General features: G+C 49.1%; 99 protein-coding genes, 1 other RNA gene and 1 riboswitch (2 of these 101 running past the window's edge). Of the genes, 51 read left to right on the top strand and 49 right to left on the bottom strand.

Annotated features, from left to right (window positions below; translation table 11 throughout):
* A protein-coding gene (locus H6F68_RS14340; RefSeq protein ID WP_190559925.1) for a hypothetical protein crosses the window boundary here: on the top strand, nucleotides 1–621 show its 3' portion. Its footprint begins 78 nt before the window's first position; 621 of the gene's 699 nt are visible here — the last part of the coding sequence; its start codon lies off the left edge, out of view; its stop codon occupies nucleotides 619–621.
* On the opposite strand, the gene H6F68_RS14335 is transcribed toward H6F68_RS14340, so the two are convergent.
* Nucleotides 622–2742: an amylo-alpha-1,6-glucosidase gene (locus tag H6F68_RS14335; protein ID WP_190559924.1), complete on the bottom strand. Its 2121-nt coding sequence runs from the start codon at nucleotides 2740–2742 to the stop codon at nucleotides 622–624.
* A gap of 212 nt (nucleotides 2743–2954) precedes the next feature.
* On the opposite strand from H6F68_RS14335, the gene H6F68_RS14330 reads away from it, so the two are divergent.
* From H6F68_RS14330 to H6F68_RS14320, 3 genes are all read left to right on the top strand, one after another.
* Entirely contained in the window at nucleotides 2955–3158 is a 204-nt protein-coding gene (locus H6F68_RS14330; protein ID WP_190434895.1) for a DUF751 family protein, read from the top strand.
* A gap of 151 nt (nucleotides 3159–3309) precedes the next feature.
* A complete protein-coding gene (rbfA, locus tag H6F68_RS14325; protein WP_190559923.1) occupies nucleotides 3310–3753 on the top strand; it encodes a 30S ribosome-binding factor RbfA in 444 nt (147 codons plus the stop codon).
* 20 nt (nucleotides 3754–3773) lie between these two features.
* Nucleotides 3774–5408 carry a glycoside hydrolase family 3 N-terminal domain-containing protein gene (locus H6F68_RS14320; RefSeq protein ID WP_190559922.1) on the top strand — a complete coding sequence of 545 codons (1635 nt, stop codon included), beginning with the start codon at nucleotides 3774–3776 and terminating at the stop codon, nucleotides 5406–5408.
* 40 nt (nucleotides 5409–5448) lie between these two features.
* On the opposite strand, the gene hemB is transcribed toward H6F68_RS14320, so the two are convergent.
* The 8 genes from hemB to H6F68_RS14280 all read right to left on the bottom strand — a co-directional run bounded on the left by hemB (nucleotide 5449) and on the right by H6F68_RS14280 (nucleotide 13048).
* On the bottom strand, nucleotides 5449–6432 hold the full coding sequence (gene hemB / locus H6F68_RS14315; protein ID WP_190553583.1) for a porphobilinogen synthase: 984 nt from the start codon (nucleotides 6430–6432) through the stop codon (nucleotides 5449–5451).
* 229 nt (nucleotides 6433–6661) lie between these two features.
* On the bottom strand, nucleotides 6662–6946 hold the full coding sequence (gene rpmA / locus H6F68_RS14310) for a 50S ribosomal protein L27 (RefSeq protein WP_190559921.1): 285 nt from the start codon (nucleotides 6944–6946) through the stop codon (nucleotides 6662–6664).
* Nucleotides 6947–7003: 57 nt separating this feature from the next.
* Nucleotides 7004–7348, bottom strand: coding sequence for a 50S ribosomal protein L21 (gene rplU, locus H6F68_RS14305; protein ID WP_190434884.1), 345 nt, complete (start codon nucleotides 7346–7348; stop codon nucleotides 7004–7006).
* A gap of 136 nt (nucleotides 7349–7484) precedes the next feature.
* Nucleotides 7485–8678, bottom strand: a complete 1194-nt coding sequence (locus tag H6F68_RS14300) for a hypothetical protein (RefSeq protein ID WP_190559920.1) — start codon at nucleotides 8676–8678, stop codon at nucleotides 7485–7487.
* A 58-nt stretch (nucleotides 8679–8736) separates the two neighbouring features.
* A complete protein-coding gene (locus H6F68_RS14295) occupies nucleotides 8737–8934 on the bottom strand; it encodes a CbtB-domain containing protein (protein WP_190434878.1) in 198 nt (65 codons plus the stop codon).
* 20 nt (nucleotides 8935–8954) lie between these two features.
* Nucleotides 8955–9115: riboswitch (cobalamin riboswitch) on the bottom strand.
* A 60-nt stretch (nucleotides 9116–9175) separates the two neighbouring features.
* Nucleotides 9176–10924 (bottom strand): ABC transporter ATP-binding protein, encoded by a 1749-nt coding sequence (locus H6F68_RS14290; protein ID WP_190559919.1) that lies wholly within the window; start codon nucleotides 10922–10924, stop codon nucleotides 9176–9178.
* Nucleotides 10925–10999: 75 nt separating this feature from the next.
* Entirely contained in the window at nucleotides 11000–12043 is a 1044-nt protein-coding gene (locus H6F68_RS14285) for a YdcF family protein (RefSeq protein WP_190553579.1), read from the bottom strand.
* A gap of 327 nt (nucleotides 12044–12370) precedes the next feature.
* A complete protein-coding gene (locus tag H6F68_RS14280) occupies nucleotides 12371–13048 on the bottom strand; it encodes a sugar transferase (RefSeq protein WP_190434869.1) in 678 nt (225 codons plus the stop codon).
* Nucleotides 13049–13798: 750 nt separating this feature from the next.
* On the opposite strand from H6F68_RS14280, the gene H6F68_RS14275 reads away from it, so the two are divergent.
* The 3 genes from H6F68_RS14275 to H6F68_RS14265 all read left to right on the top strand — a co-directional run bounded on the left by H6F68_RS14275 (nucleotide 13799) and on the right by H6F68_RS14265 (nucleotide 16939).
* Nucleotides 13799–14095: a hypothetical protein gene (locus H6F68_RS14275; protein ID WP_190434866.1), complete on the top strand. Its 297-nt coding sequence runs from the start codon at nucleotides 13799–13801 to the stop codon at nucleotides 14093–14095.
* Between the two features lie 295 nt (nucleotides 14096–14390).
* The gene (locus tag H6F68_RS14270) at nucleotides 14391–15521 is read left to right on the top strand and encodes a HetZ-related protein 2 (protein WP_190559918.1); all 1131 of its coding nucleotides are present in this window, start codon (nucleotides 14391–14393) and stop codon (nucleotides 15519–15521) included.
* A gap of 119 nt (nucleotides 15522–15640) precedes the next feature.
* Nucleotides 15641–16939, top strand: coding sequence for a hypothetical protein (locus H6F68_RS14265; RefSeq protein ID WP_199300082.1), 1299 nt, complete (start codon nucleotides 15641–15643; stop codon nucleotides 16937–16939).
* A gap of 10 nt (nucleotides 16940–16949) precedes the next feature.
* On the opposite strand, the gene eis is transcribed toward H6F68_RS14265, so the two are convergent.
* Nucleotides 16950–18215 carry an enhanced intracellular survival protein Eis gene (gene eis / locus H6F68_RS14260; protein WP_190559917.1) on the bottom strand — a complete coding sequence of 422 codons (1266 nt, stop codon included), beginning with the start codon at nucleotides 18213–18215 and terminating at the stop codon, nucleotides 16950–16952.
* A 306-nt stretch (nucleotides 18216–18521) separates the two neighbouring features.
* Nucleotides 18522–19235 (bottom strand): hypothetical protein, encoded by a 714-nt coding sequence (locus tag H6F68_RS14255; protein WP_190559916.1) that lies wholly within the window; start codon nucleotides 19233–19235, stop codon nucleotides 18522–18524.
* 132 nt (nucleotides 19236–19367) lie between these two features.
* On the opposite strand from H6F68_RS14255, the gene H6F68_RS14250 reads away from it, so the two are divergent.
* Nucleotides 19368–19781 (top strand): hypothetical protein, encoded by a 414-nt coding sequence (locus tag H6F68_RS14250; protein WP_190559915.1) that lies wholly within the window; start codon nucleotides 19368–19370, stop codon nucleotides 19779–19781.
* Nucleotides 19765–20820, top strand: a complete 1056-nt coding sequence (locus H6F68_RS14245) for a pentapeptide repeat-containing protein (protein WP_190559914.1) — start codon at nucleotides 19765–19767, stop codon at nucleotides 20818–20820. The genes H6F68_RS14250 and H6F68_RS14245 overlap by 17 nt, the downstream gene beginning before the upstream one ends.
* A gap of 101 nt (nucleotides 20821–20921) precedes the next feature.
* Here the strand turns inward: H6F68_RS14245 and aroF are convergent, their stop codons facing one another.
* The 7 genes from aroF to H6F68_RS14210 form a co-directional block, all read right to left on the bottom strand.
* Entirely contained in the window at nucleotides 20922–21980 is a 1059-nt protein-coding gene (aroF, locus tag H6F68_RS14240; protein WP_190559913.1) for a 3-deoxy-7-phosphoheptulonate synthase, read from the bottom strand.
* A gap of 138 nt (nucleotides 21981–22118) precedes the next feature.
* The gene (locus tag H6F68_RS14235; protein ID WP_190559912.1) at nucleotides 22119–22598 is read right to left on the bottom strand and encodes a PAM68 family protein; all 480 of its coding nucleotides are present in this window, start codon (nucleotides 22596–22598) and stop codon (nucleotides 22119–22121) included.
* 13 nt (nucleotides 22599–22611) lie between these two features.
* Nucleotides 22612–22881 carry a 30S ribosomal protein S15 gene (rpsO, locus tag H6F68_RS14230; RefSeq protein WP_190434841.1) on the bottom strand — a complete coding sequence of 90 codons (270 nt, stop codon included), beginning with the start codon at nucleotides 22879–22881 and terminating at the stop codon, nucleotides 22612–22614.
* 159 nt (nucleotides 22882–23040) lie between these two features.
* Nucleotides 23041–24696 (bottom strand): alpha-amylase family glycosyl hydrolase, encoded by a 1656-nt coding sequence (locus H6F68_RS14225; protein WP_190559911.1) that lies wholly within the window; start codon nucleotides 24694–24696, stop codon nucleotides 23041–23043.
* A gap of 242 nt (nucleotides 24697–24938) precedes the next feature.
* Nucleotides 24939–26609 carry an alpha-amylase family glycosyl hydrolase gene (locus tag H6F68_RS14220; RefSeq protein WP_190559910.1) on the bottom strand — a complete coding sequence of 557 codons (1671 nt, stop codon included), beginning with the start codon at nucleotides 26607–26609 and terminating at the stop codon, nucleotides 24939–24941.
* A 121-nt stretch (nucleotides 26610–26730) separates the two neighbouring features.
* Nucleotides 26731–27357 carry a Holliday junction branch migration protein RuvA gene (gene ruvA / locus H6F68_RS14215; RefSeq protein WP_190559909.1) on the bottom strand — a complete coding sequence of 209 codons (627 nt, stop codon included), beginning with the start codon at nucleotides 27355–27357 and terminating at the stop codon, nucleotides 26731–26733.
* 14 nt (nucleotides 27358–27371) lie between these two features.
* Nucleotides 27372–28118 carry a sucrose-phosphate phosphatase gene (locus H6F68_RS14210; RefSeq protein ID WP_190559907.1) on the bottom strand — a complete coding sequence of 249 codons (747 nt, stop codon included), beginning with the start codon at nucleotides 28116–28118 and terminating at the stop codon, nucleotides 27372–27374.
* Nucleotides 28119–28406: 288 nt separating this feature from the next.
* Between H6F68_RS14210 and H6F68_RS14205 the strand changes: the two genes are divergently transcribed.
* Complete coding sequence (locus H6F68_RS14205; RefSeq protein WP_190560130.1) at nucleotides 28407–29648, top strand: MFS transporter; 1242 nt, start codon at nucleotides 28407–28409, stop codon at nucleotides 29646–29648.
* A gap of 107 nt (nucleotides 29649–29755) precedes the next feature.
* Here the strand turns inward: H6F68_RS14205 and hisIE are convergent, their stop codons facing one another.
* Nucleotides 29756–30406, bottom strand: a complete 651-nt coding sequence (gene hisIE / locus H6F68_RS14200; RefSeq protein WP_190559904.1) for a bifunctional phosphoribosyl-AMP cyclohydrolase/phosphoribosyl-ATP diphosphatase HisIE — start codon at nucleotides 30404–30406, stop codon at nucleotides 29756–29758.
* A 348-nt stretch (nucleotides 30407–30754) separates the two neighbouring features.
* On the opposite strand from hisIE, the gene hemL reads away from it, so the two are divergent.
* Nucleotides 30755–32053: a glutamate-1-semialdehyde 2,1-aminomutase gene (hemL, locus tag H6F68_RS14195; protein WP_190559902.1), complete on the top strand. Its 1299-nt coding sequence runs from the start codon at nucleotides 30755–30757 to the stop codon at nucleotides 32051–32053.
* A 109-nt stretch (nucleotides 32054–32162) separates the two neighbouring features.
* On the opposite strand, the gene H6F68_RS14190 is transcribed toward hemL, so the two are convergent.
* The 3 genes from H6F68_RS14190 to H6F68_RS14180 all read right to left on the bottom strand — a co-directional run bounded on the left by H6F68_RS14190 (nucleotide 32163) and on the right by H6F68_RS14180 (nucleotide 34751).
* Nucleotides 32163–32312, bottom strand: a complete 150-nt coding sequence (locus tag H6F68_RS14190; protein ID WP_313930136.1) for a metallothionein — start codon at nucleotides 32310–32312, stop codon at nucleotides 32163–32165.
* Between the two features lie 122 nt (nucleotides 32313–32434).
* Entirely contained in the window at nucleotides 32435–32893 is a 459-nt protein-coding gene (locus H6F68_RS14185) for a DUF2358 domain-containing protein (RefSeq protein ID WP_242065502.1), read from the bottom strand.
* Between the two features lie 34 nt (nucleotides 32894–32927).
* Nucleotides 32928–34751, bottom strand: coding sequence for a hypothetical protein (locus tag H6F68_RS14180; protein ID WP_206755528.1), 1824 nt, complete (start codon nucleotides 34749–34751; stop codon nucleotides 32928–32930).
* Here H6F68_RS14180 and H6F68_RS28715 point away from each other — a divergent pair.
* On the top strand, nucleotides 34744–34992 hold the full coding sequence (locus tag H6F68_RS28715; protein WP_206755527.1) for a hypothetical protein: 249 nt from the start codon (nucleotides 34744–34746) through the stop codon (nucleotides 34990–34992). The genes H6F68_RS14180 and H6F68_RS28715 overlap by 8 nt on opposite strands.
* 33 nt (nucleotides 34993–35025) lie before the next feature.
* Here H6F68_RS28715 and H6F68_RS14175 read toward each other — a convergent pair whose 3' ends face one another.
* Nucleotides 35026–35223, bottom strand: coding sequence for a hypothetical protein (locus H6F68_RS14175; RefSeq protein WP_190553566.1), 198 nt, complete (start codon nucleotides 35221–35223; stop codon nucleotides 35026–35028).
* Between the two features lie 745 nt (nucleotides 35224–35968).
* Nucleotides 35969–36354, bottom strand: a transfer-messenger RNA (tmRNA) gene (gene ssrA, locus H6F68_RS14170).
* 315 nt (nucleotides 36355–36669) lie between these two features.
* Between ssrA and H6F68_RS14165 the strand changes: the two genes are divergently transcribed.
* Nucleotides 36670–39261, top strand: a complete 2592-nt coding sequence (locus H6F68_RS14165) for a M1 family metallopeptidase (RefSeq protein ID WP_190559897.1) — start codon at nucleotides 36670–36672, stop codon at nucleotides 39259–39261.
* Between the two features lie 218 nt (nucleotides 39262–39479).
* Complete coding sequence (locus H6F68_RS14160; protein WP_190559895.1) at nucleotides 39480–39755, top strand: hypothetical protein; 276 nt, start codon at nucleotides 39480–39482, stop codon at nucleotides 39753–39755.
* 124 nt (nucleotides 39756–39879) lie between these two features.
* Here the strand turns inward: H6F68_RS14160 and H6F68_RS14155 are convergent, their stop codons facing one another.
* From H6F68_RS14155 to hetZ, 3 genes are all read right to left on the bottom strand, one after another.
* Nucleotides 39880–42249: a DUF3488 and DUF4129 domain-containing transglutaminase family protein gene (locus tag H6F68_RS14155; protein ID WP_190559893.1), complete on the bottom strand. Its 2370-nt coding sequence runs from the start codon at nucleotides 42247–42249 to the stop codon at nucleotides 39880–39882.
* Nucleotides 42250–42362: 113 nt separating this feature from the next.
* Nucleotides 42363–43475 carry a PatU gene (locus tag H6F68_RS14150; protein ID WP_190553562.1) on the bottom strand — a complete coding sequence of 371 codons (1113 nt, stop codon included), beginning with the start codon at nucleotides 43473–43475 and terminating at the stop codon, nucleotides 42363–42365.
* Nucleotides 43476–43486: 11 nt separating this feature from the next.
* A complete protein-coding gene (hetZ, locus tag H6F68_RS14145) occupies nucleotides 43487–44680 on the bottom strand; it encodes a heterocyst differentiation protein HetZ (protein WP_190559891.1) in 1194 nt (397 codons plus the stop codon).
* 76 nt (nucleotides 44681–44756) lie between these two features.
* Between hetZ and H6F68_RS14140 the strand changes: the two genes are divergently transcribed.
* Entirely contained in the window at nucleotides 44757–45233 is a 477-nt protein-coding gene (locus tag H6F68_RS14140; RefSeq protein WP_190553561.1) for a hypothetical protein, read from the top strand.
* A 78-nt stretch (nucleotides 45234–45311) separates the two neighbouring features.
* Here H6F68_RS14140 and sds read toward each other — a convergent pair whose 3' ends face one another.
* The 9 genes from sds to H6F68_RS14095 all read right to left on the bottom strand — a co-directional run bounded on the left by sds (nucleotide 45312) and on the right by H6F68_RS14095 (nucleotide 57356).
* Complete coding sequence (gene sds, locus H6F68_RS14135; protein ID WP_190559889.1) at nucleotides 45312–46283, bottom strand: solanesyl diphosphate synthase; 972 nt, start codon at nucleotides 46281–46283, stop codon at nucleotides 45312–45314.
* Nucleotides 46284–47275: 992 nt separating this feature from the next.
* The gene (murI, locus tag H6F68_RS14130; RefSeq protein ID WP_399313961.1) at nucleotides 47276–48196 is read right to left on the bottom strand and encodes a glutamate racemase; all 921 of its coding nucleotides are present in this window, start codon (nucleotides 48194–48196) and stop codon (nucleotides 47276–47278) included.
* Between the two features lie 22 nt (nucleotides 48197–48218).
* A complete protein-coding gene (locus H6F68_RS14125) occupies nucleotides 48219–50051 on the bottom strand; it encodes an N-acetylmuramoyl-L-alanine amidase (protein WP_190559885.1) in 1833 nt (610 codons plus the stop codon).
* A gap of 538 nt (nucleotides 50052–50589) precedes the next feature.
* Entirely contained in the window at nucleotides 50590–52095 is a 1506-nt protein-coding gene (locus H6F68_RS14120) for a cation:proton antiporter (protein ID WP_190560126.1), read from the bottom strand.
* 90 nt (nucleotides 52096–52185) lie between these two features.
* Nucleotides 52186–52998 (bottom strand): carbon-nitrogen hydrolase family protein, encoded by an 813-nt coding sequence (locus tag H6F68_RS14115; protein WP_190434786.1) that lies wholly within the window; start codon nucleotides 52996–52998, stop codon nucleotides 52186–52188.
* Nucleotides 52999–53163: 165 nt separating this feature from the next.
* Complete coding sequence (locus H6F68_RS14110) at nucleotides 53164–53799, bottom strand: HPP family protein (RefSeq protein WP_190559883.1); 636 nt, start codon at nucleotides 53797–53799, stop codon at nucleotides 53164–53166.
* A 163-nt stretch (nucleotides 53800–53962) separates the two neighbouring features.
* Entirely contained in the window at nucleotides 53963–54667 is a 705-nt protein-coding gene (locus tag H6F68_RS14105) for a PD-(D/E)XK nuclease family protein (protein WP_190559881.1), read from the bottom strand.
* A gap of 48 nt (nucleotides 54668–54715) precedes the next feature.
* Nucleotides 54716–57160, bottom strand: coding sequence for an ATP-binding protein (locus tag H6F68_RS14100; protein WP_190559879.1), 2445 nt, complete (start codon nucleotides 57158–57160; stop codon nucleotides 54716–54718).
* 13 nt (nucleotides 57161–57173) lie between these two features.
* Complete coding sequence (locus tag H6F68_RS14095) at nucleotides 57174–57356, bottom strand: hypothetical protein (protein ID WP_190559877.1); 183 nt, start codon at nucleotides 57354–57356, stop codon at nucleotides 57174–57176.
* A gap of 285 nt (nucleotides 57357–57641) precedes the next feature.
* Between H6F68_RS14095 and H6F68_RS14090 the strand changes: the two genes are divergently transcribed.
* From H6F68_RS14090 to H6F68_RS14030, 13 genes are all read left to right on the top strand, one after another.
* Nucleotides 57642–57992 carry a hypothetical protein gene (locus tag H6F68_RS14090; RefSeq protein WP_190559875.1) on the top strand — a complete coding sequence of 117 codons (351 nt, stop codon included), beginning with the start codon at nucleotides 57642–57644 and terminating at the stop codon, nucleotides 57990–57992.
* A gap of 347 nt (nucleotides 57993–58339) precedes the next feature.
* A complete protein-coding gene (locus H6F68_RS14085) occupies nucleotides 58340–59308 on the top strand; it encodes a peptidoglycan recognition family protein (RefSeq protein WP_242065501.1) in 969 nt (322 codons plus the stop codon).
* A 301-nt stretch (nucleotides 59309–59609) separates the two neighbouring features.
* A complete protein-coding gene (locus H6F68_RS14080) occupies nucleotides 59610–61370 on the top strand; it encodes an LIC_10190 family membrane protein (protein WP_190559873.1) in 1761 nt (586 codons plus the stop codon).
* Nucleotides 61371–61780: 410 nt separating this feature from the next.
* A complete protein-coding gene (locus H6F68_RS14075) occupies nucleotides 61781–63241 on the top strand; it encodes an FAD-dependent oxidoreductase (protein WP_190559871.1) in 1461 nt (486 codons plus the stop codon).
* Between the two features lie 14 nt (nucleotides 63242–63255).
* Complete coding sequence (locus H6F68_RS14070; protein WP_190559869.1) at nucleotides 63256–64314, top strand: glycosyltransferase family A protein; 1059 nt, start codon at nucleotides 63256–63258, stop codon at nucleotides 64312–64314.
* Between the two features lie 25 nt (nucleotides 64315–64339).
* Entirely contained in the window at nucleotides 64340–65461 is a 1122-nt protein-coding gene (locus H6F68_RS14065) for a glycosyltransferase family A protein (protein ID WP_190434760.1), read from the top strand.
* Nucleotides 65462–65542: 81 nt separating this feature from the next.
* Nucleotides 65543–66715 carry a glycosyltransferase family 2 protein gene (locus H6F68_RS14060; protein ID WP_190559867.1) on the top strand — a complete coding sequence of 391 codons (1173 nt, stop codon included), beginning with the start codon at nucleotides 65543–65545 and terminating at the stop codon, nucleotides 66713–66715.
* 23 nt (nucleotides 66716–66738) lie between these two features.
* Nucleotides 66739–68043, top strand: coding sequence for a glycosyltransferase family 2 protein (locus H6F68_RS14055; protein ID WP_190559865.1), 1305 nt, complete (start codon nucleotides 66739–66741; stop codon nucleotides 68041–68043).
* On the top strand, nucleotides 68033–69298 hold the full coding sequence (locus H6F68_RS14050) for a glycosyltransferase family 2 protein (protein WP_190559863.1): 1266 nt from the start codon (nucleotides 68033–68035) through the stop codon (nucleotides 69296–69298). Before H6F68_RS14055 ends, H6F68_RS14050 begins: the two co-directional genes overlap by 11 nt.
* Nucleotides 69295–70086, top strand: coding sequence for an ABC transporter permease (locus H6F68_RS14045; RefSeq protein ID WP_313930121.1), 792 nt, complete (start codon nucleotides 69295–69297; stop codon nucleotides 70084–70086). The genes H6F68_RS14050 and H6F68_RS14045 overlap by 4 nt, the downstream gene beginning before the upstream one ends.
* Nucleotides 70087–71340: an ABC transporter ATP-binding protein gene (locus H6F68_RS14040; protein WP_190559861.1), complete on the top strand. Its 1254-nt coding sequence runs from the start codon at nucleotides 70087–70089 to the stop codon at nucleotides 71338–71340.
* 88 nt (nucleotides 71341–71428) lie between these two features.
* The gene (locus H6F68_RS14035; protein ID WP_190559859.1) at nucleotides 71429–73741 is read left to right on the top strand and encodes a phospholipid carrier-dependent glycosyltransferase; all 2313 of its coding nucleotides are present in this window, start codon (nucleotides 71429–71431) and stop codon (nucleotides 73739–73741) included.
* Nucleotides 73742–73870: 129 nt separating this feature from the next.
* Nucleotides 73871–74086, top strand: a complete 216-nt coding sequence (locus H6F68_RS14030; protein ID WP_190559857.1) for a hypothetical protein — start codon at nucleotides 73871–73873, stop codon at nucleotides 74084–74086.
* A gap of 34 nt (nucleotides 74087–74120) precedes the next feature.
* On the opposite strand, the gene H6F68_RS29615 is transcribed toward H6F68_RS14030, so the two are convergent.
* The 5 genes from H6F68_RS29615 to H6F68_RS14005 all read right to left on the bottom strand — a co-directional run bounded on the left by H6F68_RS29615 (nucleotide 74121) and on the right by H6F68_RS14005 (nucleotide 80492).
* Nucleotides 74121–76547 carry a tetratricopeptide repeat protein gene (locus H6F68_RS29615; protein WP_190559855.1) on the bottom strand — a complete coding sequence of 809 codons (2427 nt, stop codon included), beginning with the start codon at nucleotides 76545–76547 and terminating at the stop codon, nucleotides 74121–74123.
* Nucleotides 76548–76868: 321 nt separating this feature from the next.
* Nucleotides 76869–78248: a serine/threonine-protein kinase gene (locus H6F68_RS14020; protein ID WP_190559853.1), complete on the bottom strand. Its 1380-nt coding sequence runs from the start codon at nucleotides 78246–78248 to the stop codon at nucleotides 76869–76871.
* Between the two features lie 48 nt (nucleotides 78249–78296).
* Nucleotides 78297–79268: a DUF4349 domain-containing protein gene (locus tag H6F68_RS14015; protein ID WP_199300080.1), complete on the bottom strand. Its 972-nt coding sequence runs from the start codon at nucleotides 79266–79268 to the stop codon at nucleotides 78297–78299.
* A 92-nt stretch (nucleotides 79269–79360) separates the two neighbouring features.
* The gene (locus H6F68_RS14010; protein ID WP_190559851.1) at nucleotides 79361–79744 is read right to left on the bottom strand and encodes a hypothetical protein; all 384 of its coding nucleotides are present in this window, start codon (nucleotides 79742–79744) and stop codon (nucleotides 79361–79363) included.
* 166 nt (nucleotides 79745–79910) lie between these two features.
* Nucleotides 79911–80492: a hypothetical protein gene (locus H6F68_RS14005; RefSeq protein WP_190559849.1), complete on the bottom strand. Its 582-nt coding sequence runs from the start codon at nucleotides 80490–80492 to the stop codon at nucleotides 79911–79913.
* Between the two features lie 50 nt (nucleotides 80493–80542).
* Here H6F68_RS14005 and H6F68_RS14000 point away from each other — a divergent pair, with 50 nt between their 5' ends.
* The gene (locus H6F68_RS14000; protein ID WP_313930120.1) at nucleotides 80543–81550 is read left to right on the top strand and encodes an aldo/keto reductase; all 1008 of its coding nucleotides are present in this window, start codon (nucleotides 80543–80545) and stop codon (nucleotides 81548–81550) included.
* A 6-nt stretch (nucleotides 81551–81556) separates the two neighbouring features.
* Here H6F68_RS14000 and H6F68_RS13995 read toward each other — a convergent pair whose 3' ends face one another.
* On the bottom strand, nucleotides 81557–82867 hold the full coding sequence (locus H6F68_RS13995; RefSeq protein ID WP_242065500.1) for an FAD-dependent oxidoreductase: 1311 nt from the start codon (nucleotides 82865–82867) through the stop codon (nucleotides 81557–81559).
* Between the two features lie 312 nt (nucleotides 82868–83179).
* On the opposite strand from H6F68_RS13995, the gene H6F68_RS13990 reads away from it, so the two are divergent.
* The 5 genes from H6F68_RS13990 to H6F68_RS13970 all read left to right on the top strand — a co-directional run bounded on the left by H6F68_RS13990 (nucleotide 83180) and on the right by H6F68_RS13970 (nucleotide 87426).
* Complete coding sequence (locus H6F68_RS13990; RefSeq protein WP_190434727.1) at nucleotides 83180–83869, top strand: WGxxGxxG-CTERM domain-containing protein; 690 nt, start codon at nucleotides 83180–83182, stop codon at nucleotides 83867–83869.
* 208 nt (nucleotides 83870–84077) lie between these two features.
* On the top strand, nucleotides 84078–84938 hold the full coding sequence (locus H6F68_RS13985) for a hypothetical protein (protein ID WP_190559847.1): 861 nt from the start codon (nucleotides 84078–84080) through the stop codon (nucleotides 84936–84938).
* A gap of 126 nt (nucleotides 84939–85064) precedes the next feature.
* The gene (locus H6F68_RS13980) at nucleotides 85065–85331 is read left to right on the top strand and encodes a DUF2584 family protein (protein ID WP_190559845.1); all 267 of its coding nucleotides are present in this window, start codon (nucleotides 85065–85067) and stop codon (nucleotides 85329–85331) included.
* Nucleotides 85332–85340: 9 nt separating this feature from the next.
* Nucleotides 85341–86393: a dipeptide epimerase gene (locus tag H6F68_RS13975; protein ID WP_190559843.1), complete on the top strand. Its 1053-nt coding sequence runs from the start codon at nucleotides 85341–85343 to the stop codon at nucleotides 86391–86393.
* Nucleotides 86377–87426 carry a DUF1611 domain-containing protein gene (locus H6F68_RS13970; RefSeq protein ID WP_190559841.1) on the top strand — a complete coding sequence of 350 codons (1050 nt, stop codon included), beginning with the start codon at nucleotides 86377–86379 and terminating at the stop codon, nucleotides 87424–87426. The genes H6F68_RS13975 and H6F68_RS13970 overlap by 17 nt, the downstream gene beginning before the upstream one ends.
* Before the next feature lie 16 nt (nucleotides 87427–87442).
* On the opposite strand, the gene H6F68_RS13965 is transcribed toward H6F68_RS13970, so the two are convergent.
* Nucleotides 87443–87619, bottom strand: coding sequence for a hypothetical protein (locus H6F68_RS13965; RefSeq protein ID WP_190559839.1), 177 nt, complete (start codon nucleotides 87617–87619; stop codon nucleotides 87443–87445).
* 380 nt (nucleotides 87620–87999) lie between these two features.
* On the opposite strand from H6F68_RS13965, the gene H6F68_RS13960 reads away from it, so the two are divergent.
* From H6F68_RS13960 to H6F68_RS13935, 6 genes are all read left to right on the top strand, one after another.
* Complete coding sequence (locus H6F68_RS13960) at nucleotides 88000–88899, top strand: alpha/beta fold hydrolase (RefSeq protein ID WP_190559837.1); 900 nt, start codon at nucleotides 88000–88002, stop codon at nucleotides 88897–88899.
* A 176-nt stretch (nucleotides 88900–89075) separates the two neighbouring features.
* Nucleotides 89076–89354, top strand: coding sequence for a hypothetical protein (locus H6F68_RS13955; protein WP_190559835.1), 279 nt, complete (start codon nucleotides 89076–89078; stop codon nucleotides 89352–89354).
* Complete coding sequence (locus H6F68_RS13950; protein WP_190559833.1) at nucleotides 89275–90249, top strand: PEP-CTERM sorting domain-containing protein; 975 nt, start codon at nucleotides 89275–89277, stop codon at nucleotides 90247–90249. The genes H6F68_RS13955 and H6F68_RS13950 overlap by 80 nt, the downstream gene beginning before the upstream one ends.
* Nucleotides 90250–91326: 1077 nt before the next feature.
* Nucleotides 91327–93222: a CASTOR/POLLUX-related putative ion channel gene (locus tag H6F68_RS13945; RefSeq protein ID WP_190559831.1), complete on the top strand. Its 1896-nt coding sequence runs from the start codon at nucleotides 91327–91329 to the stop codon at nucleotides 93220–93222.
* Nucleotides 93223–93361: 139 nt separating this feature from the next.
* Entirely contained in the window at nucleotides 93362–96985 is a 3624-nt protein-coding gene (gene smc / locus H6F68_RS13940) for a chromosome segregation protein SMC (RefSeq protein ID WP_199300079.1), read from the top strand.
* A 53-nt stretch (nucleotides 96986–97038) separates the two neighbouring features.
* On the top strand, nucleotides 97039–98001 hold the full coding sequence (locus H6F68_RS13935) for a PRC-barrel domain-containing protein (RefSeq protein WP_190434694.1): 963 nt from the start codon (nucleotides 97039–97041) through the stop codon (nucleotides 97999–98001).
* A gap of 48 nt (nucleotides 98002–98049) precedes the next feature.
* Here the strand turns inward: H6F68_RS13935 and H6F68_RS13930 are convergent, their stop codons facing one another.
* Nucleotides 98050–98346, bottom strand: coding sequence for a peptidase (locus tag H6F68_RS13930; protein ID WP_190559829.1), 297 nt, complete (start codon nucleotides 98344–98346; stop codon nucleotides 98050–98052).
* A 126-nt stretch (nucleotides 98347–98472) separates the two neighbouring features.
* Here H6F68_RS13930 and H6F68_RS13925 point away from each other — a divergent pair, with 126 nt between their 5' ends.
* Nucleotides 98473–99222 (top strand): DUF561 domain-containing protein, encoded by a 750-nt coding sequence (locus tag H6F68_RS13925; RefSeq protein ID WP_190559827.1) that lies wholly within the window; start codon nucleotides 98473–98475, stop codon nucleotides 99220–99222.
* On the opposite strand, the gene H6F68_RS13920 is transcribed toward H6F68_RS13925, so the two are convergent.
* Both H6F68_RS13920 and H6F68_RS13915 read right to left on the bottom strand, forming a co-directional pair.
* The gene (locus tag H6F68_RS13920) at nucleotides 99187–99354 is read right to left on the bottom strand and encodes a hypothetical protein (protein ID WP_190559825.1); all 168 of its coding nucleotides are present in this window, start codon (nucleotides 99352–99354) and stop codon (nucleotides 99187–99189) included. The genes H6F68_RS13925 and H6F68_RS13920 overlap by 36 nt on opposite strands.
* Nucleotides 99347–99562, bottom strand: a complete 216-nt coding sequence (locus H6F68_RS13915) for a hypothetical protein (RefSeq protein WP_190559823.1) — start codon at nucleotides 99560–99562, stop codon at nucleotides 99347–99349. Before H6F68_RS13915 ends, H6F68_RS13920 begins: the two co-directional genes overlap by 8 nt.
* 145 nt (nucleotides 99563–99707) lie before the next feature.
* Here H6F68_RS13915 and H6F68_RS13910 point away from each other — a divergent pair, with 145 nt between their 5' ends.
* The gene (locus tag H6F68_RS13910; protein WP_199300078.1) at nucleotides 99708–102140 is read left to right on the top strand and encodes an NACHT domain-containing NTPase; all 2433 of its coding nucleotides are present in this window, start codon (nucleotides 99708–99710) and stop codon (nucleotides 102138–102140) included.
* A 49-nt stretch (nucleotides 102141–102189) separates the two neighbouring features.
* On the opposite strand, the gene H6F68_RS13905 is transcribed toward H6F68_RS13910, so the two are convergent.
* Nucleotides 102190–103065 carry an NAD(P)-dependent oxidoreductase gene (locus H6F68_RS13905; RefSeq protein WP_190559821.1) on the bottom strand — a complete coding sequence of 292 codons (876 nt, stop codon included), beginning with the start codon at nucleotides 103063–103065 and terminating at the stop codon, nucleotides 102190–102192.
* Nucleotides 103066–103416: 351 nt separating this feature from the next.
* On the opposite strand from H6F68_RS13905, the gene H6F68_RS13900 reads away from it, so the two are divergent.
* Nucleotides 103417–103902 carry a DUF4112 domain-containing protein gene (locus H6F68_RS13900; protein ID WP_190559819.1) on the top strand — a complete coding sequence of 162 codons (486 nt, stop codon included), beginning with the start codon at nucleotides 103417–103419 and terminating at the stop codon, nucleotides 103900–103902.
* Nucleotides 103903–104028: 126 nt separating this feature from the next.
* Nucleotides 104029–105105 carry a hypothetical protein gene (locus tag H6F68_RS13895; RefSeq protein WP_190559817.1) on the top strand — a complete coding sequence of 359 codons (1077 nt, stop codon included), beginning with the start codon at nucleotides 104029–104031 and terminating at the stop codon, nucleotides 105103–105105.
* A 122-nt stretch (nucleotides 105106–105227) separates the two neighbouring features.
* Here H6F68_RS13895 and H6F68_RS13890 read toward each other — a convergent pair whose 3' ends face one another.
* A complete protein-coding gene (locus H6F68_RS13890) occupies nucleotides 105228–105494 on the bottom strand; it encodes a transporter suffix domain-containing protein (protein WP_190559815.1) in 267 nt (88 codons plus the stop codon).
* 86 nt (nucleotides 105495–105580) lie between these two features.
* Nucleotides 105581–106462 carry a carbohydrate ABC transporter permease gene (locus H6F68_RS13885; protein ID WP_313930119.1) on the bottom strand — a complete coding sequence of 294 codons (882 nt, stop codon included), beginning with the start codon at nucleotides 106460–106462 and terminating at the stop codon, nucleotides 105581–105583.
* A gap of 327 nt (nucleotides 106463–106789) precedes the next feature.
* Between H6F68_RS13885 and H6F68_RS13880 the strand changes: the two genes are divergently transcribed.
* The 7 genes from H6F68_RS13880 to accA form a co-directional block, all read left to right on the top strand.
* Nucleotides 106790–107485: an aldehyde oxygenase (deformylating) gene (locus H6F68_RS13880; protein ID WP_190559813.1), complete on the top strand. Its 696-nt coding sequence runs from the start codon at nucleotides 106790–106792 to the stop codon at nucleotides 107483–107485.
* A gap of 242 nt (nucleotides 107486–107727) precedes the next feature.
* Nucleotides 107728–108747 (top strand): long-chain acyl-[acyl-carrier-protein] reductase, encoded by a 1020-nt coding sequence (locus tag H6F68_RS13875; RefSeq protein ID WP_190559811.1) that lies wholly within the window; start codon nucleotides 107728–107730, stop codon nucleotides 108745–108747.
* Nucleotides 108748–108851: 104 nt separating this feature from the next.
* Nucleotides 108852–109409 carry a class I SAM-dependent methyltransferase gene (locus H6F68_RS13870; protein ID WP_190559809.1) on the top strand — a complete coding sequence of 186 codons (558 nt, stop codon included), beginning with the start codon at nucleotides 108852–108854 and terminating at the stop codon, nucleotides 109407–109409.
* 12 nt (nucleotides 109410–109421) lie between these two features.
* The gene (locus tag H6F68_RS13865; protein WP_190559807.1) at nucleotides 109422–110111 is read left to right on the top strand and encodes a glycosyltransferase family 2 protein; all 690 of its coding nucleotides are present in this window, start codon (nucleotides 109422–109424) and stop codon (nucleotides 110109–110111) included.
* A gap of 24 nt (nucleotides 110112–110135) precedes the next feature.
* Nucleotides 110136–112025 (top strand): hypothetical protein, encoded by a 1890-nt coding sequence (locus tag H6F68_RS13860; RefSeq protein WP_190559805.1) that lies wholly within the window; start codon nucleotides 110136–110138, stop codon nucleotides 112023–112025.
* Between the two features lie 40 nt (nucleotides 112026–112065).
* On the top strand, nucleotides 112066–114141 hold the full coding sequence (locus H6F68_RS13855; protein WP_206755526.1) for a hypothetical protein: 2076 nt from the start codon (nucleotides 112066–112068) through the stop codon (nucleotides 114139–114141).
* A gap of 287 nt (nucleotides 114142–114428) precedes the next feature.
* Nucleotides 114429–115343 carry the 5' portion of an acetyl-CoA carboxylase carboxyl transferase subunit alpha gene (accA, locus tag H6F68_RS13850; RefSeq protein WP_190559801.1) on the top strand. It continues 66 nt past the right edge of the window, so 915 of the gene's 981 nt are visible here — the first part of the coding sequence; the start codon lies at nucleotides 114429–114431; its stop codon lies off the right edge, out of view.

Below are 115343 nucleotides of genomic sequence, written 5' to 3'. Positions count from 1 at the left end.
GGCGGGCGCTGGTTTTTTGTGCCGCACCAAATTATTACGCAACGGCTCAATGCGGTCTGCCCTGGTGAATGGAGTAGTCAGTATAGCGACCCGATTACGACAGGCGACTATACCGTGATTCGCTGCGAACTTACTATCTGTGGGGTCACGCGCACTGGCATTGGCGACGACAAAACCTTTCCAGAGATGAACGATCGCGGTAAAGCCAAAATCATTGGAACACCACCTGTGCGCGCTTTTCGTAACGCCTTCAAAGATGCAGCCGAGCAGTTTGGCCTGTGTGCTTACCTCGATGAGCAAAAGGGGCGGCAAGGCAAAGAATCCTTTATCCGCTACATGCAGGGAAAAGGCGATGGCAGAGCCGCTAAGTTTGCTTTGGAGAACGGTTGGAGCGGGGAGCCTACGCCGATCGCAGACGGGCCGGTGGGCCGCGAGCGGTTGATGCAGGAAACTACTCACGAGATGAAGCGTTTGGGCTGGACTGAGCTTCAGGGCCGTAACTATCTCAAGCAGCAGTTTGCAGGTAAGGAGACTCGCTCGAAGCTGACTAACAACGAATTGAGCCAATTTCTGGCCTACCTGAAGTCCCAAGTTCCAGCAGCGATCGCTAAAACAGCGTAGCTACTCTCGGCATGGCCAGTGGCGGATCACTTCTGCCACTGACCAAGCTTGGGCGATCGCCCCTTGGGGATTGTGAGGGGCATCGCCATCAAAAATTTCGGAAATCGAACCGAGGCAAGCTTGTTGTTGCAGGTGATCAAGCAGTGGTTGCCAGTCAAAAGGTAAGGGTTCGCTGTCCTGGGTGTCGAAGAAGCGTTCCCAAGCTCGCACAAAAGGACCAATTAACCAGCTCCAAACGGTGCCTTGATGGTAAGCACAATCACGAATCGGTTGGGGTGCCACACCTCCTGGTTGACCCAGATAGTACCCCACGTAGTCAGGATCAGCGGGGTCGAGGCTGCGTAAGCCATAGGGAGTGAGTAGGCGATCGCGAGCCACTTGCAACACTTGACGGGCTTGTTCTGCTGGGAAGCCGCAGTGGTGCAGAGACAACGCCAGAACTGCATTGGGACGGATTTTGGGGTCTGGGCGATCGTCCGGTTCAATGGTGTCGTAAAAGTATTGCTGCTCGCGATTCCAAAACTGCTGCAGCGACGCTTGGACCTGATCGGCATGTTGGCGGTAGCGTCGAGCTTGGTTAACCAACGTCTCAGGATTAGTAACAGCCTCTTTATCTAAGCGTTCAGCCCACTGGCTCGCCCAGCGCAGAGCTGAGTACCACAAAGCATTGATTTCTATCGGCTTGCCCCGCCGAGGCGTAATCGGCTTACCCTCAACTACCGCATCCATCCAGGTGAGGGCCACGCCGGGAGCATCCCAGGTGACGAGGCCATCCGCGGCATCCACCCGGATGTTGTAGAGTGTACCTGCAATAAAAGCTTTGTAGATTTTTTGCACCACTGGGTATTGTTGCGCCAAGAATTCCCAGTCTGCGGTTGCTTCCAGATAGAGACCAAGAATTTCAATCCACCACAAAGCAGCATCAATGCTGTTGTAGGAAGGCTGCACACCCACGTCGGGAAAGGCGTTCGGAATCAGACCCAAGTGACAATAGTGCCCAAAAGTTTGCAGTAAGCCTTTGGCTAAGTCAAAACGTTGCGTTGCCAAGGCTAAGCCTGGTAGGGCAATCAGCGTGTCCCGTCCCCAATCGTTAAACCAGGGATATCCAGCAATCACAGTTGGGCCTGTAATCGAAGCGCGATACACCAAAAACTGGTCGCCTGCCCTGAGTAATTGATGCCATAAATGACTCGCATCGCTAGGTTTTAACTCAGGCGGTTTTTCTGGGGGAGTGGAGGTTAGAGCTTGAGCAGACGCAGGTAGAACCGCAGCAAAGTCGTGGGCCAATCGCTGTTGCTCGGCTTGAATGGCTGCTGTGAACAAGGAGTGATTGAGCAAAGGCAGCTCTGATTCTGGCCAACCGACGCTAGCCTCTAAGGTTAACTGATCACCGGGTTGCAGAACCGCAGTCAAATACCCAGGGCTGTAGAGGTCTTCGTAGTCAGCTAGTCCGCGTTGAGTTTCTGCTGGGTAGTGGTAGTTCCAGTACCAGAGGCCATCGGGTTCATAGTTGCCTTGCGTCCAGCGTAGATGCCACGGTGTGCCCACAATACCAGGACGAATCGCTTGCAATAGCAGTTGTTGCTGCCCCACAATTTGGGAAAAACGGACTTCCGGTTCGGCTCGTTGTTGGTGGTGAAAATCGCGATCGCCAATCAAAGGCCGCAATCTTAGTGTTGCTACCTCACTGCCTGCATAGCTGTATTGGATCAAAGTTTGGTGTCTAAAGCGAGATGACGGATTGCCCTGGGCAAGAGATGACGTGGAGTCGCGATCGCTTACCCAGCCATAGGGCAAGATCAATCGGCGGGTGAGTTGCCCAGGAAAGTCTCCCCAAACCCAAGTTGGAACGGGGTCCACCGTAAAAGATCGCAAAAGTCTAAAGCCCTGAGGAGCGATGGCATCGTTTAACCAATAATGCGTGCCTAAGGCAAAGACCTGTCCCGCAATCTCCAAACTTGCTTCAATGTGAGAAAGGAGGAGCGTGCGTTGGCTAGGCGGATCGAGGGCGGCAAATAGCCAACCATGATAGGTGCGGGTATGAGCATCACAAACGGTACCACTGGCAAAGCTACCTAATCCATTCGTTAGCAGCCATTCCCGTGTATCTAAATCATCCATGCTGCTTAAGTTTTTATACCTAGTGTATGGCCTTCCTGCTGAATTGTCTGCGGTCTGATGGTAAAACCCTAACCTAAACGTTCTAGACGTTGTAGAGAAATCTTGCAGCTTGCCACTTCAGCCCTAGAGAAACTACTTATGGCATTAAAATAAAAGTCGGACTCAGCACCTGGGCAAGCTTCAACTTTGAAACCCGCTACTAGATCAAAGCCATGAGAGACTTTTTGGTTAACGTATCTCGCTACCCCACCTACTTCATCAGTATTGGTTTGGGAGTCTTCCTAAATGCTGTCAGACCTTTAATCCCCCTCTTTAAGAAGCCCACTACCGCGATCGCCTTGACAGGCATCTTCGTCGCAGGCTTGGTCTTTCTCAGTCTGACGCTCCGGGCCATGCTAGGACTAAGCCCCGCTTAAGCACTTCATTTCTCTGGAGAGAGGTTGACTGCTCAACCCCTGCCTAAATTAGAAGTCTGTACCGAGCATCTGCCCTGACACGAGGCTCATGTTTCGAGTACGGACGCAGTAAAATGTACGTCTCGCTTTCGAGTTAAAGAGCAGGTTTGTTATGGCTACTAGTCGTCGCGTCTCTCGCGTTTCAGAATTAATTAAACGAGAAGTCAGCCAAATGCTCCTCTCTGGCATTAAAGATGACCGAGTGGGTACGGGCATGGTCAGCGTCACCGACGTAGACGTATCGGGCGATTTGCAGCATGCCAAAGTCTTCGTCAGCATTTATGGCAGCGATGAAGCGAGAGAGGAGACAATGGCGGGGCTGAAGTCAGCGACAGGCTATGTTCGTAGCGAACTAGGACAGCGGGTTCGGCTGCGACGCACCCCAGAAGTGATTTTTGTCGAAGATCGCTCGATTGAGCGCGGCACCCGTGTTCTCTCTCTGATTAACCAGTTGAGTCAAGACCGCAAGCCTGACGATGCAGCCGCAGAAGTTGACCAAGACGCAGACGACTGGGAGCAAGATTTGGTTGGAGCTGAGGATGAGGATGAGGATTAAAACCTTTGGTCGGATCTAGCGTGACTTCTCCATTGCCCAACTGGGAGAGCTTATCCCTGGCTGAGCAAGTGGCTCAGATGGTTGTTGTCCGAGCCTCAGGGTATTTGTTTGACCATCAAATTCAGTATCCCGTTTGGGAGCCTCCCGCTGCCACATTGCAACACTGGGTGCAAGATCTGGGTGTAGGTGGCGTGATTTTGTTAGGTGGGAGTGCCGCCGAAATTGCTCTGCGATCGCAACAACTCCAGGACTGGGCGCAAATTCCCCTCCTAATTGCCGCTGATATTGAGGAAGGGGTAGGGCAGCGCTTTTCCGGTGCCACTTGGTTTCCGCCCCCGATGGCCCTTAACGCGATCGCCCAAACTAATTTAGCCCAAGCTTTGCACTATGCCGAGGCGATGGGAGCTTACACGGCTCAAGAAGCGCTAGCGATCGGCCTTAACTGGGTGTTGGCTCCAACTGTGGATGTCAACAACAATCCTAATAACCCAGTGATCAACGTCCGGGCATTTGGGGAAACGCCCGAAACGGTATCGAAGCTGGCAACAGCGTTTATTCAAGGTGCTCAACAGCATCCCGTTCTGACGGCTGCTAAACATTTTCCAGGCCACGGCGACACTGCTACAGATTCGCACCTAGATTTGCCCGTTCTTACGCATTCTGAAAAACGTTTCGCTGAGATTGAACTGCCTCCTTTCAAGAGTGCGATCGCGGCAGGTGTCGATGCGGTAATGAGTGCTCACCTGCAAATCCCTGCGTGGGATGCCCAGTTTCCGGCGACGCTCTCCCATCGAATTCTGACTCAAGAACTGCGGCGAAACTTAGGCTTTGAGGGCTTGATTGTCACCGATGCCTTAGTCATGGGCGCGATCGCTAACCGCTATGGCGTGAATGAAGCGCCAGTGTTGGCAGTGGAAGCAGGCGCAGACATTTTGTTGATGCCGCTTGACCCCGCAGGTGCCATCAAAGCGGTATGTGAAGCCGTAGAGACAGGTCGGATTACGCCAGAACGCATTCAAGCGTCGGTAGAACGGATTTGGCGGGCCAAGTTCAAAGTTTGCTCTCCTATGCCCGAAAGCGCTGACATCACCCACGCTTGGGAAAATTTACCGCCACCGCCAATTCAGTTAGAGCAACTCTCGACGCCAGAGGCGATCGCCACCGTCAATGGCATCCTCCAGGACTCCATGCAGATGCACCTGCCTAAAGAGTCGCGTCTGAGTCAGCCCAGCGAGGGCCAGTTACGCAATGTTGTGATTGTCGATGATGCCTTAGCGTGTGAGTTTTTAGGACGATATACCCCGGCGATCGCCCTACCCCAGAACAAGGGTTATCACTTGCAATTGGTAGATAGTCATACTCCAGCGATCGCCTTTGAGTCTCAACTCACAACGCCCCAACCAACCCTGCTGCAACTATTTATTCGTGGCAACCCGTTCCGGGGCAGTGCTGGGCTGACTCAGACAGCGCAAGATTGGTTTAAATTTTTGCTGGAAACGAATCAACTCCAAGCATTGGTGATCTACGGCAGTCCTTATGCGGTGGAGAAATTTATCCCCCACCTTCCTGCCGATGTACCCTATGTCTTTACCTACGGCCAAATGCCTGCCGCCCAAGCGATCGCCCTAGACGCTTTATTCCACCCGCAAGCCTGAGGGCACCCCTCTCCTTATAGGAGAGGGGACGGAGGAGAGGTTAAGCACCCAACCAACGGGCAATATCTTTAGCGTGGTAGGTGAGGATCAGGTCAGCACCCGCACGCTTGAAGCTGGTCATGGTTTCCATCACGACTTTTTCTTCGTCGATCCAGCCATTGAGCGCTGCGGCCTTCACCATCGAGTATTCGCCGGATACGTTATAAGCTGCGACAGGCAAGTTGCTTGCTTCTTTAACGCGCCAGATGATGTCCATGTAAGCCAGCGCAGGCTTGACCATCAGCATGTCCGCGCCTTCGGCAATGTCCAGCTCAATTTCCTTGATCGCTTCACGGGCATTACCAGGGTCCATCTGGTAGGTACGGCGATCGCCAAACTGGGGTGCAGAATCAGCCGCATCCCGGAAAGGTCCGTAGTAAGCCGAGGCATACTTGGCGGCGTAAGAGAGAATCGGCAGATCTTGGAAACCCGCTTCATCTAAGCCTTGCCGAATCGCTTGCACAAAGCCATCCATCATTCCAGAAGGCGCGATGATGTCAGCACCGGCTTTAGCTTGGGAAACCGCTGTTTTCTTCAGCAGCTCTAAAGTAGGATCATTCAGCACCCGACCACTCAAATCCCCCACTTGCAAATAGCCGCAGTGACCATGAGAGGTGTACTCACACAGGCAGGTGTCAACAATGACGATCAGGTCAGGGACTGCTTCTTTTACCGCCGTTGCCGCTTTTTGGACCATGCCACACTCATGCCAAGCTCCGGTTGCATCGGTGTCTTTATCTGCGGGAATGCCGAACAGAATAATTGCGGGAATGCCCAAGTCATAGACTTCCTTAGCTTCCTCAACAATTTTGTCGATGGAGAGTTGGTAAACGCCTGGCATGGAGCGAACTTCCTGAGCGATCGCCTCTCCCGGAACGGCAAACAGCGGGTAGATCAGATCGCTGGTGGTGACAATGGTTTCACGTACCATCCGACGAAGCTGAGGATTGGCACGCAAGCGGCGAGGGCGATGGGTCGGAAACATAGCGTCTACTAAAGGTAAAAAATTTAGAAAAACCTACCTGGCTTAGCAACCTCGTAACGAAAGGTTGACTAACTCTCAAATTTCTCAACAGTTTACTAGTTTAAGGCTTGTTGCTTGCCCACTCACAACTCAGTAACTTTCTGTAAAACTCCGGATTTTAAGCAAACAAAGTAGGGGCACAGCATGCTGTGCCCCTACAATCGATTTAGCAAATCGCGATCGCCTTAGGTTATGCAGTAACTGCAACAGGAGCTTCAGCAGCAGCGGGATAAACGCTGACTTTCTTGCCGCTCTTACCTCTTCTTTCGAAGGTGACAACACCATCAACGAGAGCGAAGAGAGTGTCATCGCTGCCACGACCGACGTTGCTACCAGGGTGGAACTTGGTGCCACGCTGACGTACTAGGATGTTGCCAGCGCGAACCACTTGACCGCCGAAGCGCTTGACGCCGAGGCGTTGAGCATTCGAGTCGCGACCGTTACGAGTACTACCTGTACCTTTCTTATGAGCCATTATTCCCTCAGAGATCTCTACAAGTTTTGCAAGTTGACAACGCTGCCTGACTTGATCTTAGCCTTCGCCTGCACCTAACTCAGTGCCATTCAGGTTGATGGAATTGATCATCAAGCGGGTTAATTCTTGACGGTGACCCTGCTTCTTACGGGTTTTTTTCTTAGGCTGCATCTTGTACACGATGATTTTACGGCCTCGCAGTTGGCGCAGGATGGTACCTTGAACTGCTGCCCCTGCTACTAAAGGCTGACCAACAGAAATTTCACCGTCGTTTTGCACAAATAGCACTTTGTCAATGGTGACAGCGGCATCGACATCACCCGCAATCCGCTCTACATCATAAAAGCGACCGGGTTCTACCCGCAGTTGCTTACCACCCGTCTCAATAATTGCGTAAGCCATGAAATTCTCCTAACAGTTGCCGTACAGGTAGCTGGCTAATGCTCTTTATGAAATGCCTTGCACAATCAGCATGCCAGCTTTTTGTGATGCCTTCACCTGGTCCGAGCAGGAATAGACAGACAATTTGCCATTATGTCTAATTTAACGCCTTGCTGTCAAGGAGCGATCGCGGTTGTCGCCGTTGTTGTATCCATAAGCCCAGTCCTAAGCCGACCAGCAAAATGCTCACAAAATAGCCGAGGCCGAGGAGACGCGATCGCAACGGTGGCTCTACGCCCTCAACTTCAATCTCTTGAGCCACTTTGAAGGATGAAAACTGACGAGCCGCACCGGGTTTGGGTGTGACTTCAACTTCCACTTGATGGGGTGCGCCATCAAAAAACTGTTGTTGCCATGCAAATTCACCTTGGTTATTGGGTGTTGCTTGATGAGCAAAGGCAACCCAGCCTGCTTCTAAAGATTTGGCTTTGATGTCAAACACCACATCAGTTGCTGGTTGCCCCGTTTTCACATCGATCGCCCGTACAACCAACTCAGCAGGTTCGCCTACCGTGGCATGGTGATGCCCCAATAGCTTGACCTCTAAGCCCTGAGTTTTCAAGCTGCTAGGTAAAGCGGCGATCGCCTTATCTCCATGCTCATGTTCGTGAGAGTGCTCATGGGAGTGAGAGAGTTCAGCACTAATATTGACGACTAGCAGAGCAGCGCTCGCGACCACAATGGCTCCGCTCAGCAACAGCCGAACTCGCTGAGGGGCAATTTCTCCAGGTTGCAGTTCTTGCTTGCCGCCAATCACCCAACCGCCGCCGAAACCTACTGCCACCAAAATCACGGCTAGGATGGCGAAGTTGCGATATTTAATTGAATTTTCGGCGACGGACAAAGTTAAGGTTTGCTGGAAAGGTGCAAAGGCATTAGCAACGGTTGGTGTAACTTCAACTTGGAGTTGGTAGTCACCGCGAATCGGGAGCATTTGCTGAAATTGCAGTTGACCGTTAGCGGCGATCGCCGCCAAATCCAGTAGCTTGGTGCCCTCAACGATGGGAAAGTCGGTGGGCAACCAAGGATTCGTAGGCGGAGTTAGCAGTTTGACATGAATGTTGGCATTTTGCAGTGGCTTCCCGGTTGCCTCCAGCGCTTGTAGCGTCATTTGCACTGGATTTTGGGGCTGCGCGGCATCGGCCTCAAAGGGTAGTAACTGACTGGTAGATGGTTCAGTTGCCAGCTTCACCGATGGCTGTGGGAGTTGCGATCGCCCAACTGCACCATAGCTTAAAGCTCCTAGCAGCCCTAATAAGCTGAGGAGCGAAACGAGTTTAATTTTTGCCATTATGACTTAGAACCTTTGAGGATGCTGACGAGTAAGAATTCTGACGGAGCGCGAAATTCTAGTGGCAGCTAACACTCAAGGTATGGTGGCGTAGCGAGTGCATTTGATTGTGGGCGGCAGGATAGCTTGAGAAATAAACCGTCCAGAGCGTCAACGCACACAAGGAAGTAAATAAGGTGGCTTGCACAGGCACCGAAAGCGTCCAGCGGACAGCCTGTTGCTGTAGAGAGCCAGAAGTCAGGGATGCAGTTCTCATGGTGTACCTCGCACTTTAGAGCTATAGAACTTCCCACCGGCGGGCATCCTGGCTAGGAAATTTTTACTTAGCTGAGCAAAAAATTCCTTCACAGTTGCGGGACAGCGTCGGATTTGCACCGAACTTTCCCCGTTACCTCTAGTGACTGTTCCTCACTAGAACCGCATGAGTAGGGCAATCATATCACTGTTTATTGACATAAAGGTTTTTGCCGCAAAACTGCAACCCCAGATTTTGGTTCCTAGCGCAGCATTTCTTCTAAGGCATGCTGGCTCCATAGAGTTTGGTATAGTCCAGGCTGCTTGAGCAGTTGATCATGGGTGCCCATTTGGACAATGTGACCGTGATCCATGACAAAAATGCGATCGGCTGTGGCGGCAGCAGCGAGTTGGTGAGAGATAAACAGCACCGTTTTACGTTGTGTACCTTCCGACAAATTTTTCAGAATTTGGGTGGCGGTTTGGTTGTCCACGCTAGAGAGGGCGTCGTCCAAAATCAAAATGGGCGCATCAACCAATAAAGCTCTGCCTAGGGCGCTGCGCTGGCGTTGCCCACCAGACAACGTAATCCCTCGTTCACCTACCACTGTTTCGTACTGGTGTGGGAAATTGAGAATTTCTTGGTGAATTTGAGCTTGTTTGGACGCGTACTCTACCTCTGGCTGTTCTGCTAGAGGGTCGCCGTAGCGGATATTGTTCTTGACTGTGGTGCTGAAGAGGAAGCTGTCTTGGGGCACATACGCGATCGCAGACCGCAAATCTTGTAAGCGCAACTGAGTGATGTCGTAGTCATCGACAAACAATTGCTCCGGTGCAATATCTAGCAGTCGGGGGATTGCATTTGCCAAGGTGGACTTACCTGACCCAATTGGCCCTACGATCGCGACGGTTTCTCCCGGTTCGATTGTGAAGCTGACATTTTGCAGCGCTGGTATGACGGCGCCAGGATAGGTAAAGCTGAGATCGCGGGCTGTAAGACGACCTTTGACCTCTGCCAAAGCTAACGGCACTACATCGGGTTCATTTTTGATTTTCGGTTCCACCGTCAAGATCGACTCGACGCGATCGATACTAACTTCACCCCGTTGATAGGCTGTAATCGTGAAGCCGAGTAGTGCGGTCGGGAAGATCAGGCGTTCGACGTACAGGAGCAAGGCGATAAAGTCACCTACACTAAGCGCTCCCGTGGCGATCGCTCTGGCCCCCTGCCACAACAGCACCAAAATGCTGAGGCTGGCAATGCCGATCAGCAGCGGAAACAAGGTATTACGGGTTCTAGCTAGCTTTAGGTTGGCCTTGAGCAGTTGCTGATTCAGTTGTCGGAAGGCTCGCCGCTCGTTTTCCTCTTGAGCGTAGATCTTGATCAGGGCGATGCCGCTCATGTCTTCTTGAATCAGATCGCTCATTTTAGACAGTTCTTCTTGCACCTCTAGCTGCTCATTGCGGAGGCGATCGCTAAACAAACGCACCAACATCAACATGAATGGGTAAGGTGCGATCGCCAATAAGCTCAGCTTCCAGTCAATCGTCAGCATGACGGGCAAGGTCAAAGTATAGGCAAAGACGGTATTTGCCAAACTGAGCACAGCAAACCCCACCAACCGCCGAATATTGTCTACATCACTTGTCGCGCGGCTAATGAGATCCCCAGCGGTGTTGAGTGAGAAGTAAAACGGCTCTAGGGTTAGCAAGTGATTGAAGATCTTCTGCTTCAGGTCAAATTCCACCTGCCTCCCAGTGCCAAAGAGCAAAATCCGAGAGGCCATGCGAATTCCCCACATGACCGACGCTAGCGCCAAAATCAGCCCTACATAGTACAAAACTTGGTCGAAGCTGAAGGTGACTTGAAGGTCGTCAACAGCGTCGCGGATGACCAGCGGGATATAAACCCCAACTAAATTGACGATCAGCAGCGATAAAACGCCTAAAACAGTAGTTTTCCAGTGGGGTTGTAAGTAAGCCGCAAGTTTCCGTAGCTGAGAGCGAGCCATGAGCAAAAATCCAGCAACCTTTTGATCATCCTAAACGAATTACCTCAGCAGCAGGCAACCCCTCTGCGAGCCGAGCTAAATGCCCAAAGGTGCGAGCCAGCCGCGTAAGAAGTAATAAACCGAGAGCAAATATTCCTCAATCACGCGAGTCGTGACTACCAGAGTGTCCGCGCTGGGGACAAAGTCGGCAATCCGTAATCTGCGCCTGAGACTGCCACCCGACTCAAAGGTATAAAAATTTGTGGGTCGGGGAATAACTCGGATTCCTACCCTGGCAAAGGTTAAAGCGGCTCGCCTAGTATTCGTGGCAGAGGAAACTAAGATCACGCGATCGCCCAAACGCCGCTCCATTAAGATTCGTCCTACGGCGACAGCGCTGGTACGGACATCCACGCCAGTCGGTTCCACCACAATGTCGTCCCTAGCCACTCCCATATTGATTAGCAAGGTCTCAATGTCCCTCGCTTCCACGATTTCCTCAGGCTTGCCTTGCAAATCGCCCCTAGGGCCTGCACTAACGATCACCAAAGGCCGATTCCCTAGACGTAGTTGGTCTTGATACAGTTGGGCGGCGTAAATAATGCGATCGCCCGTATCCGTCAGTTGAATCTGTCGCCGATAGGGTAGATTCGCCTGCGTGGTTCCCCATCCCAACACCACGATCGCTGCCGCTGTTTGTCCTTCTGGAGGGGTCAGCGTTGTCGGGCACTGGAGGTCACAAAGTTCCCGCCGTTGCTGATCGAACTGAATGGCGGCCTGCTCGGTTTTTTGGGCCAGCGCATAGGCCACAAAGGGAGTACTAGAAATTAGCAAAATCAACAGGGCAGCGATCACCAAAGTACCCCCCGGCTTTTTCAGCCCGCCTTTGTCCATCTTGGCGGCAGCAGCAGCTAGCAGCAACAACGATAAGCCAAGGGGCTTGAAGGGCAGCGATAACACGCTCCAAACTGTGGAGACGACTCGGCTGGTTGGCGTTAGGAAGGCCAGAATGATGAATAACACCATCACAAAGGCACCGAGCCAAGTGTAGTACTCCTTCGGAATCAGCTTCTGTAGGACGTACCAGATAATTATGCCGACTAGCAGCCACAGCAGAACTAAGGTTAATAGTTCAAACATTGCGGCACTTCCTCACATCACCAACTAGGGAGTTTTGCTTTACTGGCGGTACTAATGACATCGCTCGGTATGTCAGTTCTTGTCTGAGCCCATTGATTTGCATTTGTGAATGTTCAAGCAACTCTCCCGTAGTTGCGCTAACGCTAGCATGAAGTGAGGACAACAAAGCATCATCAATCTGTTTTCCAGCCCGCTATTTGTGACTCTGAGGCTCCATTGCCCCGCTACAAAAAACCACCCTGCCGTTTTAAGGACAGAGTGGTGGAACTAGAGCATGCTGTCTTTTTTCAGCCTTGAAAGTGAGGCGATCGCGGCTGAGTTCGTGGGTTAGTAGGCCCCAGTTTTGGCAAAAATCACAAATACGGTTTTGAAGATGATTGTCAAATCGTACAGAGGGGTCCAATGGGTTTGGTAGCGCAAATCTAGCTCAACAATCTTCTCGAAGTCCTTGACTGAAGAACGACCATTCACTTGCCATTCTCCCGTAATACCGGGCTTGACACACAAGCGCTGCCAATGGTGCTCATCATAGTGAACGACTTCGTCACCAGTTGGGGGGCGAGTGCCGACCAAACTCATTTCCCCGCTCAGCACATTCCAGAATTGGGGAAATTCATCAAGGCTAGTGCGTCTCAAAAAACGACCGACTTGAGTGACGCGAGGATCTTCGCGGTTCTTGAAGATTAAGCCTTGGGCTTCGTTGGGAATCAGAGCCTTAAGAGCTTCAGCATTTTCCACCATAGAGCGGAATTTGCGGATCTCAAAAGGTCGACCATGTAGGCCGTAACGCTTTTGCTTATAGAAAATTGGGCCAGGGCTATCTAGCTTGATCGCGATCGCCACAGGGACGAACACGAGCGCCAGAATCAATAGGCCGATTACACTGCCGAAAATGTCAAGCAACCGTTTCGCTACAGAGCAGGTTGATGGATGAGGAACCTGAAAGACAGATTCCGGTACAGTGAAGGGGCTAGATATCGGAGACAATACAGAATGCGTCGTCATGACAAGCCTGTCACTATAGGACCGTAGAAGCACGTACGCACCACTAATATATAGACGGGACTCGATTAACAGTGATAGCCCTCTCCACAAGGCTTGTCCAAATCTTCATTGCCTGGTTCATAACCCTGCGGTTTTATAAAGATTCGATGAAGCTGCTTTGGAATTTCAGCCTAACGCGTGTAAGCAGCATTGCTGATAGTTGAAACCCTAAGTTAGCTGCTTGACCAGCCTGTCTTGATCTTCTAGATTTTGAATCCCTCAATTTGGTGGCCTCAAACAGCCGAAGCTCGGCGATCTCTACCCAAAAGATTTACCTAACACAAGACTTAAATTCGACTCGTTTGAGCTTACCCCTTCCTTCTGAGTCAGCCATCATGGACCTGCGTAAAACTTTTATCGAGCCAAATACCTTCAGGTCACTATGCTGAGCTAATGCAATTTGTGTTGGCTATCAAGTGAGGGCCGCTCAGGGATTAAATTGAGTAGATTTGCAAACCTGGCGGGTTAATCCGGAGAAGATGCTACAACAGATGATTATTCATGTCTTAGCTGAGTCAAATCATCGGTACTAGCTTGATACCTTTGTACGCTGGAATATGGCTGTACAGCCCGAAAAGCTAGCTTCAGAGAGCAGTGATGCCTTGACAACTAACAGCTAAGAGTTTACGACTTTAGGGTGCAAACGCTAACTCAGGCCTAGGAAACTAGGTTTTGGCTCAAACTGCAATCTGATGATAAGGACTCTGAGGCGTGGAAGTAAGAGTAAGCCGCTTAGAATCGATTATTCAGCAAATTGGTGAAGCTGTACTAGTGACCACCGAGACCATTGACCGCTTGGCGGAGCGTGTAGATGCTTTAGCAGTTCAGGTACAACAACAATCTCAACAGGTGCAGCAACAGGGATACCAAATCTTTGCTTTGAGCGATGCTGTGCAGACGTTGGCTGAAACTCAAAACCATTCCCTGGAGCGATTGAATCACCTTACTGAGGCATTGGAACGTTTGGTTATTTCGATTGATGACAGCAGCGATAATAGTGACTATTAGGCTACTATCAGCCGCTCTCGGAGCTACTGCCTGCGGCTAGTCATCCTCATTTGGGATTGCTATAGTCATCCAAAGCAATCACGAAACCTGGTTGTCTGGTACGGAGTCTGGTACAGGTTTCGAGGTGTAAACCAACACTAATGGCAGACATAAAGTTAACGATGCCCCGACACTTGAGCTTAAGTAACGTAAATTTACGTATTAGTAAGCGATATTTTTACCCATGTGGGTGAGGGCCAAGCGGAAGGGTTGGCCACAAACTCTATAGGTAGGGACTAAAAGGATCGCAACTCCAATGAGACTGGCAGACAAACTGGCAAACGACTGGCGATCGCAACTTGAAACAGACTGCTCAGAGCAATCTGTGGCGCATCGGGAAAGTATTATCCGTTGGCTGATGGGAGAGGATTTAGCGCGTTTTGACACGTTAACTTCTGACCAACTCGCGATTGTTCAGCAAGCAATGGATTATCGCTATCGCATTTTGCAGCAGCGCTATCTGGGTGTAGGGCCAGAGCGGGCTTACCGTAAGCTCATTCAGCGCCTTAGTAGCTTATTTCTCATTCGTAACAAGATTAAGACTTGGGTCGCACTCAGCCGCGATCGCCAACGCTCTGTCGTCGATGTGTTGCAGGAAGTGATTCAGGAACTGTTGCAAAGTGATGGCTACATGCAACAGCAAGTCACTTGGATTGCTCAATGCACCTCAGACTCCCGGATGCGGAATAACTTGCTCTTAGCCAGTGTTGAGGAGTACTGCCTCCGACCCATCCGCAATCAACCGTTGCTCGTCTATCGCTTTGTTAACTACTTGCGTCGCTCTCAACGCGGTGGCATGACTCAAGTTCCCAGTGGCGATTTAGTGCGGCTAGTTTCGGAAGAAATCACCCCCGATGAAGCCGAAAACCCCGTCAGCTTGCTCGACAATCAGGCAGTCACCCAATACCAAGACGAGCAAGCCTGGGAAGAGCAGCAAATGGCCCGCACTGCGGTGAAGCAGTCTTTTGAGCAATACTTGGCGGAAAAAGTAGAACCAGATGCAGCCCGTTGGCTACAGCTTTATCTCCAAGGCCACTCGCAAGAAGCGATCGCTCGAACCCTAGATTTGCCGATCAAGCAAGTTTATCGATTGCGAGAGAAAATCAGTTATCACGCCATCCGGGTTTTCGCGCTGAAAAATGAACCGGAATTAGTGGCGAATTGGCTAGAGACTTCGCTGCAAGAACACAGCCTGGGTTTAACGCCGGAGCAGTGGCAGCAATATGTCGATAAACTCACTCCAGAGCAACGCCAACTGTTGGACCGTCTTCGGGAAGGCTGCACCCTAGAAGCGATCGCAGGTGACTTGAACTTGAAGACCAATCAAGTCATGGGGGAATGGAGCAAGCTTTATCTGGCGGCTCAAGAACTCCGTAGTGCCTCTTGAAATAACTGCGGTAACTGCTGAAGTTCTTTACACAATCTGGTTGAATCTGCTGAGCTTAATCCGGGATTTTAATGACTGGCCCGATTAGGATAGTAGGTAATCAAGTTTAATGAGTTTCTATGGCGTCTCCCTTAGGCGATCGCGGCGGGCGTCAGGACACCAGCCCTGGTAATCATCCCTCTCTATCGTCAACTCAAAGCGACGGTATGGCTTGGCTGGACTCCGCGCAAATGTTTCAGTTGATTGATAGCCTGCTCCCTTTTGAGGCTTGTCTCTATCACCAAGTGCTGCCTTTATCCGTAGAAGGGAGCCGCATGAACTTAGGCATGGTGAATTTAGAGGATACAGCCGCTTTAGACTATGTCCGCAGGATTTTAGCTTATATCAACTGCTCATTGGTCCCTCGCTCCATCTCCTCAGAAACTCATCAGAAAATGCTCTCTGCTTATCTCAGCCACGCAGACCAGCAGAAGCAGAAGTCGCAGAAAGCGGCTCCTAGGCTCGCTCAACCTTCTACGCCTAGCTCCACCTCCAAACCTCGCCCCACCGATCCGTCAGAGCGCAACAACCAACCAACCCTAGTGGTGGACAGCCCCGAAAGGCTAGATATTCCTGGACTCAAAACAGACGAAACTGAGTTCATGGCACCAGCCGTCACATCTCCTAGCCCTAGCAAACCTGCGTCTACCAAACCAGTCGCTAATTCTACCAAGCCGAGCCCTGCCTCAGAGATTTCTGCGCCTCCAGAGGTGCCTCCAACGTCTGCTGTTCCAGCGCTGCCAGTCTTAGACGTGCACCCACAACATTTATCTAGCTCGATTGAGGTACTCACCGCCCTGCCGCCCAAGAATTTGCTGGATGAACTGCTAGGGCGAGTTTTGGTGGGTGGAATTGGTCGGCTTTATTTTGAGCGACAGCAACATCAGGGACGGATTCTGTGGAGCCAAAATGGGGTTCTGCAATCCGTTTTGGAAAATTTGCCTGCTGCTGTCTTCCAAGGCGTGATCAACGAACTAAAGCGGCTGACAAACCTGCCCATGATTCCTGTCGAGAAGCCGAGGCAGGAAGAAGTCGAGCGCCTGTATCAACAGTCTCGTCTCCTGTTACGGTTTCGGGTCATGCCTGGTACCTATGGAGAAGAAGCCACACTACAGGTTTTACGAGGGGCAGCCTTAAAGTTTTATCAGCAGCAGCAATTAGCTAACCTCAGCCGAGATGCTTTGGGTATTGCTCAGCAATTGCAGCGCAAGTTGGATGAAATTCGCGATCGCACCCAAACGGATTTGAGCTTGAATGGTACGCCCCTAGACGCTTTGCCTGCTCTGAATCAGCTTCTACAAAGTGTCGATCAGCAACTCAAGAATTTGAATGCCTTCCAAGCAGCTAATGCTGTGGACGAGTCAGAAGAAGACGCTTAATAACGCTGGGTTAGAAGTAGTCCCAGCAGAAGGGAGGCGTGCATTGCCAAGCGGCATCCAACTTTTGCAGCAAAGCGCGATCGCCCTCGTACTCAATTTCTCGCGTCCAAACCATTTCAGTCGCCCGTCGCAAGCCACAAAACAACTCTGTCAGGTGCTCCACAGAGGTTTTCAACACCGCTGGCACAGGCTGAGCTACGGGATGCATGCGTTCTGCCGTAAAGTTGGCGGTGATCGTCTGGTCGCCCAGGATTGGATCGCTGACTTGGAAAGTCAAGATAAAGGGAGAACCCTGCTTGACTGGGCGGAGCCGAAAAGCGGTGGTTAGATCCACCAAGCGCCACATAAAACCCCCGCCAATCTCGCCAAAGCGATGGGTAAAGCCATAGAGGCGGGGAGCTTGGTTCACCTCTAAAACTCGGTGCTGTTCCCGCACTAAATAGGGAAACGGGTCTTCTGGGTAAGTGTTCCAAACTACGGTGTGCACTTGGTCCCGCAACGCTGAGAGAAAACCTAAAATGCCGCGGTAAGCATCAGCGTTTAGCGCCACCCATTCTTGCACCACCACAGAGAGCGTACCGGGAAGAGAATCCACAGCCGCATATTGCAGAATGATGTAGCCGAGCAGCTTGCCTGCTTCTTGATAACAGTAGATTTCTTTTCCGGGTTCTGGCTTTAGGCGAGGTTGCCACTGTAGCTCTTGCCGCTGCAACCACCCATTCCGCCGCAAAGCTGAGCGTTGATATGCGTCTTGCAGGGCTGGTTGATGGTGTTTCGGGTCGTAGGGCACCATACCAAACCGCTCTGGATACAGCGGTAGATGCTTTGCCGCCACGGTATATTGGTGCAGCCGCCCCACCCAAGCCCAGCCTAGCTGCCGATAGAAACCGTGCTGAAAGGGGTAAAGCATCGCTAGGGGTATTTGCTGCGATCGCCATTCTTGTACCCCTTGCTCCAACATAAACCGCGCAATTCGCTGGCCCCGTCGCTCTGGAGCTACCGCCACCCCAGCTACTCCCGCTGTGGTAAACCCTTGCCCTTCCAGCACGACGCTGAGGTCAAGCTGAGCATAGGTTGCAACGGCCTGCCCATTTAAGTCATCCACGGCAAGCATGTGCTGGCGACCCGGTAGGTTCAGCCCTTGACCATACCAATCGCGTTCAATCTCGGCAGGCGATCGCAAGGGCGCAAAGGCTAAACGGTCTAAGTTGACGACTTGAGGTAGGTCGGTTTCTTCGGCTTGCCGCAGCGTAATTCCGGTCAGGTTTGTGGTCATGACTCAGCCAGTCTGAAGGCTACATCCCTAGGTTATCTTTCCAACCAAGAAATTTGCCCATAACGTAAGCTTTCTCTCAGGAAATGTAACTAGAGAAGTGGTGAGAGGCCTGAGAAAAGGGGCGATCGCTTTCACCATTTACTTACTAAGACAAAGAGCGATCACCTCGTTAGAAGTAGATCTAGGAAGTGCTATATCTATTCAAATTCAAACGCTTTACAGATACTTTCTGTCTATCTTACTCACTTGGGGATGAAATAGAATTAAACGCTAAATTATAAGCACTCAAGCAAATATCTACATTCTTTAGACCTCTGTTTCGTAGGCAATGATATTACCATCATCATCGGAGGTTATGACGTGTAATTCACAACCTTCAAGAGGTCTAGGAGCAAGAGGGTATCGGTTCTTGGTTTTATACTGTTTAGAACCAATATCATCTGTGTAAAATTCGTGTATCCAATTGTCTACAGCTGTGGCAAGGCTCTCTATTGACTCCCGGTATAACTCTTGCCTGGATGCTCTCTTGAAAAACTTTACAGAAGCTCTTTCATCAACCTGAGCAAATGAAACATGGGCATCCATGTCTGGGGCCATTACTACTATGAAAATTCCATCTAATATTCTTGCTGCTTTTTCTCTGGCTCGATTGTACGTGGGATACATCTTAGGATGATAAGGCTTATCTATTTTAGGGCGATAGCAAAATATTTCAAATCCAGAACCAATCATTGCAGGGTGAATCCTATCCAACTTAAGATCTGTCAGCATTTCTTTTAATCTTGAATCCTTAAAGTTTATTAACTCAACATAATTATTTTCCTTGGTTTCAAAATTAACTTCATGAATCCGAATCATTGTGATTGATTGCCCTCGCCAAACGATCAGCCCTATTTCATCACTCCTAATAATCTCACCAACAAATAGACAAAGGTTTTTAATAAACCCTTGAACAGGATCGGATTTTATTATTTCGCTGAAAGCCCATTTAATATCAGTTACTTTTATTATCTTAGTCATATTGAAGGTCGACCCGTGAAAATTCTAGTTTTCCTGAAAAATGCCAGAGGTTTAAATAAGCAATTTAGATCGCTGTTGTAAACTTAGAAATATACGTGAGGATAAACTAAAGAAGAGTTTTTGTATGACCTCATGTCTTCACAGATTCCCCCTAAACCGTCTTTACCTAGAATGCAACTGACGCCACGCGAAAAGGCCGAGAAAGCTCTGGCAGTAATCTTTGAGCCTATTGATGTTATTGGCAAGGCTGTGATGGGGGACTTATGGAAAACTTTTTGTGAATCTATACGAGATGCGATTGCACTTAGTTTGCTACTCCAGGTTCCGAGCTTAATTGGACAATGGATATTACGCAAGGAGTTTTCAGGGTTTGATGTTTGTATGATAGAAAACGCATGGGGAGTGAATCGCTATGCATGTTTCATTATTGTGGCTTCAGATTTTTGTTTGTGGATCGTTCTAGCAGGTCGAATCCTCAGTCGCTTTCTGACAGACCTTAACCAACTTCTTGTTAAGAAGGGAGGTAAGTATGCGAACAAGCCCTAACATACTAACGGCTTTAAAGCTTCAATCATTGATCAAGCAGATATTAATTGTTCTCTTAGGATTTATATTGCTATTACTAGTGACCAAGGGTTATCCACCATCCTCTTGGCTAGCTATATATGTTTTCTCTAGCATTTTGTTTGTTGCTTTGGACGAGTATAGGACAAGCTTTTACTCCCCAGAAATCAACGAGGATCTTTCTGAGTCAATTAAGGAATCAGCTCAAAATACTCAAACTCTAACCCATAAAGACGTTCATCTAGAGATACTCCAACGAGGCACTTGGGCATGGAATACTTGGAGACAAGAATCAACTCTAGAAATTAATCTAAGTGGAACTAACCTACGTAGAACTGATCTTACCGAAGTGGATTTTTCTGATACTAATCTAAGTGGAGCTAATCTACGGGAAACCAATCTTACCAGAGCAAATCTTCAGTATGCAGATCTTCGAGACTCATACCTTAGTAGAGCTAACTTATGCGAGGCTAACCTTGCTGGTGCCAACCTCAGCAGAGCTAATCTCAGCGAGGCTAATTTTAGCAGAGCTAATCTCAACGAGGCTGTTCTTAGCAGAGCACATCTAGGTGGAGCAAATTTTAGTAATGCTGACCTGAAGGAAGTTAACTTCAGCAGATCTCACCTTAGTGAAGTGAACTTTAGTAAAGCTAATCTGAGCGAATCTAATTTTTTATTGGCTGACCTTAGCGGAGCTAATTTAATGGGGGCTGACCTTAGCGGAGCTAATTTAATGGGGGCTGACCTTAGCGGAGCTAGTCTTCAAGAAGCTAATCTTAACGGGGCTAATCTTTATAGAGCTGACCTTTGTGGCAGTAATCTTCTAAATACCATTTTCAGCTATGCCAATCTTACGGGCGCTGATCTGAGCGAAGCTGAACTTACTTTTATGGTTGTAGAAGGAGCAATCTTTGGAAATAACCGTGGCTTAAGGGAAGAAGATAAGGCAAACTTATGTGCCCGTGGAGCTATCTTTCGGGACTCACCAGACTCAGATGTTCCGATTTTAATAGAACGTTAATACATGAAACCACAAGACTGATTTATTCAAAAGATCAAAAAAAGGAGAAGAGTTTTGAATTAGCTCTCCTCCTTTCCTTGATTTATTAAAGTTGCCGAGCTTTAAACGATCGCTGCCGCGGATTGAGGCCAACGATTCACAGCGTTACCCACTACTGCTAGCTCTTTCATCAATTGGTCAAAGCGATCGGGTGTGAGAGATTGAGGGCCATCCGAGAGGGCTTTCTTGGGATTGGGATGGACTTCGATCATCAGTGAGTCAGTGCCACCTGCGATCGCCGCCATTGCCATTGAAGGGACGTACTCGGCTCGGCCTGTCCCGTGGCTGGGGTCAATCATGATCGGTAGGTGAGTGAGCGATCGCAACACAGGCAGCACCGAGAGATCCAAGGTATTCCGGGCATATTGGCGATCGAACGTGCGAATGCCGCGCTCACACAGAATTACATTTGGGTTGCCTGCTGCCAAGATGTACTCGGCTGCCATCAACCATTCTTCGATCGTGGCAGACATGCCCCGCTTCAGCAGCACGGGCTTATCTTGAGCCCCCACTTTCTTTAAGAGCGAGAAGTTTTGCATGTTGCGGGCACCCACTTGCACCACATCTGCCACTTCGGCAATCTTGTCCAAATCAGCCGCGTCCATGACTTCGGTGATGATTCCCAAGCCACTGGCATCACGAGCTGCGGTCAGCAGATTCAGAGCGCTTTCCCCGTGACCCTGGAAGGCATAGGGTGAAGTCCGAGGTTTGTAGGCACCGCCTCGTAGAAAATGTGCGCCTGCCGCTTTCACCCGCCGCGCCGTTTCCACAATCATTTCTTCGTTTTCAACTGAGCAAGGGCCAGCCACAACCACGACCGGGTGATGCTCACCAAAATGGACGGGACCATTCGGTGTAGAAACGACAACATCGCTCGCTTCTCCGTGGCGGTACTCGCGGCTAGCTCGCTTAAACGGTTGCTCAACTCGTAAAACTTGTTCGATCCAAGGGCTAATTTCTTGGATTTGTAATGGGTCTAAGTCAACTGTTTCACCCACTAGACCCACGACAACTTTGTGTTTCCCAACGATCTTTTCTGGTGTCAGACCCCAAGTTGTGAGTTCTTGGGTAATACGAGCAACCTCGGCTTCCGGCGAGCCGCTCTTCATAACCACAATCATGCTGAAGTCCTCATGCTTAGAAGAGAGCGATTAGACTTGACGAACTATCCTATGTTTCAGGATAGCGATAACCGAATGGCTTGTGGGTCTGACTGGATTGAATTAAGCGATCGCCAAGAAAAATTCGCCTCGAAAAACTCAAGGCGAATCTTTTTGCTGTTTCGCAGAGCGCCACGCTCCGGTCATGCGGCCCCAGTTGATAGCAAACTCTGAGGCTCCTAGTAAGCTACCTGGTGCTTCTTCGTCCCAAGAGGCTGAGAGTACCCCATAGGTCAGTCCCAAAACTCCTAGACCAAAAAAGCCCATGCTCACTAGTACAACGACTACGTTGGGCAGTTTGATCCAGTCGTGGCTGACAACCCAATAAGCCGCAAAAAATGTAGCCATCCCTAAACTCGTAGGGATGCCACAGAAAAAAGCCATCCGACGAGCCATACGCTTGCTGACTACATCCGGAATCGCCATTTCCTGCTGAGAGGATTTTTGCGTACTGGCCTTAGGTTGGCTCTCTTGCTTCAAAACTGGTTGAGGTTTAGAGCTTTCTGTTTTGACAGCTTTTTTACGATTTTTAGTAGGTTCAAAAGGTAGGCGTGCTCGATCGTCAGATTCAGGAGCCATAACCGCTTACCCTCTAACCGCGAATGCCTAGCCGACCGATCAAAGCTCTATAACGTCCCTGATCTTGTTTCAGGATGTAAGCGAGCAACTGCTTACGATGACCAATCATTTTCAAGAGACCACGACGAGAGGCGTGGTCTTTTTTGTTGGTCTTCAGGTGGTCACTCAGTTTGTTGATCCGCTCTGTGAGCATGGCAACTTGGACATCAGCAGAACCAGTGTCAGTCTCGTGAACCTGGTAGTCAGAAATGATTTCGTGCTTACGCTCTTGCAGCAGGGCCATGGATGCAGTTACTTCCTAATCATAAGTTCAGCAGTCTACCATCCTACCACAAGGATGCTGGACTCCAAGAGTAAAACTGCTAAGGAGCACAGAATATAATAAAACCCGAACTTCTCCCCAAACCCCTCTCCCAAGAGGAGAGGAGCTTTGAACAAAACCTTAGGATTGCCAAACGAAGACTTGAGCTTCGTAGCTACCCAAATCAACGATGAGGTTGTGGTCGCCCGACTCTACATCGTAGTCTCTGGTCCACTCATGCCAAGTGCCATCGGCTGGGAAGTTGGGCACCTGATAACCTGCCAAAAATTGGTCAGAGAAGTTGGCAACAACAGCCACTCTAGAACCTTCATCATTCCAGCGGGTATAGGCTAGAACTTTGGCTTCTGGGTTCTCGTGGAAGAAATCGACATTTTCGGTATACAGGGCGTGATTGCTCTTGCGGAGTTGAATCAAGCCTTTGTAGTAATCCCACAAGCTGCGATTCAAGTCATTTCCTAGCAAGGGCCATTCGATCTTGGCTTGGTCAACAGTTTTGTATTTGTACTCACCAAACTCTTCACCCATCCAAACCAGTGGCACGCCCATTGCCGTCATCAGCAGCACTGCCCCTAGTTTGGCGCGCTTGAAGGCTTCTTCATCGAAAATTTCGCGATCGCCCAGCTCGGCCAGGATGTGGTTGTGGTCGTGGTTGGTGAGGTAATTGACGATGTTGGTAGCTCCCATGAAGCCTTGCCGTCTAGCGTCAATTACATCTTTGAGCCTCTCTAGGTCAAAGGTGTCGCCACAAATATGCTCTAAAACGCAGTGATAGAAACTATCGTGCCAGCAGCCATCCATCGGGCCATCGATGTTGGTGATGCTGGGGTTTTCTGGAATATGCTCGGCAATGTTGTAAAACGGTTTGCTACCTGCGGCTTGTTTCGCCTCTTGCACCAGCCAATGCATAAAGTCGTAGTTGGCGATTTGGCGGGCGGCATCGTAGCGAACGCCATCAATATGGTATTCCTGTGTCCAGAAGCGAACAGTATCACCCGCAAACCGCCGAGCGGGATAGGTGTCTAGGTTTTCGTCGTAGTGCTCGTAGTTAAATTCTGGTCCCCAGTTGTTGTCGGGGTCACGGGGTTCGTGGTGATACCAATAGTCGTGATCGATTTGAGTCAGGGGGCTTTCAGCTTCGGAGTGGTTATAGATCCCATCCATGATCACGCGAATGCCACGGCCATGACATTCATCGATCAGGCGCTTTAGCTCCTCGGTGGTGCCATAACTAGATTCTGTCGCGAAGAAATAACGGGGGTTGTAGCCCCAGCTATGGTCACCTGGATACTCTTTGACAGGCATCAATTCGATCGCGTTAATGCCTAGATCGCACAGGTAGTCTAACTTCTCAATCACGTGCTTGTATTTGCCACGAGCGTGGGGATCGTCTTCACCACCAGAAAAGTCGCCCACGTGCATTTCGTAAATGACTAGTTCATGGTCGGGCGGCAAGGGTTTGTCGTCATGTTGCCACACATAAGTATCGACAATTCTTTCCCCATCTTTGATCCGCACCACACCGTTTTGAGTGGGGTTATCAATATCGGTAGCGTAAGGGTCATTGACATCTACCCACTGGTCGGGTTCAAAAAACCAGCTTTTTGATTGCACCCGAAATTTATATTGATAAACTCCATCTTTTAGTTCAACTTTGGTGCGGAAAAAACCATCTTTGTCTTTTTGCATGGGGATCTCTTTCCAATCGGAAAAAGACCCGACTAAAGCAGCACCTTCGTTATAGGGAGCGAATAAATTAAATTCAATAGGGCTTGACATAAAACTTTTGAAAGCAGTTGAGTTGAATCTAGGACGATTCTCTGATTTCTTTCTGAATTAAATCATCCCGCTAGGGTAAGGACAATCACAGGTCTGCTTGACTTTGATTTATGTCTTTAGGATGGGAGCGATCGCAATCTGATGAAAATTGAGGCATGAGAACAAACCGGGCACCTCTTGTGGGTGCCCCTACAAGCAACAGGCGTGGTTGGTTTCAGGAAATAGGCGAATTAAAGCAGCTTTTAAGGCTGGTAGATAAATACTTTCGCTGCAAAATCTTTGAGTTCAGTAGTGAGGCAAGCATTTTCTACTTGGTATTGGCGATCGCTTAACCATTCATACCAATTGCCATCTTCTGGAAAATCGGGAATTTGATATTCTGGGAAGGATTGATCAGAAAAATTAGCGACAACCACGACTCTAGAACCCATGTCATTCCAGCGCACGTAAGCTAATATTTGATTCTCGATATGTTCGTAGAAGAAATTAACATTTCTAGTTTGTAGCGCTGGAATCTTTTTCCGTAGAGCAATGAGCTTTTGATAGTACTTGAGTAAGTCTTGGTTAAAGTTTTGTTCTAGTAAATGCCACTGCAATTTGTTTGGCTGAGTGGTCGTTTCAGTTTTGCGCTTGTACTCACCAAACTCGTCGCCCATCCAAATCATCGGCAGACCCATTGCGGTCATCAGCAAGACTGCGCCTAACCTGGCCCGTTGGAAGGCCGCTTCGTCAAAAATGCCGCGATCGCCCAACTCAGTTAGAGTGCGTTCGCGATCGTGGCTGGCGAGATAATTCACGACAGAAGTGGCACCCGCAAAACCTTGGAACTTACCATCCAAGGCTTCTTTCAATTTGGCTAAATCAAACCTATCGCTGCAAATATGCTCGATCGCAAAGATACGGAAGCTTTCGTGCCAGCAGCCTTCAAATGGGCCATCCGGTTCTGTGACGCAAATGGCCTCTGGAATATGCTCAGCAATGTTGTAAAAAGGTTTGTTGCCTGCGGCTTTCGTGGCTTCCTGGGTTAGCCAGAACAAAAAGTCGTAGTTCCCCAACTGGCGAATCGCATCGTAGCGAATGCCGTCAATGTGGTACTCCTGCACCCAATAGCGCACGACATCGCCAATAAACTTCCAGGCTGGTTTGATGTCCAGGGTTTCATCGTAGCCATCGTAGTTAAACTCTGGCCCCCAGAAGTTGTCTGGGTCATCTGGATAGTGCATGTCGTGGTAGTACCAGTAGTCGCGATCGATCTTGAGGAGCGGGCTTTCCCCGTCTGAGTGGTTATAGATGCCATCGATCAAGACCCGAATGCCGCGCGCATGGCACTCATCAATAAATTTTTTCAAGTCTTCTGGATTACCGTAGCTGGACTCAGGGGCGAAGAAATAACGCACCAAGTAGCCCCAGCGGTAATTTCCGGTGTACTCCGTCACAGGCATAAGTTCGATCGCGTTGATGCCTAGCTCAACCAAGTAGTCTAGTTTGGCGATCGCAGCGAGAAAATACTGCCCCAACGTCACCCCTTCAATTTCACCGACGAAATCTGCAATGTGCATCTCATAAATGACAAGTTCTTCGTTGGCAGGTAAGGGTTTATCATCGTGCTGCCATTCGTAGAAGGTGCTGACCTTTTCCCCATCTTTGACGCGCATCATGCCATTTTGAGTATTGAGGTCGATTTCGGTGGCGTAGGGATCGTTCACATCGAGCCACTGACCGTGCAAGTACTCAGTCTTGGACAGCACCCGAAATTTGTATTGATAAACTCCGTCTTCCAAGTCTACAGAGGCCCGATAGTAGCCATCTTCTCCCTTAGTCATCGACGTCTCCTGCCAGTCTGAGAACGATCCGATGAGTGCCACTTTCTCAACGCGGGGAGCAAATAAGCTGAACTCAATAGGGCTTACCATAGCTATCCTTTAGAAAACGGAAATTGAAATTGCTGAGAGCTTTATTACCAATTGTGAATTTTTTCGCTCAGCAACCACATCAGTCTCCAGGAGCACAGACAGCGACCAGAAGAGTGGTTTTCTATTGGCTAAGCCAGGCGATCGCTTCTCGAATCCAGGCATCGGGTTCAGAATTTTTTGCCAAGCTAGTATTTTGCCCTACGGCTTGCAGCGCTTGCATAATCTCGTCGCTGGTGTAGCCCAAAGCCAGCAGCGTCATTTCTACATCTTCCTGAATTTCCGGCGTGGGGCCAGCCGAGGGCAAGCTGGACAACCCTGCATGTTGCCGCCACTCGGCTAGCTTCGTTTTTAGTTCTAAGGCAATGCGTTCTGCGGTTTTGGCTCCCACACCAGGGGTACGCGCTAAAGCTTTGGTATTGCCAGAAACGATCGCCTGCACTAAGTCTTGCAGCCCCATTTTGTCTAGAAGCGCTACGGCGAGCTGAGGGCCAATACCGCTGACGCTGACCAGTTGCCGAAACAAATCCCGCTCAGCGGCGGTGCCAAAGCCAAACAAAATCATTTGATCTTCTCGCACCTGTAAATGCGTGAAGATCTGGACAGGCTCTCCTAAGTCCGGTAATTGTTGAATTAAGCGGGGGACCACTTGGATGTCGTATCCCACCTGATTCACGTCTAGGGTGAGAGTAACCCGATTGCTGGGATTTTTTTGGATGCTGGCGACGGTGCCCTTGAGATAACCAATCATCGTTTAGCAAAAGTTTAGAGAAAGCCGAAGTAGTTCAGACCTTCCAGAATACCGCCCGCACAGTGAGCTTTGGCTAAGTAGTGGTGCTCGAATGGATTGGCTTCGTGCCACGCCAACATTTCCGGTTGGGCATTACCGACAATAATCCCCCGCTCCTTCTCCACCGAGAACAAAGCACAATCATTGCCAGAATCGCCACACACCACAGTTTGGGCAGAGTCAATCCCCCAGGTTTGCCGCAAAAATGCCATTGCCATGCCTTTGTCCGCTTGGCGAGGCAAAATATCAAAGTCTTTGCCACTGCTGTAAATCAGCTTCACTTCTAAGCCACGTCCCTTTAACAAAGCTTCGATTTGCGGTAAAACTTCAACGGCGGCTTTCTCCGTCAAGAAATAACTCACCTTGAAGGGACGCTGTTCTGGCTCAGGCTGAGGCACTAAATCGGCAAAATGTGCCCCTGTTGCTATCACCACCGCTCGATCCCACTGATGCGAAAGTTTATCTGACCAAGTCGCATCTGGGGTTTCACGGCCCTTGTAGTAAATTTCGGTGCCTACTGCCACAACCAGGGCATCTGGCTCTAGCAATTGCTGTTCGGCTTTGAGTTCTTGGTAAGACGACAGCGATCGCCCGGTACTATAAACAATTTTGGTGCCATGCTCTTGGCGATGCTGGGCTAGCTTTTGGTTCAACACTTGGAGGGCGGCGGCATCTCCTACTAGAGTATTGTCCAGGTCGGTTACAAATAGAAATTGCGTCACAGCTTCTTTACGCTCCGGTCACTCCATGAAAAGTTTAAGGGGAGCTTGCTGGAAATCGCTTCCTCTTCAGGAAGAATCATGATTGGAAGGCTGCGATCGCTCAAACCATTTGGAACAAGCCTAAATCTCGTCAATAGATGTCCTTAAAATGGGAGATTCTAAGCTGGGATGAAGCTGCAATATTGCAAGAAGTAGTGAGCAACGACCTACGATCGCTCGATGGCTGATGGTGCTTTTGCGATCGCTGAGATTGGCTTGACTTAGATTTAATTAGCAGGAGAGAGTCCCATCAATTCGCGATTTCCTTGGCTGCCCCAGTTCAACGCCCAAGTTTGGATTCTGGTCTTTGGTCGATTGCTCTCTCAAGTGGGCAGCGGTTTTACCCTATTTTACGCCCCTATTTTTTTTGTCAATCAAGTGCATTTGTCGGCAGCAGCTGTTGGTTTGGGTTTAGGTAGCGCCTCCATTTCTGGTGTTTTAGGGCGACTTGCGAGTGGCTCTTTGAGTGACTCTCCACAGTTCGGCAGGCGACGAACCTTGCTGCTGTCGGCGCTGGTTTCAGCGATCGCTTCTTTTGTCTTGGCTGCAACCACCAACTTCCCTATTTTTGTCATTGGCAATCTGCTGATGGGGCTAGGCTTGGGCCTGTACTGGCCTGCCACCGAAGCGGTCGTGGCCGATCTGACCACTCCAGACCAACGCAATGAAGCTTACGCCTTGACTCGGTTGGCTGATAGCTTGGGCTTAGGTTTGGGCGTGATACTTGGAGGAGTTTTGATTAGTGCTACGGGTGCTTATCGCACGTTATTTATCCTGGATGGCATTTCCTTTGTGGTCTTCTTGGGTGTGGTTTATGTGGCGATCGCTGAAACCGTTAAACCCAAAAACGAGCCTCAGCAGTGGCTAAAAGGTTGGAGTGTAGCTCTACGCGATCGCGCTTTGCTGGTCTATGCGTTGGTCAATATTCTGTTCACCACCTATGTCTCCCAAATCCAAAGCACGATGCCGCTGTACTTTAGCAACTTCGTCTCAGTCGGCAATACGGGCCAAGGGTTTGCTCCGAAAGAAATTAGCGCTTTGTTTACGGCCCACTTAGTTTTATCTGTGCTCTGCCAACTTCCTGCTGCTCGTTGGCTGAATCGTTTTAGCCGTCCCCATGCCTTGATGATTTCGGCTCTGATTTGGGCGGTCGGCTTTGTGTTGGTGTGGGCTACAGGTGCCGCAGCTAACGGCCAATGGTTCTGGGCTGGGTTGAGTTTGGCAGTTTTGGCGATCGCTAATGTGGCATACACGCCTGCCGCTTCTTCACTGGTAGTGGATCTAGCTCCAGAATCCCTACGGGGCGTGTATCTCTCAATTAATTCGCAATGCTGGGCGATCGGCTATTTTATCGGCCCTCCCTTGGGCGGTTGGGCACTGGATCAGTCCAAGTTTGTGGCTTACAGTTTTTGGTTGGGCTTGGCTTTAAGCATTGGCGTTGCTCTGTTGATTCTGCAATATCTGCAACGAATCATGCCTCGCCCTTCATAGCAAAATATAGGGTGTGTAAGCGTCAGAATACGCACCTTGACTGTTGGGGACTGTGCATTATGGCTGCGCCTAACACACCCTACGTGTTTGGTGAATTGAGAGAGGATTTAGCGGCGGCGTTCTTGCAGTTTGCGGTATACGGCTTTGATGTCTACTTTGTGGTGGGCTAGGGCTACTAGGGTGTGATAGAACAAATCAGCTACTTCTCCGGCGATCGCTTCAGCATCGTCATCCTTAAAGGCCATCACCACTTCTGCCGATTCTTCACCGATTTTCTTGAGAATTTTGTTGTCGCCACCCGCCAAGAGTTTGCAGGTGTAGGAGTCGGGGCTGGGGTTGTCGCGGCGATCGCTAATCACACTAAACACTTGGGACAGCGTATCGGCGGGCGGCGGCGTGATGCCACCATCGACTTGATGGAAGCAACTGCGCTCTCCGGTGTGGCAAGCAATATCGCCAATTTGCTCCACGCTGACCAACAACGCATCACTATCGCAGTCATAGCGCAGCGATCGCACCTTTTGGGTATGACCAGAAGTTTCACCTTTATGCCAAAACTCAGCGCGAGAACGGCTCCAAAAACAGGTTTCGCCCGTTTCTAGGGTTTTCTGCAAGGACTCCCGATTCATCCAAGCCATCATCAAGACCGTGCCATCCAGGTAGTCTTGGATGATGGCGGGCACTAATCCCTGCTCGTTGTAGCGAATTTGGTCTATAGGGATAGCTTGACGAAAGGCAGTTGATTCAGGAGCAGACATAACTTCAGAAATCTCAGCGGAGGTTGGCGCAACGTTAACCCGTCTAAGATATCATCGCGCGATCGCGACCGAACTTCTAGTTCCAGCAAAATGTTGGGCGATCGTTACAGAAACAGCTTGCATGCACTTCCTAATTCGTAGCGAAGGAAGTCATGCGGCTCCTAGAAATGGGATAATTGACTAGCATAGCTTCTGGCCGCACAGTTCACGCCTGTCCAGCGGTGGATATTGAACCAGTACAAAGTCTTTGGGTTGGAGGGAGCAGCTTTCCACTCTCTAGCTCTACACCCGTGGAAACTCCAGTTTTAGGTCAGACTTTAAAGTTAAGAAAAACATCAGGAGAGAACCTTGGTTGTCACGACACTTAAAACCACTAAGTCAGAGGAAATTTTCGCAGCTGCTCAAAAACTAATGCCAGGAGGCGTTAGCTCTCCAGTGCGTGCCTTCAAATCTGTGGGTGGTCAGCCCATCGTTTTCGATCGCGTCCAAGGAGCCTACGCTTGGGACGTAGATGGCAACCAATACATTGACTATGTGGGTAGCTGGGGGCCAGCCATTTGTGGGCATTCCCACCCTGAAGTCAACAAAGCCCTGCACGAAGTCCTAGAGAAAGGCACTAGCTTCGGTGCTCCCTCAGCACTAGAAAATATTCTGGCTGAAATGGTGATTGATGCCGTTCCCAGCGTGGAAATGGTGCGCTTCGTCAACTCTGGTACCGAAGCTTGCATGTCCGTGTTGCGCTTGATGCGGGCTTTCACCGGACGGGAGAAGATCGTTAAGTTTGAAGGCTGCTACCACGGCCACGCCGATATGTTCTTGGTCAAGGCGGGTTCGGGTGTTGCGACCCTTGGCTTACCTGACTCTCCGGGTGTCCCTAAGTCCACCACTGCCAACACCTTGACGGCTCCCTACAACGACCTTGATGCTGTTAAAGCCCTATTCGCCGAGAATCCTGACCAAATCGCTGGCGTCATTCTAGAGCCTGTCGTCGGCAATGCGGGTTTCATTCCTCCCGATGCGGGTTTCTTAGCGGGTTTACGCGAAATCACTCAAGAGCACGGTGCCTTGCTCGTGTTCGACGAAGTTATGACTGGCTTCCGGATTTCCTACGGCGGCGCTCAGCAAAAATTCGGCATCACTCCCGACCTGACCACAATGGGTAAGGTAATTGGCGGTGGTCTACCAGTGGGTGCTTATGGCGGTCGTCGCGACATTATGGCGATGGTTGCGCCTTCTGGCCCTATGTACCAAGCTGGCACCCTTTCTGGTAACCCCTTGGCAATGACCGCTGGCATCAAAACTTTGGAGTTGCTGCGTCAACCTGGCAGTTACGAGCATCTCGATCGCGTCACCAAGAAGCTGGTGGAAGGTCTGCTGCAAATTGCTCAAGAAACAGGTCATGCAGCTTGCGGTGGCAGCATCAGCGGTATGTTCGGCTTCTTCTTTACCGAAGGCCCTGTTCACAATTACGAAGATGCCAAGAAGTGCGACCTCACCAAGTTCAGCCGTTTCCATCGCGGCATGCTAGAGCGGGGCGTTTACTTAGCACCTTCGCAATTTGAAGCAGGCTTTACTTCTTTGGCGCACACCGATGCTGATATCGATCGCACCTTGGAAGCAGCACGAGATGTACTGTCTAGCCTTTAAGATGGCGTTAAACTGTAGCGATTTTTAAGTGCGATCGCATATTCATGAAAAAACCCGCTAGTCTTGGCACCAGCGGGTTCTTTTTGTAGGAATTGCTCGAGTTTGAGTCCTAGTTGCAATCGCAACCTGTATGACCACAACCTTCTCCATTAGAGTGCCCACTTGCACAAGCATCACTGCAATAGTATTTGCCATCTTTTTGCACTGCTTGCTCGTTGGGAGAAACAATACACAGGCAGGAATCGCAGGCACACTTCATTTGGGACACAGCAGTCATAGAATTTACCTTTACTAGTTCTAAGCTACTTTAACAGATGAACATATATTCAGATATTGGCTGAAAGATAGAAATTTGGGGCGATCGCTTGATGTGATGAGTTCCTAAGCGCTGCGATCGCTGTTCTCAGACGAACTCTTTTCAGGGAGGAACTGCCGCAAAATCTCGCTCGGTTTACGGTCCCAAGTATCGATGTGCTCGTAGATCAACCCTTTGGGCGTGAGCTTATAGGTTGAGTAGCCGTTGAAGAAAATATTGGCGTTCCAAGGTACTCGCAATTTACCCCGTACTGTCCAGGTTGCTAGCACCACATCAGAAGCAGGGTGTGAGACGTCGTGTAAATCAAAAAAGAGTTCGGTAAAAAAGAGTTGCCCGTGAAATCGTAGAGTCCAGAAAATGATGCGGTAGTTGAACTTACCCTTAAACCGATTTACTGGATCTTGGAACAAGATGTCTTGAGTGTAGATGTTGTAGGAAATGTCTCGCTCAAACAAAGTCGGCAAATCATTTCTCAACGTTTGCATTACCTGCTCTACCTGAGCTTGATACTCCTGCGTCTGCAATCTGTTTCCCTCTCCTCAACAACTCTTATTCAACCTATGGTGCAACCTCTAGGGTGTCCGCTGCCTCAACCTGGGTTTCAAAGGTGGAATTACCCGCTACCACTCGTAGCCTACCTTGTTTCCAACCTAGAGAAATCGGACCGTTCCCTTCTGTCGGTTTGTAGAGATCAAAGTGCTGTTCCCAGTCGTAAACCGCGCCATTACGGACTACGGTTGGTAACTCATTTTGGGGATTGTGCCTTAGCTCTAGAGTTTCTCCAGTAACCCCTCGCAACTGGACCGTTCCTTGGGGCAAACGGCTCAAATTCAATTGGCTCTTATTTTTGACGGCTTGCTTAAATTGTTGGTAATGACCGTGAGTTGCAGGTTCCCCGACTTCTAAGGTGAAGCCTGTATAAGCACTATCGCCTGGTACAGACTTCAGCGTGCGTTCTTGCCGATAAAGCTCAGCGGTTTTTTTGTTCGCGATCGGCACTTCCTCGTAAGGCTGAAGATTAATCGGAGAAACGGCTAGCCAGGTATTTTCAAATTGGAAAAACCAAACGCCATCTTCAACCTCTGCTTTGGCAGATTTGGGCACTTGAAAGAAAAACGGTGTATCTGAAGCAGGACGCAACCAAATCATCAGATTGCGGTACTGACCGATTTGGTCGCCCCGATTCTTGCCAGGCTGCACGCGATCGCCATCCGTATTTGCCACAAAATAATCCACGCCGCGTTGAGAGTTCTGTGCCATTAACTTGAACGGCCCCACATCGCCATCTTTAAAGGAAGACACCACGCTTCCTAGTTGATAGGTTTGGCCGAAGAAAGTGGTTTCCCAATAAGCAGGTTGGTCAGATCGACCAGGTTTCCAATTTTCGTAAGTAGGATGCGTGATCAGCAATTCTTTCGGTTTAGCAAACTGTTTCCGGGCTAGATTCACCACGGCCTCAGGAGGACGGTAAGCGCTAGTGATTACATGAATTGAGTCCCGCTCTGGTTCAGGATTACGGAGAGTGGCATCTCCGAAGTACAGCCACAGTAACCTAGCCGCGCTAGAGCCAAACACCACATTTCCTTTGCCATAATCTCGCTTGCTGGGTCCACCAAATCCGCCGTGGTAGTACTTCACAGCTCCAGTAGCCGAGAGCCAATCCAAAGCTGCCTTGGCCAATTGTTTGACTTCTGTATCTTTGGCAAAATCATAGAGATTCAGGTACGCTGCCAATGTGTGGCCGTGATAATTCTCTGAGTCCCACTCTCCCATGCCAATGTGGTAAAGAGCCGAAACATAGCGATGCAGCTTTTGCTTGTATAAGCGACGCACGGTCTCATTACCCGTCTCTTCTGCCATTAAGTACACAGAAATTTCGCGCATGGCTCGGAGATTGTCAGTGTTGCGGTTATCTACCCAACTACCCCGCACCTCTGGACCCCAACCTTGCTTGCTGTCATCGCCTTTGCCATAAATGGGATGTGGGCGACGATTTGGGTCTTGCTTGGTCCAGTTCTTAGCACCCTCAAGCATTCGCTGTTTGTAAGCAGGATCGAGAAATTGACCAAACAGAAAATATTTTCGCATCTGGCCTTTCAGCGTGAAGGAATAGTAATAGTCAATGCCTGCCGTGTGCTGGTTATCTTTGGCTTGCTTGTCTTCGCTTTGTAAAAAGGCGATCGCTGGGTCTCGATTTCCCGCCAAAAAATCGAACATGGCGTAAGGGTAAGACCGCTTCTCGTTTTCGCCTTTATTGTTGCCGTACTTCTTCCCTTGATAAAAAGCAATGACCTGTTGGGCTCGCTGCTGGAATTCCTGCTCCCACTCTGACGGCCAAGGATTCCGCAGCCGACGCTCAACTGGAATGGGCTGGATGGGCAAACCGCTATTCTCAGCCGCTACTAGTTTTGTTGTTCCTGGTGCAGGCGTAGCATTGAGAGTCAGCTCAGATACTTTAGAACCAACTGTGGAAGGACTGACAGTTGGGGGCGTAGTCGCCCGACAAGCCAACCCTCCCAAAGCAAGTGAGGCGATCGCTATCCAGGATGAAACCTTACTCAGCCCTTTCATCTATCCTCTAGCCCGCAAAACTGCCATTATCTTGGCACGGTCTCCAGGTTGATGCGAAGAGCGATCGCCCCTTACTTACGCTTACTTAAATAATGATCAGTGCAATTAAGAGCGCCGTTAGCAGCGTCATCAACATCAGAGACAGATCGTTGTCTGACTTAGAAGGCGCTGACTTGGACAAATCGCGCTTGAAGTCGCAAGATAAGCACAGATAAAGATCGCTGGTGCGCTGAACTACTGCTTTCTTGCTGCACTTGGGGCATTCGAGAGCTTGCACTTGCATCGTTGCTGTCCCCTCCATAAATTCAGTGCTTACATAGAGAACCAATCAGCGATCGCTCAATTACGGAGGAGACGTAAAGTTTCTAAAAAGCAATCTCCAATTCTTAGGTATTAGTTTATACAGCAAAACTTGACTTAAGGATGGCTAATAGTATCAAGTTACTTTCCTAGCTTGCTTCGCGATCGAGCATGAGAAAAATTCTTTTTCTTATGTATTTATACGGTAACAAAGCTGTACAATATGCCCTTAGAGTTCAGCTAAACTTCACGCCAAAGTCAAGCTGCTATAGCTTGGCCCAGATTAAAGTTCCCTGTGTTTCAGCCTGAGTCAAATTTTGTTTCCTGTTGCTCGCTCATGCCATTGCTACATGATTTAACCGCGTTCGGCGATCGCTTCACTCTTGTCGGTCCTGATAAGAGATTGAGGCTGTCTGAACCAAAATCTGCTGGTTTTTGCGCCTGATTGCAGAGCGAACTTGAGCTATCTGACTAGGCTAGATGAAATTGAGTCGTCGTTGACTGTGAACTATTACAGGGTGCTTCGAAGATTATGATTTCAATGACTGTTCTACTGGTGACTACGTTAGCCACTACCTATCTTTTAGTTGGTTGTGGTAGACCTGTTTGAAACTGTTGCTGTCGTTAAGCTGCGCTAGCTCTCTGACCTAAACGCCTAGCGCCTAACTGATTCAGCCTAAATAAAAAACCTCACCCAGTTAAAGCATGGGTGAGGTTACTAAAATTAGAAGTGGAGCTGAGCGGAATCGAACCGCTGTCCGCAACGGGTATTGACCCCCCGATCGTTCACAGGTTTAGCTTCTCTAATCCTCGAAGCGGGAACTGTCCTTTATCCCGGACAATGGGATGCTCTGGTAAAGTCTTTGCTAACCAGTCAACCAGAGGTAACTAGCTAACGCATCCGTTGGGGGTTTGTCTGTAATCCTTAACGGAGTCGAACTACAGACGCTCGAACCTATGAGAGGTTTTTAGGCAACAGCAGCTGCTTTACGAGCAAAGGGTACGATGTTGTTCGCATGTACTTGTTTTGAGCCATTGATTTGCGAGAGGTGACTCACTCTCGACCTGCATCACGAAGCAGCTTTCGCCATCACGTCGAAACCAGTGCAGCCCCATGCTTGGATCTCTAATTATAGTTCATTTATTTCAAAATGTGTTGAATAGCAGCTTATTTCACTTAAGGGCTGACTGAAACGGCTGCTTCTAACCAGTTCGCCAGCCCAAGGTAACAAAGTAGTGGATATGACTTCGAGTTAGTTAAGATATCAGGTCTAGAACACGCTACTCTGTAAACAACCGTGTGCTCGGCTTCGTTTAGTCAACCGTCTTAAGGTCTAGCCAAAAACTCAGAAGTTCTTGAAATCCAAAACTTCTTTGGGTTTTTGGGTGGGCGCTTCTATTCTTTAGCCCTACAGGTCATCTTCTACCAATGTTGCAGTCGTCTTTTGATTCTGACCAGAACAGCCATAAGTCATTTGAGCTAACGGGTGCTCGGCCTCACTACAATCCCGATCGCCCTGGTCAAGTGGAGCATATCTTTTTAGATCTCGCTCTCGACATTCCTAACCAGTCCTACCAAGGCACTTGCACCATTCGCCTCAATCCAATTTGCAACGGCATCGATCGCCTGACTCTGGATGCAGTGAACTTAAACATTCAGTCGGTGAAAATTGCCGCGATTGAGCAAGCCTTTGAAACCGATGGAGAACAACTGCACATCCAGTTGCAGCAACCGACTGAAGCAGGGAAGCCCTTGGAGTTAGCGATCGCCTACAGCGTCGAAAAACCCCAGCGAGGTCTCTACTTTATTCAACCAGATAAGCATTATCCTAATAAACCTGTTCAGGTCTGGACCCAAGGCGAAGATGAAGACTCTCGCTTCTGGTTTCCTTGCTTTGACTATCCAGGCCAATTGACTAGCTCTGAAATTCGAGTCCGGGTGCCGAAGCACTTAACGGCAATTTCCAACGGCGAGCTGATCAACACTGAGGTTGAGGGCGACACCAAGATTTATCACTGGTTGCAACAGCAGGTGCATCCGACTTATTTAATGACCTTAGCAATCGGAGACTTTGCCGAGATTCGCGATGAGTGGCAAGGAAAACCCGTTCCTTATTACGTCGAAAAAAGCCGAGAAGCCGATGCCCGCCGCAGCATGGGCAAAACTCCCCGAATGATGGAGTTTCTCAGCCAGAAGTATGGCTATCCCTATCCTTTTCCGAAGTACGCTCAGGTCTGCGTCGATGACTTCATTTTCGGCGGCATGGAAAATACTTCCACCACGCTGTTGACCGATCGCTGCCTGTTGGATGAACGAGCCGCGCTAGATAACCGCAGCACCGAAAGTTTGGTCTGCCACGAACTGGCCCACCAGTGGTTTGGGGATTTGGTGGTAATCAAGCACTGGTCTCATGCTTGGTTAAAAGAAGGTATGGCTTCTTACTCGGAAGTGATGTGGACTGAAGAGGAATACGGAGCCGAAGAAGCGGCTTACTATCGCCTTGGTGAAGCTCGCAACTATATCGCTGAAGATACTGCCCGTTACCGTCGCCCTATTGTCACCCACGTCTACCGAGAAGCGATCGAGCTTTACGATCGCCACCTCTACGAAAAAGGAGCTTGTGTCTACCACATGATCCGGGCGGAGTTGGGGGATGACTTGTTTTGGAAAGCGATCGCCACCTTCGTCAACGACAACGCCCACCAAACTGTAGAAACCATCGATTTACTACGGGCGATCGAGAAAGCGACGGGACGCAACTTGCTATTTCTCTTCGATCAATATGTGTTTCGCGGTGGACATCCCGACTACAAAGTGGGTTACGCCTGGGATGGCGATAGCAAGTTAGCCAAAATCACCATCACTCAAACCCAAGCGAAGAGTAGTGATAACGGCAGTCGGAACGAGCTGTTTGATCTCAAATTGCCGATTGCATTTGGGTATGTAGAAGGTGAGGAAAAGAGCTTCAAAACCTTCACGGTGCGAGTCCATGAGCGGGAACAGACGTTCTACTTCCCCCTAGAAGAGAAGCCCCAGTTCATCAGCTTTGACCAAGGCAATCACGTCCTCAAAACTGTTTCACTGGAATACCCCGTCGCTGAACTTAAAGCTCAGCTTCAGCATGATCCTGACCCCATTTCCCGCATTTATGCTGCCGAGGCTTTAGCCAAGAAAGGTGGCTTGGAAGCAGTGAAGGCACTGTCGGATGCTCTAAAACGCGATCGCTTTTGGGGAGTCCGAGCAGAAATTGCTAAGCAACTAGCAGACGTCAAACTAGACCAGGCCTTTGCAGGCCTGGTCACAGGGCTAAAGGATGAAGTTGCCCAGGTCCGTCGAGCCGTCGTTGAAGCGTTAGCTAGCATCAAGACTTCCGAGAGCTATAAAGCCCTAAAACCAATCGTTGAAAAAGGCGACCCCAGCTACTACGTTGAAGCCGCTGCCATTCGGGCGATTGGTGGGATTGCTGCTTCTAACCTGCATGAAAAACCTAAGGATGACAAGGTGCTGAAGCTGCTGAAAACAGTTCTAGCAGAACGCTCAGGCTGGAATGAGGTCGTGCGATCCGGGGCGATCGCGGGACTGAGCCAGATGAAAACTTCAGAAGCAGCTTTGAATTTGATCTTAGAGTACACCGCTCCTGGAATCCCCCAATCGTTACGTCTCGCCGCAATCCGGGCATTAGGGGGCATTTCTTCTGGTCAAACCAACGTGAATTTGTCACGGATCTTAGAGCGTCTTAGTGAGTTGTCACGGGAAACTTTCTTCCTGACTCAGGTGGCGGTAGCTGCGGCTCTAGGGCAGATGGAAACGCTCAAAGCAATTCCCATCCTCCAATCTCTTGCCGATCAGACTCCTGACGGTCGCGTGCGTCGCATTGCTGAAGAAGCAGTCCAAAGAGTTCAGAAGCACGCTGGCTCCGATAAAGCTGTGAAGCAACTACGCGAAGAGCTAGATCAGATGAAAAAGGAGAACCAAGATCTGAAGAGTCGCTTAGAAGCTTTGGAAGCCAAAGCTAAGTAGCCTGACTGAAGCAAAGCTTGATGGGCTATACAGCCCTTTATAAGAGTTAGAAGCTAGAACCTAGGAGCCAGAATTCGGAGGAACTACGGATCGGCTGGCTCCTGCGTCCTCAGATTCCAAACCAATCCTTTATGTAAAGGTGACGGTTCCTTACGAAATCTTGAAGCTGTGGTACGGATAGTTTTGGTGAGTTCGGGAATTCTGAAATAAGCAGGCTCATGCGTCATGGAGCTTTGCCAAACCCACCTCGACCAGAGCGCCTGATTATGACCCTACCTTCTATCCCTGTCGATTCTCAACAAGACTATCAACACGAGTATGCTCAAATCTTAGTAGAGATTCAGCAAGCTGCTAAAGCGCTATTCGGCCAAGAAATTAATCAGCAGGAAGCAGATTTTGAGTTCCGAGCAGCGGCTCGAATTTTAATGGGACGAGTTACTTGTTTTAACTTGCAGCATATTAAGGAAGTTGCAATCGAGCTTTTAGGAGCCTAAGGTTTATCACTTCGTCCTAGCGTGCTCACTTCCTTACTGCAATTATAGATAAATCAAATTTTTACCCTCCCGTTTAAGGAGGGTAAATTGTTTTATGACAAGCGATCGCCCTTAATTATGTAATTTATCGAGCGCTCTGTCTTTGCATCAGACGTTGACTTCTCAATTTCCAGATGGCAAGCGATCTCTTAGCTTGCTGCTTTTTCAAGCTGCGAAACTGCTGCTGTAGCTGCCTCACATTTGCAGCTTGACCTCCATAGCGCCAGCCCACATAGGCATGTGAGATCGCCGCAATCGTTTGACTATACTCTGGCGAGGGGTGGCTGTACCATTGCTGAGCATATTCCAGAGGAGTCTGGGCGGGTCGTTTGTGAAACCCTTGGGTTGCCAACCAAGCCAGCATTTGCTGGTATAGGCTTTCCATCGGCGGTAGTTTGGCCAGCCAGCGTTGATAGCGCCAATTTCGCCAACCTGTCCAACCCAACCAACCTAGAAAAGCCAGCCCAACGGATACAATCAGTCCTGTAAACAGGCCCAGCCATCCTTTGGAAAAGAGACCTAGAAACCAACCGATTGTTCGAGCCAAGATGGTCGCGATCGCGTTAAACAAACCACTGAGAATACCAGTTACCGGAGACGGTAACCAACCCGCTACCCACTGCCAAAACTTCCGCAGCACACTAAAAGTTTGATTTTCTTCCACAGAAGGGGGAATCAGTTCATGCCCAGGAATGGGGTCAAACGCAAACCAGCCATACTTGGGAAAGTAAACCTCCGTCATGGCATAAGCATCAGTGTTGCGAACTACGTACAACCCAGTGAAAGGATTAAATTCCCCTGGGGCAAACCCAGTTACCAAACGCGCAGGTATCCCGACCGATCGCAACATGACGGTGAGCACAGTTGAAAAATGATCTGGGTAGCCGCCTTCAAAGCGAAAGAGAAACGCTTCGACTAAGTCGTCGTTATCTTCCAGAAAAGCCAAGTCGGGCTGGATCGTATAGTGCTGCTTCAAGTACTGAGCCAAATAAAGCGCTTGCTCAGAAGGGCTAGTGAGCGGATTTGGAGCAGTGGCTAAAATCTCCTGTGTCTTCTGCCGCACCTTGGCTGCAATTTCGGGTGGAACTTGAAGATAGTTTTTCCGGATCGCCTCCGGATAGTCGGTGGCAGCCTTGCTTAGCAACGTTCGGTTGCGGTAAGGCACTTCCGAAATTACCGTGTAAGTAAAACCTTCTACTAAGGCTAAGGGCGATCGCAAGCTGCCTTCTGGATCTACAGCAACCTGACGAGTTGGGAAGTAGAGTTCCTTGGCCCAAGCCATCGCTGGAATCACGTTTGGCAGTTCTTCCGCCACGATCGTATAAGTCTGAACTACTTCCTTGTCTTTGCCCAAAACAATGGGCCGAGGGAGGAAAAATTGATAAGACCAACTAGAGCGGTTTATCGTCTCTGCTTGGTCATTACGCGAAATTTCCCATCCTTGTCCGGTGTAGCGATCGAAGGCAACTACGCGCCAAAAACCCTCTGCTTGCGATCGCACCCGCATCAAAACTTGCGACTTCATTTGTCCGCGCAGGTTTTGGTTGATTTGGGTGTCAAAACCGTAGTAGTAGGTTTCGTCTAGCTTGCCCTTCCCTCGGCCTTGCCCCCGTTGTCCCGCTTCAGCACCAGATCCTTCTCCTTCACCTTCCTCGCCGCCGCCGCGTCCCCCCCGCACATAACCAGGGTTCAGAATCCGACTCGTGTCAAATTTCCCTTGGAAGTCTACGGGCGCGCTGACCGGAAACGTCCGCAATTGGTAGCCAGGTAGCCTAGGTAGAAAAGCAAAAATGATCAGTCCCAGACTGACCACAACTAGCAGGAAAATACCCAAACGCTTGGGAGCTAGGTCAGCACCGCGGAGTTTCCAGCCTTGGAATACCAATCCCAAACGAGAGCGGTAATCTAAAACCAGAACAGGTAAGGCAATCGCCACAAATACGAGCAAAAATGGCCCAAATGCTAGCGTTTGGCTGAGCGTGCCCGCCACGCCTAGCAGAATCAGACCAATCACCATCGAGTAGCCTAAGTCTTTACGGCGAGGCAGGTCAAAGCTATGCAGGACTTGAAGTTGAATTAATAACTGAGCCAACGCTAAACGAGTATCGTTCAGCTCGCCAAATAGACGCACAAAAAAAGCCAGTAGCGTCACTAACATGCCAATGGCTAAGCAGAATTTTGTCGGAATATTGCGATCGCGGCGACGGTACCAGCTCCAAGTGGCCCCCAACAAACTCAACGGAATCGCCCAATAACTGGTAATCGGCCATTCTGCCACTGCATCCTTGGCCGCGATATCGGTTGCGATAATTCCCACCGCTACCAGTACCTGCACAAGTACTCGTAGTAGGATCGAGTCCTCCACCTCAAAGCTTGGCAGTGATTCCAAACGTTGTTGTAGCTGCCGCCAAACAGGGATGCCTCGCCGTTGCCGTACCCCAGGTGAGTTAGACATAGATTTATACAGAAGCAGTTAACTCTAGTCGCTCAACGGTTGGTAGCAAGCCAACCATAAGCGCCTTGGAGTTATCCTAGCGCTTCTGTACAAAATCAATTCTGGTTAAGCACTCAATCGCTCAGCGGCTGAATCACAAAGACCAGCGGCTCTTGCTCCTGGTCGTAGAATTCCACGGTTAGAGGATAGGTTTGATTGGGTTGTGGATCAAATACCTCAACGCTAATGCAACCCGGTCGCGACCGAGAAGCGGTTGATTGAGTCGATCGCCCTTGTAACTTTAAGCTGCCACCGGAAGGTAACCGACCTTGCACCCGGAGTCTTGGTTCTGCTTGAGGCTGATAGCGGATCTCCAAGGTCAACAGCCCTGCTGCTGTTAACCACTGGCGTTCCAGGCAAGATTGGCTAGCTGAAATCGATAACGTTAGCGAACTTAAAATTTCGCGAGCCGCCAGAAGGGATAGCGCCATTTGCTGCTTCGGTGTAGCCGCTTCATAACTATCGGGAAACTTAGTGCTCGTTTCTAATAGGGAGGATCCTATCTGAGCATCCAAGGTTCCAGAGCGAGCCGGAGACACCAGTACCATACCAGCCAAATCATTCAGAGTCTGAGTATGACCCGGAAATAAGGTCTCAACCGCTCGAACTAATTTGGCTCCTTCCCGCAAAGAAGTTTGCAGCAAATCTTGGCATTGGTCCAGCAATTGAGCCAGAACCGCCTCTGGTAGCGCAACGGGGACACTCAGGTTGCGTAGTTGAGCTGCCCATAACCGCCTGGGAACCTGCCCGACCACAGTTGAGTCAACTTGATCAGGCTCGTAAGCATAGACCTCCGACTCCCAAGGAAACAGAGGCGGATGGCGTTGAATTTCAGTTTGTAATCGACGCTTTAGAAGAGCGTGGAATCTGTCTTGCACAGTAAGTATTTCTCCCGGTTTGAGTGATTGGCTCCCTGAGTGCGGGGAGAAGGCTGGCACTTCACTGGAGTTAGTCAGTGCAAAGTCTATCCCTTCTGAATCCAACGGATCTAAGTCTGCTAATTCAGGACTGTTACTCTCATAGTTAACCGCTGGGTTCGCTTGACTAGAAGCGAGCGGCTCAACCTGAGCCTGGTTGCCTGAATTGATAGAATTGGCACCCGTCTCAGTTGAAAATTCAGCTGAGTTGGAGTCTTGCAGTAGCCATGCGAGTAACTCTTCGGAAAATGATTCAGGATTCTTAGTCATCTCCTAAACCCCTATTCATCTGTAGATGGACTTGCTCCGGATACTAGGCTATTGCGAATTTCCCAAGCTTGCTCCAACAACTGAGACCACTGTTTTTGGATTTGAGTTACTGTACACCCAACGTCTTGAGCGATCGCGAGATTGGTAAGTTGCTGTTGCTTTAGCTGCAATATTCTAAGCTGTTGCGCACTGATTTGCGTTTGAAAGGCCTCCCACTGCTGTGGTGTCAAACCCAGATTATGTTCTAAGTCAGCTTCTAGCCACTGATGCACCAATTCCCAATGGTGAGAGAGCGCAAATCGAATTAAATGGTACTTAAATCGCTGCTGGAGGTAATCCCTCTGACGAGGGGTTAGCCCTAAAATTGCCTCAATTTCATGGGCAGGCAGATCTTGCAGTCGTAAAGCGAAGTAGTCTGCACAGTCACTCTGCTGCCGCTCCTCCAGGTAAGCCATCAGCTCAGTCACAACGGTGTGACGCAAACTATCATCGGCGGGTTCTGGGGCTTGAGCCACCATTTGCTCCCGCAGTTGTTGTACCGAAGCTGCGTTCCAAGCTTGATCGGTTTCTTGAGAAGCTCCCTCGGCGGCTTGCTCAATATCTACGTAAGTTTCTAAGGGTTGCTGTTGCGAGAAGGTTTGGGCTCGCAGAATGATCAATTGCTGATTTCGGTGCCCTGGCAGAGGAATGCGGCGTTTAGCATACCGCTCTGTAAAGGCCATGTATTCTGCCAGCTCTAGCAAGGTTTTGGGGCAGTAAGCCTTTGGCATTTGGGTTTCCCGACGAAATGCATTCAAGGCTTCCATGTAAAACCCTTGCAGAAAATCCTCGATCAAGGTCAATCGGGCTTGATAACTGGATTGTCCTTGGGAGGGGGTGATATAGCGATAGATCACGGCACTGAGGGTACTGTGCAGCTCGACTCGACCCCGCCGTGACCCTAGCTTGTAGTAGGTCAAACACTGAGTGAGGCGATGCCGAGCTAAGGTTATCGCCCAAGTTTCTACTTCTCCAGAAGCCTGAATCCGCTTACTTTCAGTGCAAATTCTTTTTACTTCTTGCGTCAAACGTTCTGCTACATCCGTACAATTCTGCTCAGACGCTCCCGTTGACAGCCTAAGTTCATTGAACAGTAGCTGAAAAATTGCCTCCACGTCGCGGCAGATCTCCCCATGATGGTTAACAGCTAACCAAGACCCTAGCATACTCACCAGCCATAAATTTGAAGCAATTTTGAAGAAAGTCTAGACTGAGAATGATTAATCTTTCCGAGACTCCAGCATGGATCTAGACCAGCAGATTCAAGTCCTGATCGAGCAAGCCCCTCAAGATGGCACTACACCCCGCTTAATTGAAGCGATCGCCCCCATTTTGAAGCAAATAGCAGGACGATTGCGGCACCCTCAATACTATGTCTTACAAACCCTGAATCAGTCTTGGATTGTAACAACCTTAAACCAGCGTTCCCAACCTGGGGTCGAGAAGAACGTTGTTTATGCTTTTTCTACCCTAAAAGATGTGGCGTCAGGCCCTTATCAGTTACAAGATCCTGAGGTGCTGGCGTTACCCATGCCAATCGCGCACATTTTGTTTTACCTCATCTCCATGCCAGGTTTAGATGGCATGATTTTTTTCGATACCCCTGGAAACGTTGATATCGGCACCGAAATTTTACGTGAAGAAGTGACGAAGTTAATTCAAGGACATATGCAACAGCTCTCCACCACAAGCAACAACTTACCGCCGGATGTGGCTTAAGTTGTTAGGTGAACTTTTTAGTTGATTGTCCAATTGCCGAGGCAAGCTGCTTTTGAGGTTCGCTTCCCAACTGGGTGCTTAATGCAGCCGACTCAAGACGTAATCTGCCATTTCTGTTAAAGCTTGGTGGGATTCGGAGGGAGGAAGGTCGCTGAGGCAGGCCACGGCACTTTGGGCATGGTGAGCTGCAAGTTCACGCGATCGCTCCATACCATTGCTCTCTAGAATCAAGGCGATCGCATGATCGAGATCGCCTTCGTGAGCAAATTCTCGTTCAATCAAGCCTTCGAGAATCGGATTTTCTTTAAGGGCAAATAAAACTGGGGCGGTAAGGTTGCCACTCTTTAAATCTGATCCAGCAGGCTTTCCTAAAGCTTCCAAAGAACCAGTGAAGTCAAAAATGTCATCCACAATTTGGAATGCTAAGCCAATATGACGACCATAGTTGTATAGGTTCTCAGCCATTGGGGATGGGACATCGCTGAGCACACCTGCGGCTTTAGCACTGTTAGCGATGAGGGAAGCTGTTTTGTAATAGCTCTTGTCTAAGTAGGCTTCAATCGACAAGCTAGTATCGAAGCGGTTCAACCCCTGCTGGATTTCCCCCTCGGCCATGTCCATAATTACTTTGGACAGAAGCTTCACGACTTCTAAGTTGTCCAAGTTAGCTAAATGCCAAGAGGACTGAGCAAAAAGAAAATCGCCTGCTAGCACTGCGATGCGGTTTCCGAAGCTGCTATGGACGGTGGGAACACCCCTACGAACTTCTGATTCATCCACGACATCATCATGGACGAGGCTCGCTGTGTGGATCATTTCAGTGATTTCAGCCAAGCGTCGATGCCGAGCAGTGATGTCTTGACCTGGCATGGTGGCTCGCGAGATCAGAAAGACAATCGCTGGCCTCAGCCGTTTTCCCCCCGCTCCAAATAAATGCTCGGCGGCAGCATAGAGAATGGGGTGATGGGCACCAACTAAGTTTTTCAGATTGTCTGTCAAGACCCGTAGGTCAGTTTCGACAGTAGAGAACAAAGAAGTAGCTGAGGTCATGGAGAGGCCAGCTCAGGCGTTACGATATTAGGTTACGAAATTTTACATATCCTAACCTCATTTTAAGCTAACCCTCCCGCATTATGAAAGATTTGTTTTTAGCTGATTGATAATTCGACCTCGTTGTGAGCCAACAGTTACTGTAGATTGGGCGTTTGAGCCTAAGAAATCAACCGCAGAACTTGACTTTGGAAAGGTGACAAGTTTTGCAGTAACCCAATTGTTTGTAATTTTTCGATTGCAGCCACTTCTAGCGACTTAACTTGTGCAGTAAGGTCCAAAAACACGGAAATCGTGTGTTAGTCTAGATGACAAGGATTTCAACAATTTCATACTTTACAAAGCGACTGAGACTGTGAGTTGCCTCAGGGTAGCTGTATCGTCTGCTCTACTGAGATACTCAGTAGGTAATGGCAGTTCAGTCTTCTGGTTTCTCCTTATGCTAGTGGCAGTTGGAGTTTTGTCTGCTGCCTAAATCAAAAGACTTATGTTGTTGGGGTTGTAGCTTACAATCTTAGTCTTTTGTAGCCGAACCAGAATTTGAGGGGCTAGAGGCGGCAGTTAGGCTGAGCAACTTGATAGAGATTAGTTGGTGTGTCTAGGGGCTACACCAGTGATTTTTTGCAGGCTAATTTAGCTTTGTTTGTCTGAGCTTGCTTTCCTTCGCCAACCCCCGCTTTGCTCCTGGCCGTCTTATGTATCACGATATTCCAGCCATTATTCTGCTCCTAGCCACAGGGTACTTATTTACAATCTATTTGCTACTGATGTTGGCTCAGCGAAGTTCTAAGGTGCCACGCTAAATTGTTTCGCTTAGCCAGAAAGACGGAGCACTCTAGAAGTTGAGTGCTTGAAGTAAGTGGTGGCGTAGCTTTGAGGCTAGCGATCGCTCAAATTGCGCTGTCTTAATCTTCCCCCCTGCCCAGAAAAAATACCAAGACTAGAGTTGATCCAGCCTTGGCCTAGAGAAGCGGTAACAGCTCAACGGTGGTTCAAGAAACAATTTGACTCAGTACTTCTGGAAGATTGATTTTTTCGACGGTCGGGGTGAATCCAAGCCACTGAACAGAAACTTGAGCGAACTGTTCCGGGTTGCCACTCACACAAAAGCGGGTAGGTAACGGCAATCGGATATTTCTCAACCCGAGTAACTCTAGTTCTTGGGCTGCTGCGGCTACCACACTAACTGCCGGATCGACTAGCTTCACAGAGGGCGGCAATAGGCTGCGTAGTACAGGTGCCAGGTGAGGATAGTGGGTGCAGCCATAGACAAGCGTGTCGATCTGCTGCTGCAATAGCGGAGCCAAATACTCCTGAGCGACTTGGTAGGTGTAAGGATCGCTAATGCGGTTTTGCTCTACCAAGGGCACAAACTCCGGACACCCCACTTGCCACACTTCAGCCGTTTCATCCACTTCTTGAACAGCCTGACGGTAGGCATTGCTAGCTGCGGTGGCAGGAGTGGCAATCACACCAATGCGGCTGCCCTGCTGAACTGCGGCGCGGGCTCCTGGCAAGATTAAACCCAAGATGGGAATTTTGAACTCCCGCCGGACTGCTTCTAAAGCCAAGGCTGAGCTGGTGTTGCAGGCCATGATTGCCATCTTGACCCCTTGTTGCACCATCCAGGTCAAAATCTCCCGCACAAACTGCAAAATCTCTGCTTGCGATCGCGTGCCATAAGGGAGGCGAGCCGTATCTCCAAAGTAGAGAATTGACTCGTTGGGCAATTGCCGATACAGCTCTCGCAAAACTGTGAGTCCCCCGACTCCACTGTCAAACACACCAATGTAGGCCCGCTGTCGTTCTGTGGCAAACGGTGTAGGCAGACTGGGTTCTAAACTAGGTTGCGGCTCTGAGGTCAAATTGTCGCTAGGAAGGGAAGTGGAGTGCGGCTGTGAGTGGTTAGACACGGATGGTTGCATTCAGGTGGAACTAAAAGTTTTGCTGGATGTACTGTAGAACACCACGTGCGATCGCGTCAGCCATTTGAGTCCGATAGCTCGACGTTGACAGTCTAGCCGCGTCTTCTGCACCAGTCACAAAGCCAACCTCCACTAAGACTGAAGGCATAGAAGTTTTGCGTAGCACAAAGAATCGCGCTGAGCGGACTCCGCGATCGCGGGCTCCAGTCCCTTGAAGCACGTTGCTATGGATAGTCCGAGCCAAGCGTTCGCCGCTGCTGTAATAGTACGTTTCCAGCCCATTGACATCAGGTCGGCTCATGCTAATGGCGTTAGCGTGGATACTGACAAACAAGCTAGCATTCGCTCGCTCTGCTAAGGCAACGCGAGGTTCCAAATCTAAGTCTCGGTCATCTTCGCGCGTCAGAACTGCCTGCACACCTTGTTGCTGTAGTCTTGCGGCTACCTGACGGGAAATGTCCATAGTAATGCCCTTCTCTTGGAGCCCGCCAATGCCAACGGCACCCGGGTCAGGTCCGCCGTGCCCTGGGTCAACGATCACGACTAGCCGCCCGTTGGGAACGCGAGGCAGGTTGGTCGTGGGTGGTCTGTTGGTGGGAGGTGGGACTGGAATAGACCCGACTGTGCTACCTGGAGGCAGCACTGGTGCTGGACGCGACCGTTGCAGTTGTAAAGCCAGTATTTGGTTGCTGGGCTGGTTAATGTCCCCAACTTGCACACCCGCTGCGGGTTGGAGCAAAATGACGACTGTCTGGGGGTCTTCTTGCCGCACGCGTACTCGTAGCAACGCACTACTTGCATCCAATTTAGGCCCCCGCACCCGGTCAGCCAATCGAGCCGAGTTGAGTGTAATCCGGTACAGCCCCGAATTGCGGTCCCAGCCAGTGGTGTAGGTGAATGAGCGATCGCCGCGAATCAGTAGTTGATTACCGTTATTTTCTAGATCCACCGCCTCAATGGTGGCTACCTGATTGGTATCCGGAGGGCTGGTGGGAACTGGACGCGAGTTGTTGGGTGTGGGTCGCTGACTATCGACTGTGGCTGCCGTCACTCCTCCGGTGGGGACGAGGACTACGCCACCCAAGTTACTGACTGTAGCTTGCCAATTGGGGCTGCTTCTCGCCACATTGAGGGTGATGCGTGCGACTGGAGGAGATGCTTGGGCTTGAGTCACCTGAAGCTGACTGACTCCATAGCGGTTAATCGATAGCGATCGCTGGGTCAGGCGAGGAGAAATAGCGGTCCCTTTAAGGGAAATTTCGATTTGCTGTCCATTATTACTGCGATCGACTTCGACCTCTGGAGCTCTACCCGTCGTCCGGACAAAGATGCCATCAGGGGTGACCTGGACATTCTGAATTTGAGTGGTAGCCCCCGTCACTACTGGGGGAGTGGCTGGCGGTGTAGGGTTGACGGGTGAACCGGGGACTACGACCCCAGGATTATTTGACGATACAGGTTGAGGAGTTGGCAGTTGCACAGACCATTGATTGGCCGAACGGCCTCGAAACTTGACTTGCTGTGGGTCAAGCGTATAGCCCGGTGTCAGCTCTACAACGATGCGAGTGGTTTGAGGATCAAACTGGCCGACCCGGATAGAACGGATGGCTCCGCCCACTAATTGATTTCTCAAGGCTCCGCCCACCTTAGTACCTGGTAAGTCAATTACCAAGCGGGTGGGATTAGCAATCAATTGCGCTCTGGGTTGCACCCCATCGTCAGTTGTGAAGTCAAGTTGATTTTGATTGGCATTAAATTGCCAAGACTGTAGTCTAGCCGCTTCTGCAGGGGACGACAGCAAAATAATGCCCAGAAAGCTGGGTAGTAGCCAGTGAAGCCTCACTGTGATTTCTCCTCGTTTGGATTGCGTCGCTGTAAGCTATTGGCGAGTTGGAAATCAACCCAATTCAGTAAGCCAAACCCCATGCTGGGCTATGTTCCTCTGCTAAGTTCAAACTTGAAGGCTGCGTTGAAAAATACCACGATTTAGGTCACACCACAGCCTTAGAAGCTAGAAGTTGATTAGCTAGTAGGCTCTTTTGCCTGAACCAGACTGCTCCAACAGCGTTATTCCATTGGTCATTGGCAACTGACTTGTTGCTCCACATTCCTCACACCCACCAATCTTTCAAGTTAGAGTCTCGGTTAAACGCATGATTTGCAGACGTTGCTTGCAGCTTCGACGATGCCAACGGACTCGGCCATCGTTTTGCAGCAGCCTGCTGCGCTCAAACTCACCTGTTCAATTGAGATTGATAAGCGATTGGACGCAGACTCAGCCACACAAGTTTCATCCAATAGTGTTAATCAACCTACAGCGAACCTCCTCAGGATTCTGAGGTGGAAATCCTCCAAATGTACCGGTTATCTCAGCTGATTGGCTAATGTTGCCCAGGCTCGCTGGTGGATTCGAGAGTGTCTGATTCAACGCGATCGCCTTGCAGCCCAACGGTTTCAGTCAAGGGTTGAGTCTGACCTGCTGCCAACGCCAAGTCTGCTGGCTCAGTGGCTGAGGCATCCGAGCCATTTTGAAACACCAATCGCAACAGGGGAGGCGCGACAAAGGTGGTTAGAATCACCATCACAATGATGGCTGCTTCTAAAGATTTGGAAAGGACACCACTCGCTGACCCTACGCCAGCAAAGACTAAGCCCACTTCACCCCGTGGAATCATGCCGACTCCGATGGCTAACCGATTAATGTTGGGCTGACCAAACACCGTTAATCCGGTAATGACTTTACCCAGGATCGCCACCACGATCAAAAAGGCTGCCATAATCAACCCTTCCCGATTACTGGGAATCGCTGGATTGAGGACACCGATATCCGTTCTAGCACCCACAGTGACAAAGAAAATCGGCACTAGCATGTCGGCAATGGGGATAACCTGTTTTTCTAGCTCACCACGTTTTTCTGTCTCTGCCAGAATCAAGCCTGCCGCGAATGCCCCCAAAATGGCTTCCAACTGAATTGCGGCTGCAATGTAGGACAAGATAAAAGCAAAGATTAAGGCGGAAATCAGCAGTTGGCCGCGGGTCTTCAGTTGGTTGACCAAAGAGACAAAGAAGGGGCTGAGAAAGCGACCCAAGAGAATCGAGCCTACTAAGAAGACTGTGGCGCTGATAATTAGATAAATTACATTCGCGACTTCAATTTCTCCGGTTTTGGCGAGGCTCGCTACGACCGCTAGAACAATGATGCCAAGCACGTCATCCAAGACCGCCGCGCCGATGATAATCTGGCCTTCACGGGAGCTGAGGCGCTGAATCTCTGCCAAAACTCTCGCGGTGATGCCAATACTAGTAGCGGTTAGAGCCGCCCCAGCAAAAATTGCGGGTATCGTGGGCACGCCAAAAATGGTGATAAGTCCAATTGTGCCTGCGGCAAAGGGTGCAGCTACTCCTACCACAGCCACCACTGCTGCTTGAGGACCCACCCGAATCAGTTCTTTTAAGTCTGATTCCAGCCCAATTTCAAACAGCAAAATCACAACACCCAGTTCCGCTAGGACCGAGACAACTTCGCTCTGAGCGGAAAACAGGCTCGCGATCGCTTCCGAACTCAAGCCTGTGGTCATTTGGATGAAATTCATAATTACGGAGGTGGAAGCATCGGCCCCACCTTCTGGAAAAACCAACAAATGTAGGGCCGAGACACCCACGACAACACCGCCCACCAGCTCTCCTAAAACTGGCGGCAAGTTAATTCGAGCGCAAAGTTCACCACCAATTTTGCTAGCTAAGTAAACAACAACTAAGCTCAGCAATACTCCTGCTAGGACGAGAGCACTACTCTCCGTTTCCGCTGCCGTTGCCAGCAAGGGAGCAGGAGGAACAAAAGGCATGGAGAAGATGGAGGAGGCTACCCAGGCAGTTAAATCAGCCATTGCTTCCGCAGAACTCATTTTGTCTAATGTACAGGTTTCTTTACAGAATTAATCTGCTCTAGGCTAGGAGTCCTGCCAGAAACGCTGGATTTAGACAAACACGCGATGCTGCAAGGAAGGCATTTGACGACGGACTTGGTCTAGACGCGCAGGTTCAATCGAGGCGATCGCAATCCCTGGTTTATCTCCCGCATCCGCTAAAATCACGCCCCAGGGGTCGATGATCATGGCATGGCCGTGTGACTGCCGTATGCTGTTGTGGCGACCTGTTTGGGCGGGTGCAACCACATAACAAGTATTCTCGATCGCTCTAGCTTGCAGCAAAACTTGCCAATGGTCTTTGCCTGTATAGGCTGTAAATGCGGCGGGCACAAAAAGCACTTCCGCACCCATCTGAGACAAATGCCGATACAGCTCTGGAAAGCGTACGTCGTAACACACAGACAGCCCAATCTGGCCCAGCTCCTTAGAAGGATGGATGGGTGGCACCCGCATGCCTGCGAGTACGCTGCTAGATTCGCGGTAGGTGTTGCCGTCCGGTAGGTCAACGTCAAACAAATGTGCCTTTTCGTAGCGAGCCAACTCTTGCCCACTCGGATCAATCAACAAGGCTGTGTTGTAAACTTTGCCATTGCCGACGGGAACCGGAAACCCACCGCCCAAGATGGTGACTTGAAAACGCTGAGCCATTGTTTTGAGGAATTTTTCGCTCTCAACGGCGATCGCTTCCGCTTGATCCAGCTTGGCGTCCTCATCTCCTAAAAAGGAAAAATTTTCTGGCAACCCGATTAATTCTGCGCCCTGCCGCACTGCAAGGTCGATCAGTTCTTCTGCCTGCACTAAATTTTTTTCCAAATTAGGCAGACTATTCATTTGAATGGCGGCAGCCAGATAAGACTTCATAGATGTCGCTAACAAAGATGCAAGGTCAGTAATGTGAGCTAGAACCAATATTGTGGCCTATATCCATCTTCCCCTGCAAAGTCGCATGGTTTATCACCTTTGGGTTTGACTGCAACGATTCTTAGCTTGCCGCGCCTTTTTGCTGCGTTTTTCGGGTCGTAATTCCTAAAGCCAGTACTTAGGATATTTTCGGTCTTCTGCCAGGTTATTAAATACGACCGCGCACAACACCAGCAAAATCGATCCTGTCAGTACTGGGGTAAAGAAAAATTTCCAACTTGCCCCCGTCATGATGATCACGAGTGGGTCAGCTCCGGCGGGCGGATGTAGGGTATGAGTCAACTGCATACAACCGATCGCAGTTGCTACTGCCAGCGCCATCACCCAAGCCTCCGAGCCAAACAGATGCAGGCAAGTTAAGCCAATCAGACTCGCCAGACAGTGGCCGCCCACAATGTTACGCGGTTGAGCCAAAGGGCTTTCAGGCGCTGCAAAAGCTAAAACGCAGGTAGCTCCAAACGGCGCAATCAACATTGGGGCTTGAGCGATCGCAGAACTATATCCGGTGGTGGCGATCGCTAAGAAAGCGCCCAACCATGACCACAACACATATTTATAATTCGGCTGCGGCAGTTGAATGGGTGTTCCCCGCATTTTGCCAACATAGTTGTTCCAGCGCTGAGGCCATCGCTTGACCCGAACAAACCGCCTGATGTTATTTGCCTTAAAACGCCGTGGGGGTGAAGCTTGTAATGACTGATCTAGCTCTACTCTACGCAGGTTGGGAAAGTGGCTTTTCATAGGGGAGTCGTGTAAGCCCTTGTCTATGGGGACAGGTAATACACAAAATTTGATGATGAATTGTTCTGTATGTTACAGATTTTTGAGCAATAAGGCAATAATACCTAGCGCAGAGAGCAGCGATCGCTAGTTCCCAAGCTCTAACCTTTTCATCCCTCCTCCTTCATCCTTCCCCTTTCCTCCAATACCTTGCCCGCCGCCAAAATTCTGCAACTCTAGCTTCCCATTCTTGCCAGTAGGTGCCGAGGGCTTCTGAGTCAAACCAAAATACTTCGGCTGCCAGGCCAGGGAGAGCCACAACTAACAATCCGTGCGCCAAGTTTAGTTCGTGATCTTGATATAGCTGATTAGCTGCGCCTAAGTAGGCAACTAACTGTAAGGGATAATCGTACAGCCGCTCTATGGTTTGCTTTGGTTTATCTGCCGTTTTCCACTCACAGACACAGGGCACGCCTTGATAGCTAGCAACACAGTCTACCTGTCCGGCGTAACCCAAGTCTTCATGAAATACGAAACCTTCGACTAAGCGAATCTGATGAATTTCGTGCAACACGGGTGCGACACTGTCCCAATAAGGTTGCACGGTTTCTGAGCAAACCACTGCTTCACCGGACAAATAACGCTGGATTTGCTTGTGGGTCCCCGTCCCGCGCCGACTTGCCGCCCCAGAAATGCGAGTGGCTTCGGCTGCCCCCACGCGATCGCGCCAATTTGCCAAGGCTTCGCGATGAGCCTGGGGTTTAGTGGCATTGAGAATGGTGGTGACACTCGGCAAACGTTTACCTTGGTCATTGACATAATATTGTTTGCCGTTTTCGCGTACTGTTTTGGCGGTGTAGTGGGGGAGTCGCTGCGATTCCAAGGACATAGATCAAGAGCAAACGCTTTATTCTAGAAGTTTGTAGCCTCTGGCGCTCTAATCCACTCGTCCCATCAGTTGGGCGATCGCCTTAATTAAATAATCAGGCTCGATGGGTTTGGCGACATGTTGTTGGAAACCAGCCGCTAGCACTTGTTGCTGATTCAGCTCTCCTGCATAGGCGGTTAGGGCGATCGCGGGAATAGTGCCACCTTGCTCGGGGGGCAGCGATCGCACTTGACGAATCAGCATATAACCGTCCATTTGCGGCATGCCAATGTCACTCAAAAGCAAATCATGTTGAGCTTGGCTCAGCGCTTGTAAGGCTGCCCCCGCAGAACCTACAGCAGTGACGGTTGCGCCTGCTTGGTTCAAGATGAACTCCACCACTTCTCTGGTGTCGGCATCATCATCTACCAGCAAAATTCTCAGGGTTGTTAGCCAGGGTTGCAGGCTGAGAACGGCAGCATCCCCAGGTAGCAATTCATGCTGATTTCTTTCCTCGACTTGCCACAGCGGTAGGCGGATGACAAAAGTGGCTCCTTGCCCTTCTCCGGCGCTAGCGGCTTGAATCATACCACCATGCAGTTCTACCAAATGCCGAGCGATCGCCAGTCCTAGACCTAAGCCGCCGAAGATGCGAGTGGTCGTGCTGTCTGCTTGGCGAAAGTAGTCAAAGATATAAGACAGAAATTCTGGGGCGATGCCCTTGCCTGTATCACTCACACGAATTTGGGCTTGACTCCCTATTTGTTCTAGCTTCACTTCTACTTGCCCGCCTGCGGGGGTGAACTTTACTGCATTGGACAGCAAATTCCAGATTACTTGTTGGAGTCGGTTTTGATCCCCCAAAACTTGACCAACGCCGTCCTCGAAGAGGGTGTGAATGCGAATCGATTTAGCTTCTGCTGCCAGACGGACTGTTTCGATCGCAGCGGCAATCACAGCTACTAAATTCACGGGATGAGCCGTCAAGGTCAGCTTCCCTTGGAGAATCCGAGAGACATCGAGCAGATCTTCGATCAGTTGAGTTTGCAGCTTGGCATTGCGCTCAATGGTTTCTAGGGCTAAATCCACTTTGGCGGGTTCTAGCTTGCCACCTCTGAGTAACTTGGCCCAGCCCAAAATGGGATTCAGAGGGGTGCGTAATTCGTGAGAGAGCACCGCCAAAAATTCGTCTTTGATGCGGTTAGCTGCTTCTGCTTCTGCGCGTAGGCGTTTCTGCTCCTGATATAGCTCGGTTGTGCCGATGGCTGAAGCCGACAAGTTAGCCAAGGCCATCCCCACTCGGATTTCGGTATCGTGGAATGGGTGGGGTTGGTGGTAATAAAACACCAAAGTCCCAGAGGTTTCTCCATGAATTTTTAGCGGTAGTACTAGGAGCGCCATGATTCCTTCTTGGCGATAGCCCGCTTTGCGCATTTCTAGGAGGGGCGACTGTTCTACATCCTCAATCACAAATGGTTCGTCGGGCATCGTGGGTGTAGCAGTTGTCACCTGAATCACGGATTGTTGGTAAGCCTCAGACAAACCGGCGGCTGAAACAACTTGCCATTTGTTTAGGGAGGGTAGGAAACGCCAGACGGCATAAGCATCAGCAGCAATTAGATTGCAGGACAGGTCTAGAATCTTAGGCAGCAGTACGGTCAGCTCTAGAGAACTAATTAAGGTACTAGAAGCTTCGACCAATAAAGTCAGCTTTTGCTCAACGCTTTGCTGGAGCCGCAATCCTGCTTCTCGTTCTTGCAGAGCGGCTTGGGCAGTTTGATAGAGACGAGCATTGTCTACGGCGATCGCGGCTCGTTGCGCTAAATCTTCTGCCAAAACCAGATCTACTGTGTTGTACTTCCACTTTGATTCAGCCGTGGCGAAGGTAATCACTCCTAAGACGCGATCGCGAGCAATCAGCGGCACCACCATTGCAGATTGGCAACTCAAACTCCGCAACAGCTCTAAATGTTCAGCGTTCTGAGCATAAGCAATCAACATCTCCTCAGAGATATGAGGGATCAGTTCTGAGGCTCTCGTTCGCACTGCATAAGCAGGGCCAGAAGAGGCGTGAGTTACGGGAGGATAACGCTGATTTAGCTGCCAAGCTTGGGCTACTTTCGTGGCATCGAGGTGGGCAATGGCTAAGCGTCGCAAGGTCCCGTCTTGATTTAAGACATCCACCAAACACCAATCAGCGATCGGCGGGACGGCGAGTTGAGCCACACTTTCCAAAGTCGCTTCATAGTCGAGAGAACTAGCCAGAACTCGGCTAGCTTCCGCTAAAAATGCGGCTCGTCTTTCGGCTGATTCTGCGACTGTCCGAGCCGCCTGCTCGCGCAACAGCAGGTGTTGGCGCTCAGCCTCTGCTTGCTTTAGTGCCTGGGTATGCTGATGCAAAACCTCCAGTTCATGATTTTGCTGCCGTAGTGCTGCAATTTCGTCGAGGAGTTGCTCTCTGGTTTTGTCTTCATCTTTCATCAGCAAATCTTGGTTGAGATTGCTCTCAAACACTAGGAACCAAACACTAATCGCCAGTCACAGTAGCAGACTTGAGGGCTTCCATAGATGCTGTGGAAGGTTCAGTCGGCTGAAGCGGAGTGACTTCTGTCAACCTGCCCTCTAGATGGTCGTGCGACCGCGAAACCTCAAAAATTCTGCCATCTATATCTAAAGTTATAGAAGCACTCCGGATGATTGGAAGCGCCATTTAGAGCAAATTCCTTAAACTTAAGCTACGCGATCGCTCTTGAGGTTCTGCTCTTAAGGTTCTGCTAAGGGCGATCGTACAAGTATCTAATTAACTCCCTGGGCCTAGCATTCATACTTCGTAATTCTTTGGCCCAGAGTAATGTACCTTCTGGTAGACGGCGCTGCTTCCTAAGACACCGTAGGATTCGTGTCAAAAGGATATTGATACCGCTGTTATCGATCGCGCTGCTGGTTGTATTGATCAAAGCCTGCAAAGTCTAACTAGAATCACGAGGAAATGGGTATGCAACGAATTCTTACCGCTATTGGACAGTTTGTTCGCAGTAGTCTAGTAGTGATAACGCTGGTTGGCTTACTGAGCTTATCGAGCCTAATCATTTCGCAAGCTAGCTATGCGGGCGACGCAAACGTACCTAACTTCAGAGCTGACCAAGCCAACCCATCTAAGGCAGAGAAGCAGTCGGTTGAAAAGCGTGAGCAAGCTTACAACAACGCCACAAAAGTCGCTAAAGATTCCAGTGCTTTGGAGCAAGAGTACGAAAAAAATCTAGAATCCTATCAAGAGCAGCAGCCAAACTCAGGAATTATCAAAGGGGCAAAGCAGCTAATTGAAAAAGTGACGGGTAACGACTAGAAGTAGATAGAATATTTTGCTGATCCAGCGAAAATCTATTTGCTGAATTCTGCCAAAGTTAGCTATTTCAACCACTGACCTAAGTTCTTAAACTAGCCTGATCTCCCCATCCAAACTTCAGAAACTGGATGGGGTTTTCTTATGTCTAAATCAATGGCCCCATCGCCAGCCTTAAGCTGATGAGGTGCGCCTCTCACAAACTATTTAGGCTTGCAATATTTCAGGAGCAATAATCTCTGCCATTCTGTCCTGAGCCTGGTTAGACTGAGCGTTAAACATAAGTTAGGTCTCAAAACTACTAGCAGTGTTCTTCTATTGGCAACTCCCTAACCCTTACTCAAAACTCTATGAATTTTCTACGTCGGTTTCAGAGTCTTGATAATCAATTAAAAGCTGTCTTGGCGACTGTTGTGATTAGTGTGGTGTGGTTGGTTTATGCCGTAACAACCATCCAACCTGGAGATGCCGAGATTCTGGCGAATCAACCTCAGCAAATTGCGATCGCCCAAGTGCCACCTAGCCAAATGCGACCCTCTGATAGTCGAGCTAGCATTCAGTCTAGTGTCATTGTGCCTACTGTCCCGCTGTCCGCTTCCCCCACCGTTCAGCCAGTGCCGCCGCAAGTCTCTCGGCCCGTTCGATCGCAGCCCATTCGATCGCAGCCTGCGCCCCCTGCCTCCTCTCAGCCACCGACAAGCCCCCCCGCAGTCCCAGCTTATCAACCCAGAGAACTGGTCGCTTTTGCAGATCCCACGAATTATGGAGAGCGAGTGCTCAAAGATGTGTATGGTCGTTCTGCTGCCCATGCACCGATTGTCGTGCTGCATGAAACCGTCAGCTCGGCGAACAGCACCATCTCATTCTTTCAAACTCCACATCCTAGAGACGAAGACCAGGCAAGCTACCACGCATTAATTACTCAGGATGGGACGATTGTGTATCTCGTTTCCCCCGATAAGCGAGCCTTTGGGGCAGGCAACTCGGTGTTTAATGGCCCGAATGGTCCAGAGGCAGTGAAAACGCATCCCAAATTTCCTCCCTCTGTCAATAATTTTGCTTACCATATCTCCTTAGAAACGCCTCCCGATGGTCGCAATAACGGCAACCGTCACAGCGGTTACACAGCTGCTCAATATGAATCGCTGAGTTGGTTAGTTGCAAGAGCCGCTGTGCCCGAATCGAGGATTACCACCCATCAAGCAGTCGATCGCTCTGGATCTCGCAAAGACCCCCGCAGTTTTAATCAGCAAACTTTCCTGACGCTGCTGCGTGCTTACACTCGACCCGCTCTGACGGTTCCTACACCTCGCAGCTAGTTAAAGCTGACCGAGCGATCTTCCCAAGTTAGGCGATCGCCTGATTAGATAACTGGTTATATACCTGCTTAAAACTGAAACACGGTTCTCACCATGCCTCCGAGGACATCATCATTCTCTGCATTGTGGTTTGAGCAGGGACAGTAGACCGAGTAGAGTAGTCGCGATCGCTGCATCTTTGAGGCGCTGTATTCCGATTGAATAAACAAAAACCTTTATAAGGCAATGGTTTGAATCTCCTCAAGCTAGAGGCTCCACCAATCGGCAATGCTAGCCTAGCTTCAGTTCACAACTAGCCTTCATGCTTTACTTTATTGCTGCCTGGACTCTGTTAAGTATGGCTTGCTGGCCGATTGGTGTAGCTCTGCTAAACCTATTGCAGGCAGACTGTTTTGAGCGATCGCCCCATCGCCCGATGGCAGCACTTTGGTTAGGTTTGATAGTTCTGGCAGTAGCATTGCTAGGCACCTCTCTCTTATTGCCCCTATCACCTGTAGTCGGTGGGTTGGTTACCGTTGCTTTAGTTGCTGCTTCACTATTGCCGCGATCAGCCCGTCAAGAAGTTGTAGCCTGGCGGGTCAATCTATCACCTCGGCTAATTTTAGGAATTTCAATCCTTGCCTTGGCGATCGCGGCTATTACCACTCGACAGGTTACTTGGATCGATACTGGCATTTATCACTACGGCAGCATTCGTTGGTTGTCCGAATTCGGTACAGTACCGGGTCTAGCACTGTTGAAAAAGCAGTTCGGTTTTGCTTCATCTTGGTTTGCTCTAGCGGCTCCTTTGAATCCCGTGGGTTTAGGAGGACGCGTTAGCGCTTTGCCTAATGGCTTTGCCATACTTTTAGCCGTATTACATTTCTGGGTCAGTTTGACTCGAAGCTTCACAACTCAGGCTAAGCTCAGCGATTGGTTTGCCACCTTGTTTTTTGGCTTAGTGCTGCCACCGCTGTTGTTTACCCACTTGCTGTCAGTCATTTTGGTATCTCCCTCGCCAGACATCCCCGTCATTTTTTTAACGGGAGTCGTAGCTTGGAGTATTTTAGTGATTTCTGAGCAACGAACCGATTCTGTGAATGCAGGGCCAAAAAGTATTTTAGAGCCTGAACTAATTCCGCTAATTTTGGCAGCTGGAGCCGTCACGATTAAGCTGACTGCGTTGCCAATTTTATTAATTGCTAGCTTGTTTTATCTAGTAGCTAAGCGCCCAAGCTTCAAGCGGTTACTAATGGGTGGTGCGGTTTTGGGAGGTCTGCTACTACCCATGCTGCTATTTAGCCTTGTGACTTCTGGATGTCCGCTTTATCCCTCTACTTTCCTCTGCCTTGATTTGCCCTGGTCCCAAACGGTGCAAGAGGCAAAGCAACTAGCCGAAGTAACTCGTGGATGGGGGACTTGGTTTGGTTCAGCTCCTACCGGAGTTTCTGCGACTTTGTGGCTGTTTTGGCAATGGTTCAATGCGATCGGCTCTAGCAAGTTAATTGTTTTACTAATTGGGCTTTCGATCGTTTCCATGATTTATGTCTTTCGGACTGTCATCTCGCAACAAAATCAGGGACAGCTTTGGGTGTTGGGGTTAGCTGTAGTTGGCACCAGCTTCATGATGTTGCAATCTCCCCTCTTAAGATTTGGGATTGGCTACGTTGTGCTTTTACCTGTCTTGTCCGTTGCCATTTTGTTTCATGCCAAGCTGCAAAACCGTTGTATTGAGCTGAACAAACGATTTACGGCTAATCCCCACCGCCAAAAATATCGATGGCAATCTTGGGTGTTGTTGTGTTCAGGCACCTTGGTACTCGTGGCTTTGAGCCAGTCGCCAGTGCGATCGCGTCTTGTCTTACCACCCGCACTGCCTAAGACCAAATTGACACAACAACAAGTTAACAATGTTGTTTATTTCTCGCCTCAAAACTCCAAGGGAGCTTGTTGGGCCGCAGAGATACCTTGCTCTCCCCAGCCTGCTAAGAATATATGGCTACGTGATCCTGTCCGTGGTCTTCCCGCAGGATTTGTACGCAGGCCTGAAGTGCTTCCTAGCTCAGTAAATACCGCACCGTAAGGATTTAATCACAACTTTACATACTGAAGAAGTATTCCAAAGAGCTTGAAGCTATGAATCAGTAAGAGCCTAAGCAATTTTTCCCCTCAGTATGTATGGCTAGGCATATTTCCTTTTAATAAACTTTCAGTAGCAGCCCTGTGAAACTCTAGAGCTTAGTGCCAAAGTTATTTCTATCAGCCCTGATAGGACTACAGAGCCTCACCCTATCGGTAGATTTATACCGAGGTCGGAGATTCAGTGATTAAGTCCCAGAATTTCTAAAAATTTAACGCGAGAACTCTACCCCTCAATGGAAGTTTCGGAGCAGGGTTGGCCTGTGCCAGAATTTCTGATGCTTTCGGGTTTAGCTACAGTCTCAGCGTGGACAAGTTGACTGTGAACACTGACTTTGCTGGAGTATTATCTGGATGATCGCCGCGAAAGTTTTGAGAGATGCTATAGATTCTGAACCCGTCTGCTTCGGAACGAGAGCTAGGCAAAATTTTGTGATTTTAGGGGGTGGTCTTGCAGGTCTAGCCGCAGCTCAGGAACTCCTAAAGCGAGGCTGCAAAGTCACGCTGATTGAGCAAGGTGCTGAAGTGGGAGGACTCGCACGAACCTTCGAGCAAGGTGGCTTTCGCTTCGATATCGGTGGGCATCGGTTTCACAGCAACAATCCTACGGTTGTGCAATGGCTCAAAGATTTATTAGGCAAGGATTTACGAGTAGTACCTCGCACTAGCCACATCTATTTAAACCAGCAATTTGTTAACTATCCCATTCAACTGCCGGGAGCGCTATCCATCTTTTCGCCGTTTAAAGCAGCCCAGATGGTGTTTAGTTACCTAGTAGCTAAATTTACTGAAAAGACTCGTCAGGATATTTCTTTTGAAGATTGGGTAATTAAACGCTACGGTCGGGCACTGTACGAAGTATTTTTCCAACCCTACACCGAGAAAGTTTGGGGTATTGCCTGCGACCAGCTCTCTGCAACTTGGGCTTCTCAACGGATTGGCATTCCTAGCCTATGGCGAATGGTGAAGCAGGCGATCGCTCCAGCTAAAGAAACGCCTGCTACTGCCATCTCTGAGTTCTACTACCCACGCGCTGGGTTTGGCATGATTCCAGATGCCTTGCGTGAGAACATCTTGGCAATGGGGGGTACGATTCACACCCATACTGCTTTGCTGAGCTGCACACCCCTCACTCAAGGCTTTGAAGTTAATGTTCGTCATCAAGACGGCACCACGCTGACCTTGAAAGCAGATCAAATCGTTTCTACGATTCCACTCAACTCTTTACTGCAAGCGATTCCCGAAAAGCTTGGTAGCCAGGAGATTTTACAGAGTTACAACTTGGAGTACCGAGACATCATTTGTTTGTTTGTAGCGCTCAAACGCCCACAAGTCAGCCAGGATAGCTGGACCTACTTTCCCATGAAAGACCTGATTTTTGGTCGCACTCATGAACCCAAAAATTGGTCGCCAGAAATGGTTCCTAGCAATAACTACACTTCTCTGGCGATCGAAATTTTTTCCAGCCGAGGCGAACCCACTTGGGAAATGTCGGATGACGCCATTCTGAACAAGGTGATTGAGCAAATGCATCAGATCGGTTGGATCAGCAAAGCGGATGTGCACAAAAGTTGGGTGTTGCGGGTTCCTTACGCTTATCCGGTTTACCGAGTTGGGTACGAACCGACTCTCAGCAAAGTCAAAGACTACCTCAACCAGTGGGATAACCTGCACCTAGTAGGCAGAACTGGATCGTTCCACTACATGAATAGTGACGGTGTAATTGAAGATGTGTTCCGCTTAATTGAAAAGTTATTTCCAGAAGGGGCGGCGCAAGTGCAGCCTCTGTCTACGGCTGCGGGTCGCTGGATGTAGGGGCACAGATAATCATGCGACAACCAGTACCACCCAAAGCTATCTCTCATCCATTCCTCTCCATTGTGGTTCCGGTCTATAACGGAGGTGAAGCTTTCAGGGCTTGTCTGAGCGCTATTAGGCGATCGCACTTTCAAAATTGGGAACTGATTGTAGTTGATGATGGCTCTAGCGATCGCTCTGCTCAAGTAGCCTCCGAGTTCGGGGCCACTGTGCTCAGCACTCATAAACCACAGAGCGGCCCCGGATTTGCTCGCAACGTCGGGGCTCAGGTGGCTAAAGGTCAATATCTTTGCTTTATTGATGCTGACTGTGAAGTCAACAGCCAAACGTTCAGCCACCTAGCAGAAGTTCTCCGCAGAGATCTCACGCTAGACGCTGTGTTCGGCTCTTACGATGATGCCCCTAAAGCCACCAACTTTGTAGCTCAGTACAAAAACTTACTGCATCACTATACCCATCAAACTGGATGTGAAGATGCTTCTACTTTTTGGGCAGGCTGTGGTGCAGTGAAGCGCTCTACCTTTTTGGCTTTAGGAGGATTTGATACTCAACGCTATCCTCGCCCCAGCATCGAAGATATTGATTTGGGTTATCGTATCAAGCAGGCAGGCGGCAAGATTCTTTTAGCCAAACAGGTACAAGTGAAACATCACAAAGCCTGGAAGCTTAACAGCCTGATTAAAACAGACTTGTTCGATCGCGGTATCCCTTGGACTCAATTATTGCTCGATAGTCGATCTGGGATGGCTAACGATCTCAATCTTCAAGTTTCTAGCCGTCTTAGTGTTGTGGCAGTTTATTTGCTTCTGTTGCTAGGGCTGAGCAGTTTTTATAGTCCTCAGGCTGTGTGGGGACTTTTGCTGGCGGCGATCGCCCTTCTCATTCTGAATCAAGACGTATATCGCTTTTTCAGACAAAAGCGGGACTTGAGTTTCACACTAAAAGCAATTTTGATGCACTGGCTCTATTACATCTATAGCGGCCTTGCTTTTCTAATAGGAAATTATCTGCATTGGCAAGAGCAACTCGGTAAGGACCGAGCTGTGACTAAAACACTTTTTGATCATTAATTAATCTTTTAATCAGGCTGCAAAGATGAGTCGCTGCCAGGAGACTGATACTCCTTTAGTGTCTGTAATTATTCCGGCTTATAATGCTGAACGTTTTATCGCTAAAACCCTAGAGTCTGTAATCAACCAAACTTACAAAAATATTGAAGTGTTAGTGGTTGACGATGGCTCTAGCGATCGCACTGCTGAGATCGTTAATCAAATCAGCCAAAACGATAGCCGCATTGTATTACTACAGCAATCCAATTTAGGAGTGGCAGCAGCTCGTAATCTAGCGATTCAAACAGCTAAGGGAGAATTTATCGCTCCCATTGATGCTGATGATATTTGGTATCCCACTAATTTAGAAAAACAGGTGCACTGTCTCTCGCAGGCTCCTGCGTCAGTAGGTCTCGTTTATTCTTGGTCAGCGGATATTGATGAGGCGGACTGGCAAACTGGGGAATATCGAGCTTCTCTGATCGAAGGTTCTGTTTTTAGAACCCTACTTTGCCACTATTTTTTGGGAAATGCTAGCTCAACCTTGATTCGGCGCAGCTGTTTAGAAAGGGTGGGCGGTTACAACTGCATTTTCAAGCAACAAAATGCTCAGGGCTGTGAAGACTGGGATTTATATCTGCGAATTGCTGAACATTACCAATTTCGAGTTATTTCAGAATTTCTAGTTGGATATCGCAAGCTTCCAGCTAGCATGTCCCGTGATTTTACTTCAATGGCCAAATCTCATGCCTTGATGCTACAGGCAATCCGTCAAAAATATTTCGATATCCCTGCTTTAATCTACCGCTTGTCGAGCAGTAGCTTCTATCTGTACTTAGCTCGTCAAAGCTACCAAGGTAAAAATTATCTAGCTTCGCTGTTCTGGTTGACAGCAGCTTTCAAGGTAGACTTTACAACTTCTTTACTAAGACCAGGATTTTATATTTTACTGATAATGAATTTTTTCGGGATGATTACTGATTCACTTGCTACTAAATGCTTCCGAGGGGCTAGATTAACAAGTTCACTTAGGCTTAACAGAAAAGTAGTCAGTACTTCACCAGAGTTTATTAATTCCAAGGCTGATATCAGGATAAAACTACTAATAGAGAGATCACTCCATCGGTGGATGCAAGGAAATCAATTCAAGACGTCTTTAGATAGCTGAAGAATAAATGAATTTTTTAACTATTATCCGGATTTTTTGAAAACAGAATCTACTATTTTTGACTGCACTTTGGGGGAAATAATGGCGACCGCAGTCCTAGACATTGACTTAAAACAGTTACCCGCTGAGATTACAAATTTAGAACGATACAATCAAGCATTAGTTTTGATTCGCTTTAATGGCAAACCGCTAGGCAAAGCGCTCCTGCCTGTGGCAGAAGGACACATTAGTGGTCTGGAGTTGCGAGAACGGTTGGTCAATGCTGTTGGGTCTCAACTTTGGGAACAGTGGCTGCGGGAGTATCTAGACTGGGATGAAGTGCAAAGTAAAAGTTTTTCTTTGCCTCTAGCTACAGTGGCCATTTGTACCCGCGATCGCCCCGATGACTTAAAGCGATGTCTGGATTCTCTGATGCAGTTGCCAGACGACGGCCAAGAGATTTTAGTCATCGATAACTGCCCTGCCACTAATGCCACTCAGGAGTTAGTTACCCATTACCCCACAGTTCGGTATGTGCGTGAAGATCGCCCAGGACTGAACAACGCCCGCAACCGAGCTTTACGAGAAGCTCGCCAAGAGATTGTGGCTTTTACCGATGATGATGCGGCTCCAGATCCAAATTGGTTGCGATCGCTTTTAGTTAATTTTGACGACCCCCTCGTTGTTTGCACCACAGGTTTAACCATGCCTCTGGAGCTAGAAACAGAAGCTCAAGAGTGGTTTGAAACTTATAGTCCCTTTGGCAAAGGCTTCCACCGAGTTGTGTTTGAGAGTGCTAAACAGAACCCATTGGCAACAGGCAGAGTGGGTGCTGGGGCTAACATGGCGGTACGCCGCAGCTTACTTGAACAAGTAGGTGAATTTGATCCCTATCTGGATGCAGGTACGGCCACCTGCTCTGGGGGTGACCATGAGATGTTTGCTCGCATTCTGCTGGCAGGTTACCGCATTGTCTATGAACCCACAGCCCTGAGTTGGCATCGTCATCGTCGCACTTGGGAAGAACTGCGCCGAGCTCTCTACGGTTATGGTGTGGGCGTTTACGCTTTCTGGACTCGCACCCTGCTAGTGGAAAAAGAATGGGTAATGGTGCAGCCTGCGATCGCATGGTTTCTCCACGACCAACTCCCTAATCTATTTCGCGCTATCTTCCGACTGCCAAATAGCTTGCCCTTAGATCTCGCCCTTGCCGAACTCCAAGGTTGTCTCGCTGGTCCCAAAGCTTATTTAACTGCTCGCAAACAATCTGCCTAAGTTCTCCTTAAGCCGTTAACACCATGCCGACTGTTAGTGTAATTATTCCCACCCACAACCGCAGTGCTGTTCTGAAACGGACCCTTGATGCCCTAGCTCAGCAAAACTATCCTTTGTCTGAGATGGAAGTGATCGTTGCTGCGGATGGTTGTACCGACGACACCAGCGAGATGCTCAAGGCTTATCAAGCGCCTTATACGCTTAAGGTGATTGAGCAATCGAGCCAGGGACCTGCGGTTGCCCGCAATCAAGGTGCAGCCTTGGCATTAGCTCCGTTACTCATCTTTCTAGATGATGATATTGAGGCTTCTCCAGGGTTTGTCGCAGCTCATGTGCAAGCTCACCAGAAACAAGCTAATCAAGTGGTATTGGGTTACCTACCCACTATCCTAAAAACTCAAACAGGCTTCTTCCGAATTACCTTACGGGGTTGGTGGGAAGCTATGTTTCAGAGAATGCGTCAGCCTGGATATCGCTTCGCTTACTGCGATTTGCTCAGTGGCAACTTCTCAGTGAGTGCAGATTTGTTTGCCGCAGTTGGCAAATTTGACCCTCAGTTCCGCTGCCATGAGGACTATGAGCTAGGCATGAGGTTGTTGCAAGCTAAGGCAAAATTTACCTTTGCTGAAGCAGCGATGGGATATCACCACGAGTTAACTGATCTCGATCGCTCGTTACGGCGCAAATATCAAGAAGGCAAGGCAGATGTTCAGCTAGGACAGAAATATCCAGAGCTAAAGCCCACCTTATTAGTGTCAACCATGATTGCTCGGTGCTCTTGGGTTGACCGAATGGCCCTGATTGTAATATTCAAAATGCCAGCACTTGGCGATCTGCTGGCCAAAGGACTACGGCGATCGCTCGATCTTTTAGAGTGGATGCGCTTACGGAGCTACTGGCGCACTTTGCTCGATCGCCTCTTAGGCTACTGGTATTTGCGCGGGATTGCTGAGGCTTCTAGCACTCAACAGGCCTTAACCACCTTTCTACAAGGCTCTCGCCCTGTTTCCAGTCCCAACCTGTTAGATATCGAAATCGATCTCAAGGCAGGGTTAGCTCAGGCTGAGTGCAGATTAGAGCAAGAGCGCCCTACTGGAGTTCGTCTCCGCTATGGCAAACAAATCATCGGTCGAATTCCAGCTATCCCTGGAGCAGAGCGGTTGCATGCTGCTCACCTACGTCCCATATTAGCTACGACCCTAGCTCCAGCGCTGATCCCAGCATTGGTCTTAGATAAAGCCATTAATGCCACGAGTTCCGCTCCTCAGTCTACTTCTGCCCTTCCAGTTCAACCTTCTCAGTCTCCGGAGCTTGTTTATGTCAACTAAGGTACTTGATTTAGACTTTAGCCAACCGCTTCCTTCTGTTTGGGATCTGGAAGATTTTAATCAACTGCAAGTTTTGGTGCGCTACCACCAAAAACCGCTCGGTTGGATCTACTTACCTGTTCGTCATCAGATTGCTGTGACAGCTGAGCAATTGCAGCAAGCTGCGACCGAACAGTTGGGCTGGGAGTTGATGGCAGCGACAGTTGAGCAACCATTCCTAGAGCTTGAGCCACAAGCAACTATGGCTGAGCCAATTAGCATCATCGTTTGCACCCGCGATCGCGTCTCTGCGCTAAGCCAATGTCTACAATCCTTGCTGGCACTGGACTATCCCACCTACGAAATCATTGTGGTCGATAGAACTCCTAGTAATGATGACACGGCACAACTCGCTGCTCAGTTGCCAGTGCGCTATGTCCGTGAAAGCCAACCTGGATTAGCATGGGCGCGCAATCGTGGCATTGCAGCTGCACGTCATGGCATCGTCGCTTTTATTGATGACGATGTAACAGTGGATAAATTCTGGTTGCAAGCGATCGCGAGAGCTTTTGCTGATAGCAAAGTTATGGCAGTTACAGGATTGGCCGCACCTGCTGAACTACAAACTCAAGCACAATACCTGTATGAGCTGCACTACGGTGGCATGAAGCAACGGTTGCAGCGTCGTACCGTTTGCAAAACGGTGTTTTCAGAATCACGGATTGTGAATGCAGAGGTGCCAAACCGGAATTTGTTATGGACAAATCTGCTAGGTACAAGCACTAATATGGCTTTCCGCCACTCTCTCTTTAGCGAACTGGGCGGTTTTGATGGAGCTTTGGGAGATGGCACTCCTAGCCGCGGTGGTGATGAGTTGGAAATGTTCCACCGTCTTTTAGCCCAAGGGCATACTTTGGTATATGAACCTGCTGCGATCGCTTGGCATACGGCTGAACCGAGTCTAGCTCAATTGCGACGAAAGATTTTCAGGGATAATTGCGGTTTTGGTGCTCATTTAGTTGCTTCTACTAGTAAGGGTAAAGTGCATTGGTTGGCTGTTGGGCATGTCATGCTGTACCAATGGTTCTTACAATCAGTGCTGCGCCGCTTCCTGCATCCCAATCGGCTCTCTCGTTCTCTAATTGCTTTAGAAGTTTTAGGTCTGTTAGTGGGGGCATTGTCCTACAGCTTTAATCGACTTCGTAGTCAACGCATCGAGAACATAGATGTTGAAGTATTGCTTGACTCAGCTAGCGCTCCAGAGGCAGTGTCGTGAGAACAGCTAGCCTATCACGCCGTCAGGGGAAGTTGATGCAGCGATTAGATCTCCTCCGCGAATTAGTAATTCGTGATATCCAAATTCTTTACAAGCGATCGGCTTTGGGTCTGGCTTGGACGCTCATTAACCCCTTGTTACAACTGGCTGTTTTTGCCTTTGTTTTCCAGCTTGTCTTGCCAGTTAATGTTCCTAAGTATTCCTCATTTGTGTTCAGCGGCTTATTGGTGTGGAACTGGTTCCAAAGCTCTCTCTTTCAAGCTACAGGTGTGATCACTAATAACCGGGCACTAATTCGACAACCTGGTTTTCCCGCAGCCATCTTGCCCGCAGTCACTGTCACGACTGGGCTGATTCACTTTACTTTAGCGCTGCCCATCTTGCTAGTGTTTATGAGTATTGACGGCATCGAACTCAAGCCAATTATCTTGGCTATGCCGCTGCTACTAGCGTTGCAGTTTGTACTCACAGTTAGCCTCACCTATCCTTTAGCCGCGGTCAATGTCACGTTTCGGGATACTCAGCACATTCTTGGGGTGATTCTGCAACTGTTGTTTTATCTCACACCCTTGTTTTACGACCTGAAAAGTGTACCGGAAAATCTACGTTTGGTTTATCACCTCAATCCAATTGTGCTTTTGGTGGAATCCTACCGAGATATTTTGATCCAGGGCGTACAACCAGACTGGATGGCGCTAGGAATTTTGAGTGCGTTGAGTGTGGTGCTGCTTCCCATTGGACACCAGATTTTCAGACGGCAGAGCGATCGCTTTGTGGAGGAGTTGTAAATGCGTTATGCAGTCTCGGTCCAGGGTTTAGGCAAGCAGTATTGCCGATATCATGGCGATCGTCCACTAACCCTTCAAGAAGCAGTTCTATCTGGCTTGCGCCGCATGCAACCCGTTGAGAAGTTCTGGGCTTTACGGGATATCAGCTTCAACGTTCTGCCTGGACAAATGCTGGGAATTATTGGCAGAAATGGAGCCGGAAAATCTACCTTGCTCCAGCTAATTGGAGGGGTGGGCCGACCGGATGAAGGCAAAGTAAAAATCAATGGTCGGATTGGAGCCTTGCTAGATCTAGGAGCTGGCTTTCACTCGGATCTAACGGGACGCGAGAATGTTTTTGTCAGTGGGGTAGTCGCAGGATTAACTCGGCGGGAAGTGGCACGCCGCTTTGATGCCATTGTTGAGTTTGCCGAACTAGCTCCCTTTATTGACAGTCCCCTCAGAACCTACAGCACTGGTATGCAGATGCGGCTTGCCTTTGCAGTTGCGGTGCATACTGACCCACAAGTTTTACTAGTAGATGAATTTTTATCGGTTGGGGATATCTCCTTTCAAGCAAAATGCTTGGATCGCATTGCTCAGTTGAAAGAGCAGGGCTGCGCCATTATCCTAATTTCGCATAGCGCAGAACAAATTCAAGAACTGTGTGACCAAGCAATCTGGCTACGCGATGGCCAAATTATCGCCTATGGTGAGCCAGGAATTGTTGCAGGCCAGTACGTAGCTGAAATGCGATCCGAAACCCAGCGCCGAACTCCTACACGTCCTCCCAAACTCACTGATTCAGGGATTGAATTACGAGTCAATGAAAACCGTTTCGGTTCTTTAGAAGCTGAGATTACCAATGTACGCTTGCTACCCAAAGGTGAAATTGAGAGTGGAGCTCCCTTAGCTATCGAGATTCATTACCAAGCTGAGCAGCCAGTGGAATCTCCAATCATTAGCGTGACGATCAGCCGAGAAGACGGCCAAGCTTGTTTTGATATCAGTACCGAAACTTTAGGGCGATCGCTACCTCTGCTCGACGGCAAAAACCAAATCACACTACATCTCGATCGCCTTGATTTAGTGGGGGGAGACTACTTTGTGGATGTGGGCATCTATGAACAGAACTGGGCTTATGCCTACGACTACCATTGGCATGCCTATCCTTTATCGGTTCGCTCACCCATTCAGCAAAAGGGAATTCTGTCTTCTCCTCATCGCTGGCGGCTTAGCCCTGCCCAAGTGCCAGCTTTAGGAACACGCTACTAGGCGATCGCGACTCGGCAACCTAAATCTGGCTCTTCTTTTATTCTCTCAGACTAAGCCAGCCGAGCATCCTAAGAGGAGCAAATCAGCCATGAGAATCCAAAGAGGGTCGCAGTACTGCCTACTTGCTCTATGGTTAGCTTGGACGGTGGGGCTACTTCTGATTTATTACCGCCAAGTCTGGTTGTCACCCACAGAAAATTTAGCCTTAGTTTGGTCCAATCTAGTCGATCTACTGCCACTGTTGGGGATCGGCTTGGGAGCAGCATTACTACTGTTTTTAGCGCAGCGGGTTGGCAGAAAAATTAGTCAACTGCTACGACAGGAAAAATTCACCCAACCATCCCAACTGCTTTATGGCACTTTGCTTGAATTTGGTGGACTGACAATTTATGTGGCTCTCTCTTATCTCTTGATCCGCCGGGTTTTATTACCAGGGTTACCTTACTTTCATGAAGCCGTTGGGCGTAGTGTCATAGGAATCGTAGGAGCTGGCTTGACGGTGGTAGCGGCTCAATTTCTGGGACTAGGAGTTTGTCGATTGCTGTTGCGTTGGCAGTTTCAGGACTGGCGCGATCGCTGGCTCTACCACAGTGCAATTGGCTTAGGTGCGCTGGCTTATCTCTCTCTAGGACTCGCGTTCCTAGGGATTTACTATCGTTTGAGTATTCAAATTTTAGTCGCAACTGTCTTGGCAGCAGGTAGTTTGTGGCTGGGCTACTGTTTCAAGTCTGACAATTCATTGCAACTTCGCTCAGCTGCTCAACCCCGCCTCACTTCCACCGTGGCCCCTGCTGATCGAATTTGGCAAGGAGTTACTCTGATCGCGATCGCCATTGCATTTGTGTGTGCCTTAGCTCCAGAGCAAGAGTTTGATGCACTCAGTTACCACCTCAGTTTTCCAGAAATGTGGCTGGAAGCAGGATATTTAGTAGACTTGCCAGCTCAGTATGTTTCGCTTTACCCAATGACTTGGGAGTTGATTTTTGGGGCAGGTTTGGCCCTAGGCGGACCGATCGCTGCCAAATTACTCCATTTTGTTTCTTTACCCCTGACCGTTCTTCTGACTTACCAGCTCACACGCCGCTTTGTTGCTGGAGTTTCTCCGTGGCTCGCTAGTGCTTTCTTAGTAACTGTTCCAATTGTTTTGTGGGAGGCCACCAGCGCTTATGTTGATTTAGCCTTGGCGTTGCATGTAGGGCTTGTGTTATATGCTCTGTGGCAATATGTACAAGAGCGACATTGGCAGTGGTTAGTCTTAGCAGCACTGAACCTAGGCTTGGCATTGGCTAGTAAACACTTGGCGCTCTTTGTGCTGGCACTAGCAGCGATAGGGCTATTTCTACAGCTTTGGTTCCAGACGAAAAACTTTCGACAAGCTGTCATCCCCGCGATCGCTCTTAGTGTAGGCAGCCTAGTGTTACCGTTTCCTTGGTATCTCCGCAGCTGGCTCGCTTCAGGAAATCCAGTTTTTCCAGAACTGTTCAGTCTGTTTGGTGCCCCTGCCGATCGCTGGGATGCAGTTTCCGAAAGAGGATTAGATCATTTCTTAGAGCAATTTGGGCGTCCCGACTCTGTCTTAAATCTGCTCACCTTGCCTTGGGATATGACGGTGAATGCGGCTGATTACGGTGGTACCCTCGGCCCTTTGTTTCTCTTGTTTCTACCTGGATGGGTTTTTATCCGTCGCTACTCTTCAGCTGCGTCCTGGTTTGCAGGCTTCGTCTTGTTGTACTTTGTCCTTTGGGCTTCTCCTTTTTGCAGCTTCCAAATGCGCTTTTTAGTGCCGATTACTCCGCTTCTGGCAATTCTGGCAGCAGCATCTTGTGAAGGGCTTGCCCATTGGCTCAACTCTTTTGCGAGAGGGGGTGGTCTAGCTTTGTACACAGGCTTAGCTGTGCTTCTTCCACTCAACTTGCCGCCATTTCTACCCTTCCACGAAGGTAATCGCGTCGGTTGGACTGGTTGGTTAACCCATGTGATTCGTGAGCTACCTTTGCCAGTAGTAGTAGGACAAACATCAGAAGCCGCTTATTTACAGAAAACAGTCCCTTCCTATTCGGCTTGGCAATATATCAATGCTCACTTACCCAAAACAGCTAGAATTCTCACCTTTAGTGATGGTGACCAATTCTACAGCGATCGCGATCGCTTGTGGAGTGACGCCACGATCGCCCGCCCAGCGACTTGGGGAGCAGCACGAGGACAGGAAAAACAAGCCTTTCAGTCCTTACAGAAGTCAGAAATCTCCCACATTCTTTTCGATAAGCAACAGCTCAAGTCACTGCCTCCAGATACTCTGGCAATCGCCCAACCCGAAGTAGTAAAAACTTGGTATGAGGAAGTATATGAGGATAGCCGTTATATTCTTTACCGAGTGCAGTGGGAGAAATCAGCGCTTTAATTAAAAATCACCCTCACTCCGCTCTGAGTCTCACCCTTTTGATAGTAATTGAGGTGGTAACTGCAAAGGTAGCCTGATACAGCGGATAAAAACCGTACTGGATTACAAGACGCAGCTCAGGTTGACTCAATGCTTGAAACAGTTAAAAAGCCCCAACTTCCCCAAGAACAGCCACCTCAACTGTGGTCGCTGGGCAGAGTGATACAGATGGGCTTAGCTGGATTTGCCTTCCTATACTTATTGGGCTATGGCTTTGCAGGTCAGATGATGCTCTCCCCCTCGCCTGCTCAGCAAGTAACTTCTAACGTGACTGATACTGACGATGCGCTTACGATGGTTCCCTAGCATCAACTTGAGCCATTATTCAGGTCAGATTGATTTAGCAGTTAATTAGGTTGGCATCTACCACGGCTTGTTGTAGTTTTTTCAGAGTACCCTGAGCTTTACGGCGATTAAGTAGATCACCGCGATCGCTAAATAATTGTTCTGCCTGCTGTAAATCGGCGATCGCTCTTGGGTTATCACCTAGCTTTGCACGGGCTAGACCGCGATAGAGGTAAGCAGTGGCGTCTTCAGGATGGAGTCCAATCGCCTGCGTGTAATCTTCAATTGCGCCTAACTTGTTGCCGATGCGGGTTCGAGCCACTCCCCGGTAGAAGTAAGTAGTCGCATCATCGGGAGACAGTGCGATCGCCTGGCTGTAGTCTTCAATTGCGCCTAGCTTGTCGCCTAACTCAGCACAGATAAAGCCACGATTGCAGTAAGCGACACTGTTGTCAGGATTTCGCTGAATTGCTTGGTCAAAGTCTGTCATGGCTTCTGCTGAGTCGCCTAAGTCATAACGAGCCACGCCCCGGTTGGTATAGGCGACATCGTTATGTGGATCAATCTGTAAGACTTGGGTGTAATCGGCGATCGCCCCTGATTTATCGCCAATTTCGTATCGGGTAGCCGCCCGCTGAAAATAAGCCGTAGCATCATTAACATCTAACAGCGGTTGCTCAAAGCGATCGATTAACCCTTGGATGGTTTGAGCATCAGTGGTGCGGAGTCCGAGTTCTAGTTCTGGAAAGACGGTGCTAGAGACGGGTAGGTTAGGAATTTTGAGAATGGCTAAGCGGCGATCGCAAACTAAGAAATTCTCATCTGCTCCCAAGATTTTGAACTTAAATTGTTGAGGAAACTCCTGCTTCAGTTGCGCTAGTTGCTTCAGCGTGTTGTGGAGCCAACTTCTTTCGGGGGGTGATATGGGCGATCGCGGACTGATATAGCGAGGGGCGTAGCTTTGGTGGGTCATGCCTAAATGACTCCACCCCATCGATAGGCAACCGCCGCGCTGTAAGAACGCTCGAAACTTCTCTAGCAAGGCAGCATCTAAACTAAACGGGTTGGGCCACGGCCAAACTACAATCACTTGATTTTCCGCTTGGTCGAGTAATTCTTCTAAAAAGGCTCGGCTACCTGCTAGTGGTTCCGGGCGATCGCTGGATGCTGGCAAGGTAGAACGCAGCGCGATGACTAGCTCATGGTTTGGCATTCCCGGCAAAGCTTGCAATTGCTGATTGATGCCGCCCAACCGCTTTTGCAACGTTGCTTCTAGCTCGCCCCGGACTTCTACCATGTTGCCTTCCACACCTTCCAGGCGAGCCGCTAAGCTTTGGAGTTGGCTTTGCAGGGCACTGTTGTCTAACAGCTGCGGTAAACGATGAATCCAGTCGCGCAGGGCTTTGTGCTGTTGGTATAGCGCTTCCGTATTGCGTTGTACGGTGCTCATTTGTTGGCGGAGCTGAGCGACCTCAGGGCCTAAACTTGCCTGAGCTTGAATCTGGTCTTGCAAATCCGCCAAGTCAGGCAAGGTTGGCAATTGGCTCAGCCGAGCTTCCATTGCAGCGACCGTTTGGCTCAACTCCTCAAGGAGGTGGGCTTCGCCAGGGGCATGAACTTTACTGTGGAGGACATCTAGTTGTTTGCGAAAAATAGTGATTGCCAACCGCAAAGGGGCGACAGACTGCTCTAGGCCTTGATACTTGTGCTGTAGATTTTCTAAATCCACTAAGGCGCGAGTAAATTCTCGCCGGGGTACTAGCCCTGCAATGACTCGGATTAGGGATTCTACATCTTGCTTGAGGGAACTGGCATCAAAGGGAGTGGGCAAATGATTCAGGCGACGGTTGATGTGGTTAACCTGATCTTGCAACCCCTTCACCTGGCTCATAGGCTCGTTGCTGAGGAGTTTCAGATCAGCCTGGGCTTGTGCCATGTCTGCTTGTAATCGGGCGATCGCGGCTTCTGTCTGCTCTGCTTGAGGATGCGCGGTCAACTGAGCTAATTGGTCTGTTACCTGTTCTAAGGCGGTGGCAACTTGAGTATGCTGGATTTGCATTTGCTCTAAGTCCTGACGCAGCCCTGCAACATCTTGGGCTTTCAGGGGAGCCAGTTGGCGCTGCATTTCCCATTGCAGTGTTTGTACCTGTTCTGAGAGTCTGTTCAAAGACTCACGGTGCCGCCGAAAGAAGTTTTGCTTGAGGCTGTCTAGCTCTACGACGCTGGGTAAGCCTTCAATGTGCTCTTGGAGGTAGGCTATTTCTCTAGTAACGCGACTGTCCAATCGGGTGATGGTCAACTTGGTCAGTTGCTTGGTTTCTTGCTCAAACCGCTGTCGGTTGACTAGATTGAGAGCCAGCAAGCAAGAAATCGGGGCAGCCGCAAACAGAAATTGCTGCGAGACAGCCGCCGCAACTGCTCCAACCCCTGAGCTTGCAAGCATGAAATATTCGGCAGTTTCGCGCCAGCGACGATGATTCACAGCGTTTCCAGATAGCTGAGGTGAACAAGTCAGAAGGGTCTGCCTAAACTGGGTGGCCTAAACCTGGTTATAAGAGTAGATTGCACCGTGACAGAACAGCACCTTATTTCGCTCTTCAGCTCGGCTCAAGTGAATCAGGAACGTCTACGCATGGCGATGGTGATATAAAGCACGAGTTGCGGTGACACGGTGCAGCTCTCTAAACCAGCGATCGCTCTGCATCTTTGAGTAGCAGCTTGCTACGGCTGACTCAGCTTCTCCGTACCTCGCTTTTTAAAGATTGATTGAAGTAAAAAACTGTCAGCAGAGTTAAATATTTGGCTAAGCCTTTGGCGATCGCACCTTCGCTAAAAAGGTTGACAACTCCTGTGCCAACCACTTTTGCTCTGTATGAGTCAGCGCCGAGCCAAATTGGTGAGTGCGCACTCCCTCGATTAAGGCACAGGTATACACAGGCTGATCGTTGATTCGTAGTTGGCTATCGAACCATTGAATTGTTTCTAAATCCTCCGTGTTGCCTTCTACTTGACGGTACCGCCAACCCAAGCACTGCTGCTGGAGCCGAAAACGATGGCGATTGATTTCTACATACGTCTGGATGGTAATAGGAGCTAAGGCATGGCCTAGTAAAGTTAAACCTGCCATCCAGAAGGGAATGGAGAAGAGAGGAAAAAAGATGGGCGCACCCATCGCGATCGCAGAGCTTGTCCAAAAAAAGATAAAACCATTCCAAACCAACGCAAAACCGAATAAACCAAGATTGCGAGATAGAAAACGTTGGGGTGGGATGTCAACTAGCACCTCCTGGGCTGTACGCTTTAGCTGAATGCGACTGCCAGCAGGTTGCCGATCAATCTGGAACTCGGAGCTTGCTAACTCAACCTGATGACGAGGTGGCGCTTGTAATGCAGCCAAAGCTTCCTTGGCAGACGGAAAGCGATCCTCCATCGCAGGCTCTAGCATCTGGTCGAGCCAATCAGCGAAGCTCAGGGAGAGTTGAGTACAGGCACGAATATCGATTTTGAGGCGACGCTGAGGTAGATCAGCGGGAGATTGGTGAGTGAGCAAAAATAATAGCGTGGCCCCCAAGCCGTACAGATCGGTAGCGAGAACGGCTTTACCCCGAAACTGCTCTGGGGCCATATAGCCATAGGTGCCCACAACTGTACTGCCCTGAGTTAGCGTGTCTCGGTAGGTATCCTGAACCGCTCCAAAATCTACCAAGAAAATTTGCCCGTCAGCGTGTCGTAGGATGTTTTGGGGTTTGATGTCGCGGTGAATCACAGGTGGGGTGAGCGAGTGCAGGTAACTCAGCACCTCTAGGACTTGTATCGCTAGCTGCTTAGCTTCGGCCTCTCCAATCCGCCAGCCTTCCTTGACCCACTGCGACAGCGATCGCCCCTCTGCTAATTCTTGCACCAGATAAAACCAGCGATTCTCTGGCGTATCTACCTGGAAGTAGTTGAGATAGCGCGGAATAGCGGGATGTTGTAGGTAAGACAGCACTCTGGCTTCTCGCTCAAACAGTTCCAGCACTTTCCAGTCAGTGACGCGTCGAAGAGAGAGGGCTTTTAGGGCTACCTGCTGCTGGGTTTGTAAATCTGTGGCTTTGTAAGTGGTGCCAATGCCACCCTGACCCAGGACTTCTAGGATGCGGTAGCGATCGCCAATCACATCCTGCGGTTGATGTAGTGCCTCCATCCACCCTGCTCCTCAAGCTGCGGTTCTGCTTTAATTGTGGCCTATCGGCTAGAGCGAGTCAGAGGCTTGAGGCGGTTCTGTCACAGGGGTCGCAGGAGGTGTGGGTTTTTGCCAGCGGTGGTAAGCGATCGCCCCTAATCCGCCAACTAGCAAGAGATAAGGGCTGTAGACAAACAGCCAAATACTTAGGTTCAGCAACCCAACGGTTAGCTTGCCCATCGAATGAGTGGCTTGGCCCCAGGTTTCCTGCATGCGTAAACCGACTGGGCTTTCGGCTGGCGGCGAGGCGGCGATCGGCTCGGCCAAACTCAGGTTAATTGTAGAAAAGGCGACTTGACTTTGGAGGCTTTTGAGTTGTCCATCTATTTGCTCAATTGATTGCCGCACGTTACTTAACTCTTGGGTTACACGCAGCACATCATTCATCGAGCCAGAGCGCTCCATAATCTTGAGCAGCATTTCCTCAGAGCGACGGAGATTGCGTAACCGAGACTGAAAATCTACGAGCTGAGTGGAAACATCTTCTACGGTGATGGCGCGAGACTGCACATTGCCCAATTCCGCCAATGCCGCTAGCGTTGCTTCCAGGCGCTCTTGGGGCACCTGAATTTGCATCGAAGCGGTGTGGCGAGTACTGGTATCCTGCGGTTTTTGGTCTTGTAGACCGACAACATCGCCTTGCTGACGTTGAGCGATCGCCGCAACTGACTTTAAGCTCGCGTCAATTGATTTGACCACCACGCTCAGCTCTGCCCGCTTGATCAATTGGGGTCGAGCTTGGGGAACTGCGGCGATCGCTTGTCCTGATGTTGCTTCTGCTCCAGAGCCGCTGGTGTTGCTATCGCTGCCAGGATTACCACTGTTAGAGTCGGTGGCCGTTTGTTTTTGGGCCATCATTGGCGCTGAAGCCGACTCCATCGTCTGGTTAGGTGCTGAAGCACAACTAACAACCAAAACGCTGCTAAACAAGGTACTCAACAGCAACGAAGGCTTAAGTTTTAGGTGAGATAAGCGGTTCACAGCCTACCCTCTCAGTAATTTTTGTTACTGCTAGTATGGCTCCGACTTTAGCTCACTCAGGATTGTGTAGCAATTTGTGTAACAGGGTGATGTTACGCCTGCTCATGCTCGATGAGAATTCTATGTTCTACCTGCTCCGCTCGTCGCTGTTCTAAATTTTCCTGGGCGACAGCGAGATAAGCTTTGACGGCTGCTACATGTTCCTCAACCGCTTTTCCATGCTCACTCGTAGCCATGACATAAGCTTCGGTAGAGGCAGCTTTGTTGATTTGGGCGAGCTTAGCATACTCCTTAGACGCTTGGGCATGCTCCTGAATCCACTGCCCCCGCTCCTCAATGACCTGTCCTACGTCTGCGCTCGCACCCTCTTGGCCTTGCAAAATCTTGCCGACCGTCTCGATTGATTCCCCATGCTTTTGAGAAATTTCTGCATGTCTCAATGCAGCTTCTGCACTTTGTGGTGATATTTCATGCATAGATTGCCATTCTCCTCTTGGCGGTGGGGCTCTTTGAGCGCTCAGTCTCGATCATAGAAACATTACAGCTCATTCTCACCTATCCTGAGACCCAGGCTAAATATGTGATGAGCAGCACTTTAGTACCTTAAACAATTTCAGGCTGATAGAGCGATCGCCATTGAAATCAGACAGGTTTCCAGCGGCGTAAATATTGGCAGAATTGGCAGACTCTTTCACGCAACAAATAGACTAACAGAACGAGATCTAAGGTCTGCTCAAACCAGTGAAATTCGTGGCCGTAATAGCGAGGGTCCCAATAGCTGATGGCACTGTGAAAGCGAACAGTCCAGTTCAGCGGGAAGAACAACAGCGGTCCATCATCCACATGGGTCAAGATGTCTACGGTCGTGTGAAAGAGACAGGCGAGCAGAAACCAAAACAGCCAGCGAGTGCGAGAGCCAATGTTCCGTCTCCGTGGCCATACATAAGCTAGCCCCAGCAGCAACAGCACTGGAGCGTGCAAGGTATTGTGAGCCGCGATCCAAAACGGGTTGTGGAAATACAGCTCGTCAAACAGGAGATGAGCCGTATCCGCCAAACTCCAACCTTTGATGAAGTGATAGTAGACAATGCCCCCGATCGACAGCAGCCACAGAGGCAAATCGGGAGCTACAGAACCCAGCCAGAAGGCTCGCTTAACGATGGGCACTCGTGGCAGCGCTTTGTCTAAGGCAGCCGTCATCAAAAAGTGAGAATAGGTGTTCATAGGGGCGATCGCACTACATCAGGATCCGGTTGTTACAGTGAGAAGGAATTTTGTCAGCAAACCAATCCGTTGTAGCAACTCAGGGAGCCCACATGGAGACGCGATCGCTCGGTAACTCTGACATCCAAATTTCGCCCGTTCTCATGGGTACCTGGCAAGCAGGCAAGCGCATGTGGGTGGGGATTGAGGATGCAGACACAATTAAAGCAATTCGAGCGGCATTTGAGGCAGGCATCACCACCATTGACACCGCTGAAGTTTATGGAGAAGGCCACTCAGAGCAAGTCGTCGCAGAAGCCCTCTCCGATGTGCGAGGTCAAGCGGTCTATGCCACCAAAGTTTTTGCCAACCACCTCAAATATGACCAAGTGATCGAAGCTTGCGATCGCTCCCTCAAAAACCTCAAAACCGACTACATCGACCTGTACCAAATCCATTGGCCCTGTGGAGCTTTCAACAGCGAGCTAGTGCCGATTGAGGAAACCATGCGGGCGCTAAATGACCTGAAGCAACAAGGCAAAATTCGGGCGATCGGGGTGTCGAATTTCTCTCGCGCTCAGCTAGAAGAAGCCTCCCAGTATGGCCGCATTGACAGCTTGCAACCGCCTTACTCGCTGTTTTGGCGCTATGTCGAAACTGATGCTGTGCCCTACTGCATTGAGCACAACATCTCGATCCTGGCCTACTCTCCCTTAGCTCAAGGCTTACTCACTGGCAAGTTTGGGCCAGGCCACACCTTTGACTCCGCCGATAATCGCGCCAAGAATAAGCTATTTCAGGGCGAGAACTACGAACGCGCCCAAACCGCATTGGACAAACTCCGCCCGATCGCCGAACGGCACCAATGCACACTAGCGAACCTTGCCTTAGCTTGGTTAATCGCTCAACCCCAAGCCAACGCGATCGCGGGTGCCCGCAACGCCGAGCAGTCGGTACAAAATGCTCAAGCCGCAGAAGTGAAGCTCTCGGCGGAAGAATTGCAAGAAATTGACGCGATCGGTCGAATCGTCACCGATCAACTAGCCAACGAAGGCCCCGTGATGTGGAGTTGGGGTTAGTGCCACCTACTGCCTTACATGCACAGGCCAGACTCCAAAGCCAATGATCCGAGGTGGCAGATCCCGCAAAAATGGCCACTGGAGGAAGGCGGGTGGCTGGAAGGGCTGGCTCGTATCCAGGGCCCGCGCAATCAGTCGTTTTTGAATCAACGCTTGCAGCGCTTGGATGATCCGAGTGGGCCATTCCCGTCGCGCTTGCACTTTTGCCAGATGCCGCACCTCTAAATGCTTTGTCAGCAACGGCTGGGTCAGGATATTAGCTGCCACCACAGCATCTTGGATGGCGTAGTTGATGCCCACGCCGCCCACCGGGGACATGACATGAGCCGCATCGCCAATCAGCAGCAATCCGGGGCGATACCAACGAGTTAAGCGACTAGACTCCACTGAAAGAAACGCCACCTGAGACCACTCTTGCAAGTGATGGACGCGATCGCTCAATTCTGGCACCACTTCCGCGATCGACTGGCGCAACGCTTCCAAACCTGCTGCCCGTAACTGCTGATACCCGCCTTTAGGAAAAATGTAAGCAGCTTGCCAAGTTTCAAAGCGGTTGAGCAAGGCCATCATCTTGCCTCGGCCAACTTTGGCAACCACGCCTTCCGGTTCATCTGCGTGTCGAGGCAGGCGAAACCACAGTACATCCATAGGTGGTGAGGTGCCGACAGCGGTAAAGCCTGCCAACTCACGAAGGCGAGAGTGACGACCATCTGCACCCACCGTCAGCATGGCTCGGACCTCGTGCCAGCCTCCCTGACCTCTATACCGCACCCCTCTAATCTCACCGTTCTCCTCAATCAGCTCTTGGACATTCGCACCTAAGACAAGCTGGAAGTTAGGGTACTGTTTCGCTTCATCCGTAATAAATTCTAGAAACCGTGCTTGCGGCATCATCGTGATATACGGATAGTGAGTTTTGAGGCGGCTAAAGTCCAGCGTCAGGAAGGCTTGCCCTTGCGCCGTAAACGTTCCCGTTCGCATCTTAGTATGGGGCAGTTGTAACAAGCGTTCTGCCAAGCCCAGTTCTTCCATAATTTCCATCACTGAAGGGTGCAACGTATCACCCCGGAAGTCGCGATCGAAATCTCGATGGGCTTCTAGCAGCGTCACAGCAATGCCTCGACGTGCCAAAAGTAAGCCGAGTAAAGCACCCCCAGGCCCACCGCCCACAATGCAGCAATCTGTGGGTCGCACATCTAAGATTTCGTGAGTTCCCGGCGCTGGGAGAGCAACCGGGACTTCTGAAGTCGCATTTGTCATGCTCAGCACTCCTGCAATCTGCAAATAGTTGAGGCGCGATCGCCGACTACAGGGCATTTGGTTCAGTGGCTGCTCTCTGGCTCAGCCATAAGCCTGAGAGGTCAAGTTGCCTGATCTGAAGCGGCTTGAACTCACCCTAACTCAGGCAACTTGAGAGGTTCTGTAGATGTAAGAAAAAGTTTCTTTCCTTGGGGGGAGTTTAAGCCAGCGCAACTTCTAGCTCAAGGATGACTCCCAAACCCGTTAAAACTCTTAATGTTCTACGAGAGGTGTGTCCTGAACTGATTCAAGCGGACCTCAAAGAATTCAGAGCAAGGATTCAGAGTTTGTCCAGACTGTAAACGCTTTACAAAAAAAAGGAACTTTAAGATGAAATCTTCAGGCTTATCCAAGGTTGTTGGGGCAGGTGTGCTCACCCTCAGTTTGGCAGTACTCCCCATCACTCTTCCTGCTGCGGCTCAGGATGCAACAGGCGGAGCGACTGGTACCGCTGGCACCACGGGCACGACCGGAACTGGAACCGATGCGACTGGTACTGCTGGTACCACTGGCACAGGTACTGATGCAACTGGCACAGGCACCACCGGCACCACCGGAACTGGCACGGGTCTCGGTACTGATACGACTGGTACTACCGGAACTGGCACCACTGGAACTGGCACAGGTCTCGGCACTGACACGACTGGTACCACCGGAACTGGCACAGGCCTCGGCACTGATACCACCACTGGTACAACTGGCACGGGCACCACAGGTACCACCGGAACTGGAACCGATGCGACTGGTACTGCTGGTACCACTGGTACAGGCACGACTGGCACCACAGGCACTACCGGAACTGGAACAGATACCACTACTGGTACAACTGGCACCACTGGTACTACTACCTCTCCCAGCACCACGACCACGACCACAACCACAGATACAGCTGGCGATCGCGACTTCGACTGGGGTTGGTTAGGCCTGCTCGGTCTGCTCGGTTTGGCTGGTCTAACTCGCAAGCCTGAAACCACCACGACCTACCGTGATCCTGCTGAGACCACTCGCACTCGTTACTAAGCTTTGATATAGCACCGTTCTAGGTGCATACAAGCTAGAAACCAACTGGAGTCGGAGCCTTGGGTGAATACCTGAGGCTTTTGTTTATTGGGTCCTTATTGGGGCGATCGCATTGCCAACCGTAAGTTTTCCGATAAGCGGGGTACGAGTTGTGAAGCTTTAATTAGCCAACTCAGGCGCGATCGCATTCAGCAGGGAAGAGAGCCCCATGAACGAAACAGCCAACAGCCCCAACTTGGAAAAGATTGCCAGCTTAGAACAACAAAATGCTGAACTGCGCCAAGAACTAAAAACCCTCACTGAAGAAATCTATCCCTACCGTCTTTACGTTGAAGCTCGTAACAAACTCTCTGGCCTCATGGTTGGATTAGTGACCGTGGTAGGCTTATTCGGGTTCGTCTCAGTTCAAGCCTTAGTGCAAGAAATTGAGCAGCATATTAAGGAAAAAGAAATTCAGAATATTAGTCGAGAAGTTAAAGATGGTTTGATCATCAATGAAGATTTTCGAGAAAAAATTTCGACAGATACACGAGAAGCGATCAAGCAAGAAGTCCTACGAGATCAAGTTTTTAAGGACAGGATCGCCAAAGAGGTCATTACGTCATTAAATCAAGATCAGGCATTTCAAGACAAAGTTGCTAAAGCTACGATTGATAACCCTAGAATTCAGTCCTTGATTGAGGAATCTGTTCGAGCTTCCCTACTTCCCGTGGCAACCAAAGCTCAACAAGCGGCTACGACTGAGAGTGGGTCTCAATTCGCGCAAGCCTTAACCCAGTCTTATGAAGACAAGCGCTACTTCGTAATTGCAGCCTCCTCGCTGAGAGCTAAAGATGTGCAAAACGAACTGGGCCGCGTCCAGAAACTGGTTGGTGAGTCATTTAATCAACAGTTTCCCAATGCTAGAACTTGCGTACCCAAAGCTAGCAATTCTAGACATGCCTTAGTAGTAGGTAGTAATCTATCTTTTTCCGAGGCAGAAGCACTTAAAAAGAAGGCGATCGCTAATAAGTTTCAGAGTGACACTTATGTTCTACCTGCCAACAAAATCTTTTTTAATTGCAGCTAACCTGTCTTAGCTTTGGCACCCTAGCGGGGAGCAACCACTCAGACGGAGTATCACTCATCGGTTTTCAGGACAGGCAGTGGGTAAAATCAAGTTCGACTGCCTGTAATGGATTAAACGGTGAAAGCGATGGGAATGCCCTGTGAAGTGAACAGTATTTTGAAACTCAACTCAAATCAGGGCTATCCCGCGGAACTGGTGCCGCGATCGCAACATCAAACCGTCAAGTCAGGGTATCGCATTCTGCCAATGGATGTGCCGCTACCGTTGGTAGATGACCAGTGGGTTGCTCATGCTGATATTGTGGTTCGTCAGCTAACCTGGGAAAACGGTGAAACGAAGCTTATGTTTGAGATTCATCGAGTCTATGAAAGCCCGTTTAATCTGAAGGGTTAGCTGCCGAAAGTGCGAATTCACGTCGAAACCTTTACTGTTCACAAGCGTTTTCCGCTCACCATTAGCCGAGGCACAACGGCTCAAACGACCAATGCCTGGGTGCGAGTGGAAGCAGATGCCATTGAAGGCTGGGGGGAAGGGTCTCCTTTTTCGGTAGGAGAAACGCCGCAAACCACAGAAGCGATCGCGCAACAGTTACAGCAAATAGCACCTACCTTAGAACCGCTTCATCCCCTCGATCGCCAGAAAATTGAAAAAGTTTTACAGGAAGCTCAACTTTCTTCCGCTGCTCATGCTGCGTTAGATATCGCCTTGCTAGATTGGCTGGGTCAAAAAGCGCAGTTACCGCTATGGCGGTTATGGGGCCTCAATCGCGATCGCATTGTCCCGACCTCGGTGACGATTGGCATTAATCCACCAGAAGTAGCTCAGCAACGAGTGAAAGATTGGCTACAGTTCACCGCTGCTAGGGCTTTGAAAATCAAACTGGGCAGTCCGGATGGGATTGCTGCCGATCAAGCTATGTTGCTAGCTATCCGTGAAGTTGCTCCCCCCCAGGTGAAGCTCAGCATTGATGCCAATGGGGGTTGGAGCCTGACTGATGCGATCAAAATGAGCCAGTGGCTGGAGCAGCAAGGCGTGACCTACATAGAGCAACCGCTGCGTCGGGGGCAAGAGCAAGACTTACCCAAACTGTACGAGCGATCGCCTTTGCCGATTTTTGTCGATGAAAGTTGCTTTACCAGCCGAGATATTCCCGCTCTCAGCGATCGCGTCCACGGCATTAATATCAAGCTGATGAAGTCGGGTGGGTTAAGTGAGGCAATGCGGATGGTGCATACAGCGCGTGCTTGTGGCCTCCAGATTATGTTTGGTTGCTATTCTGACAGTGGCTTGCTGAATACTGCTGCTGCTCAGCTCTCACCTCTGGCGGATCACTTGGATCTTGATAGCCACTTGAATCTACTCGACGGTCCTTTCTCCGGTGCCAGCTTGCAGGATGGCCGTTTGCTACCCAACGATTTGCCTGGTTTAGGAGTTTACTATGCGCCTCAGTCCTGAACATCGCGTCGCGATTCTGCTCCATGACGGGATTCGCGGTTCTCAGGGAAAAACAGGGCTATCCCTCCTACGCTACAGCGATGCCAATATCGTGGCCGTGATTGATCAGCAGTGCGCTGGAGAATCCCTGCTCGATTTGACTGGCATTCACCGCACCGCGCCCATCGTGGCCTCTGTGGCTGAATCGCTGACCTACAAACCAGATGTCTTAGCGATCGGGATTGCGCCTTCCGGTGGTGTGCTGCCAGAAGCTTGGCGACAAGAAATTCAACAGGCGATCGCGGCAGGCATTTCTGTAGCCAATGGCTTGCATACCCCCCTGACTCAAGACCCAGAACTCAAAGCTCTCCTTCGTCCAGAGCAATGGATTTGGGATATGCGCCAAGAACCCACAGGTTTAACGGTAGGTACTGGAGCGGCGCGATCGCTAGATTGCTTGCGGGTGCTGTTGGTGGGCACCGACATGAGCGTGGGCAAAATGTCTACTGCCTTAGAACTGCACCAAACTGCGCTACAACGGGGCTTGCGGGCTAGGTTCCTCGCTACAGGTCAGGCGGGCATGATGTTGGCAGGAGACGGCATTCCCCTAGACGCGATTCGGGTGGATTTTGCCTCTGGTGCAGTGGAACAGTTAGTGTTGCGCTTAGGGGCAGAGCAAGACATTGTGTTTGTGGAAGGTCAAGGTTCGTTGCTCAACCCTGCTTCTACTGCAACTTTGCCGTTGTTGCGTGGCTCTCAGCCGACTCATCTGGTGCTAGTACATCGGGCTGGCCAAACTCACATTCGCAACTTCGCGCATGTGCCGATTCCGCCTTTACGCCAAGTAGTTGAGTTATATGAAACTGTAGCAACCGCTGGAGGAGCCTTTGCCCCTGCCAAAGTAGTCGCGATCGCCCTCAACACGGCTCACCTAGACACAGCCAGTGCCAAACAAGCCATTGAGCAAACTCAACAAGAAACGAGTTTACCTTGTACCGATCCAGTGCGGTTCCGCGCCGACTTGCTTTTAGATGCGATTTTGGGCGATCGCTAATTTGCTAGCAATGCCGTTAATCCACCACTCGGATCAAACCCGTCTGCAAACCATCGAAAACGCGAGTAATTTGCTGTTGGTCTTCTGTACTCAAAGAATTTTTTGCGAGTAGTGCTGACATGAAGCGATTTTGGTCAGTACGGCTAATGCGACGGGATACCAAAATCCGATCGACGAGTTCCTGAATTGCCATGTTCACGAAATGACCCTGATGCAGATAACGATCTGAACTATTTTCTGCGTATAAGAATATTAGATTTTTCTTAATTTTTAGCAATTTTATTCCAAGAACTTTATTTACTCAACTCAGGCTCTTAAAGCCCAAAGCCCTAGTAACTTAAGCTACCCAAAAGAGCCTTACTTTATCTAACTCCCATCCCTTCATCCTTCTTCCCTCGCCCCTCATCCTTCCTAATCCGTAGGGATCACCATTGACTCAGCCCTACAGCATCTTATAGAGTCGCGAAAGCAGGTCTAGTTTCTCTGCCTTTAGAAGGTGGTGCAACCGTTACAGCACCAAGCTTTCAGGCTTAAAAGTTAAGATATTTAAAGATACTTTACAGCTTCCTCACCATGCAAGTTACCCAAGCCAGCAGCATCGCTCCCGTATCTGGTCAGTATTGGCAGTGGCGGGGCCAGCCAATCTACTATGTCCGAGCGGGCGATCGCCAGCCTCACCGTCCTCCGCTGCTGTTGATCCACGGCTTTGGAGCCTCAACCTTTCATTGGCGCAAAAATGTGGCAGGGTTGAGCAACGACTTTGAAGTTTGGGCGATCGATTTGCTGGGGTTTGGGCGATCGGCAAAACCCAACATGCAATACAGTGGCGAGCTGTGGCGGAACCAAATCCACGACTTCATTACCGAGGTGATCGGCCAGCCGACCGTTTTAGGGGGGAACTCCTTGGGAGGCTATGCTGCCTTGTCTGTTGCCGCCCAACACCCCGAAGATGCCGCAGGTTTGGTTTTGTTTAACAGTGCGGGGCCTTTCAGCGATGCTCAGCCTGCACCTAAGAAAGACCCGATCCGGGAAGTGTTCGGCAGTTTTGTGCAGTCGTTATTTCAGCAACCTTGGGCCAGCTATCTCGTGTTTCAATACACCCGCCAGCGTTCTGTGGTGCGCCAAACGTTGCAGAAAGTGTATCTCGATCAAACTGCCATCACCGATGATTTGGTCGATGATATTTTGCGAGCAGCCAGTGACCCTGGTGCCGCAGATGTGTTTGCGGCGGTCTTCAAAACGCCCCAAGGTGACAAGGTGGATGTCTTGTTGGGACAACTCCAGTGCCCTTTACTGATGCTCTGGGGCGAGCATGACCCTTGGATGAACGCCAGAGCCCGCAGCGTCAAGTTCCGTCAGTATTACCCGCAACTAACTGAGCACTTCCTGAATGCTGGGCATTGTCCCCATGATGAAGTGCCTGATCAGGTCAATGATCTAATTCGCTCTTGGGTCAATTCCATTGCGAGTTAAATCTCATTAAATTTCAATCGTGGCGATCGCTCTTTTTGTTCTCTTTTTGTTGTGACAGGGCGATCGCAGCATCTAGGCAGTCAACCAAAAGAGAGTAAAGAATTTATAGAAGTTCTCCTGCTGCTTCCACCCATTCCCTAATAATGAATTGGTTTTATGGATGGAGGAGTGGGTTTATGCAATGGAGAGAGATCGCGTATCAAGCTGCTACAGTGGTCAGCGCCTTGACCGCTTGGGGTTTACAACAGACCTCAGCGCAAGCTGCTTTGCTAGTAGGTAACACTGCCGGGAACAACGTTCTCATTTTTGATGAACGCACAGGCAAGCTGGGTGGTGAATTTATTGGCGCAGGTAGTGGGGGTCTGACTAGCCCAGATGATCTTACCTTTGGATTCAGATGGCGATCTCTATGTCAGCAGTGGCAACAACTTCTCAGGGGCAATTCTGCGCTATGACGGCAGAACGGGGCAGTTTCTAGGCCGCTTTGATCAAGGAGGAACGCTCATTCGTCCCTACGGTTCGGCGTTTGGGCCAGATGGCAAGCTGTATGTCAGCAGTTTCTTAAGCGATCAAATTCTCCGGTATGACGGCAAAACAGGAGCTTTTATCGATGTGTTTTCGACGGGAAATGGCCAAGCCAACAGCTTGAATGGGCCTAACGATTTGCTGTTTGATGCGGCTGGTAATCTCTATGTCACCACGCAGGGCAGTGTGGCCGTTTCAGGCGATGGTGATGGCGATGGCGTTGTAGAACCCGGTGAGGTTGCAGCTAACTTCCTTGGTTTGCCTAGCCAAGTATTGCGCTTCACCAATCAGAATGGCGTGCTAGACTCCACTCCAACTGTTTTTGCTGACCAGCCGCAACCGCTGCCACTCAGTTTTGGCTTTGTCAGTTTCTTAGGACTGGCGATCGCGCCTAACGGAGATCTGGTCACTACCGATTTTGCCAATGGTATCCGCAGCTACGACTTAGCTACAGGCACACTCAAATCAACGATTGCTACCAGCTACGCCACCTTCAACGACAACGGCCAACCCCGCAGCAGCAACTTCATTGGCAACCTCACCTTTTCTCCTGACAACAACCTCTACACGGTTGGTTTTGATTTCTTAAACAGCAACTTCGGAGCCATCCTCCGCTACGACGGCACCACAGGCCAACCGTTACCCAGTCCTGGCAATTCCAACGCTGTTTTTGTCTCCACAAACCCCAACCTCAAGCGCCCGATCGGCATCACCTATGCCCCGATTAGCGTCCCTGAACCCATTAGCACAGTTGGCTTATTGGCCTTCGGCGTTGCAGCAACAGCGTTATCCCTAAGGCGCGATCGCAAATCTTCTAATCCCTAAAACTAATCAGGCGATCGCTCTTTTTGTAAGGAGAAGGGCGATCGCATCATTAAACCTTTCTCAACTAAGTGAAGCGCTTGAATTGGCTAGAACTTACCAGCCTAAATTTGCTAAAAAACTATAACCTGAATCTGAAGAGCTACACTCCAACTCTCTAACTTGAAGTTTCCTCGGAAATAGTTGTGGCCCTCCCAGGGAGTCGTTCTGTCAGGACACGATCAACTGCTTCCTTGTACTTTGAGGAGATTTGTAGCTCTATGGGGGTAGATTTACCAGTTCCAAATAAGCGAAGCTTCAGACTATTTTTCTGCCAGCTATAAGATGCAATTTCGTTCCATCTTGCCACCTTAATTCTTCTACAACTGATACCCTGCGTCCTGAACTCCAACTTGCTTGATATCCATAAGCACAAGAAGAGGGCTTGAGACCACTGAAGCATTGGACTAAACACAGTGAGTACAGAAATGGGAACCGTGGGAAACCCTCGGATCATCATCCCCTCAATTGCTACCTGAGTTGAAAAAATTGCTATTCCTAGTACAAAAACTATCAATAACCCAAAAGTAACTCGATACCATAACGGAAAAAGCCAACTTGGTCTCAGAAGTAGAGATTCTGCATTTCTTCTGGGTGGTAAGAGCAAAACACTAATTGTCCAAAACAAGCCGTTGGCAAATCCAAACATTGATGCTTGCTCGAATGTTGCCACTAGCCAATTGGAATTTCCCTGCGAGGGTAGCAGGTTACTAGCAGCCCAGGTTGGGAGTGTTGATAGGAGCAAGAAGCCAAAAACGAGGCCCCAGAAGAGACCAATTCGCCTTTGAGGTACTTGGTGAACTCTAGTAACTGCACAAACTCCTATCGCAACCCCAACAGCCCCAAGGAAAATTAGGCAGGCGACTAAGTTCTTCATCATTGGCTCCATTCTTGGCCAGAATATGTGGCAATAATAGCCATACAGGGAACACTTTTTACACCGCTTAGCATGTCAGAGCACCTTCAAAGCAAGCGCGTGCCTATGGTCTTTAGGCCAAATGAGTGAAACCTCTTTATAGCCGTTAAGGAATTGTTACCACAATGGGCAAAATTGCCATTGCAGACCGCTTGCGCTACAGATTCGACAACTTTATGTCCAGAGGTACCGTATCCCTCATTAGTGGACTGGCGTTGGTGTCTCTGGCATTTATCCTGTTGATGGCATTCCTGGTTAGCTTGAGTGGGATTGCTCCAGAGGGTGGCGGTCGCCTTAGTCTCCCCGAAGCCATCTGGGGAGTTTTGATGCGAACCTTAGACTCAGGCACCGTAGGCGGTGATACAGGTTGGGTCTTCCGCTTCGCAATGCTGTTTGTCACCTTTGGCGGCATTTTTGTGGTCAGTACCCTGATTGGTTTGCTTAGTAGTGGTATCGACACCAAGCTAGAAGACCTCCGTAAAGGGCGATCGCGGGTAATTGAAACCGACCACATTGTGATTTTAGGCTGGTCGCTTCAAGTCTTCACACTCATTTCTGAACTAGCTCTAGCTAATGCCAATCGACCGGATACCTGCATTGTCGTCCTGAGTGAAGAAGACAAAATGCAGATGGATATTGCCTTAGCCGATACGTTGGGTAAGCTGCCCCGCATTCGCTTAGTCTGTCGTACCGGAAGCCCTAGCAGCATGGCAGACCTCGGTATGGTGAATATTCAAACCGCCCGCTCCATTATTATTCTTAGCCCCCACAACCAACGGGCCGATACCCAACTCGTCAAAACCTTGCTAGCTATTACTAGCATTCCGCGATCGCTACCTCAGCCCTATCACATCGTGGCTCAGGTCCAGAATCCCAAGAGCCTGGATGTGATTAACCTAGTAGGACAGAACGAAGTAGAGGTACTGCTGACAAACGACCTGATTTCCCGCATTGTTGTGCAAACCTGTCGGCAATCGGGTTTATCGATTGTCTATATGGACTTGCTAGATTTCAGCGGCAACGAAATCTACTTCAAAACAGAACCCACTTTACAGGGGAAGCCCTACGGTCAGGCACTGCTGGCTTATAACAATTCCACCGTCATCGGCATTCAGCACTCGAATGGCACGATTCAACTCAACCCACCTATAGAGAGGCCGCTACAAGCAAATGAGCAATTGATCTTAATTAGTGAAGATGATGACACGATGCAGCTATCTGCTCACTCGATACCACCCATCGATCATCAAGCGATTCGACTAGAGAAGCGAGAATCTGCCACAGCAGAAAACACCTTAATTCTTGGCTGGAGCGATCGCGTAACTGACATCATTCGGCAGCTTGATCAATACGTGGCTTCTGGTTCTTCTGTAACCGTAGTGGCGGCATTTCCTGAGGCAGAGGTGGATTTATCCCAGGAAACTTTAGGGTTACAACGACAAATCCTGGAATATCGACAGGGAGATCCCAGCGATCGCGAGGTACTGGAAAACCTCAATTTGACTCAATACGATCATGTTGTTGTGCTGTGCAATCCTGATGTGGAGCCTGAGCAATCTGACGCTGAAACTCTAGTAACTTTGCTGCACCTGCGAGATATTGCCAATCGGCATGATCACAATTTCCAAATCGTCACGGAAATTCTTGATGTGCGTAATCAAGCCCTCGCTCAGGTGGCTCGCCCAGACGATTTTGTCATTAGTGAGCAGATTATCAGCCGGATGCTGGCTCAAGTGGCAGAACAAAAAAGCTTAAATGCTGTATTTGCTGACCTATTCAACCCAGAAGGTTCTGAGATTTACCTGAAGCCAGTAGATGATTATGTGGCGATCGCTCAACCTGTGAGTTTCTACACGGTGGTTGAGGCTGCTAAACAACGCGGTGAATCCGCGATCGGCTATCGTTGCAAAGCCGATGCCAACAATGTAGCCAGGGCTTACGGTGTGGTGATCAATCCCAAGAAGGATCAGCCCATCACGTTTTCATCCCAAGACACGATCATTCTCTTGGCTGAGAGCTAGAAGTTATGTTGTTGGAGATTCAAGGGCGATCGCTTTCAGTGAATTGCAGAGTTTTTGACTCCATCTGAATAGGCTCGTGCTACTCTGTTGGACATTATTGTCATCTGGTGATTGTCATCTGGTACAGTAGTTAGTAAATTTGTACTTACTAGAAGCTTCGCTAGTGGTGTACGTCAAGCGGGTGGAACTCTCTAATTTCAAATCTTTTGGCGGCACGACCCCAGTTCCGTTGCTCCCTGGTTTTACTGTGGTTTCAGGGCCAAACGGATCGGGGAAATCTAATATTCTGGATGCGCTACTGTTTGCTCTGGGTTTGTCTAGTTCCAAGGGAATGCGGGCTGAGCGACTGCCTGACTTGGTGAACAACCAACAGACTGCACGTGGACGCTCTACCGTTGAAGCCAGCGTTACCGTCACTTTTGATCTCGAAGACGAACTCCCGAACCTAGCGGCTGAGAACCCCAACTCGGAGAACAAGTTTAAGCTGCAAAGTCCGGAGTCGAGTGACTGGACCGTAACGCGAAAGCTCCGGGTGACGCAGCAAGGCACCTACACTTCCAACTACTACATCAACGGGGAACCTTGCACCCTCACTGAACTGCATGAGCATCTAAATCGGCTACGGATTTACCCGGAAGGCTACAACGTGGTACTCCAAGGGGACGTAACCAGCATCATTTCGATGAACCCCCGCGAGCGTCGCGCCATCATTGATGAGTTAGCTGGGGTGGCATCCTTCGATCGCAAGATTATTCAAGCCAAAGACAAGCTGGATGCGGTTAAAGAGCGAGAAGACCGCTTTCGCATTGTCGAAAATGAATTGGTGGTACAGCGCGATCGCTTGGCCCAAGACCGTGTCAAAGCTGAGAAATATCAGAAATTACGCAAGGAACTGCAAGCCAAAGAACAGTGGGAAGGTGTGCTGGCTTGGCGCACGCAACAACGGCAGGCACAGCAACTACATCAGCAAATTGAAGCAGGCGATCGCCAGACTACAGAACTAGCTGCCCAACTAACCACGGTTGCGACTGAAGTGCAACAAGCCACGGCAGAACTAGAAGAACTCAACAGTCGAGTTAAAGCTTTGGGTGAGGAAGAACAACTCGCCCTCCAAGCTACCCTTGCTACCCGTGAAGCTGAGTTACGGCAACTGCAAAGACAAGAGCTAGATTTAACCAAAGCCAGTCAAGAAACGGCGGCAAATCTGACCAGAATGCAGCAGGAAATCCAGGAACATCTCAAGACTCTGGGAAACCTGGCTCAGCAACAAACCACAGAAACGCAAAGCCTAGCCCCTCTACAAAAAGCGCGAGATGAGGCGGAGAGTGCCTTAAATCAAAATCGTGAAGCGGCCAGTGCGATCGCCTCTGCCTCTGAAGTTTGGGTGCAGCAGCAAACCAGTCTGCACCAACAAATTGACACGCTGCTGCAAACCTTGGAACCGCAACGCACCGAGCAAGCAAGGTTACGGGAACGAACCACTCAACTAGAGCGGCAGATTCAAGAACAAACGCAGTTATTGCAATCGGTGACGCAAGAAATCGCGGAGAAGGAAGCGATCGCCATCCAGCAGAGCGAAACCCGCGATCGCTTAGCTCATCAGGTGCAAGAACTCGCCCAAGCCGTCGCAAGTACTGAGCAAAATCTACAAATCCAAAAAGAGACCGAAACTCGCTTATTACAAGAGCAACGAGAGAAGCATCGCCGCTTGGACAAACTAGAAGCCCAAGCTCAAGCCGCCCAGGAATCTCAGGGAACCCATGCGACTCGGCTGATTCTGCAAACGGGGATGCCCGGAGTCTGTGGTTTGGTGGCGCAACTGGGTCGAGTAGAGCCACAGTATCAGTTAGCGCTAGAAACTGCGGCGGGTGGTCGCTTAGGCCAGTTAGTCGTGGAAGATGATGCCGTAGCGGCGGCTGGAATTGAGCTACTGAAGCAAAAACGCGCCGGACGAGCCACTTTCCTACCGCTCAACAAAATCCAAGCCCCTCGGATTTCCAATGCGCCTTGGGAGCGGGTTGGCTCTGGCTTTGTGGACTACGCCGTAAACCTAATCGAATGCGATCCGCGCTATCTTGATGTGTTTGCCTATGTGTTTGGCTACACGATTGTCTTCGAGACTTTGAAGGATGCGCGGCGTCATTTAGGGAAGCACCGCATAGTGACGCTAGATGGCGAATTGCTAGAAGTTAGTGGTGCGATGAGCGGGGGCAGTAGCGATAGCCGTTATGCGATCCATTTCGGTAAGGCTGACCCCATAGAATCAGCAGAAATTGTTGAGCTGAAAAAACGCTTACAAGAGATTGATCGCATCCTCAACCGTTGCACCAATGAGATCGCCAAAGCCTCGGTTGCAGTGAAGCAGCGATCGCAAGAACTGATCGAAGCCCGCCAAGCTCACCGGGAAAACCAAATGCAAGTCGAGCAATTGCAAAAAGAGCTCAAGAGCCTTACCCAGCAGCGATCGCAACTAGAAACCCAACTTCAGCAAAACTCTCAAGAGTTAACCACAGCTCAAACACGGCTCCAGACTCTAGAAACTGAGATTCCCACGCAGGAAGCACAACTGCACGAGTGGCGGCAAACCTTGGCTGAGTTAGAGCAATCACAGACGCATAGCGAGTGGCAACAAATCCAGGTGGCAATCCGCGCTCAAGAAGCCCAATTGCATGAGCGAGAGTTAGCGTTGCGTGCTGCGGAACAGCGACTCAAAGATTTGGAAAATCAACAACAACGTTTGCAAGAAAAGGTGCAGCAAGGCCAAACCCGCCTGCAAGAGTATCGCACTCAGCAAACGACCCAAGTAAATCAGCAAGCTGGCCTAAGCGGACAACAAGCCACGCTCCAGCGACAGATTGCCCAAACCCAAACTGAACTCGCGACCTTAGAGAAAACGTTGGGGGTTTCTAAACAAGCCCGCGATCGCCTAGAGCGACAACTGCGCGAACGACAAACCGCGCAACAACAGCTAGAGTGGCAACGGCAGAAACTACAAGAAACCCTGCTAGCCCAGCGGCAACAGTTAGCAGAACTTCAGCAACAGCTCACCGAACAACAAGCAGACCTGCCCGATCCATTACCTGAACTTCCTGAAAATTTAGGTTTAGAGCAATTACAGCAGGAGTTGCGATCGCTGCAAAAGCGGATTCAGGCAATGGAGCCTGTCAACATGCTGGCTCTAGAAGAGTACGATCGCACCCAAGCCCGTCTAGAAGAACTGACGCAAAAGCTCACCATTCTGGAAGAAGAACGTACTGAACTGCTCCTGCGAATTGAGAACTTCACCACTCTGCGACAGCGAGCCTTCAAGGAAGCGTTCGATGCGGTGAATGCGAATTTCCAAGTGATCTTTGCCGAGCTCTCCGATGGCGACGGGCATTTGCAACTGGACGATCACCAAGATCCATTTAACAGTGGCCTAAATCTAGTCGCACACCCAAAAGGCAAACCTGTACAACGACTCGCCTCAATGTCCGGGGGTGAGAAATCCCTGACAGCGCTCAGTTTTATCTTTGCTCTACAGCGCTACCGTCCTTCCCCGTTCTATGCCTTTGATGAGGTGGACATGTTCTTGGATGGAGCAAACGTGGAGCGATTAGCTAGAATGATTAGGCAACAGGCCCAACAAGCGCAGTTTATTGTGGTGAGTCTTCGCCGTCCTATGATTGAGTCTGCTGAGCGCACGATTGGCGTTACCCAAGCTCGTGGGGCGCATACTCAAGTTATAGGCATTAAACTAGAGCCTCAAAGTGCCTCGGTATGATTTAGTAATATTGATACTTAATAGCTAGGATTCACGATCAGGACTCGGACATAATGACATCTGACAAAATCTGGCAACGCTCCGATCTCCTTGGCACTCAAGTGATTACCCGCGATACCGGTAAGCGTTTGGGAGTCGTCAGTCAGTTGTGGGTGGACGTGGATCGGCGGGAAGTCGTCGCGCTCGGCCTCCGAGAAAACCTGCTTTCCGGCGTCCTAGGCAACATGCCTCAGTTTATGAGCTTGAGCAGCATTCGTCAGATTGGCGATGTGGCCCTGGTTGATAACGACACCGTCCTTGATGACATCAATATTGATGGCTATAGCACCCTGATCAACAGTGAAGTGATTACAGAAACGGGTGAAATGCTGGGTCGGGTACGTGGTTTCCGCTTCAACGTTGAGGATGGCAAAGTTTATTCTTTGATTATTGCCACCTTAGGAGTGCCGCTGATTCCTGACCAAGTCGTTAGCACCTACGAGTTGCCGATTGAAGAAATTGTTAGCAGTGGTCCCGATCGCCTGATTGTGTTTGAAGGGGCAGAAGAGCGGGTGACTCAGCTCACCGTGGGTCTGCTAGAGCGCATCGGCATTGGTCGTGCCCCTTGGGAGCGCGAAGAAGAGGAAGACTACATTCTGCCCACCACTCCCGCCGAAAACCAGTTGGGTAGTGGCGTGCGTATTCCCACGATGCAGCAACCGCTGCGGACGCCTCAGCCCGTGGTAGAAGAAGCTTGGAGTGAAGACGACTGGGGAAGTCAACCCGCTCCGAAGCAACTGCGTCAGCAACGCCAAGTCGAGCCTGCTTACTACGATGAGGAAGACAACTGGAGCGAAGCTACCGATCGCGATCGCTATACCTCCAGCTACGATGATGATTACGAAGATGATTTTGCGGGCACCTACGAAGAAGAGATAGTAGAAGATGCCTGGGCTGATGACAAGCCCTACAAGCCTCAAAAGCTAAACATTCCTGAGAAGACCAAAGCGCCTGAGTACGAGGAAGAAGGATTCTAAGCCCTCGCTCCTTTTTCTCTTCAATTTATGAATGAAATGCCAAGGAAGCTAGCGATCGCTGGCTTCTTTTTGTGTGCGCCGTTTGGAAAACAAATTGGTCATGGGTAAGCCTGTTGCCAGCAATCCCAACAACCCCAAACCGTTCAGAATTGGGTAAATACCGCCTAAGCGAAATATCTCACCGTTATGCAGACTGAGAATAGTTGGCGCGATCGCTCCTTGCTGAAACCACTCCACCAAGATCGTGTAGGCCATCCCAGTTAGCACTGTCAAGAGCAGGGGTAAGGCCAGAACTAAAGCAATTTTGCGGTGATATTGCCGCACCAAACGATTTAAGCGATTCATAGAGTAGTTCCTGCTCTATAGGGTGGGAATGTTCAGCCTGCTTGTAATGTAACTTTCAGCAGGGACTAGTATCCAGCTACTAGGAATGCCAAAATGATCCATACGTTTTTTACCTTGAGATGGATCATGACCATTCTTCCCACGCTACAAAGCGCTTTCGAGCAAGGCCGTGCGCTCAAAATTATCAGCGGCTTGCATAATTTTGATGCAGAGAACGTTTTAGCAGTGGCTAAAGCGGCTGAGCTAGGTGGCGCGACGTTCGTTGATATCGCTGCTGATCCTGAACTCGTGCGCCAAGTGCGTCAAGCCATCAGCCTCCCTATCTGCGTTTCTGCGGTAGAACCTGAGCAATTTGTAGCCGCAGTCGAAGCGGGTGCTGACTTAATTGAAATTGGCAACTTTGATAGCTTCTACGCTCAAGGTCGTCGCTTTGAGGCGGAGGAAGTGTTGGCTCTGACTAAAGCCACCCGTGCGCTCCTACCCCATATCACCTTATCTGTGACCGTCCCCCACATTCTGCCCCTCGACCAGCAAGTACAGTTGGCAGAAGAATTGGTGAAAGCTGGCGCAGACATCATCCAGACCGAAGGCGGCACCAGCAGCGCTCCTGCTCACCCTGGCACTCTGGGCTTAATTGAGAAGGCGGCTCCTACCCTGGCAGCAGCAGCAGAAATTTCTCGTGCGGTTAGTGTCCCTGTCCTCTGTGCGTCTGGTTTGTCTAGCGTCACCGCACCTCTGGCGATCGCGGCTGGGGCGGCTGGTGTTGGCGTGGGTTCTGCGGTGAACCAACTCAACAGTGAAGTTGCCATGATTGCAGTGGTTCGCAGCTTGGTAGAAGCGCTAGCGACTGTGAGCCGTGCTCAAGTAACTGTGTAAGCGCGATCGCAACTTATCCTTAAAAATTGTAGCCAGAGAGGAGTATTTGCCAACTTCTTCTCTGGCTATGTTTTTGAAGCGATCGCTCCTTGGGTATTTGGAGAAGAGCGATCGCCACCGTTGCTCATCCATCTGCTTTGGACTGAGGAGGCAGAGACTTCAGCGAAGTTTTCAGCAGTACCCAATCAAGATAGAGAATCAGCAGTTGCATTTTCAGGTAGTTGCTGGAGTATTTGAGGTTGTGATCGTTAAATGCCCACTCCCAAAGTTTCTTGAGCAGTAGACCCAAAACAACTTCAGCAGATTTCCGTAGGGTTAGGTAAACAAAACTCTCAACCATTGCCGTGACCTCGACTAACTCGTTGAAGTCACTGTCTCAATTTCTTTTAGTAGCTATTCATTGCACATAAGCTGACTTGGGCTGACTTGGCGTGACTTAAGTCCAAACTTGCTAAGAGGCTTTGGCTACACTAGCCTTAATGTGATTGCAAAACCCGCAAATGCCGCTTCCTCGTGAATTTCTGGCCCAGATTGGCCGTGAGAAGGAACTGTCTTCAGGCGAAACCGAGGTATTAACTGAGCTGTTTGGGAGCAACAAGAGTCGACAGGAAGTTGCAGATAGCTTGCATATCTCTGACAGTGCGTTGAGTACCAGACTCGGTAAGATTTACGGGAAATTTGCGATAAAAGGAAGCGGCCCCGTCAAACTGCAAAAGCTACAAGACTATTTGGTTGGGCAACTTCAAAAATGGAAGCCTGCTGGTAATGCCCAACAAGATGAGGCAGGTAATGATATTGATGCTTTGGTGCAAGCGGTACGGGAGCAGATTAAGCCGCTAACTAAAGAGCGATGCGGGACAATGCGGGTGCTGGACATGACCCAGCCAGTCGCGCTAACCGGGAAGCAGGGGATTTATACCAACGTCAATATTTTGGAGAAGATTACGGGGCGCAGGCGGTTAGGAATTGAGGAACTACTGAAAGGGTGTGATCTCGAAGAGTTCGATCGCTTGGGTTTAAGCCGAGTCACTGAAAAACGCGTATCAGGCTTAACAGCAGTGGAGCGTTACTCGAAATTGATGGTGTTGGGCAAACCTGGAGCCGGGAAAACCACCTTTTTGAAATATCTGGCGATGCAGTGTATTGAGGGAAATTTCCAAGCCGATCGCATCCCCGTTTTTATAACCCTCAAGAGTTTTGCTGAAGACGAAAATCAACTAGAACTGTTGACCTACCTAGAGCGGTTGATGACAGGTAACCACGTTAGAACGAATCACCATTCATCTCCGAAATTTAGTTCGGAATCCTTTCAAGCAATTATTCAGAAGGGAAGATTGTTGATTTTGCTGGATGGATTGGATGAGGTACGAGAGGAAGATACTAATCGAGTTTTATGGCAGACTCGAGATTTTTCTGAGCAATTTCATGCAAATCAGTTTATTGTCACCTGTCGAATTGCTGCCAAAGAATATACATTTCAGCAGTTCACAGAGGTTGAAGTTGCAGATTTTGACGATGAGCAGATTTGTACTTTTGTGGGCAATTGGTTTAAGTGCCGAGAACCCCAAAATGCTGAGAAGCTCACCGAAAAGTTGATTGGGAGGCTGGAGGAAAATGAGGCTGTTAAAGAGTTAGCAACCAATCCGCTATTACTAACTCTTTTATGTTTGGAATTTGAAGAATTACTCGAATTCCCGACTAACCGAGCTGAGTTATATGACCGAGGACTTGCGGTTTTGTTGAGTAAGTGGGATAACAGCCGCCGGATTGAGAGGGAGCAAGTTTATAAACGGTTATCGTTGAAGCGAAAGGAAGATTTACTTAGCCAAGTCGCGCTCACGACTTTTGAACGGAAGGATTATTTCTTTAGGCAAAGAACTGTTGAGGGTTATATTGCTGATTACATTAGCAACTTACCCGATGCCCAAACTGATCCAGAGGCATTGCTGCTTAATAGCGAAGCAGTATTAAAGTCAATTGAGAGTCAGCATGGATTGTTGACAGAGCGAGCTAAAGGGATTTATTCCTTTTCTCATCTTACATTTCAAGAATACTTTAGTGCCAGGGAGATTAATTCTAGACTTAGTTACAAAGCATTGATGAACAGAATTACTGAAAAGCGTTGGCGAGAGGTTTTTCTGTTAACAGTGGATATGGCGCGAAGTGCTAATGATTTTCTCTACTTAATGAAGCAAAAAGTTGACGATTTGATTACTAATGAAGAAGAGGTACAACAGTTTCTAGGGTGGATAAACGAAAAGTCTTTATTACTGCAGGCTCCATATAAACCAGCAACAATAAGAGCATTTTACCTATTATCTAATTCCTCTCTTTGCTCTGCTCTAAAAATCGAGATTGAAGATGATATTTCACGTCTCAATTATCTACTTTATGATAGAGCTTCTCAATCTAAGATTGCTTCTCTAGTACGTTCTGGAAATAATTTAGTTACTGCTCTTTCATCTGACTTCAAGATTGAGTCAGAGCTAAAGTTCGATTTTGTCATTTCTCGTTTCTTAGTTTATCCTCGTATCTTTGAGATTGACAATGTTCTTTCTGTGGATTTTCCTTCTAATTTACAATATTTACGACCTGAGTTTCAGAGGTTAAAGGATGCAATAGCTGACCACTTTCATGACCTGTCTCAATGGTGGGAAGTTGAAGGAAAAATTAAATTTGAATGCCTTCACAGATCAATAAGGGAATATTGTAATCTTGGGTACAACTGGCAACTCAGCGAAGGGCAAGAAGAACTACTACGGCAGTACTATAGCGCTAATAAACTATTGGTTGATTGCCTCAACAGCGATTGCTACGTCAGCCGAGAAGTGCGGCAAGAAATTGAGGATACCTTACTTTTGCCGATCGCGGAAATTGAGAAATACAAAGCCGCAAAAGTTGTTCAACAAAGTGACTAAGGGTACAGGCTCGCTTCATGCCAGCAGCCCCTGTGATTAACGCGATCGCCTAGACCTTACCTCTTAATGCCTCTAATTCTTCGCGCAGAGACAACGGCGCATAGCCTAGCGAAAAGGCCAGCGAGCTATCGAGAGAAACATCGGGCGGTCTAGGGGCGGCCATTTTTACATCTTGTTGGCGGCCAGCTTTGAGTCCGGTTTCTGGTAATCCCAGCACTTCTACTAGTAAGCGGCCAAACTCATAACGGGAGATGCGTTCTTTCCCGCCTAAATGCACATAGCCTTGCACCTTTTCTAGAGCGAGTAGGAGTCCTTGAGCGGCTGTCGTCCCGCTGGCAGGGGTGCGAAACTCATCAGTAAACAGGCATAGCTCCTGCTCATCCCGAAGCATTTGAATAAAGGGTTGCATGAAGCTGGTAGCAGTGGGGCTAGCCGCGCCAAACATCAGGGGCATACGGCAAATAGCAGTTTGGGGGTAGCGCGATCGCATCCCTGCCTCCGCTAATACTTTTTGCTCCCCATACAGATTCACCGGATTAACTGGATCAGTTTCGCGGTAAGGCGGATTGAGGCCATCAAACACCAAGTCAGTAGAAGAGAACACACAAGGAATGGCGCGATCGCTACAAAGCCCCGCAATGTTGCAGGAAGCTGTAACGTTAATTGCATGTGAAGCCTCAGGATGGGTTTGGCAATAGTTGGGGCTAGACTGCGCTGCTAAATGGATGACTGCATCCGGTTGAACTGTTTCAAACAAGTGCTTCAGGGATACAAAATCGCTGATATCGACTTTGAGAGCCGTGACTCCAGCCATTGCGATCGCTTGGGAACAGTAAGTGCCATAGACATCCCACTGGCGCTGAGCAATTTGGCACAGGTGCCACCCTAAAAAACCGCTGGCTCCGGTGATTAACAGTTTTTTCAAGGTTTATTTCTCAGTAATTTCGTACGTCTTACCACTAATTACTACACTAATTTTCTTTGTTTCTTTGGGTGGTTTGTAAGTCGCAATTTGTAAAGCAATAACAGTAGCTGCTGCGATTAGCGCACCTAATAAAGGGTCCATAATCTTCCCTGATGTTTGACTTAAGCTGTTTTATATTCTGGCTCGAGAAATTAAGTTATGCCAAACATTACTAGTGTTTCTTGATACAACCTCTTGCTATGTGTTGTTTGCATGAGTTGGTATCAGAAATGTTAATAATCCTGGAATGGCGACGTGACAAGATAGCAGGATTCTAGTACTCTAAATTGCCAACCTAATTGGCTACCTCCCATGCGTCTCGATTCAGATGCCAAAACTGCTCGGCTTAAGCGAATTCGTAGCCTGAGCCACCTGCTCGACAACTCTATTACGATTCCGGGGACTCGCTACCGTTTTGGACTAGACCCCATCCTAGGGCTTTTACCCGGTGGCGGAGATTTAGCGAGCTTCTTATTCTCGGCCTACATTATTTGGGAAGGTGCCAAACTGGGCGTGTCTCAAGAAACCTTAACCCGCATGGTATCGAACGTGCTATTTGATACGGTGGCTGGCACGGTGCCTGTACTGGGGGATTTCCTAGACGTAACTTGGAAAGCCAATACCAAAAACGTCGCATTGCTTGAAGATCACCTAAGGGTTGCTCCCGCTAATGCCCGCTCAGTGAACCGCTGGGTTGTCGTTGCAGCTCTGCTAGGACTGCTCATTGTATTTATTGGCGTGGTGACACTGAGCTTTTTAGTCTTCAGTTGGCTCTTCCGACAACTAACGGGTAGCTGAGGTTAAGTGAAAAGTTGGTGATGGGCCTGAGCGATCGCAGACTCATCAACTTTGGTCAGTTTTTCTCATGGCAACCCCTTGTAGGCATGTCATAATGATCCGGCTGTTTTCTGCATATGGTTTCTCATGGTTCAAGCTCCTCAATTTCCCACCGACCTTGCCGCTGCTGCCTTAGAAGGTGGACTAGAACTCAATTTCGAGCTGCCTGATCCAGAAGATGAGCAGATTCCAGATTTAGAATTTCAGCAACGGGTAGAAGCCGCTTGGCAAGTTTGCGATCGCTTTGACCTGCAAACCGACATTTGGCGAGGTCGAATTTTGCGAACCGTCCGCGATCGCGAAAAGCGGGGAGGTGAAGGACGCGGCACCGGATTCCTCAAGTGGCTGCAAGACCGAGAAATCAGCAAAAGCCAAGCCTACTCCTTGATTGAGGTGGCCGATAGCGCTGACACTCTACTAGAAGGTGGCTATCTCGACACCGACTCCGTCGAGCGCTTTAGCAAACGCGCCTTTGTCGAAACTGCTCAATCAGCGCCAGAAGTGCAACAGATGGTCAGTGATGCAGCCCGCAGAGGCGATCGCATTACCCGGCGCGAAGTGCGGCAGCTCTCCGACGAATGGACCGCCATGACCTCCGATTTGCTACCAGAAGTCATCAAAGAAAAAGCCGCCGCCAACTCCATCCCCTCGCGTTATCTAGCGCCATTCGTGCGGGAAATGGAAAAACTGCCAGAGTCGCACCAGGCAGAACTCCGCGAAACCGTAGCCGAAAGCCCAGACGTAGACACCCTCAAGCAAGTCACCTCTGAAGCCAAGTATCTAGCCAAATATCTAGAAGCCGCCACCAACGTCCAAGCCCTCAACAACGAGTCCCTAGATCTAGAAGCCGCTTTAGAAGAAGCTCTCCGCATTGGCTCCCTTAGCTCCACCGCTGATTTAGTCAACCAAGCCGCTCAGCTCGAACAAACGATCGCCAAGCTATACACCACCTGGAAACGAGTCACAGGCTTAGTCGATCGCCTCTACGTAGACAGCGGAGCCAGCACCCCCCACCTGCGATCGCTCCTCAGTTGCCTCAACCACCTCTCCGGAGAAGTCGTCGAAACCCAAATCGGTAGCCTAGAATCCTCCCGAACCATCCGCCTCACTATTCAAACAGACTTGAAGGATGAGGAAGGGGAAGGGGTGAGGAGTGAGGAGTGAGAAGCAAGACACAGAAAGAGCAAGAGCATCGAAACACTCATACTTAGATTCATTTGGAGGGGGCCTGGGGGACGCAACCGTCCCTCAGCGGGCTTTGGGGGCGAGTGCCCCCAAGGATCGGATTACCTCAAACTGCGCCCCAATCGATTAATCCCCCGCTTCAGCGATCGCCACACAGCCTTGAAATTAAAAAACTGTTTATAGCGCTGCGCCGCCTCCTTCCCCACAATCAGCAGCCCCAGCCAAAACAAAATCTCTGCTAATACCAGCAGTGCAGGGATCAGTAAGGTTTTTTGCGTTGTCGTGATTGGTAGTCGGGGTAAGACCAACGCGATCGCAGCCCAAGGTAAAAACGACACCCCAATTAAAACCAAGCCCAACTTCTGCATGATTTGACCCCTGCAACCCCAGTCTTTCAGTATAAAGGCCGCTTTATGCACTGTTGAGGATTCAAGTCTGTAGTAGAAACTACCATCTAGTTTTTGATTCCTGTAGTGGCAATACCTTGGATGAACTGCCGCTGCCCCACCAAAAACAGCAGCACCACTGGAACAGTTGCGATTACCACCGCTGCCATCATCAAAGGCCAATTGTTTGTAAATTGCTCTTGAAAACTGGCCAAAGATAACTGGACAGTCTGTAATTCTGGACGAGTCGTAAACACGAGCGGCTTGAATAAATCATTCCACTCACCAATAAAAGTAAACAGGAATAGCGTCACTAAGGCTGGACGAGCCAACGGCAGCATCACTCGCCACAAAATTTGCCAACGAGTCGCTCCGTCTAAAGCTGCAGCTTCTTCTAGTTCCACCGGAATCGTTTGGAAATACTGTCGCAGCAAAAAAATGCCAAATCCGTTGGCTGCTGTGGGTAGAATCAGCGCTCCGTAGGTATTAATTAAGTGACCCCACTTCAAAATCAGGAAAACCGGAATCACCAACAGTTGAAACGGAATCACGAGTGTAGCCAAGACGAGCAAGAGAATTGCCTGCCGCCCCCAAAACTGGAAGCGAGCCAAAGCGTAACCTGCCAAAGCGGATGTGAGAGTCTGCAACCCTGTTACGGCGATCGCCACCAGCGTCGAATTGGCGAAAGCCAACAAAAAGTTGCCTCGCTGCCAAGCTTCCCGATAACTGTCCCAAGACCATCTTGAGGCAAAGTTTTCACCTACGTTGCTGAGTGCGGGAGTCGGTGTCAAGGAAGTCCAGAAAACGATGGCAAGGGGAGACAAAACAACCGCAGCCCCAACGAGCAGCAGCAGGCCATTCAACCACGCCAAAGTCCGCTCCCAACTCCAGACAGGTTTGACAGAGGGAGAGACTGGGACATTAAGTTTTGCGGGTAAATTCTGACTCACGCTCGGTTCGCCTCGTGCGCTGGTTTAGTAATCTTGTACGCTGATAGTTATGGTAAATATGACCATTGGGTGAGTTTTCTTACTTATTCATGCTGTAAGGTCATAGATAGACAGTAGCGTGAGTCTCGATGCAACTGCTTAGTGATCGACTCACGGGTCAACTTGTGATATTCCCACTTTCTGCTTGGTCGATCCGCCATTAAAAAAGGTTAAAGTAACTTAAGGTTGTAAATTAATAATTTACATTCTGCCGTCACAATCTTTAGTCCATAGTTCTACCAAGTCGAACTATCACCGACTGATTCATGATGAGGAGACAAGAGATCCATGCCGCAGCTTGAGGCCAGTCTAGAAATTGACTTCCATAGCGCAGCCTACAAAGATGCCTACAGTCGGATTAACGCGATTGTGATTGAAGGCGAACAAGAGGCTCACGAAAATTACCTGAAGCTGGCTGAAATGCTGCCGGACAATCACGATCAATTGGTGAGTCTAGCCAGAATGGAGAATCGCCATAAGAAAGGCTTTGAAGCCTGTGGTCGTAATCTTCAAGTCACGCCAGATATGGAGTTTGCTCGTCAGTTCTTCTCTGACCTGCATGGTAATTTTCAGGTCGCAGCGGCAAACAACCAGATTGTGACTTGCTTGCTGATTCAATCCCTCATTATTGAGTGCTTTGCGATCGCAGCTTACAACATCTATATTCCCGTCGCTGACGACTTCGCGCGTAAAATCACCGAAGGCGTGGTGAAAGATGAGTACAGTCATCTGAACTACGGAGAAGAATGGCTCAAAGCTAACTTTGAAACTGCTAAAGCTGAGCTGGAAGTAGCGAATCGGCAGAACCTACCTTTGGTTTGGCGCATGTTGAACCAAGTCGCAGAAGACGCTCAGGTTTTGGGCATGGAAAAAGAAGCTCTAGTAGAAGACTTCATGATCCAGTATGGTGAAGCGCTGAGCAACATTGGTTTTAGCACTCGCGATATCATGCGTATGTCTGCTTACGGTCTTGCTGCTGCCTAAGTTAGGAACATTCAGGCAACCTCAAGAGTCTGATGAGGCAACCCACTGCAAATCTTTCCTTTTGATCAGAGTCAGTTGTTTTCTACTGAGCGATCGCTATTTAGTACATGCACGAATTTGCCGATCAGAACCTACCAACTGATCGGCAAATTTATGTAGTATTTTTGAGTGCTTTGAGCAATCACCCGTTTCAATTACTACTAACCTAAAGCTAGCCTGAATCGTAGGCTCCCCAACCGTCCATGTTTGGTCTTATCGGTCACCTCACTAGTTTAGAACACGCCCAATCTGTTGCCAGAGAGCTAGGCTACCCAGAGTACGCTGATCAAGGATTAGATTTTTGGTGTAGTGCTCCCCCGCAAATTGTTGACACTATCACGGTCACTAGCCTGACGGGCCAAAAGATTGAAGGCAAGTACGTTGAATCTTGCTTCTTGCCTGAAATGTTGGCCACACGACGCATCAAGGCAGCTACTCGCAAAGTAATTAATGCCATGGCCCACGCTCAAAAGCATGGCCTTAACATCACAGCTCTAGGTGGATTCTCTTCAATCATTTTTGAGAATTTTAATCTAAATCAAATTCAGCAGGTCCGGAATATCAAGCTGGAGTTTGAGCGCTTTACCACTGGTAATACTCACACGGCCTATATTATTTGTCGTCAAGTTGAACAGGCAGCAAAACAATTAGGGATTGAACTCTCGAAAGCGACAGTTGCGGTTTGTGGAGCTACTGGAGATATTGGCAGTGCCGTGTGCCGCTGGCTAGATGCTCGGACAGATGTGGCAGAACTGTTGCTCATTGCCCGCAATCAAGAGCGCTTATTCGATTTGCAAGCAGAATTGGGTCGTGGCAAAGTCATGGAGCTGGACGAAGCCTTACCCTTAGCGGATATTGTCGTTTGGGTGGCTAGTATGCCCAAAGGTGTAGAGATTGATCCGTCTGCCTTAAAGCAGCCTTGTTTGCTGATTGATGGTGGCTACCCGAAAAACTTAGGGACTAAGATTCAGCATCCTGGTGTGCATGTTTTGAACGGCGGCATTGTGGAGCACTCCCTCGACATTGATTGGCGAATTATGCAGATCGTCAGTATGGACGCTCCTGCACGTCAACTGTTTGCCTGCTTTGCAGAATCTATGCTTCTAGAATTCGAGAAATGGCATACCAATTTTTCCTGGGGGCGCAACCAAATTACGGTTGACAAAATGGATCAGATTGGAAATGCCTCAGTGAAACATGGATTTCGCCCTTTATTACTTTAAATTGAATAATTGGCTCAGATCTTGAGATAATTGATGCGCTGTTTGATGTTTTTTGCCTTCCCAAAAAGCATCAAAATATCCTGGGAGAAATGCTCTCTAAAATTATGAGTGAACCCTTTTTAGAGCCTATACTGCGATGGATGCGGCTTCAGAGAGTCGTTTCTCGAATTGCTCCAAACTCCACGGTTCTGGATGTAGGATGTGGCAGAGCAGCAGTTTTCTTAAAAGCGATCGCTCCTCGTATTGCCCAAGGCTTTGGAGTAGACTTCAAAGTAGACACTGTAGAGTTCAAAAACATCAAAACTCTACAGTTCAAGTTTGATGGTTCCCTGCCTTTCGCGGATGCCAGTTTTGACGTAGTAACGATGCTAGCTGTGCTAGAGCATATTGAACACGAGCATCAAATCTTGCAAGAAATTCATCGGGTTTTAAAGCCTGACGGTAAGCTAATAATCACTGTACCCTCCATTTGGGCACAACCCATTCTGGAGTTCTTAGCCTATAAATTAAAAATTGTATCTGAAGCAGAGATTAGAGATCATAAAAGGTACTATAACCGACAAAAGTTGAGGAAGGTGCTTGTGGGAGAAACTAACTTTCGTAGCTTCCATCACCAATATTTTCAGCTTTGGATGAACAACTTCTGCACTGTTGTTAAATAGAACTGTCAACAGATGAAGCTAACTGTAGTAATCCCTTGCTTTAACGAATTAGGCAGTATTGAGCAGATCGTTAAAGCAGTCAAGGCCTCTCCAATCAAAGACTTAGAAATCATCATTGTGGATGATTGTTCTACAGACGGCACTAGGAATCTATTAGCTTCCGCTATAGAGGCGCAAGTTGATCAGGTGCTCTACCACAAGAAGAATTATGGCAAAGGAGCCGCCCTACGTAGTGGTATTCAAGCGGCTACTGGAGACATCGTCATTGTGCAAGACGCAGACTTGGAGTATGACCCTCAAGAATATCCTTTGATGATCCAACCCATCCTAGACGGCAAAGCAGATGTAGTTTTTGGATCTCGTTTTATGGGAGGCCGACCCCACCGAGTTGTCTACTACTGGCATATGTTAGGGAATAAGTTTTTAACTACTCTCTCTAATATGCTGACTAATATTAATCTCACTGATATGGAAACTTGTTATAAAGCTTTCAAACGTGAGGTAATTCAAGCGGTCAAGATTGAAGAGAATCGCTTTGGCTTTGAGCCTGAAGTGACTGCAAAGGTTGCTAAGATGGACTGCCGAATTTACGAAGTTGGCATATCCTACTATGGTAGAACCTATAAAGAAGGTAAAAAAATTGGCTGGAAGGATGGATTTCGAGCCATTTACTGTATTTTGAAGTACAACCTATTTCCTTGATTCTAGCTCTGAGCTAGTCAGAAGATGCAGGCTGAAAAATCAAAGAATATTTTATATATTGAGTGCCTTCTTGTTTTTACGCTTTGTTGTGTCGTTTATCTAGCCAATAAAAAATTAATAAGTACTGGAGATTCTTTACCTAACTCATTACTAGCGTTGAATTGGCTAAAGAACCATACTCTTTACTTTGATTCTTTTAGAAATAACTATTTTTTTGAAGGCTACGATGGTCTACCGTATTTTTTTGCAGAGTCTAAAAGCAATCATCTAGTTTCTGTCTACCCAATTGGCACTGCTATTGTTAGTTTGCCAATTTATTTAGTTTTTTCGATTTACTTAGATGTAATAGCTTTTATAAAAACTAACATTACAGGTATTCCCTTTGATTTTAATTTAACTAATGCAAGCTTTGAGCCTTATAGACAAGCTTTTGAAAAACTTGCGGCAACACTAGCTACTTCCCTGTCAGTTGTCATCTTTTATATATCTAGTCGTCTGAAATTTCCTCTTGCCACCTCTCTTGTTTCTACTTTCATATATGCTTTTGCCACAAACACTTGGATGACTAGTTCTCAAGCTTTATGGCAGCATACTGCGACTAACTTAGTGCTGGCAAGTCTGCTCTTATGCTTGCTAAAAGCTAATCGAACCGAAAAAAACCACCTCAGATTCCTGCTGTTTTTAGCAGGTTTTTTTTGTGGGTTGTTACCTATTATTCGACCTACTAACTTACTTTTCTCTATTGCGGCGATATTGTATTTAGTCTCAATATATAGAAGAACAGCATTATTTCTGCTTTTGGGTCTTCCTATTAGCCTCTTGGGGATGGCTTGGAACTTCTACAATTTTGGTGATTTCCTAGGTGGGTATACAGCTTTAGGAAGTGCTTACGAGGTGACATTTTATAGATTTAGTTTTGATCAGTTTCTACAAGGGTTTTTGGGATTGCTATTTAGCCCTAGTAGAGGTATTTTTGTCTTCTCACCTATAGTCATATTTTGTATTCCTGGCTTCTGGCAAGTTTTCAAGAAATCCAAAAATTGTCAAGATGAAAGACTAATTGCATCTTTAGCTATTGCTGGGATAATTTTGTTTTTTAGTTATTGCTTTTATACAATTTGGTGGGCTGGAGGTTCATATGGCCCGAGATTTATTAGTGATATAAATCCAATACTTTGCTACTTGATAGGATATTTTATTGATAGCCAATTCAACTTTGTGTCAAGCAATCGAAAAATATTCATTTCAAGTCTAACTGTTTTTCTAATTTTTTTGGTGATTTCTACTTTCTCTCAAGTGCTAGGTGCTTTTAGTAAAGCAGAATGGAATGGATTGCCGATTAATGTTGACACTTATCCTGTAAGACTTTGGGACTTGAAAGACACTCAGTTATCTAGACATGCCAAAAGTTTGTTCTTTCAGATTGCTAAACCCATTGAAAACATAGCAATATATTCTCAGAAGCTAGCAGGAATGATTGAAGAAGTTGAGAAAATTGATACGCAACAGTTAAATAAATATGTTCCCATACCAGATATTTCCGCTCCAGGTGAGCTGATAATTTTAAGGGCTAAGCTGAGAAATACTGGACCATCTAGATGGCTTGGTTATGAAAGCGGGGTTATACCAGGGGAGACAAGAGTTCGCTTAAGAGTATTTGATCATATTAATACCCAGGTGCTCGAGACTCGCCTTTTTGTGAGTGGTATCGTAGAGCAAAACCATATCGCTGAGGCGATCGGTGCTTTAGCATTACCTAAAGAACTAGGTTCATATCGACTAGTTTTTGATCTGATTGCAGAGGGAATTGGAGAATTTCCAAGCAGCTCAAAATATGAATCTTATGAAGCCAAGATTATAATTAAATGTCAAATCACTGAAGAAGCTTTAAAGGAATTTTGTGCAAAGCGTTGATTGATTTCTACTGTACTTCTAAATAGGTAGGCCTTAAACTGTGAATCATTTACTAGTGTTCTATAGAAGGATGATTTCCTTCCTTCCTTACGGCATAGGAATAGTTTTTGGTGTTCTTACAACTTTTTATCCAACACTCATAAGCAGATTTTCACGCTTGCAGCCTGACCCAGGCGATACTCGATTCGTTAACTATGTGTTGGAGCATTCTTTTCAGCTGTTAGTGAACAAAGATTACGTTGGGGAATTATGGTCTCCTCCTTTCTTTTTTCCCTTGAAAAATGTTCTTGCTTTTTCAGAGAATATGTTTGGTTCAGCACCTATTTATTGGTTATTCAGAGCCTTGTTTGACTCTGTATTAGCATTTCAATGGTGGATGATTGCAGTTTTAACACTGTGCTTCGTTTGCTTTGCATTATTAATGCAGCATTATAAGGTGAACTCTTGGTTGTCAGCTTTTGGAGCTTTCTTATTTACTTTTGGTATGCCAAGAGTTTCCCAGCTAGGTCACCAACAGCTACTACCTCAATTTTTTACACCCCTGGCTTTCTGGTTTTGTTGGGATTTTATTCGTCAACCAACTAACAAACGTTTAATTTTAACGCTATTATTTATTTACTTTCAATTATTGGCTTCAGTTTATTTAGGTTGGTTTCTATTATTTAGTTTGGCTTTCGTTTTTTTGGTTGCCTGGTTTCTAGATAAAAATATTAAACAGAATTTATTTGAATATCTTAGAAAAAATTACAAAGTCTTTATTGCCGCAGTTTTAGCTTGGTTTATCTTGATTGTTGGGCTATTCGCCCCTTATCTAGAAACGAAAAAGCTAATTGGTGGAAGACCTTATTCAGAAGTAGCAGATATATTGCCCAAGTTTACTTCTTGGCTACGTCCTGCTCCTGGTAGTTTATGGTGGCCTTTATTATCTTCCCAGCCTGAGAATTTTCTGCCTTGGCCTGTTGAGCATCATCTATTTTTAGGTTTTGCAGCTGTCCTATTAACAGGGCTTTCACTTTATATTCTTTGGCGAAAGAAAGAATTGCTGACTTTCGAAAGGGAATTGCTAATTAAGACCTGCTTGGTAGTCGTCGCTATTCTCTTTATTCTGTCGCTCAAAATTGGTCATTTCTCTCTTTGGCGAACTGTCTATGAAATTGTGCCTGGAGGCTCTGCAATTCGAGCAGTAACTCGAATATCGCTTGTTCTTTACTTCTATCTATTGATTGCGGTAATTGTCTGCTTTGATTCGTACATCAAAAAAGCAAATCAATCTCGAAGATGGCGAGTATTGCTAGCGGGTGTGGTTTGTCTTTTGGGCTTGTCTGAGCAAGTCACCTTAAGCTTAATGAGCTATGAAAAGACTCCTTTTACCCAAGTGGAACTAGAAATGCAGGAGGTGATGAAAAAAGGATGTGATGTTGCTTATGTCTCAGCTACGACTGCAGACCCTAGTTTTTGGTCGCAACAGATGTTTGCGATGGCAGCAGGTATTCGAGCTAATGTCCCTGTGATTAATGGATATTCAGGCTGGACGCCTCCTGGCTATGACGGTTCTATGGCGAATGAACCTCGTAAGAATTTAGACCAGGTTGCCAAATTGCTACCCAAAAACTTTAAGGGGCAGTTGTGCGTTATTCTTCCAACAGCTTACACAGAAGCGGAATCTGTTGTTGCCCCCCATGGAAAAATTCAATACCGGAGTTTTGCGGGCAATTTTACTTCTTATTCAGCTCAGCTCCCGTTTCAAATCTTTGCGCAAGCTATAGAAGTGCTTAATCCTCCTAATAGTCTGAAACTGGGTTCAGTGGTGACGCTGCCGGTTAGGGTCAAAAATACCAGTAACTTCCTTTGGTTAGCTAGAGGCTTAAAGCCTGTGCGTTTTGCCTACCACTGGATTGGACTGGATGGCAAAGTAGCAGTATGGGATGGAGAGCGAACTGAACTGCCTTTGGAGGTTTCGCCTCAAGAATCCATTCTCCTGAGTGCAAAAATTAAAGCTCCTGACGTTCCTGGAAAATATATATTGCGTTTGACAATGGTGCAGGAGGGAGTAGCTTGGTTTGATGATAAAGGTGCTAAAACTGAAGATCTTGCCGTGAATGTTGCTGCGCAGTAAGGTGATTCTGATATGCCAGTCATGTAAAGTAGCTGGTTTCCCTTGTCGATGTTTACGAGTACCCTTTTGCATCCACAAGAATGGAATCTAGCAATAATTTCAGAGCCAGGAAACTCAAAGACCCTAAGTAGTAGATATTTCGCTACTGAACTGTATTTAAAGGTGATTGGGAAGTGCGAACCACATTTAATTAAGGGTGCAAGAGGGTGTAGCCTGGTTTGAGAGGCAGGGTAGCGAAGCCTCAGGATCTTTCTGTAACTGTTACTTCGGAGTAGTGTGGCGCTGGCATGGCAACGACTGAACGCAGACCTATTCTTTTAGATTTCGAAAAGCCCTTGGCAGAGCTAGAGGCACGAATTCATCAGATTCGTGAACTTGCGGAAGAAAATGACGTCGATGTGTCTGATCAGATCCGTCAGCTTGAGGCGCGAGCTTTGCAACTTCGCCAAGAAATTTTCAGCAGTTTGTCTCCTGCCCAAAGGCTTCAAGTAGCACGTCATCCTCGTCGGCCTAGCACCCTCGATTACATTCAAGCGATTAGTGACGAGTGGATGGAGTTACATGGCGATCGCGGAGGCACCGATGACCCTGCTTTGGTCGGGGGCATAGCTCGGTTTGCGGGTCGGCCTGTGGTGATTTTGGGGCATCAGAAGGGGCGAGACACTAAAGACAACGTGGCTCGCAACTTTGGTCAGGCAGCACCGGGTGGCTATCGCAAAGCCATGCGATTGATGGAGCATGCCGATCGCTTTGGGATGCCAATTTTGACCTTTATTAATACGCCTGGGGCTTGGGCTGGATTGGATGCTGAGCGGTTTGGGCAAGGGGAAGCGATCGCCTATAACCTGCGGGAAATGTTTCGGCTAGACGTGCCAATTATTTGTACCGTGATTGGCGAAGGCGGATCTGGTGGTGCTCTGGGAATTGGCGTCGGCGATCGCCTGTTAATGTTCGAGCATTCTGTGTATTACGTGGCTAGCCCTGAAGCCTGTGCTTCAATCCTGTGGCGGGATGCTAGTAAAGCTCCTCAAGCCGCAGAAGCCCTAAAAATTACGGCCTGGGACTTAAAGAGCTTAGGCATTTTGGACCAACTCTTGCCAGAACCAATTGGGGGCGCGCACTCTAGCCCCTTGGAAGCGGCGGCAACTTTAAAGCAGGCTCTCCTACAGCATTTGGAAGATTTGAGCCAAATGACGAATCAG

This window comes from Trichocoleus sp. FACHB-262, from assembly GCF_014696035.1.
Classification (GTDB): domain Bacteria; phylum Cyanobacteriota; class Cyanobacteriia; order FACHB-46; family FACHB-46; genus Trichocoleus.
This window is presented reverse-complemented; position numbering and strand designations above follow the sequence as displayed.

Coding starts and splice junctions, on each gene's coding strand:
- H6F68_RS14335 (WP_190559924.1), bottom strand. CDS start 2,742: ATGGATGATTTAGATACACGGGAATGGCTGCTAACGAATGGATTAGGT.
- H6F68_RS14330 (WP_190434895.1), top strand. CDS start 2,955: ATGAGAGACTTTTTGGTTAACGTATCTCGCTACCCCACCTACTTCATC.
- rbfA (WP_190559923.1), top strand. CDS start 3,310: ATGGCTACTAGTCGTCGCGTCTCTCGCGTTTCAGAATTAATTAAACGA.
- hemB (WP_190553583.1), bottom strand. CDS start 6,432: ATGTTTCCGACCCATCGCCCTCGCCGCTTGCGTGCCAATCCTCAGCTT.
- rpmA (WP_190559921.1), bottom strand. CDS start 6,946: ATGGCTCATAAGAAAGGTACAGGTAGTACTCGTAACGGTCGCGACTCG.
- rplU (WP_190434884.1), bottom strand. CDS start 7,348: ATGGCTTACGCAATTATTGAGACGGGTGGTAAGCAACTGCGGGTAGAA.
- H6F68_RS14300 (WP_190559920.1), bottom strand. CDS start 8,678: ATGGCAAAAATTAAACTCGTTTCGCTCCTCAGCTTATTAGGGCTGCTA.
- H6F68_RS14295 (WP_190434878.1), bottom strand. CDS start 8,934: ATGAGAACTGCATCCCTGACTTCTGGCTCTCTACAGCAACAGGCTGTC.
- H6F68_RS14290 (WP_190559919.1), bottom strand. CDS start 10,924: ATGGCTCGCTCTCAGCTACGGAAACTTGCGGCTTACTTACAACCCCAC.
- H6F68_RS14285 (WP_190553579.1), bottom strand. CDS start 12,043: ATGTTTGAACTATTAACCTTAGTTCTGCTGTGGCTGCTAGTCGGCATA.
- H6F68_RS14280 (WP_190434869.1), bottom strand. CDS start 13,048: ATGACGACGCATTCTGTATTGTCTCCGATATCTAGCCCCTTCACTGTA.
- H6F68_RS14270 (WP_190559918.1), top strand. CDS start 14,391: ATGAGACTGGCAGACAAACTGGCAAACGACTGGCGATCGCAACTTGAA.
- H6F68_RS14265 (WP_199300082.1), top strand. CDS start 15,641: ATGGCGTCTCCCTTAGGCGATCGCGGCGGGCGTCAGGACACCAGCCCT.
- eis (WP_190559917.1), bottom strand. CDS start 18,215: ATGACCACAAACCTGACCGGAATTACGCTGCGGCAAGCCGAAGAAACC.
- H6F68_RS14255 (WP_190559916.1), bottom strand. CDS start 19,235: ATGACTAAGATAATAAAAGTAACTGATATTAAATGGGCTTTCAGCGAA.
- H6F68_RS14250 (WP_190559915.1), top strand. CDS start 19,368: ATGTCTTCACAGATTCCCCCTAAACCGTCTTTACCTAGAATGCAACTG.
- H6F68_RS14245 (WP_190559914.1), top strand. CDS start 19,765: ATGCGAACAAGCCCTAACATACTAACGGCTTTAAAGCTTCAATCATTG.
- aroF (WP_190559913.1), bottom strand. CDS start 21,980: ATGATTGTGGTTATGAAGAGCGGCTCGCCGGAAGCCGAGGTTGCTCGT.
- H6F68_RS14235 (WP_190559912.1), bottom strand. CDS start 22,598: ATGGCTCCTGAATCTGACGATCGAGCACGCCTACCTTTTGAACCTACT.
- rpsO (WP_190434841.1), bottom strand. CDS start 22,881: ATGGCCCTGCTGCAAGAGCGTAAGCACGAAATCATTTCTGACTACCAG.
- H6F68_RS14225 (WP_190559911.1), bottom strand. CDS start 24,696: ATGTCAAGCCCTATTGAATTTAATTTATTCGCTCCCTATAACGAAGGT.
- H6F68_RS14220 (WP_190559910.1), bottom strand. CDS start 26,609: ATGGTAAGCCCTATTGAGTTCAGCTTATTTGCTCCCCGCGTTGAGAAA.
- ruvA (WP_190559909.1), bottom strand. CDS start 27,357: ATGATTGGTTATCTCAAGGGCACCGTCGCCAGCATCCAAAAAAATCCC.
- hisIE (WP_190559904.1), bottom strand. CDS start 30,406: ATGTCTGCTCCTGAATCAACTGCCTTTCGTCAAGCTATCCCTATAGAC.
- H6F68_RS14190 (WP_313930136.1), bottom strand. CDS start 32,312: ATGAAGTGTGCCTGCGATTCCTGCCTGTGTATTGTTTCTCCCAACGAG.
- H6F68_RS28715 (WP_206755527.1), top strand. CDS start 34,744: ATGGGCAAACCGCTATTCTCAGCCGCTACTAGTTTTGTTGTTCCTGGT.
- H6F68_RS14175 (WP_190553566.1), bottom strand. CDS start 35,223: ATGCAAGTGCAAGCTCTCGAATGCCCCAAGTGCAGCAAGAAAGCAGTA.
- H6F68_RS14165 (WP_190559897.1), top strand. CDS start 36,670: ATGTTGCAGTCGTCTTTTGATTCTGACCAGAACAGCCATAAGTCATTT.
- H6F68_RS14160 (WP_190559895.1), top strand. CDS start 39,480: ATGCGTCATGGAGCTTTGCCAAACCCACCTCGACCAGAGCGCCTGATT.
- H6F68_RS14155 (WP_190559893.1), bottom strand. CDS start 42,249: ATGTCTAACTCACCTGGGGTACGGCAACGGCGAGGCATCCCTGTTTGG.
- H6F68_RS14150 (WP_190553562.1), bottom strand. CDS start 43,475: ATGACTAAGAATCCTGAATCATTTTCCGAAGAGTTACTCGCATGGCTA.
- hetZ (WP_190559891.1), bottom strand. CDS start 44,680: ATGCTAGGGTCTTGGTTAGCTGTTAACCATCATGGGGAGATCTGCCGC.
- H6F68_RS14140 (WP_190553561.1), top strand. CDS start 44,757: ATGGATCTAGACCAGCAGATTCAAGTCCTGATCGAGCAAGCCCCTCAA.
- sds (WP_190559889.1), bottom strand. CDS start 46,283: ATGACCTCAGCTACTTCTTTGTTCTCTACTGTCGAAACTGACCTACGG.
- H6F68_RS14120 (WP_190560126.1), bottom strand. CDS start 52,095: ATGGCTGATTTAACTGCCTGGGTAGCCTCCTCCATCTTCTCCATGCCT.
- H6F68_RS14115 (WP_190434786.1), bottom strand. CDS start 52,998: ATGAAGTCTTATCTGGCTGCCGCCATTCAAATGAATAGTCTGCCTAAT.
- H6F68_RS14110 (WP_190559883.1), bottom strand. CDS start 53,799: ATGAAAAGCCACTTTCCCAACCTGCGTAGAGTAGAGCTAGATCAGTCA.
- H6F68_RS14105 (WP_190559881.1), bottom strand. CDS start 54,667: ATGTCCTTGGAATCGCAGCGACTCCCCCACTACACCGCCAAAACAGTA.
- H6F68_RS14095 (WP_190559877.1), bottom strand. CDS start 57,356: ATGGCGCTTCCAATCATCCGGAGTGCTTCTATAACTTTAGATATAGAT.
- H6F68_RS14090 (WP_190559875.1), top strand. CDS start 57,642: ATGCAACGAATTCTTACCGCTATTGGACAGTTTGTTCGCAGTAGTCTA.
- H6F68_RS14085 (WP_242065501.1), top strand. CDS start 58,340: ATGAATTTTCTACGTCGGTTTCAGAGTCTTGATAATCAATTAAAAGCT.
- H6F68_RS14080 (WP_190559873.1), top strand. CDS start 59,610: ATGCTTTACTTTATTGCTGCCTGGACTCTGTTAAGTATGGCTTGCTGG.
- H6F68_RS14075 (WP_190559871.1), top strand. CDS start 61,781: ATGATCGCCGCGAAAGTTTTGAGAGATGCTATAGATTCTGAACCCGTC.
- H6F68_RS14070 (WP_190559869.1), top strand. CDS start 63,256: ATGCGACAACCAGTACCACCCAAAGCTATCTCTCATCCATTCCTCTCC.
- H6F68_RS14065 (WP_190434760.1), top strand. CDS start 64,340: ATGAGTCGCTGCCAGGAGACTGATACTCCTTTAGTGTCTGTAATTATT.
- H6F68_RS14060 (WP_190559867.1), top strand. CDS start 65,543: ATGGCGACCGCAGTCCTAGACATTGACTTAAAACAGTTACCCGCTGAG.
- H6F68_RS14055 (WP_190559865.1), top strand. CDS start 66,739: ATGCCGACTGTTAGTGTAATTATTCCCACCCACAACCGCAGTGCTGTT.
- H6F68_RS14050 (WP_190559863.1), top strand. CDS start 68,033: ATGTCAACTAAGGTACTTGATTTAGACTTTAGCCAACCGCTTCCTTCT.
- H6F68_RS14040 (WP_190559861.1), top strand. CDS start 70,087: ATGCGTTATGCAGTCTCGGTCCAGGGTTTAGGCAAGCAGTATTGCCGA.
- H6F68_RS14035 (WP_190559859.1), top strand. CDS start 71,429: ATGAGAATCCAAAGAGGGTCGCAGTACTGCCTACTTGCTCTATGGTTA.
- H6F68_RS14030 (WP_190559857.1), top strand. CDS start 73,871: ATGCTTGAAACAGTTAAAAAGCCCCAACTTCCCCAAGAACAGCCACCT.
- H6F68_RS14020 (WP_190559853.1), bottom strand. CDS start 78,248: ATGGAGGCACTACATCAACCGCAGGATGTGATTGGCGATCGCTACCGC.
- H6F68_RS14010 (WP_190559851.1), bottom strand. CDS start 79,744: ATGCATGAAATATCACCACAAAGTGCAGAAGCTGCATTGAGACATGCA.
- H6F68_RS14005 (WP_190559849.1), bottom strand. CDS start 80,492: ATGAACACCTATTCTCACTTTTTGATGACGGCTGCCTTAGACAAAGCG.
- H6F68_RS13995 (WP_242065500.1), bottom strand. CDS start 82,867: ATGCCCTGTAGTCGGCGATCGCGCCTCAACTATTTGCAGATTGCAGGA.
- H6F68_RS13990 (WP_190434727.1), top strand. CDS start 83,180: ATGAAATCTTCAGGCTTATCCAAGGTTGTTGGGGCAGGTGTGCTCACC.
- H6F68_RS13985 (WP_190559847.1), top strand. CDS start 84,078: ATGAACGAAACAGCCAACAGCCCCAACTTGGAAAAGATTGCCAGCTTA.
- H6F68_RS13980 (WP_190559845.1), top strand. CDS start 85,065: ATGGGAATGCCCTGTGAAGTGAACAGTATTTTGAAACTCAACTCAAAT.
- H6F68_RS13970 (WP_190559841.1), top strand. CDS start 86,377: ATGCGCCTCAGTCCTGAACATCGCGTCGCGATTCTGCTCCATGACGGG.
- H6F68_RS13965 (WP_190559839.1), bottom strand. CDS start 87,619: ATGGCAATTCAGGAACTCGTCGATCGGATTTTGGTATCCCGTCGCATT.
- H6F68_RS13960 (WP_190559837.1), top strand. CDS start 88,000: ATGCAAGTTACCCAAGCCAGCAGCATCGCTCCCGTATCTGGTCAGTAT.
- H6F68_RS13955 (WP_190559835.1), top strand. CDS start 89,076: ATGCAATGGAGAGAGATCGCGTATCAAGCTGCTACAGTGGTCAGCGCC.
- H6F68_RS13950 (WP_190559833.1), top strand. CDS start 89,275: ATGATCTTACCTTTGGATTCAGATGGCGATCTCTATGTCAGCAGTGGC.
- H6F68_RS13945 (WP_190559831.1), top strand. CDS start 91,327: ATGGGCAAAATTGCCATTGCAGACCGCTTGCGCTACAGATTCGACAAC.
- H6F68_RS13935 (WP_190434694.1), top strand. CDS start 97,039: ATGACATCTGACAAAATCTGGCAACGCTCCGATCTCCTTGGCACTCAA.
- H6F68_RS13930 (WP_190559829.1), bottom strand. CDS start 98,346: ATGAATCGCTTAAATCGTTTGGTGCGGCAATATCACCGCAAAATTGCT.
- H6F68_RS13925 (WP_190559827.1), top strand. CDS start 98,473: ATGACCATTCTTCCCACGCTACAAAGCGCTTTCGAGCAAGGCCGTGCG.
- H6F68_RS13920 (WP_190559825.1), bottom strand. CDS start 99,354: ATGGATGAGCAACGGTGGCGATCGCTCTTCTCCAAATACCCAAGGAGC.
- H6F68_RS13915 (WP_190559823.1), bottom strand. CDS start 99,562: ATGGTTGAGAGTTTTGTTTACCTAACCCTACGGAAATCTGCTGAAGTT.
- H6F68_RS13900 (WP_190559819.1), top strand. CDS start 103,417: ATGCGTCTCGATTCAGATGCCAAAACTGCTCGGCTTAAGCGAATTCGT.
- H6F68_RS13895 (WP_190559817.1), top strand. CDS start 104,029: ATGGTTCAAGCTCCTCAATTTCCCACCGACCTTGCCGCTGCTGCCTTA.
- H6F68_RS13890 (WP_190559815.1), bottom strand. CDS start 105,494: ATGCAGAAGTTGGGCTTGGTTTTAATTGGGGTGTCGTTTTTACCTTGG.
- H6F68_RS13880 (WP_190559813.1), top strand. CDS start 106,790: ATGCCGCAGCTTGAGGCCAGTCTAGAAATTGACTTCCATAGCGCAGCC.
- H6F68_RS13875 (WP_190559811.1), top strand. CDS start 107,728: ATGTTTGGTCTTATCGGTCACCTCACTAGTTTAGAACACGCCCAATCT.
- H6F68_RS13870 (WP_190559809.1), top strand. CDS start 108,852: ATGAGTGAACCCTTTTTAGAGCCTATACTGCGATGGATGCGGCTTCAG.
- H6F68_RS13865 (WP_190559807.1), top strand. CDS start 109,422: ATGAAGCTAACTGTAGTAATCCCTTGCTTTAACGAATTAGGCAGTATT.
- H6F68_RS13860 (WP_190559805.1), top strand. CDS start 110,136: ATGCAGGCTGAAAAATCAAAGAATATTTTATATATTGAGTGCCTTCTT.